Source organism: Cobetia sp. 5-11-6-3, assembly GCF_013374055.1.
In the GTDB taxonomy this organism is placed as follows: Bacteria; Pseudomonadota; Gammaproteobacteria; order Pseudomonadales; family Halomonadaceae; genus Cobetia; species Cobetia marina.
In genome coordinates this window covers 1-115,343 of the sequence record NZ_BLWJ01000011.1, presented here as the reverse complement: position 1 = coordinate 115,343, position 115,343 = coordinate 1, and the positions used below count along the sequence as shown (strand labels likewise).

The 115,343-nt window shown below is 63.5% G+C and carries 93 protein-coding genes (1 of these 93 running past the window's edge); 35 read left to right on the top strand and 58 right to left on the bottom strand.

Annotated elements, in window-relative coordinates; genetic code table 11:
• Positions 1–206: the 3' portion of a thiamine phosphate synthase gene (thiE, locus tag HXS66_RS15915; protein WP_176504029.1), read on the top strand. It extends 418 nt beyond the left edge of the window; only the last 206 of its 624 coding nucleotides appear in the window; its start codon lies off the left edge, out of view; its stop codon occupies positions 204–206.
• A gap of 93 nt (positions 207–299) precedes the next feature.
• On the opposite strand, the gene eat is transcribed toward thiE, so the two are convergent.
• The 4 genes from eat to HXS66_RS15895 all read right to left on the bottom strand — a co-directional run bounded on the left by eat (position 300) and on the right by HXS66_RS15895 (position 5,321).
• Positions 300–1,730: an ethanolamine permease gene (gene eat / locus HXS66_RS15910; protein ID WP_255303309.1), complete on the bottom strand. Its 1,431-nt coding sequence runs from the start codon at positions 1,728–1,730 to the stop codon at positions 300–302.
• A gap of 72 nt (positions 1,731–1,802) precedes the next feature.
• Positions 1,803–2,690: an ethanolamine ammonia-lyase subunit EutC gene (gene eutC / locus HXS66_RS15905; RefSeq protein WP_176504028.1), complete on the bottom strand. Its 888-nt coding sequence runs from the start codon at positions 2,688–2,690 to the stop codon at positions 1,803–1,805.
• Entirely contained in the window at positions 2,687–4,093 is a 1,407-nt protein-coding gene (locus HXS66_RS15900; RefSeq protein WP_176504027.1) for an ethanolamine ammonia-lyase subunit EutB, read from the bottom strand. Before HXS66_RS15900 ends, eutC begins: the two co-directional genes overlap by 4 nt.
• 295 nt (positions 4,094–4,388) lie before the next feature.
• Positions 4,389–5,321 (bottom strand): MurR/RpiR family transcriptional regulator, encoded by a 933-nt coding sequence (locus HXS66_RS15895; protein WP_176504026.1) that lies wholly within the window; start codon positions 5,319–5,321, stop codon positions 4,389–4,391.
• Positions 5,322–5,486: 165 nt separating this feature from the next.
• Here HXS66_RS15895 and HXS66_RS15890 point away from each other — a divergent pair, with 165 nt between their 5' ends.
• From HXS66_RS15890 to HXS66_RS15880, 3 genes are all read left to right on the top strand, one after another.
• Entirely contained in the window at positions 5,487–6,815 is a 1,329-nt protein-coding gene (locus tag HXS66_RS15890; protein WP_176504025.1) for an aspartate aminotransferase family protein, read from the top strand.
• A 64-nt stretch (positions 6,816–6,879) separates the two neighbouring features.
• Positions 6,880–7,452: a carboxymuconolactone decarboxylase family protein gene (locus tag HXS66_RS15885; RefSeq protein ID WP_176494387.1), complete on the top strand. Its 573-nt coding sequence runs from the start codon at positions 6,880–6,882 to the stop codon at positions 7,450–7,452.
• Positions 7,453–7,653: 201 nt separating this feature from the next.
• Positions 7,654–8,910 (top strand): FAD-binding oxidoreductase, encoded by a 1,257-nt coding sequence (locus tag HXS66_RS15880; RefSeq protein ID WP_176504024.1) that lies wholly within the window; start codon positions 7,654–7,656, stop codon positions 8,908–8,910.
• Positions 8,911–8,938: 28 nt separating this feature from the next.
• On the opposite strand, the gene HXS66_RS15875 is transcribed toward HXS66_RS15880, so the two are convergent.
• The 16 genes from HXS66_RS15875 to HXS66_RS15800 form a co-directional block, all read right to left on the bottom strand.
• A complete protein-coding gene (locus tag HXS66_RS15875) occupies positions 8,939–10,045 on the bottom strand; it encodes a glycosyltransferase family 4 protein (RefSeq protein WP_176504023.1) in 1,107 nt (368 codons plus the stop codon).
• An 851-nt stretch (positions 10,046–10,896) separates the two neighbouring features.
• On the bottom strand, positions 10,897–12,069 hold the full coding sequence (locus HXS66_RS15870; RefSeq protein ID WP_084208247.1) for a glycosyltransferase family 4 protein: 1,173 nt from the start codon (positions 12,067–12,069) through the stop codon (positions 10,897–10,899).
• A 118-nt stretch (positions 12,070–12,187) separates the two neighbouring features.
• Positions 12,188–13,306 (bottom strand): hypothetical protein, encoded by a 1,119-nt coding sequence (locus HXS66_RS15865; RefSeq protein ID WP_176504022.1) that lies wholly within the window; start codon positions 13,304–13,306, stop codon positions 12,188–12,190.
• An 8-nt stretch (positions 13,307–13,314) separates the two neighbouring features.
• A complete protein-coding gene (locus tag HXS66_RS15860) occupies positions 13,315–14,118 on the bottom strand; it encodes a glycosyltransferase family 4 protein (RefSeq protein WP_176504021.1) in 804 nt (267 codons plus the stop codon).
• 52 nt (positions 14,119–14,170) lie between these two features.
• Positions 14,171–15,187, bottom strand: a complete 1,017-nt coding sequence (locus tag HXS66_RS15855; protein ID WP_176504020.1) for a phosphoribosyltransferase — start codon at positions 15,185–15,187, stop codon at positions 14,171–14,173.
• A complete protein-coding gene (locus HXS66_RS15850; RefSeq protein ID WP_176504019.1) occupies positions 15,184–16,305 on the bottom strand; it encodes a glycosyltransferase in 1,122 nt (373 codons plus the stop codon). Before HXS66_RS15850 ends, HXS66_RS15855 begins: the two co-directional genes overlap by 4 nt.
• Entirely contained in the window at positions 16,295–17,773 is a 1,479-nt protein-coding gene (locus HXS66_RS15845) for a lipopolysaccharide biosynthesis protein (RefSeq protein WP_176504018.1), read from the bottom strand. Before HXS66_RS15845 ends, HXS66_RS15850 begins: the two co-directional genes overlap by 11 nt.
• Positions 17,764–18,570 (bottom strand): WbqC family protein, encoded by an 807-nt coding sequence (locus HXS66_RS15840; RefSeq protein WP_176504017.1) that lies wholly within the window; start codon positions 18,568–18,570, stop codon positions 17,764–17,766. Before HXS66_RS15840 ends, HXS66_RS15845 begins: the two co-directional genes overlap by 10 nt.
• A 3-nt stretch (positions 18,571–18,573) precedes the next feature.
• Positions 18,574–19,716 carry a DegT/DnrJ/EryC1/StrS aminotransferase family protein gene (locus HXS66_RS15835; protein ID WP_077374068.1) on the bottom strand — a complete coding sequence of 381 codons (1,143 nt, stop codon included), beginning with the start codon at positions 19,714–19,716 and terminating at the stop codon, positions 18,574–18,576.
• Positions 19,717–19,812: 96 nt separating this feature from the next.
• On the bottom strand, positions 19,813–21,123 hold the full coding sequence (locus tag HXS66_RS15830) for an exopolysaccharide biosynthesis polyprenyl glycosylphosphotransferase (RefSeq protein WP_240499685.1): 1,311 nt from the start codon (positions 21,121–21,123) through the stop codon (positions 19,813–19,815).
• A 54-nt stretch (positions 21,124–21,177) separates the two neighbouring features.
• A complete protein-coding gene (locus HXS66_RS15825; RefSeq protein ID WP_176504016.1) occupies positions 21,178–23,397 on the bottom strand; it encodes a polysaccharide biosynthesis tyrosine autokinase in 2,220 nt (739 codons plus the stop codon).
• 5 nt (positions 23,398–23,402) lie between these two features.
• On the bottom strand, positions 23,403–24,524 hold the full coding sequence (locus tag HXS66_RS15820; protein ID WP_103751396.1) for a polysaccharide export protein: 1,122 nt from the start codon (positions 24,522–24,524) through the stop codon (positions 23,403–23,405).
• Between the two features lie 39 nt (positions 24,525–24,563).
• The gene (locus HXS66_RS15815; RefSeq protein WP_176504015.1) at positions 24,564–24,800 is read right to left on the bottom strand and encodes a hypothetical protein; all 237 of its coding nucleotides are present in this window, start codon (positions 24,798–24,800) and stop codon (positions 24,564–24,566) included.
• A 1,121-nt stretch (positions 24,801–25,921) separates the two neighbouring features.
• The gene (locus HXS66_RS15810) at positions 25,922–27,031 is read right to left on the bottom strand and encodes a glycosyltransferase family 4 protein (protein ID WP_255303319.1); all 1,110 of its coding nucleotides are present in this window, start codon (positions 27,029–27,031) and stop codon (positions 25,922–25,924) included.
• A gap of 113 nt (positions 27,032–27,144) precedes the next feature.
• Positions 27,145–27,300, bottom strand: a complete 156-nt coding sequence (locus HXS66_RS15805) for a hypothetical protein (RefSeq protein ID WP_176504013.1) — start codon at positions 27,298–27,300, stop codon at positions 27,145–27,147.
• Positions 27,297–28,301 (bottom strand): glycosyltransferase family 2 protein, encoded by a 1,005-nt coding sequence (locus HXS66_RS15800; protein ID WP_176504012.1) that lies wholly within the window; start codon positions 28,299–28,301, stop codon positions 27,297–27,299. Before HXS66_RS15800 ends, HXS66_RS15805 begins: the two co-directional genes overlap by 4 nt.
• A gap of 501 nt (positions 28,302–28,802) precedes the next feature.
• Between HXS66_RS15800 and HXS66_RS15795 the strand changes: the two genes are divergently transcribed.
• On the top strand, positions 28,803–29,564 hold the full coding sequence (locus HXS66_RS15795; RefSeq protein WP_167592983.1) for a sulfite exporter TauE/SafE family protein: 762 nt from the start codon (positions 28,803–28,805) through the stop codon (positions 29,562–29,564).
• Positions 29,564–29,860 (top strand): hypothetical protein, encoded by a 297-nt coding sequence (locus HXS66_RS15790; RefSeq protein WP_176504011.1) that lies wholly within the window; start codon positions 29,564–29,566, stop codon positions 29,858–29,860. Before HXS66_RS15795 ends, HXS66_RS15790 begins: the two co-directional genes overlap by 1 nt.
• A 124-nt stretch (positions 29,861–29,984) precedes the next feature.
• Here HXS66_RS15790 and glmS read toward each other — a convergent pair whose 3' ends face one another.
• The 11 genes from glmS to HXS66_RS15735 form a co-directional block, all read right to left on the bottom strand.
• Complete coding sequence (gene glmS / locus HXS66_RS15785; RefSeq protein ID WP_084208238.1) at positions 29,985–31,937, bottom strand: glutamine--fructose-6-phosphate transaminase (isomerizing); 1,953 nt, start codon at positions 31,935–31,937, stop codon at positions 29,985–29,987.
• Positions 31,938–32,147: 210 nt separating this feature from the next.
• Positions 32,148–33,494, bottom strand: a complete 1,347-nt coding sequence (locus HXS66_RS15780; RefSeq protein WP_141392678.1) for a UDP-glucose/GDP-mannose dehydrogenase family protein — start codon at positions 33,492–33,494, stop codon at positions 32,148–32,150.
• Positions 33,495–33,760: 266 nt separating this feature from the next.
• Positions 33,761–34,627: a glycosyltransferase family A protein gene (locus HXS66_RS15775; RefSeq protein WP_167592982.1), complete on the bottom strand. Its 867-nt coding sequence runs from the start codon at positions 34,625–34,627 to the stop codon at positions 33,761–33,763.
• A 43-nt stretch (positions 34,628–34,670) separates the two neighbouring features.
• Entirely contained in the window at positions 34,671–35,426 is a 756-nt protein-coding gene (locus HXS66_RS15770; protein WP_077374105.1) for a glycosyltransferase family 2 protein, read from the bottom strand.
• On the bottom strand, positions 35,419–36,657 hold the full coding sequence (locus HXS66_RS15765) for a glycosyltransferase (RefSeq protein ID WP_167592981.1): 1,239 nt from the start codon (positions 36,655–36,657) through the stop codon (positions 35,419–35,421). The genes HXS66_RS15770 and HXS66_RS15765 overlap by 8 nt, the downstream gene beginning before the upstream one ends.
• A gap of 1 nt (position 36,658) precedes the next feature.
• A complete protein-coding gene (locus HXS66_RS15760; protein ID WP_176504010.1) occupies positions 36,659–38,155 on the bottom strand; it encodes a polysaccharide pyruvyl transferase family protein in 1,497 nt (498 codons plus the stop codon).
• A gap of 100 nt (positions 38,156–38,255) precedes the next feature.
• Positions 38,256–39,608, bottom strand: a complete 1,353-nt coding sequence (locus tag HXS66_RS15755) for a hypothetical protein (protein WP_176504009.1) — start codon at positions 39,606–39,608, stop codon at positions 38,256–38,258.
• Positions 39,605–40,672: an EpsG family protein gene (locus tag HXS66_RS15750; protein ID WP_077374117.1), complete on the bottom strand. Its 1,068-nt coding sequence runs from the start codon at positions 40,670–40,672 to the stop codon at positions 39,605–39,607. Before HXS66_RS15750 ends, HXS66_RS15755 begins: the two co-directional genes overlap by 4 nt.
• Positions 40,673–40,674: 2 nt before the next feature.
• The gene (locus HXS66_RS17515) at positions 40,675–41,970 is read right to left on the bottom strand and encodes a sugar transferase (protein WP_176504008.1); all 1,296 of its coding nucleotides are present in this window, start codon (positions 41,968–41,970) and stop codon (positions 40,675–40,677) included.
• A 274-nt stretch (positions 41,971–42,244) separates the two neighbouring features.
• A complete protein-coding gene (locus HXS66_RS15740; protein WP_077374120.1) occupies positions 42,245–44,593 on the bottom strand; it encodes a polysaccharide biosynthesis tyrosine autokinase in 2,349 nt (782 codons plus the stop codon).
• A gap of 70 nt (positions 44,594–44,663) precedes the next feature.
• Positions 44,664–45,860: a polysaccharide export protein gene (locus HXS66_RS15735; protein ID WP_084208231.1), complete on the bottom strand. Its 1,197-nt coding sequence runs from the start codon at positions 45,858–45,860 to the stop codon at positions 44,664–44,666.
• 1,284 nt (positions 45,861–47,144) lie between these two features.
• Between HXS66_RS15735 and HXS66_RS15730 the strand changes: the two genes are divergently transcribed.
• The 5 genes from HXS66_RS15730 (at position 47,145) to HXS66_RS15710 (ending at position 52,387) form a co-directional block, all read left to right on the top strand.
• The gene (locus HXS66_RS15730) at positions 47,145–47,615 is read left to right on the top strand and encodes a hypothetical protein (protein ID WP_176504007.1); all 471 of its coding nucleotides are present in this window, start codon (positions 47,145–47,147) and stop codon (positions 47,613–47,615) included.
• A complete protein-coding gene (locus HXS66_RS15725) occupies positions 47,615–48,388 on the top strand; it encodes a YjbF family lipoprotein (RefSeq protein ID WP_077374126.1) in 774 nt (257 codons plus the stop codon). The genes HXS66_RS15730 and HXS66_RS15725 overlap by 1 nt, the downstream gene beginning before the upstream one ends.
• Positions 48,388–49,356 carry a hypothetical protein gene (locus HXS66_RS15720; protein ID WP_176504006.1) on the top strand — a complete coding sequence of 323 codons (969 nt, stop codon included), beginning with the start codon at positions 48,388–48,390 and terminating at the stop codon, positions 49,354–49,356. The genes HXS66_RS15725 and HXS66_RS15720 overlap by 1 nt, the downstream gene beginning before the upstream one ends.
• A gap of 99 nt (positions 49,357–49,455) precedes the next feature.
• Entirely contained in the window at positions 49,456–51,978 is a 2,523-nt protein-coding gene (locus HXS66_RS15715; RefSeq protein ID WP_176504005.1) for a YjbH domain-containing protein, read from the top strand.
• 79 nt (positions 51,979–52,057) lie between these two features.
• Positions 52,058–52,387 (top strand): YkgJ family cysteine cluster protein, encoded by a 330-nt coding sequence (locus HXS66_RS15710; protein WP_077374131.1) that lies wholly within the window; start codon positions 52,058–52,060, stop codon positions 52,385–52,387.
• Between the two features lie 132 nt (positions 52,388–52,519).
• Here the strand turns inward: HXS66_RS15710 and HXS66_RS15705 are convergent, their stop codons facing one another.
• Complete coding sequence (locus HXS66_RS15705; RefSeq protein ID WP_255303308.1) at positions 52,520–54,211, bottom strand: acetyl-CoA hydrolase/transferase family protein; 1,692 nt, start codon at positions 54,209–54,211, stop codon at positions 52,520–52,522.
• A gap of 282 nt (positions 54,212–54,493) precedes the next feature.
• On the bottom strand, positions 54,494–55,435 hold the full coding sequence (locus tag HXS66_RS15700) for a LysR family transcriptional regulator (protein ID WP_077374134.1): 942 nt from the start codon (positions 55,433–55,435) through the stop codon (positions 54,494–54,496).
• A gap of 293 nt (positions 55,436–55,728) precedes the next feature.
• Here HXS66_RS15700 and HXS66_RS15695 point away from each other — a divergent pair, with 293 nt between their 5' ends.
• The gene (locus HXS66_RS15695) at positions 55,729–56,028 is read left to right on the top strand and encodes a hypothetical protein (protein WP_077374137.1); all 300 of its coding nucleotides are present in this window, start codon (positions 55,729–55,731) and stop codon (positions 56,026–56,028) included.
• Between the two features lie 16 nt (positions 56,029–56,044).
• Positions 56,045–57,457 (top strand): nucleotide 5'-monophosphate nucleosidase PpnN, encoded by a 1,413-nt coding sequence (gene ppnN, locus HXS66_RS15690; protein WP_077374140.1) that lies wholly within the window; start codon positions 56,045–56,047, stop codon positions 57,455–57,457.
• Positions 57,458–57,558: 101 nt separating this feature from the next.
• Here ppnN and HXS66_RS15685 read toward each other — a convergent pair whose 3' ends face one another.
• From HXS66_RS15685 to HXS66_RS15675, 3 genes are all read right to left on the bottom strand, one after another.
• A complete protein-coding gene (locus HXS66_RS15685; protein WP_077374143.1) occupies positions 57,559–57,972 on the bottom strand; it encodes a hypothetical protein in 414 nt (137 codons plus the stop codon).
• Positions 57,973–58,059: 87 nt separating this feature from the next.
• On the bottom strand, positions 58,060–58,521 hold the full coding sequence (locus HXS66_RS15680; protein ID WP_077374146.1) for a flavodoxin domain-containing protein: 462 nt from the start codon (positions 58,519–58,521) through the stop codon (positions 58,060–58,062).
• A gap of 414 nt (positions 58,522–58,935) precedes the next feature.
• On the bottom strand, positions 58,936–60,957 hold the full coding sequence (locus HXS66_RS15675) for a TonB-dependent receptor domain-containing protein (RefSeq protein ID WP_176504004.1): 2,022 nt from the start codon (positions 60,955–60,957) through the stop codon (positions 58,936–58,938).
• A gap of 863 nt (positions 60,958–61,820) precedes the next feature.
• On the opposite strand from HXS66_RS15675, the gene HXS66_RS15670 reads away from it, so the two are divergent.
• Positions 61,821–62,729, top strand: coding sequence for a LysR family transcriptional regulator (locus tag HXS66_RS15670; RefSeq protein ID WP_176504003.1), 909 nt, complete (start codon positions 61,821–61,823; stop codon positions 62,727–62,729).
• A gap of 243 nt (positions 62,730–62,972) precedes the next feature.
• Here HXS66_RS15670 and HXS66_RS15665 read toward each other — a convergent pair whose 3' ends face one another.
• Positions 62,973–64,679 carry an ATP-dependent endonuclease gene (locus tag HXS66_RS15665; RefSeq protein ID WP_176504002.1) on the bottom strand — a complete coding sequence of 569 codons (1,707 nt, stop codon included), beginning with the start codon at positions 64,677–64,679 and terminating at the stop codon, positions 62,973–62,975.
• A 554-nt stretch (positions 64,680–65,233) separates the two neighbouring features.
• Between HXS66_RS15665 and HXS66_RS15660 the strand changes: the two genes are divergently transcribed.
• The gene (locus HXS66_RS15660; RefSeq protein ID WP_176504001.1) at positions 65,234–65,665 is read left to right on the top strand and encodes a secondary thiamine-phosphate synthase enzyme YjbQ; all 432 of its coding nucleotides are present in this window, start codon (positions 65,234–65,236) and stop codon (positions 65,663–65,665) included.
• A 58-nt stretch (positions 65,666–65,723) separates the two neighbouring features.
• Here the strand turns inward: HXS66_RS15660 and HXS66_RS15655 are convergent, their stop codons facing one another.
• From HXS66_RS15655 to HXS66_RS15645, 3 genes are all read right to left on the bottom strand, one after another.
• Entirely contained in the window at positions 65,724–66,197 is a 474-nt protein-coding gene (locus HXS66_RS15655; protein WP_141392605.1) for a phosphate-starvation-inducible protein PsiE, read from the bottom strand.
• Positions 66,198–66,303: 106 nt separating this feature from the next.
• A complete protein-coding gene (hda, locus tag HXS66_RS15650; RefSeq protein ID WP_176504000.1) occupies positions 66,304–67,002 on the bottom strand; it encodes a DnaA regulatory inactivator Hda in 699 nt (232 codons plus the stop codon).
• Between the two features lie 37 nt (positions 67,003–67,039).
• Positions 67,040–68,149, bottom strand: a complete 1,110-nt coding sequence (locus HXS66_RS15645) for an AI-2E family transporter (RefSeq protein ID WP_127734819.1) — start codon at positions 68,147–68,149, stop codon at positions 67,040–67,042.
• 308 nt (positions 68,150–68,457) lie between these two features.
• On the opposite strand from HXS66_RS15645, the gene purM reads away from it, so the two are divergent.
• Positions 68,458–69,540 carry a phosphoribosylformylglycinamidine cyclo-ligase gene (purM, locus tag HXS66_RS15640; RefSeq protein WP_176503999.1) on the top strand — a complete coding sequence of 361 codons (1,083 nt, stop codon included), beginning with the start codon at positions 68,458–68,460 and terminating at the stop codon, positions 69,538–69,540.
• Positions 69,537–70,313 carry a phosphoribosylglycinamide formyltransferase gene (purN, locus tag HXS66_RS15635; RefSeq protein ID WP_176494409.1) on the top strand — a complete coding sequence of 259 codons (777 nt, stop codon included), beginning with the start codon at positions 69,537–69,539 and terminating at the stop codon, positions 70,311–70,313. Before purM ends, purN begins: the two co-directional genes overlap by 4 nt.
• Before the next feature lie 132 nt (positions 70,314–70,445).
• Here purN and HXS66_RS15630 read toward each other — a convergent pair whose 3' ends face one another.
• The 4 genes from HXS66_RS15630 to HXS66_RS15615 form a co-directional block, all read right to left on the bottom strand.
• Positions 70,446–72,437: an autotransporter outer membrane beta-barrel domain-containing protein gene (locus HXS66_RS15630; protein WP_176503998.1), complete on the bottom strand. Its 1,992-nt coding sequence runs from the start codon at positions 72,435–72,437 to the stop codon at positions 70,446–70,448.
• 263 nt (positions 72,438–72,700) lie between these two features.
• The gene (gene dcd, locus HXS66_RS15625) at positions 72,701–73,267 is read right to left on the bottom strand and encodes a dCTP deaminase (protein WP_043334107.1); all 567 of its coding nucleotides are present in this window, start codon (positions 73,265–73,267) and stop codon (positions 72,701–72,703) included.
• A 127-nt stretch (positions 73,268–73,394) separates the two neighbouring features.
• The gene (gene apbC / locus HXS66_RS15620) at positions 73,395–74,195 is read right to left on the bottom strand and encodes an iron-sulfur cluster carrier protein ApbC (protein ID WP_084208220.1); all 801 of its coding nucleotides are present in this window, start codon (positions 74,193–74,195) and stop codon (positions 73,395–73,397) included.
• Between the two features lie 172 nt (positions 74,196–74,367).
• The gene (locus tag HXS66_RS15615; RefSeq protein WP_176503997.1) at positions 74,368–75,081 is read right to left on the bottom strand and encodes an RNA pseudouridine synthase; all 714 of its coding nucleotides are present in this window, start codon (positions 75,079–75,081) and stop codon (positions 74,368–74,370) included.
• A gap of 404 nt (positions 75,082–75,485) precedes the next feature.
• Here HXS66_RS15615 and HXS66_RS15610 point away from each other — a divergent pair, with 404 nt between their 5' ends.
• On the top strand, positions 75,486–76,190 hold the full coding sequence (locus tag HXS66_RS15610) for a cell wall hydrolase (protein WP_176494411.1): 705 nt from the start codon (positions 75,486–75,488) through the stop codon (positions 76,188–76,190).
• 122 nt (positions 76,191–76,312) lie between these two features.
• Here the strand turns inward: HXS66_RS15610 and HXS66_RS15605 are convergent, their stop codons facing one another.
• Positions 76,313–76,786 (bottom strand): TerB family tellurite resistance protein, encoded by a 474-nt coding sequence (locus HXS66_RS15605; RefSeq protein WP_077374187.1) that lies wholly within the window; start codon positions 76,784–76,786, stop codon positions 76,313–76,315.
• A 247-nt stretch (positions 76,787–77,033) separates the two neighbouring features.
• Here HXS66_RS15605 and metG point away from each other — a divergent pair, with 247 nt between their 5' ends.
• Complete coding sequence (gene metG / locus HXS66_RS15600) at positions 77,034–79,085, top strand: methionine--tRNA ligase (RefSeq protein WP_136938640.1); 2,052 nt, start codon at positions 77,034–77,036, stop codon at positions 79,083–79,085.
• 109 nt (positions 79,086–79,194) lie between these two features.
• On the opposite strand, the gene HXS66_RS15595 is transcribed toward metG, so the two are convergent.
• Positions 79,195–79,695 carry a DUF3465 domain-containing protein gene (locus HXS66_RS15595; protein WP_077374193.1) on the bottom strand — a complete coding sequence of 167 codons (501 nt, stop codon included), beginning with the start codon at positions 79,693–79,695 and terminating at the stop codon, positions 79,195–79,197.
• 341 nt (positions 79,696–80,036) lie between these two features.
• Between HXS66_RS15595 and rsxA the strand changes: the two genes are divergently transcribed.
• The 9 genes from rsxA to HXS66_RS15550 all read left to right on the top strand — a co-directional run bounded on the left by rsxA (position 80,037) and on the right by HXS66_RS15550 (position 90,472).
• The gene (gene rsxA / locus HXS66_RS15590) at positions 80,037–80,618 is read left to right on the top strand and encodes an electron transport complex subunit RsxA (protein ID WP_077374196.1); all 582 of its coding nucleotides are present in this window, start codon (positions 80,037–80,039) and stop codon (positions 80,616–80,618) included.
• Between the two features lies 1 nt (position 80,619).
• Positions 80,620–81,267 (top strand): electron transport complex subunit RsxB, encoded by a 648-nt coding sequence (gene rsxB / locus HXS66_RS15585; protein WP_077374199.1) that lies wholly within the window; start codon positions 80,620–80,622, stop codon positions 81,265–81,267.
• The gene (rsxC, locus tag HXS66_RS15580; protein ID WP_176503996.1) at positions 81,267–84,251 is read left to right on the top strand and encodes an electron transport complex subunit RsxC; all 2,985 of its coding nucleotides are present in this window, start codon (positions 81,267–81,269) and stop codon (positions 84,249–84,251) included. Before rsxB ends, rsxC begins: the two co-directional genes overlap by 1 nt.
• Before the next feature lie 91 nt (positions 84,252–84,342).
• Complete coding sequence (rsxD, locus tag HXS66_RS15575; RefSeq protein ID WP_176503995.1) at positions 84,343–85,383, top strand: electron transport complex subunit RsxD; 1,041 nt, start codon at positions 84,343–84,345, stop codon at positions 85,381–85,383.
• Positions 85,380–86,159 (top strand): electron transport complex subunit RsxG, encoded by a 780-nt coding sequence (gene rsxG, locus HXS66_RS15570; protein ID WP_176494415.1) that lies wholly within the window; start codon positions 85,380–85,382, stop codon positions 86,157–86,159. Before rsxD ends, rsxG begins: the two co-directional genes overlap by 4 nt.
• Positions 86,152–86,862: an electron transport complex subunit E gene (locus HXS66_RS15565; protein ID WP_084208213.1), complete on the top strand. Its 711-nt coding sequence runs from the start codon at positions 86,152–86,154 to the stop codon at positions 86,860–86,862. Before rsxG ends, HXS66_RS15565 begins: the two co-directional genes overlap by 8 nt.
• Before the next feature lie 134 nt (positions 86,863–86,996).
• Entirely contained in the window at positions 86,997–87,632 is a 636-nt protein-coding gene (gene nth / locus HXS66_RS15560) for an endonuclease III (protein WP_077374212.1), read from the top strand.
• A 149-nt stretch (positions 87,633–87,781) separates the two neighbouring features.
• Complete coding sequence (locus HXS66_RS15555) at positions 87,782–89,989, top strand: EAL domain-containing protein (protein WP_176503994.1); 2,208 nt, start codon at positions 87,782–87,784, stop codon at positions 89,987–89,989.
• Positions 89,990–90,184: 195 nt separating this feature from the next.
• Entirely contained in the window at positions 90,185–90,472 is a 288-nt protein-coding gene (locus HXS66_RS15550; RefSeq protein ID WP_077374218.1) for a hypothetical protein, read from the top strand.
• Between the two features lie 100 nt (positions 90,473–90,572).
• On the opposite strand, the gene HXS66_RS15545 is transcribed toward HXS66_RS15550, so the two are convergent.
• On the bottom strand, positions 90,573–91,907 hold the full coding sequence (locus HXS66_RS15545; protein ID WP_084208211.1) for an NCS2 family permease: 1,335 nt from the start codon (positions 91,905–91,907) through the stop codon (positions 90,573–90,575).
• Positions 91,908–92,384: 477 nt separating this feature from the next.
• On the opposite strand from HXS66_RS15545, the gene HXS66_RS15540 reads away from it, so the two are divergent.
• Both HXS66_RS15540 and asd read left to right on the top strand, forming a co-directional pair.
• Complete coding sequence (locus HXS66_RS15540) at positions 92,385–93,278, top strand: sulfurtransferase (RefSeq protein ID WP_077374227.1); 894 nt, start codon at positions 92,385–92,387, stop codon at positions 93,276–93,278.
• Positions 93,279–93,432: 154 nt separating this feature from the next.
• The gene (gene asd, locus HXS66_RS15535) at positions 93,433–94,341 is read left to right on the top strand and encodes an archaetidylserine decarboxylase (protein WP_176503993.1); all 909 of its coding nucleotides are present in this window, start codon (positions 93,433–93,435) and stop codon (positions 94,339–94,341) included.
• Between the two features lie 484 nt (positions 94,342–94,825).
• Here the strand turns inward: asd and epmA are convergent, their stop codons facing one another.
• Together epmA and efp are read right to left on the bottom strand one after the other, a co-directional pair.
• A complete protein-coding gene (gene epmA, locus HXS66_RS15530; RefSeq protein WP_373996133.1) occupies positions 94,826–95,902 on the bottom strand; it encodes an EF-P lysine aminoacylase EpmA in 1,077 nt (358 codons plus the stop codon).
• Positions 95,903–96,022: 120 nt separating this feature from the next.
• On the bottom strand, positions 96,023–96,589 hold the full coding sequence (efp, locus tag HXS66_RS15525) for an elongation factor P (protein ID WP_077374233.1): 567 nt from the start codon (positions 96,587–96,589) through the stop codon (positions 96,023–96,025).
• Positions 96,590–96,682: 93 nt separating this feature from the next.
• On the opposite strand from efp, the gene epmB reads away from it, so the two are divergent.
• Both epmB and HXS66_RS15515 read left to right on the top strand, forming a co-directional pair.
• Positions 96,683–97,849, top strand: a complete 1,167-nt coding sequence (epmB, locus tag HXS66_RS15520) for an EF-P beta-lysylation protein EpmB (protein WP_176503992.1) — start codon at positions 96,683–96,685, stop codon at positions 97,847–97,849.
• 161 nt (positions 97,850–98,010) lie between these two features.
• Positions 98,011–98,370 (top strand): 5-carboxymethyl-2-hydroxymuconate Delta-isomerase, encoded by a 360-nt coding sequence (locus tag HXS66_RS15515; protein WP_077374236.1) that lies wholly within the window; start codon positions 98,011–98,013, stop codon positions 98,368–98,370.
• Between the two features lie 107 nt (positions 98,371–98,477).
• Here the strand turns inward: HXS66_RS15515 and HXS66_RS15510 are convergent, their stop codons facing one another.
• From HXS66_RS15510 to pgi, 6 genes are all read right to left on the bottom strand, one after another.
• Positions 98,478–98,726: a TIGR02647 family protein gene (locus HXS66_RS15510; protein ID WP_077374239.1), complete on the bottom strand. Its 249-nt coding sequence runs from the start codon at positions 98,724–98,726 to the stop codon at positions 98,478–98,480.
• A 221-nt stretch (positions 98,727–98,947) separates the two neighbouring features.
• The gene (gene serB / locus HXS66_RS15505; protein ID WP_077374242.1) at positions 98,948–100,159 is read right to left on the bottom strand and encodes a phosphoserine phosphatase SerB; all 1,212 of its coding nucleotides are present in this window, start codon (positions 100,157–100,159) and stop codon (positions 98,948–98,950) included.
• Positions 100,160–100,226: 67 nt separating this feature from the next.
• Positions 100,227–102,503 carry a DNA topoisomerase IV subunit A gene (parC, locus tag HXS66_RS15500; RefSeq protein ID WP_077374245.1) on the bottom strand — a complete coding sequence of 759 codons (2,277 nt, stop codon included), beginning with the start codon at positions 102,501–102,503 and terminating at the stop codon, positions 100,227–100,229.
• Positions 102,504–102,664: 161 nt separating this feature from the next.
• Complete coding sequence (gene parE / locus HXS66_RS15495; RefSeq protein ID WP_077374248.1) at positions 102,665–104,545, bottom strand: DNA topoisomerase IV subunit B; 1,881 nt, start codon at positions 104,543–104,545, stop codon at positions 102,665–102,667.
• A 154-nt stretch (positions 104,546–104,699) separates the two neighbouring features.
• Entirely contained in the window at positions 104,700–105,446 is a 747-nt protein-coding gene (locus HXS66_RS15490) for a YqiA/YcfP family alpha/beta fold hydrolase (RefSeq protein ID WP_077374251.1), read from the bottom strand.
• A 139-nt stretch (positions 105,447–105,585) separates the two neighbouring features.
• On the bottom strand, positions 105,586–107,289 hold the full coding sequence (gene pgi, locus HXS66_RS15485) for a glucose-6-phosphate isomerase (protein ID WP_084208205.1): 1,704 nt from the start codon (positions 107,287–107,289) through the stop codon (positions 105,586–105,588).
• A 204-nt stretch (positions 107,290–107,493) separates the two neighbouring features.
• On the opposite strand from pgi, the gene cmoA reads away from it, so the two are divergent.
• Positions 107,494–108,240 carry a carboxy-S-adenosyl-L-methionine synthase CmoA gene (gene cmoA, locus HXS66_RS15480; protein WP_176503991.1) on the top strand — a complete coding sequence of 249 codons (747 nt, stop codon included), beginning with the start codon at positions 107,494–107,496 and terminating at the stop codon, positions 108,238–108,240.
• Positions 108,241–108,271: 31 nt separating this feature from the next.
• Entirely contained in the window at positions 108,272–109,300 is a 1,029-nt protein-coding gene (gene cmoB / locus HXS66_RS15475) for a tRNA 5-methoxyuridine(34)/uridine 5-oxyacetic acid(34) synthase CmoB (protein WP_176503990.1), read from the top strand.
• 95 nt (positions 109,301–109,395) lie between these two features.
• Here cmoB and norR read toward each other — a convergent pair whose 3' ends face one another.
• Positions 109,396–111,141, bottom strand: coding sequence for a nitric oxide reductase transcriptional regulator NorR (gene norR / locus HXS66_RS15470; protein WP_176503989.1), 1,746 nt, complete (start codon positions 111,139–111,141; stop codon positions 109,396–109,398).
• 257 nt (positions 111,142–111,398) lie between these two features.
• Here norR and HXS66_RS15465 point away from each other — a divergent pair, with 257 nt between their 5' ends.
• Positions 111,399–112,616: a globin domain-containing protein gene (locus HXS66_RS15465; RefSeq protein WP_176503988.1), complete on the top strand. Its 1,218-nt coding sequence runs from the start codon at positions 111,399–111,401 to the stop codon at positions 112,614–112,616.
• Between the two features lie 203 nt (positions 112,617–112,819).
• On the opposite strand, the gene cysN is transcribed toward HXS66_RS15465, so the two are convergent.
• A complete protein-coding gene (gene cysN, locus HXS66_RS15460; RefSeq protein ID WP_084208200.1) occupies positions 112,820–114,271 on the bottom strand; it encodes a sulfate adenylyltransferase subunit CysN in 1,452 nt (483 codons plus the stop codon).
• A 178-nt stretch (positions 114,272–114,449) separates the two neighbouring features.
• On the bottom strand, positions 114,450–115,343 hold an 894-nt coding region (cysD, locus tag HXS66_RS15455; RefSeq protein ID WP_255303303.1), incomplete at its 5' end, for a sulfate adenylyltransferase subunit CysD.

The following is a 115,343-nucleotide window of genomic DNA, read 5'->3' as shown; positions in this document are numbered from 1 at the left end:
ACGCCGCACCGCTGGGCATCGAAGGACTCACCCAGCTGGTGCGCTCAAGCCCGCTGCCGACGGTCGCCATCGGCGGTATCTCGCTGGCCAATGCGGGAGACGTCATGAGCAGCGGCACTGACGGCCTCGCCGTGGTCTCGGCGCTGTGTTGTGCCGAGGACCCCGCCGCCGCCGCCCAGCAATTTCTGGCGCAGTATCCTTTCTGATCTGATCCTGCCCATCAGCTAGAGACGACAACGCCCGCCATGGTCAGCCATGGCGGGCGTTGTCGTCTTTGCTAAAGGGTCTGCCTGAGCGGATCAGCTGGCCGCGAGATCACTCTCGGCATTGGCCACCAGCGCGAACTCTTCCTCGGCGGTCTTCGCCACCAGCTGATGGCGGCTGAAGATGGCGTAGTAGGCGATGCCCACCACGAACAGCACCAGAGTGTAGTTGAAGGCGCGCGGGTCAAAGGCATAGACCCCGGTCAGCGCGATCAGCGACAGCACCAGCGCGATGGCGGAGGTCACGATGCCACCCGGCGTACGATAGGGGCGCGCCATCTGCGGCTGGCGCAGGCGCAGCAGGATGTGGCTGGCGGCCATCAGTGCGTAGGAGACGGTCGCCCCCACCACCGCCATGCCCAGGATCAGATCGCCTTCACCGGTCAGCGAGACCAGGAAACCGAAGACGCCCGGCACCACCAGCGCCCAGGTCGGCGCCTTGCGCTTGCTGGTCAGCGACAGCGTCTTGGGCAGATAGCCGGCCCGTGACAGCGCGAACACCAGACGGCTGTAGCCGTAGATGATCGAGAAGAACGAGGCCACCAGCCCGGCCAGTGCCAGCACGTTGACCAGCGTCGCCAGCCCTTCGCTGCCGGTCGCGTTCAGCGCATCCACCAGCGGCACGGCACTGCTGCCGATCGCCTCGGCACCGGCGGCACCGGCCAGCAGGAAGACGACGAGCACGGCGGTGAACATCAGAAACAGCATGGCGCCGATGATGCCACGCGGGACATCACGAGCCGGGTTGCGCGATTCCTCTGCCGCCAGCGGCACCCCTTCCACGGCCAGGAACAGCCACATGCCGAAGGGCAGCGCGGCCCAGATGCCATACCAGCCATTGGGCATGAAATCGCTGGCACCCCAGGCATCCGTCGGCGCGATGTCGAACAGGCGGCTGCTGTCGAAGTCACCGATCAGCGCCACCGCGGTGGCGATGATCGCGAACACCGCCAGGCCGCTGATCACCATCATCACCTTGAGCGCCTCGCCAACCCCCGCCAGGTGGATACCGATGAATACCAGGTAGAAGATGGCGTAGATGATCGGGCCATTGATGCCCAGCAGCGACTCCACCGCGCTGCCGATGAAGATGACGATGGCTGCGGGGGCCAGCGCATATTCGATCAATACCGCAAGGCCCGTGAGATAGCCGCCAGCCGGGCCCGTGGCCTGACGCGCGAAGCTGTAACCGCCGCCGGCGGCCGGTATCGCCGCTGACATTTCCGCCAGCGACAGCACCAGCGGCAGATACATGATGCCCATCAGTAGCGCCGCGATCGCGAAGCCTCCCCAGCCCGCCTCCGCGATACCGAAATTCCAGCCGGCGAAATCGCCGGAGATCACATAGGAGACCCCGAGTCCCGCCAGCAGAATCCAGCCCGCCGTGCCCTTCTTCAACTGCCGTCTGGCCAGATAGTCCTGCTCGTTGGTGTCGTGATTCATGTCGTGATTCGTGTCGCGAGTCATGGTGCCGCCTTGATTCCGTCAAGCATTGTCATTGTTGGATCGGGAGATTCCCGCTGATGCGCTGCCATACCCTCAGGACAGCAGGAAGTTCTGGATACCGCCCCCGCTCTCCAGCGAGTTGTCACCACTTCTGTCCTTGAGCCCCACCCCGGTGAGGCCGAGCTTGCGGGCCTCGCACAGCAGGTAATGCAGCCGCTGGGCGGCCATGGCGAAGTCGAGCCCTGCCGGGCGCACGTTGGAGATGCAGTTGCGGCTGGCATCGCTCAGGCCGACGCGCGGCTGCCAGGTCAGATAGAGCCCGAGGCTGTCCGGAGAGCTGAGGCCGGGACGCTCGCCGACCATCACCAGCACTGCACGGGCCTTGAGCAATTCACCGACTTCATCGCCGATCGCGACCCGCCCCTGCTCCACCACGCTGATCGGTGCCAATGACCAGGCATCGGGCCCGTCTTCTGCCAGCGCCTCCAGCAATGCGGCGATGAACGGCGCGGCATTGTTCTGCACCGCCAGAGACGAGAGCCCATCGACGACCACGATGGCCAGATCGGCAGGCTGGGCGTCGAGGGCGGAGAGCTGCTGACGCGACGCCTCATCGAGCCGTCGCCCGTAGTCGGGGCGTTGCAGATAGGTGGTGCGATCCACGGCGCGACTGTGCAGTCGCTGGATCTGCGGGGCGTTCTCGAGCGCAGACAGCTGCTGGAGATCTTCGGTCAGCCGGGGAATCTCCAGCGGCAGATGGACGGCGTCCTGCGCGCGGGCATGCGCCAGCTGGAATTCCAGCGACCGGTTGGTCGGCAGGCTGATGCCGGCGCGGCCCAGGCCGATGCGCGCATCCGTGAACTGCCCCAGCAACTGCCAGGCATTGGGCGTGACGATGGCGGGCGACTCGCTGACAGCCGTTCCCTGCTGGCCCTCGCGAGCCGCGCATGACGTATCACTGGGGGAGGAGTCGTGGCTCATGCCTCACCTCCGGACACCTGACGCAGGGAATCGGCAAAGCAGGATGGCATGTCAGCGGGCAGCTTCTGCTGGGCGACATCGGTGAAGATCTGCATCTCCTCGAGCCAGGCGGCGAATTCCGGCGCCGGGCCCAGGCCCAGCACCCGCCGGGCATAGAGAGCATCGTGGAAGGAGGTGGTCTGATAGTTGAGCATGATGTCATCGGAGCCGGGGATGCCCATGATGAAGTTGCAGCCGGCCACCCCGAGTAGCGTCAGCAGGGTATCCATGTCGTTCTGGTCGGCATCGGCATGATTGGTGTAGCAGATGTCGCAGCCCATCGGCAGGCCCAGCAGCTTGCCGCAGAAGTGGTCCTCGAGGCCGGCGCGGATGATCTCCTTGCCATTGAACAGATACTCGGGGCCGATGAAGCCGACCACGGTGTTCACCAGCAACGGCGAGTACTTGCGGGCCACCGCATAGGCACGCGCCTCGCAGGTCTGCTGGTCCAGGCCGTGATGGGCATCGGCGGACAGCGCACTGCCCTGGCCGGTCTCGAAATACATCACGTTGTCGCCCACCGTGCCGCGCTTGAGCGACAGTGCGGCCTGCTGGGCCTCCGCCAGCACGGAAAGCTCGACGCCGAAGCTCTCGTTGGTGGCCTGGGTGCCGCCGATGGACTGGAAGACAAGATCCACCGGAGCGCCCTGCTCGATGCATTCAATGGTGTTGGTGACGTGGGTGAGCACGCAGGACTGGGTGGGGATTTCGTATTTCTGGATCACTTCATCCATCAGACGCATCAGCTTGATGCTCTGGGCCACGTTGTCGGTGGCCGGATTGATGCCGATCACGGCGTCGCCGTTGCCGTAGAGCAGGCCATCGAGAATGCTGGCAGCGATGCCGGTGACATCATCGGTGGGATGGTTGGGCTGCAGGCGGGTCGAGAGATGGCCACTCTTACCGATGGTATTGCGAAAGGCCGTGACCACCTCGCACTTCCTGGCGACCAGAATCAGGTCCTGATTGCGCATCAGCTTGCTGACCGCCGCAGCCATTTCCGGGGTGATGCCGGCACGCACCTGCGCCAGCACCGCAGGCGTCGCGAGGTCACTCAGCAGCCAGTTGCGGAAGTCGCCGACGGTGAGATGCGCGATCGGCAGGAAGGCTACCGGATCATGCTCATCGATGATCAGGCGGGTGATGTCGTCCTGTTCGTAGGGGATCAGCACGTCGTTCAGGAAGGTCTTGAGGGGCAATTCGGCCAGACACAGCTGAGCGATCACTCGCTCTTCGGCGGTTTCCGCGATCACGCCAGCAAGGCGATCTCCGGAGCGGGCGGGGGTCGCCTTGGCCATCAGCTCGGCCAGACTGGCGAAGCGATGGACCTGACTGCCCAGGGTGTAACGGTATTCGCGACTCATGGGTGATTCCTTGCACTGACAGATGTCATTTCATCTCAGTCGTTTTGCAGGAATCACGCCAATTTCTTCAGGTCCCTCTTTGGTCCTGCACATGCCTGCAGACCCCACGCTGCAAGGCGTGCCTTCATGACTGACACGCCTGCACGGCGAGAGTGAACATCGCCGCGGCGACACCCTCGCACCAGATTGGCGCGCCTTCAGTCATTCGCGAACGGAGGCGAGCAGACAGATGCTGCCAATTGGTGCGCCCGCCCAGCCATGCCGCGTGAGATGGGACAAGTGCATCGGCGCCAGATCAGCGACGTGCGCCTCCCAGCTCCGTGATGATCGCCTCGCGCTGCTTGAGCGAGGCCACGCCTGCCTCTCCCAGCTTGCTGGCCACCTCGCTGAGCAGACCTTCGGCGAGAAACATGAAGGCGCTCATGCTGTTGCTGTAGAAGAGGCTGTGATTGGGCACATGGAAACTGTGGCGCGCCAGCGACTCCAGCGGGGAGCTGGCCGAATCGGTCAACGCGATCACCACGACTCCGCGTTTCACTGCGACCTCGGCACAGGCCACCACGCTTGGGGTATAGGGGAAGCAACTGGCCACCACCAGCACGTCGCCGGCCGTCAGCTGGGCCAGCGCATCCGCCACGCCCTGACGACTGGCATCCAGCGGCGCCACGTCCGGGCGCAGCATGCCAAGTCCATAGGCCATGAACAGTGCCAGAGAATTGAACTGGCGCATGCCATGCAGGCGCACGCGCGGTGCCTCGGCCAGCAAGGTGGTGGCGGCCTCGAAGGCCGCGGCGTCCACCCTCTCCAACATGCCGAGAATATTGGCGCTTTCCTGGCGCCCCAGTCGTGCCAGCTGTGCCATGGCACCACTGTCGGCATCACGTGACGAGAGTCGCGCCGCCTGGGCGCTGTAGAAATGCTCGCCGTCCGTCACTGCCTGACGGAAGACAGCCTGAAACCGGCTGAAGCCCTCATAGCCCAGGCGCTGCGCCAGACGCGAGAAGGTCGAGGCATTCACGCCGGTCATCTCCGCCAGCTGGCTGATGGAAGATACCGCCGTGCGCTGCGGCGATTCGATCAGCACGGCCAGCACGCGTCGGGAACTCGCGCCGAGGCGGATCTCCACCTCACGGCGATCGATCGCCACCAGCAGCTGCTTCAACCCTTCCAGGGTCTCCGGCGGCGAGTCAGGGGATGCGGGCCCGGGGGCTCGGGAGGATGGGGGCATGGGATGCCTCCTTGGCAAGGGACAGGACAGATGGCGGCAACGGTAGCATCTCTGGCGGGTCGAGTCCGAAGGCACAAGCGACAACATGCAATTATTGATTGCATAAACGACAAATGCACTACATATTTGCATTACACCTTCGCGCCCCCGCCCCACGGAGCCCCCATGAGCCACGTCTTCCATCGCAACCTCCATCAGGACTACCCCACCGCCGTGCAGGGCGATGGCCCCTACATCGTCGACCGAGAGGGTCGCCGTTATCTGGATGCCAGCGGTGGCGCTGCCGTCTCATGCCTGGGCCACAGCGATGAAGCGGTAGCTCAGGCCATCAAGGATCAGGTCAGCCGACTGGCCTACGCGCATACCTCGTTCTTCACCAGCGAGCCGATGGAGCAGCTGGCCGACTTCCTCATCGAGCGCGCCCCCGCAGGGCTCGACTCCGTCTACTTCGTCTCCGGTGGCTCGGAAGCGGTCGAGGCAGCGCTCAAGCTGGCCCGCCAATATTTCGTCGAGATCGGCCAGCCCCAACGCAAGCATCTGATCGCGCGGCGTCAGAGCTATCACGGCAATACGCTGGGCGCGCTGGCCACTGGCGGCAACGCCTGGCGCCGCCAGCAGTTCGAGCCGCTGTTGATCAACGTCAGTCACGTCAGCCCCTGCTACGCCTATCGGGACCAGCAACCCGACGAGACGCCCGAGGCGATGGGCGTGCGTCTCGCCGCCGAGCTTGAGGCGGAAATCCTGCGTCTGGGCGGTGAGAACGTGATGGCCTTCGTGGCAGAGCCCGTCGTGGGTGCCACCCTGGGGGCCGTCACGGCGGTGCCGGGCTACTTCACGCGCATCCGCGAGGTCTGTGACCGCTACGGCGTGCTGCTGATTCTCGACGAGGTGATGTGCGGCATGGGACGCACCGGCAGCCTGTTCGCCGCCGAGCAGGAAGGTGTCACGGCGGACCTGATCACCATCGCCAAGGGGCTGGGCGCCGGCTATCAACCGATCGGCGCGACCCTGGTCAGCCAGCGCATTCGTGACGCCATCGCCAATGGCTCCGGCTTCTTCCAGCACGGCCATACCTACATCGGCCATGCCACCGCCTGTGCCGCGGCACTGGCCGTCCAGCAGGCCATCGAGTCCCGCGAGCTGCTCACACGTGTCAACGTCCTCGGCGAGGGACTGCAAGCACGCCTGGGCGAGCGCTTCGCGAACCATCCCCACATCGGCGACATCCGTGGTCGCGGTCTCTTCCAGGGCGTGGAGCTGGTGGCCGACCGCGACACCAAACGCCCCTTCGACCCTGCGCTCAAGCTGCATGCTCGCCTCAAGAAGGCTGCCATGGCCGAAGGCCTGATGTGCTACCCGATGGGCGGCACCCTGGATGGCCGCCAGGGCGATCACATCCTGCTGGCGCCGCCGTTCATGCTGGAAGACTCACATCTGGACGAGATCACCGACAGGCTGGGGCGTGCCATCGACACCACCCTGGCCAGCCTGTGACGGCTCAGCTGCAGGCGCATTGACTACCCACGATCTTTGAATGGATTTGAATGGAGTGACTTTCATGGCGATCACATCGCGCCTGACCGAACTGGATGAGGCCAGCATGAGCGCAGCCCAACGTGAGGTGATCGCCGAGATTCTCAGCGGCCCGCGCGGCAACCTCGACGGCCCGTTTCTGGCCTGGGTCCACAGTCCGGAGCTTGCCAATCACGCCCAGCGCCTCGGCGCCTTCTGCCGCTACGCCACCGGCCTTGAGCTGCGCCTGAGCGAGCTGGCGATTCTCACCACGGCGGTGTGGTGGAAATCCCAGGCGGAATGGCAGATCCACGCGCCGATCGCCGAGCAGGCCGGTCTCTCGCCGGATGTCATCACGGCACTGCGCGAGGAGCGGGAGCCTGAGTTCGACCGCGATGATGAGCGGCTGATCCATCGCGTCACCCGCGCACTCTACGCCGAGCGACGTATCGATGATGCGCTGTATGCCGAGGCCGTCGCGATGTTCGGCGAGACGGTCGTGGTCGAACTGGTTGGCATACTGGGTTACTACGCTCTGGTGGCGATGACGCTGAATGTCTTCGCCGTGCGGCGTGGCGATGACATCCCGCTGCCCTTCGAGGAGCCGAACGGCTCCTGAACCGCTCGCCGCAAGTCGCTCATCGCCTGGCGCCCATCGCCCTGGCGGACACGCTGCCGAGACGCAGGACGCCCTTGCCGAGATTTCCCCTGCGAGGCATGCTCGGGTTGTCACACTCTGCGCCCCGGCTGACTCCGGGGCGCGATGCATTGCGGCGCAAGCACCCCGACAACAACGACAAGACAACATGGTGAGCATTCGATGAGTGATAGCGAACACACGGAAGTGGCCGTGATCGGCGCGGGCGCCGTCGGTGTCGCCTGCGCCCTGTGGCTGCGGCGCAGCGGCCACGAGGTGACGATGATCGAGCGCGAGGGCATCGCCAGCGGCACCTCCTTCGGCAATGCCAGTACCCTCGCGGATTATGGCTGCCTGCCCATCGCTCGCCCCGAGATCTGGCGCAGCATGCCCTCACTGCTGCTGTCACCTGACTCCCCCTTCGTCATCGACTGGAAGTGCCTGCCGAAGCTCTCGCCGTGGTTGATGCGCTTCATGGGTCAGTGCAACGCCACGCGCTTTCGAGCCAACAGCGAGATGCTGGCGCGTCTGCTCAGTCACACCTACGAGGACTATCAGCCGCTGCTGGACGCTGCCCCGGCGGCGGCCGGGATGATTCAGCGCAAGGGCTGTCTATATGCCTACGGCAAGGCCGAGAACCTGCAGGCCGCACAGGGCGATATCCGGCTGCGTGACCAGCTCGGCATCCAGCAGCAGGTACTGACAGCGGACGAGCTGATCGCGCTGGAACCCGCCATGGCAGGCCATACCGCCGGCGGCGTGCTGTTCCCCTCTTCCTGTCATCTGGATGACCCGCAGGTGTTCATCGATACCCTGGCCGCTCCGCTGCGCGAGGAGGGCCGACTCGTCACCGCCGAGGTCACCCGCCTGAGCTCTCAGGCCTCCGGCATGCTGCTGGAGTACGCCGACGGCAGACGGCTGATGGCGGACCGCGTGGTACTGGCGGCCGGGGCCTGGTCGGCACATCTCGCCCGCCAGATCGGCGACAGGATTCCGCTGGATACCGAGCGTGGCTACCACATCGAATTCGATCTCGAGCACTCGCCGCTCAACCGCCCGACCTGTCCGGTGGAGAGCGCCTTCTACATGACGCCTCTGCGAGGCGCCGAAGGGCCGCGTCTGCGAGTGGCAGGCACCGTGGAGTTGAGTTCGCTTGCGGGGCCCGCCAACCCGGCCCGCTTCGACTATCTGGAAACCCGAGTGCGCAGGGTGCTGGGACTGGATGCTCCAGTAGCCCGGCGCTGGCTGGGCTTTCGCCCCACCCTGCCGGACTCCGTGCCGGTGATCGGCCCGTCACCCAACGAGCCACGCGTGATCCATGCCTATGGCCACCAGCATATCGGCGTGACCCTGGCGGGCGTGACCGGGCGACTTGTCAGCGAGTGTTTAGCCGAAGGCTTACCTGACTGGCTGGCACCCTGCTCCCCGGCACGTTTCTGATATTGCGCGAGGCATTCTAGGCCGAGCCTCAGGATGCCTTGTCCAGCACCCGCTGCCCGGGCAGCATGCGCGCCAGCAGCTGCTGCCACTCGTCACACAGGACGTCGGCATCGAAGCGTGCCGCGTTCTCGCGCGCCAGCAGGGACATCTGCTGGCGCCGCGGCGCGTCCTCGATCAGCAGGCAAAGCTCACGCGCCAGTGCCGCAGCATCTTCCACATCCACCAGCACGCCACTGCCGCCCTGGAGGATCTCCGCCGGGCCGGTCTCGCAGTTGGTGGAGACCACGGGAAGACCGAAGGACTGCGCCTCCAGCAACGTCATCGGCAATCCCTCCCAGCGCGAACTCATCGCGAACAGCGCCGCCCGCTGATACTCCTCTTCCACCCGGGAGGTGCGACCGACGAAGACCACGCTCTCGCTCAGTCCCAGCGTCCAGGCCTGGGCCTTGAGGGCGTTCTCATCCTCTCCCCAGCCGACGATGCGCAGTCGCCAGTCCGGATGTTGACGGGCGACCCTGGCCCAGGCCTCCAGCAGGACATCAAATCCCTTCTGCTCGGTGAGGCGGCCGACGGCCAGCACGGTGCGCGATGCCTGAGTCGGCGCATTCTCCTGGGGGATGCGCGGCACCGGATTCCAGATCGCCTGCACCTTGTCGGTGATGCCATAGCGTGCACGCCACGCCGTGGCGTCCCGCTCGGTCAGCACCACGATGGCATCCGCCAGACGCACCGCGGTCGAGCGCCCCACCGTGCGCAGGTGCGAGCCATGATGCGTGCCGAGATTGAAGTGCTCCCAGCACACCAGTCGCGAACGCACGAAAGGTGCCCATGACGCACAGAAGGCGAACAGGATGGAGTCCACCAGAATCACCGCATCCGCCTGATGGCGGCGCACCTTGGCAAGCAGACCCGAGCTGATGCCCATGAAGCGGCGCACGCTACCACGCGCTTCCTTGAGCTTGAGCTCACTGGTCATGACAGCGTCATCGAGATGAAAGGAGGTGGTCGCGGGACCGAACAGGCTGGTGATGGCGACATCATGTCCCGCGCGTGCCAGTCCACTGGCGATCTCGCAGGTCACGCGTTCCGTACCGCCGTCACTGGAAAGATTGCCGACGATGAACAGGATCTTCATTTCTCATGCGCTCCGTGCAGGGAAATTCACGCAGGAGAGTCGTGTCCGACAGGTACAGCCAGGGGCGCGATGTACCTGACATGACACTCTCCGGCGCAGAAAAAACCCGCCACCGACGAATGTCGATGGCGGGGTCTATTTTGAAGGGCTATTTCGAGTGGACGATATCGAGTGAGCCATTTCGAAAGGCTAGCTCGGAAGCCAGTTCGAGGGGCTCTGGCGAGAAGCCATGTCCGGGGGCTCTGGCGAGGGTCGATCACGCATGGCCATCGCGCTGTCTCGCCTGACAATCGCGAGCTCGGCGCGGTGTCATCAGACATCATGCGTCGCTCAGGAGGAGGCTCTACCGCCCGGCTTCGCCTCATGCAGAGCTGGGTGATGCTCCCTGTCGGAGACCTGGTCAATCACGCCACAGTCCTCGCAATGATAGCGAGGCGGCAGCCCGATCAGCCGCTGCCACCAGTGGCGCTTGATACGGTGCACGCTGGCACCGCCACATTGGGTGCAGAAACGATATCCACGCATGATGACTCTCTACTCCATGTATTCTCAGATATCCCGAGCACGACCCCGAGATGCTTCCATTACGTGCATGGCAACTGGCAGGACAGTCAAATGGCGCAATCGCCATCATGCGCTGCCCTCTACTCGGCAGACTGACACCGCGGGCTCGCGCCGTGTGGGCGTGGTAACGACAAGGCGATGACGACGTGAAGGCAACGGCGGCGCAGGCACCAGAAGGATGACGGCCTGACAGGTAACGTGGTCTGTCCATTATGCGCCTCTCGCGCGCACGCCGTTTCCGATATTCGCCGCACTGCATAGCAGCAAATCCGTCATGCTTTCGCCGCTCAGGCCGGTGACATCGCACCGCGCCCCCGTCCGATTTCCGGCGCCAGGGTGTGCTGCATGCACCCGAGATAGGCCCGTACCACGATGGCCTGATCGAACTCGCGCTCGATACGCTCCCGTGAGGCCAGCCCCGCCGCCTCCAGGGCCTCGCGGGGCATTTCCAGGCAGGCCTGCATGTGCTGCTCGAGAGAGTCGATGCTGCCGGCCTCGCACAGCCAGCCAGTGGCCCCCGGCAGCACCGAGCTGCGACAGCCGGGCACGTCGCTGACGATGGCGGGACGCCCCATCGAGGCCGCTTCCAGTACCGTACGCGGCATGCCTTCTCGGTAGGACGGCAACACCAGGATGTTGGACTCGGCCAGGAACGGCCTGACATCACGCTGTTCCCCCAGATAATGCAGCACGCCCCGCGCACGCCACTGGGCGATTTCCTCGTCACTGATCGCGGTGCGGTTGCTGATGCCCGACGGTCCGATCAGCCAGAAGCGTGCCTGGGGATAGCGCTCATGCAGGCGTTCCGCCGCTGCCACGTACTCCCGCACGCCCTTGTCGGCGATGAGCCGCGCGACCATCACGAAGGTCAGCGGCGGGCTCTGGGGCTGTTCGGTGAAGGCGAAGCGTTCAGGGTCGATCCCCGCACCGGGCAGCACCACGGAAGGTGTCGACTTCTGCAGCCCCATGCGCAGGAACAGCGCCTGGTCATCCCGGTTCTCGAAGAACACGCAGCGTGCGCCGCGATTGGCGATGCCGTAGAGCGCCCGTACCCGGCGGAACAGCCAGCTGTCGTGGAGGAAGGCGGTGCCCAGTCCCGAGACGTTGTTGGTGTAGGGGATGTTGAGCAGGCGACAGGCAAGCCCCGAGTAGATATTGGCCTTGATGGTGAAGTTGAGGACATAGCGTGGCCTGAGCTTGAGCAGCGTCATCAACAGCGCCATCAGGCTCTTGCCCTCACCCACGAGTGACGTGCCCTTGCCTTCCATCCCCAGCGGCCGATGCTCGACCTTGAGCTCATCGACCAGGCGCGCGCTGTGTGCATCGGTGGGAGCGAGACACACCACGCGATAGCCCGTGTCGCGCAGGCCCTCGATGACACCGCGATGGAAGTTGTAGAGGAAGAAGGACGAGTTGGAGACCAGCACCACCGTGGCGGGCCGGGAATCTGATGTCGGCATGTGGCTATCCTTGGCATGTGATGCAGAGGAACAAGCGAGGGGCACGGATCGCCTGCCCGGTGATCTGCCAACCACATGAGCGGCGGGAAGTGTGCGGGCAGGCGATCAGCGCGAGGCGTCAGTCGAGCAAGGCCGGGCGGCGTTCCTGCTGCCAGCGGCGAATCAGCCCGGTGTCGTAGGCCATGCAGACCACGTAGATGACCAGGAACGGGAAGCGGTAGCGCACTGCCGTCCCGTAGTTGAAGACCACCAGTCCATAGATGGTGAAGGCGCCGATCAGGTACAGCAGCCAGAAGAGCGTCTTCTCGCGCTGGACCTGCCAGCATTGCAGGGTCAGCCAGACGAGGAAGACCACCACCAGCAGATTCTCGCCGGCCTGGATCAGCTGCAGCGGGTTGGTCGCCTCCCAGGGCAGCGGTTTGATCAGGAAGTACAGCGCTCCCTGGATGCCCGTGACCACGAAGTCGCCGAAGCCCTGGATGATCTCGATATCCTCCTTCTTGCCGCCATCCTCGATGTACATGGCCGCACGGAAGAAGTTGATCTGGTCCACCGCCAGCGGGTAGATGATCAGTACGCTGGCGACCAGGCCGACCAGCAACCAGCAGAAACGCTTGAGAGAGAGGCCACGACGGCTGACGTCGTAGACCACGTAGACGCCGAGGAACACCAGCATGATCAGCATGTTCTGGAACTTGATCAGCCACAGCGGCATCAGCATCAGCAGTGCCCAGCCCGGTCGCCGATCGATGGCCAGCAGGAAGCTGGCCAGCATGAAGCCCGTCACCAGGGTATCGCGCAGACTCAGCGAGCTGTAGAGCACCAGACTCGGGTAGCAGAGCAGGAACAGCAGCACCGCATGCGAGATGATCCCGCGGCGTAGCATGACCATCAGCCCGCCGATGTAGAGAAACTTGTTGAAGAATCCCAGACTGGAAATCGTCTCCACCAGCGGCAATGGCACCAGGGCCAGCAGGCTCGAGGAGGACGAGACGGTCAGCGCATGGTCCACCGAGTCCCAATCCATGCTGCGAAATGCCATGACTTGTCTCCAGTAGCGAAACTGGTCCGGCATGTATTCCGGCGAGAACAGCACATTGTTGAGCAGGTAAGGCACCAGGCTGCTCAGACTCAGGATGATCGCGACGTTGCGGGTCACCCACCCGCGCACGAAGCCCACCATCACCAGTACCAGGCAAAAAAGCAGATTGGGCAGGTCGAGCAGTATGGCTTCCATGAAACGGCTCAGTCCCTGACGTCGGTGTGTGTAGCAGACAGGCCGGCATTGGCCGAGACGCGATACGTCGCCGATGCCCTGTCACCCGCAAACGCGGTGACCGGCACGACCTGCGTGTCCCGTCCCTGCACGCGTGCGGGAGTCGCGGACACGACTGACGGGCTGTCTTCCAGCTCTTGCGTGTTCATGCCTGCCGCCTGCATCAAGAGCCACAGGCACCGCATCAAGGGCCCTTCTTCCAGCTCCCCGGCCGCAGACGATTCCCCAGCGTGCGCCGCGCCACCAATGCGCTGTGGCGCGAGATCCAGTTGCGCGGTATTCGCCTGCGGGATGCCTGCCTCGCTGGCCAGTGCCTGAGTGATCGCCTCGCTGGCCCCGATCACCAATGCCGCCTGCGGATACTTGAGCGCCATCGCACGTCTTGCCGCGTCGCGACGATTCCCCGCCGCTGCCAGCTCCTGCGCCAGCGCCGCGACGTGGTGGATGACCACCGGCACGCGTCGCCGATTGAGGCGCGCCGCCTTGAGCGCCGTCAGGTTGGCTTCCAGACCGCTGGACATCAGCACACAGGGCTTGTGGCGCGCCAGGTAGCGCGTCAGGGCCAATGACAGGGCCAACGCCCCCTGCCTGCCAAGCTCCACCAGACGCACGCCATGCGCCAGCGACGTGACGACTTCTTCCTCGGCATGCGGCAGTACCACATCCACCTCGTGTCCCAGGCGGGTCAGACCCGCGGCCAGCGCCAGCATCTGACGAGTCTCGCCATGATCGGAGCCGGCCGAGACGAATAGCGCCATCCTGTGCGTTTTCATAACGATTCCTTTGCAGTGGATGGACACCCCCGAGGGGGTGTCCGCGCGAGGTTCATGCCACTCGCTGGAAGACGCCCCGTGCCTGACGCTCCCAGGAAGCCGGCAGCAGCCTCATCACCCGGCGGATGCCACGCTTGCATTGGCGTGTCATCCACTTGCCACGCTGCAACTTCAGCATGGCCAGCCATTCGGGGTTGACCATCTGCTGGGCATCCACGCAGTAGACCGGCTTGCCGGTCATCTGCGCGATGCTGCTGGCCTGCCCCACTTCACTCTCGATGAACAGCCGACAGCCCGACTCGCGGTAATAGCCGGCCTTGTGGCTGGCATGACAGCCCAGTTTCAGTCGCGCTTCCTTGCTCGGCAGATCCAGCATGATCAGTCGCTCATAGGTCACGTCATGGCGCGCAAGCCAGGCCTCCGTCTCGGGGCGGTACTTCTCGAGACGGTTGGTGACCAGCGAGTGCACCCGGTAGGTGGGCAGATGCAGCGGGGTCGCCTCGAGCAGGAATCTGCGATAGCGCGGGCCGTCATCGTTGTCTTCGGGAGAAGGATCGAGACACAGCACGCCATCGATATCCACGCAGGCATCCTCCAGTGCCGGATGGTGGAAGAGGTTCCACTGGAAGGCGCGCGGGTGTTCGAGCTCGACGAGCGCCAGATCCACTTCATTGGTGACCCCGGGGTTGGCGTAGATCACGCAGGTCATGATCTCGCAGGGGCAATCCGCCGGGATGCGCGCCAGGGAGGCCTTGAGCGAGGCACCGCTGTTGAGGCTGTCATCCACCAGCAGCACGCGACGATAGGCCCAGGCGGAACGTGTGCCTTCCTCGGACACCTCGCCGGCGGTGGACTCGCGCAACTTGCGCGTGATGCCCTTGCCGGGCACGCCATCCGCCAGGAAGGTATCGAGATCGGTACAGGCGCGATTGAGCATCGCGCTGATCATGTAGGCCGGCACCATGCCACTGCGCGGAATGCCGACGATCAGGTCGAAGTCCCCTGCCTGCAGGCGTGACATCTGACTGGCGATGTCACGGCCCAGATCGCCGTAGCTGCGATAGTTCATGCCGCTGCCTCCGTGTCCTTCGCCTGCCCGGGCGTGGCAGCCTTGCGACGCGTCAGCTTGGCGAACATGTCGCGGCGGACCAGCGACAGCACCTTGTTGCGCTGCATGTGGTGCAGATAGCCCAGCCCGCGGCGGAAGTTGGCGAGGCGCTGCTGGGTGGTGCCGGGCGCCATCACGTACTGCTTGAAATAGTGATAGAGCGGGATATACAGGGTGTCGGCTTCCGGCAGCGTGCGCGTGGCGCAATAGAAGGTGTCGATGGCGGCCAGCATGTCGCGCTGGTAGCGCTGCTCGACCTCATGGTCCTGCTGCTGGGAGGTCCAGGAGCCCTTGGCGTTGCGACGATAGACGCAGGCGGCATCCTCGTAATAGAGCGTCTCACCCAGCAGCGCCATGTAGGCCTGCAGGAAGAAGTCCATGATCGGCGCACCACGGTAGGATTCCAGCATGGCGTCCACATGCGACTCCACGCGGCGGAAGGTCAGCGCCGGTGACGGAATGGAGCCGCCCCGCAGCCCGATGATGGCCTCGGGGGAGAGACGCGCGACGCTGTCGGCATAGCGGCAGATGATCGAATGCTCATCGCGATGCTCGTCATACTCGATGGCCGGGTGGAAGCACACGGTGGCACGCGGGTTGGCATCGAACAGCGCCACCTGACGCGCCAGCTTGTCGGCCTTGACCCAGTAATCATCCCCTTCGCAGTAGGCGATGATGTCGCCGCGCATCACCGGCATGCAGAAGGTGATGGGCCACACGTGCTGCGAGTACTGGTTCACGTCCTGCAGGATCGGCCGGATGATGGAGGGGTAACGCGCGGCATACTCCTCGATGATCTCGCGCGTGCCATCGGTGGAGGCATCATCATGCACCACGATCTCGAAGGGAAACCGCGTGTGCTGCATCAGAAAACCATCCAGCGCCATCGCGATGTAGTCGCCGTGGTTGAAGGCGAAGCACATCACCGAGACACGCGGCGTGGAGAGATTCCCCTCCCAGTTCGCCATGATGGTGGCTTCATCCGCCGGTGCCGGGGGAACCGGAATCGGCCCTTCCTCGAGGGCGCCCCCCGTGACCGGGGTACCCTGCGCCTGGGAATAGCTCACTTCAGCTAGCATGAAGATTCTCCACTTTCCGTTGTGAAAGACGATCTCGTATCAGACCAACACCCGACTGCCAGGCCGGAAAGCGCAGCAGGCAAGAGAGCAACAGGTAACTTGCGCCGGAGAGACATCCCAGTCCCAGCAGCGCCGCCCACGGAGACCAGTCTGGCGATGCCGCCAGATGCTCCACCGCCAGCCAGCAGCAAAGCGCGATGGCCGATGACAGCATCAGGCTCGGCAGGAAGTCGGCGCACTGCTCGCGGATGCTGTAATCGATCAGCGTTCGCGAGAACCACGCATTGGGGATGTAGGACAGCACCGCCACCACGATCTGACCGATCAGGATCGCGATCACGCCGTGTTGCCAAGTAAATACCAGCACCACACAGATCAGCAGCTTCTTGATCACCTCAAGCCCCAGGAACAGGTCCGAGCGTCCCTTGACCTGAAGCACATTGAGATTGAGGGCACTGAGCGGATGCATGACCGCGGCGATGCACATCAACTGCAGGTAGGGCACGGCGTCCAGCCAGCGGTCGGGGAACAGTGCCTCGAACAGCGGTCGGGCCAGCGCCGCCATCAGCAGCACCCCGGGAAACAGCAGGTAGACCATCAGCTGCAGGATGCGCCGATAGGCATCCTTCAGCCGCACCGGGTCGTGCTGGATGCTGGCCAGGGCCGGGAAGGTCACGTTCTGGATCGCGGTTACCAGCTGATTGATCACCAGCTCCTTGAGGCGATCGGCAAAGAAGAACAGCCCAGCCACCGAGGCCGAGAACAGCTTGGCGATCACCAGCACGTAGAGATTGACGAACACCACGTCCAGCATGCGCGACAGGAACATCTTGTAGCCGAAGCTGAACATGGCCTTGAAGGCGTCCATGTCGAAGGTCAGGCGCGGACGCCAGCTGCCCCACCACCATAGCAGCGCCGTGGTCACGAAGGCCGCCGTCAGCATCTGGCCCGCCAGCGCCCAGACCCCGAAACCCAGCCAGCCCAGCAACACCGCGACGCTGCCCGAGATCACGCTGCCGGGGATGCCGGCCTTCATGCGGGTGCGAAAATCCAGTGCCCGGTTGAGCATCGCGCCCTGGATCACCTCGAAGGCGTTGATCAGCACCACCAGCCCGCCGATACGCACCAACATCACAAGCCGTGGTTCAGCGTAGAAATCGGCAATCAACGGAGCGCTGAGATACAGCAGCGCATAGGCCACCACCCCGAAGCCGATGTTGCTGAAGAAGGCGGTGCTGGCATCACGCGGGCCGAGAGCCGGCAGACGCAGGATGGCCTGCTGCAGGCCCGAATCCATCATGGCCGAGGCGATGGTCAGGAAGACCAGCACCATGGCCATCAGCCCGAAATCCTCCGGCAGCAGCAGACGGGCCAGCAGCAAGGTGACGATGCTGGCCATGCCACGGCGCAACAGCTGATCCATGAAATTCCACAGGATGCCCACGGTCGTCTTTTTAGTCAGTGACACGTGGCAACGCCTCCGGCTGCTTCTCGTGAAGAGGGGAGCGGGCGCGAAGCAGGCTCTGCAAGCGACGGCTGCCAGAGCTGATCCATGCCCTCAGCGGCGGGCCCCCAGGGTGCATCTCCTGACAGCAGGGTGTACTCCGCCAGCCGCGAGACGACGTCGGCGGGCGAGCACCACATCAGCACATCGATGATCGAGAGACTGCCGACGAACTCGCCCTCGCGTGCGCCGGGCGCCGCCTGGCGGTAATCACGCGGATGGCTGGAGAGAAAGGACAGACGCAGCCCTGACTGCTCGAAGGCCTCCCCCCGATAGAGCTTGCGCCCGCCGCGCTGGCGGGAAAGTTCGATGAGACGGTCCTGCGCCGACTGGCTGCGCTCGTAGTCCATCTCGCTGGTCAGCGCAAAGCGACACTCGAGCCCCAGATAGCGGCAGATCGTCTCGAAGCTGAACTGGCACAGTGCCCCGATGCGGCGATCCTCATGCATGAGAATCGTCTGCAGCAGCGGCATGACCTCTGCGTAATGCGGCGCCTTGGCATAGGCATGGTGCAGAGTGGTCAACAGTGACTGGGGGGTCGGTGCGAACGACAGCTCGCTGATGCGCCGATTGGGTGAGGCATCCGGCACCGACAGCGTGAAGCGATGGGCCTTGCCGCCCAGCAGCACGCTGTTGCGGTTGATGTAGCCACGCGGGATGTAGGCGACGTCGTCATAGATGAGGAATTCGTCACAGGCGTGCATCAGCTGGAAGTAGCCCAGATGCGGCAACAGGTAGGGTTGCATGATCGCGATGTTCATCGTTCAGGCTGCCTTCTGATGCCGATCGACGATGACGCGCACCGCGGCGAGAATCTCGCTGACCTGAAGTCCCGAGAACAACGGCAGACACAGGATACGGCTGGCGATGTCTCTGGAATGCACGATCTCGGGCTGCTGGAAGTCCGCGTCCTGCAGGTCTGCCGCCGGTCGCCCCAGAAATGCCAGTGACTCCAGCGACGGACAGAAATAGCGCCGCGGCTGGTAGCCTTCCCGCTCCAGACGCTGCATCACCTCCAGCAGGACACTTTCGCTTTCCAGAATGATCGGGAAATAGGCGTAGTTGAGGCTGACGCCCGGCTGACGTGCCTGAAGCTGCACGTTGCCCTGAAACGCCTGGGCATAGGCATGCCAGACCAGCGCGCGGCTCTCGAGGTTGCCCTCGATCTCGTCGAGCACGCACAGCCCCATGGCGGCCTGGAACTCGTTCATCTTGGCATTGATGCCCAGCTCCTCGATGCACTCGGGGCCGGTGATGCCGAAGTTGATCATCTTGCGGGCACGCTCCAGGTCTTCCTTGCGCTTGAAGATGATCGCGCCGCCCTCGATGCTGTGGAACAGCTTGGTGGCATGGAAGCTCAGGGTGCTGGCATCCCCGTACGACAGCAGGCTGTTGCCACGGTAGGTCGCGCCGAAGGCATGGGCGCCGTCATAGATGACCTTGAGGTCGTGCTCTTCCCCCAGCGCATCGATGGCTTCCACGTCACAGGCGTTGCCGAACACGTGCACCGGCACGATGGCGCGGGTACGCGGCGTGATGGCCGCCTCGACCTGTGCGGGGTCCAGGCACAGGGTGGCAGGATCGATGTCCGCGAAGACCGGCTGCATCCCTTCCCACTTCAGGCTGCTGGCCGTGGCGATGAAGGTGAAGGGAGTCGTGATGACCTCAGCGGGTTCGCGCTGCCCGACCACGTTGTTGATCCCCAGCGCGCGATAGGCCACCTGCAGTGCCAGGGTGCCATTGCTGACCAGCAGCAGATGCTTGACGCCCAGATAGGTTTCCAGGCGCCGGGTCAGTTCCTGCTCCAGCGGGCCATGATTGGTCAACCAGCGGCTCTGGAAGATGGCATCCACATAACGATCGAAATTCTTCCGCTCGGGAAAATAGGGGCGCGTCACCGTGATCATGATCTCGACTCCTTTCGTGCATCAGACAATGGGTGGTAGCTCATGGGCCCCTGTCAGGTCGCGAGTGCCAGGGGTAACCGGAGGAAGGAGGGTCGGCTAGCGCGACCCGTTCCCGCTGATCACGATCCGGATGGTGCGAATCACCACCAGCAGATCCAGCCAGAAGGAAAAGTGCTTGATGTAGAAGAAGTCGTATTCAAGCTTGCGGATCATGCCCTCGACTTCCGCGGCATAGCCCTGCTCGACCTGCGCCCAGCCGGTGATGCCCGGGCGTACCACATGGCGGTAATGGAAGAACGGCACATCCTTGCGATACCAGTCCGCCAGATTCATCGATTCCGGACGCGGCCCGATCAGGCTCATGTCACCCTTGAGCACGTTGAACAGCTGCGGGAGTTCATCGAGACGGCACTTGCGGATGAAGCGCCCTACCCGGGTGATGCGCGGGTCACTGCCTTCCTGGGTGAAGCCGGCCCCCTTCATGCCGTCATACATGCTGCGAAACTTGTAGACGGTGAAGGGACGGCAATGAAAGCCCATGCGTGGCTGACGGAAGACCACGGGGCCCGGGCTGTCCAGTCGGATGGCCAGCGCGGTCAGCAGCATCACCGGTGCCAGCAGCGGCAGCAGCACCAGCGCCACGCTGAAGTCCATCCAGCGCTTGATGACCTCGTAATCCTCACGCGGCATCAGCGAGCCGAATTCATTGGCATAGAGGTGATCGAGCAGCACGCGGCCGGTGATCATCTCGTGGGCCTGGGTGGCGTGATAGACGGGAATGCGGTGGATCGTGCAGTCAGCGAGGAAGCTCTCCCACTCACGGGGCATCTCGGCACGCAGGTCTGCCACCACGCCATCGATGCGCCGCATGCCCACGAGGTCCGGCCCCTTGAGTGTCAGCCACTCGACCTCGCGACGCTGACACAGCGCCGGCGCCTTGCCGAACGGCACCACGGCAAAGCGCATGCGCCGGACATGGGTGTCGATGTAGTAGTAGGCCGTGCACAGGCTCACGGCGAGCAGGAAGGACAGGCCGACCTGATGCCGCGAGTAGTCGAGATCGAAGACCCCCAGCGCCAGCATCAGCATCAGATAGCAGATGACGATGGTGGGTACCACGTAGAGGTAGGAGCGGGTCCCCGGCAGGCGCGACAGGCGATTGACGGCGGTGATGGACAGCGTATAGGCCACCCCCGTGCCGATCATGGCGTGCCATTGGGCATCGCTGGTCAGCCACCAGCCATGGTCACCGGGTACCAGCTCGTTGAGCCCCGCCTGGTAGAGTGCCGGCGCGATCACCACCACCAGCATGCCGAAGACCAGCTGCAGGCGTTTGCTGGCGATCAAGCGCTCGTAATGATGCGAGTAACGACGCTGGTGCTCCATCGATAAGGGTAAACCGCTCATCGTGCCATCTCCTCCGTGATTCAAGCGTCATGAGAGCCGTGCCGCGACACGGCATCAGGTATAGCTGTAGTTGTAATACCCGTAGTGCTGCTTATCCCCGGCCTGCTGCTCAATGGCATTCAAGATCGCGCCCTTGACGTGGATGCCGTTGTTCTCGAGCTTCTTGCGAGCATGTTCCAGCTCACGCACCTGGTTCATGCCGAAACGCGCCACCATCAGGCTCGCGCCGACATGGCGCCCGATGATCAGCGCCTCGGTGACGGCGAGTACCGGCGGGGTATCGATGATGATCAGGTCATATCGCTCTCCCAGCTGCTCCAGCAACTGGGCAAAGTTTTCCTGCATCAGGAGCTCGGACGGATTCGGTGGTGCCACCCCACGGCCCAGGAAGTCCAGGTTGTCGATGCGCGTGTGATAGATGACCTCATCCAGAGGACTTGCGCCGCTGAGGACATCCGATAGGCCGCCCTGCTCGGAGGTGCGCTGGAAGGCGTGGTGAAGATGTCCGCGCCGCATGTCGGCATCGATCAGCAGCACGCGCTGGCCGGCCTCGGCGCTCACCGCGGCCAGGTTGAGGCTCACGAAGCTCTTGCCGATGCCCGGACTCGGGCCGGTGAACATCACCGACTTGCGCTGATTGTCCAGCAGCGCGAAGTGCAGGCTGGTGCGCAGGCTGCGCAGCGCCTCGATGCTGATGTCGGAAGGCTGCGAGGTCGCCAGCACGCCCTGATAGATCTCGCGCCCGGACTTCTCGCCCTTGAGGCGCACGCGACGCATCATGCCCTGCTGCAGCGGCGAGAGCGGGATGGTGGCGTAGACCGGCAGGTCCAGGGACTCGATCTGTTCGGCGCTGTCGATGCCCTTGCGCATGGAATGCCGCAGCAGGATGCCCAGCACGCCCAGCAGGAAACCGGCCATCGCGAAGACCACCATCATCAGCGAGGTTCTCGGCGAGATGGGGCCAGGCTGCAGGACGGCGGGATCCAGAATCCGCACGTTGCCGACCGTACCGGCCTTCTTGAGGCGCACTTCTTCGCGCTTGTTGAGCAGCGCGACGTAGATTTCCTGGCTGACATTGACGTTGCGGTTCAGATTGAGCGCTTCGCGCTGCGCCGCCGGCAGCTGTTCCGCCTGCTTCTGGACCCGCGCCTTTTCCTGATTGAGGGAGTCACGACGCGCCACCAGTGCCCGATAGGCCGGGTGCTCATGGGTGTAGGCACGCGACAGCTCCGCCAGTCGCAGCTTGATCTCGGTCAGCTGGTTGTCCAGCCCCACCAGGTTCTCCATCACCTGCTGGCTCTCGGCGGTCAGGTCCACGGAATCGCGGCGGCGGCGATAGTCGTTTAGGGCGGATTCCGCCTCATCGAGCTGGCCGCGCAGCGTCGGGATCTGGTCACCCAAAAAGCCCAGCTGGTTGTCGGCCTCGGCGGATTCGCGCTCGATGTTCTGCTGCAGGAAGACGTCGGTGATAGTGTCCAGGGTGCTGACGATGGCCTGCTGGTCGCTGCCGGACAGACTCAGGGTCACCACGCCGGTATCGCTGCCGTTGCGCTCGGCGGTGAAACGCGACTTGATGGAGTTGATGGCACTGAGGTCCGAGATGCTGGTCAGCGCGAAGCGCGCCCCGGGGCTGGCCTCCATGCGCTGGACGAAGACCTTGATGTCACCGGACAGCGCATTCTCGCCCACCGTGCCATGCATCAGCAGGTTGCCCTCGGCGTCCAGCAGGCGATAGTGCTGCTCATCGACCACTTCCAGGGTCAGCGTCTGTCCCTGCCACTGGCCGCCAAGCTCCAGCGTGGTGACCTTCAGGACGTCATCCCCCCAGGCATATTCATTGCCGCCGAGACTCTCCGGCAGACGCATTCCGCGATGGGACAGCCAGTCGCCGATGACGGGGTAGCGCACCGGTGTGACGACGATGTTGAGACGCTCACGCGCCACGGCCTGCCCGAGCACCAGCCGCGAGGCCAGGATCTCCAGCTCGTCACTGGTACTGCCCTCCTCGGGGCCTCCGGACTGACCCGTCAGCGTGCCCAGCAGGCTGGCGCTGCCGCCCTTGTCCTCGATCTGGATCAGCGAGTCAGCCAGATAGATGCGCTGCTGGCTGCCGACCACATAGATGCCGATCAGCGTCAGCAGCACGGTGCTGGCGATCAACCACCAGCGACGATGCCAGAGCAGTGCCAGCAGGGTGCTGAAGTCCAGGCGACGCGTCGCGTCCCGGCCAGCGTCACCGGAAGATGGCGGCATGGGAGAAGTGAACTGATTCATGGACCTCAATCTCCCTCGATGTCGTCGATGACCGAGACGAAGGCCCCGGTACTGGTGACCGACGGCAACAACTGACTCAGCACGCGGTTCCAACGGCTGACCGGTGCCGCGGTGACATAGACCACATCCCTGGGCTGCAGCGGGAAGCGTGCCCCCAGCATCAGCGAGGTGGCATCGGAGATATCGAGCACATAGACGGTGGCGAGCTTGTCAGCGTCCGGGCCGTTCTCACGGACCACGAAGACACCGGAGGGGTCGGCACGGTCTTCATCCACGCCACCGGCGCGTGACAGGGCATCGGTCAGACTCAGACGCTCGTTGCCCACCGGCATGTTGCCGGGCTTGAGGACCTGCCCCAGCACGAAGACGTTCTGGTCGGTCGCCACCGGGATGTTGATGACGTCGCCATCGTGCAGCAGGCGGTTCTCACGCATGTTGCCCTGCTGCAACAGCTGATAGAGGCTCAGGTGCTCCTGGTGGCCGTCGCGGGTCAGGGTGATGTCGTGGGTATTGGCGAGTTCGGTGACGCCACCACTGGCACTGATGGCATCGATCAGGGTCAGGGGCACATCGGTGACCGGCACGAAGCCCGGCTCACGGACCGCGCCGCTCAGATAGACGCGCTGCGAGCGGAACTGGGCGACGGAGACGTTGACCTGCGGGTCGGTGATGAAGCGTGACAGGCCACGCACCAGCGAGGCGCGCACCTCATCCACGGTCATGTCCTTGACGTTGATGCGCCCGACGTAGGGGTAATACAGCGTGCCATCCGGCTGCACGATGTAGGTCAGCGCTTCCACCGTCTGGCGCTGAACGCCCGTCTCCTGGGCCAGATCCAGCGGCGTGCTCAGATTGATGGCCAGGATGTCACCGCCACCCACGCGGTAGACGTAGCGCTTGATGTCATCCACCAGAGCGTCATCGGCCGGGGCTGTCTGAGCCGGGAGTGCGCGATAACTGCTGATCAAGGCCGGCGTGATCGGGCTGACCGTGACATGGTCCGACAGCGGCGCCGTCTCGACCTCATAGTCCATATGGCCGCCAGGGGCGAAGGCACAGCCTCCCAAGGCGGCCAGCATTATCGCCAGGGAAACTCCCCGCAGCGTCGATCTGGTCGATCTCTTCATAACCTCTGTCATCCCCTGTAAGCCCTGCGCTCTGCTCGATCACATCCTGATCGGCGCATTCATCGTGTATCCGGACACGCTACCGCCCCGAGGAATCGGCTTTCTCCCCTGCAGCACGTGGAAATTCTGTGACGTTCCCTTGCGAGACAGACGCGAATCATGCCCTGCCTCCGCCAGCGCGCCGTTGAACGAATGGTGACCTGTCAGGATCGACCCAATCCCGACATGTACCGGATCATGAAAATCATCCAACGGCATCAGACCATCCTGATCCATGACACGTCCTGAAGAATCAGCACAACTCATCATGGCGACATGAAAGATAATCACGACATCATCACCGATGACCCATGACTTTCATGCTCGACATCATCAGTATCGTCATTGAAGGATGACTGATAGCATGATCAGCCATTACAGGAGGGCATCAGAACGAAAATGAGGACTCATTTCCGCCGATATTTCAGAGATCTCTCGACACTTTCCCGAGTATCAACAACGCATCACGAGAAGGCCTGGGTGAATCGTGAAACGTCAATCTCCGCATTGCATCACCGGAAGAGCAAGGGCGAACCCTCTGCATCCGGCATCAGGAGAAGATGACATTCACGTATTCTGGAGTGGTGAGACACAATGAAATACAGCAACTTGCGACCAGTTCGTACCTGCCTGACTTCCTGTCGGCCTTTCCATTCTCTTCTCCCATGCCACGAACTGGCGCCATCGAGACTGACAGCAGCGATCAGAACGTCACAGGGATTTCGTGATGGATTCGGCACTTGACCATCATCAAATCACCCTCTCATCTGACGATGAATCGTGAATAACCACGTCTGAATCGGCGTGACATCATCCACATCTCATGAGGTGGCGATCTGCTTGATTATCAATGTCTGATTACGGACTTGATAATAAATTAATCGACCACAACAGCAAGGCGTAAACTCTCTTTCACGACGATTGTATTGCCACACTTCACTTTAGACTGCTTTCTCTCATCTCAAGTATTAGTAGAGCGATGACATGAATGAATCGCCAACCGCTGAGAGCCACTCATCCTGATGCCACACCTGACTGACATCCGCATGAACCTCATGACCCAGCACTCCCCATCATCTGGCATGAGACGTCTCATTCAGGTGGCCGCATAGCGCCATTCCCCATTTCCAGGACAAGAAAAAGGGCAACCGATCATCGCATCGATTGCCCACTCTTCTGACTGCCATGTCCAGCGCCAGGCCCCGCATCTCAAGCCCGCATCTCAAGCCCGCATCTCAAGCCCGCTTTTCAAGCGCACTTTTCAGGCGCACCTTTCAGGTCCGCACCGCAGGCCCATTCTTCAGACCCGCAGGGCCCATGCGCACTCTTCTCCCATTCGCCACCCTCGCCCTGCGCGTTCAGACCGAGACTTCGGGTGCCGCATCCAGCTCGCCTTGCAGCCGGCTGGTGTAGAGCTCCAGATGCCCGGCCAGCGCCGTATTGATGTGGTAGCTGCCGCCGTGGCGTCGCGCGTTGCGCGCACAGCTGCGTCGCAGCTCCTCGTCAGCCACCAGGCGGGTGAGAGCATCGGCATAGCGCGCCGGCGTCTGCTCATCCACCACCAGCCCGTTGCCGACCCGATGCACGACTTCTGCGCAGCCACCGACGTTGGTGACCAGCACCGGCAGCCCGCTCAGCGTGGCTTCCAGCAGCGAGATCGGCAGTCCTTCCCAGGCAGACGACATCAGGAAGATGTCCGATGAGGCCAGAAGCCCCGCTACATCAGTAATATTGCCCAGCAAGGTCACCTGATCCTCGAGCCCGGCGTCACGGATCTGCATGACCAACTCGGCCTTGAGCGGCCCCTCCCCGGCGATGCTGAGCGTGACATTCAACCCCTGTGCCTTGAGGCGGCGGCAGCTCTCGAGCATCAAGGGATACTGCTTGGCTTCGGTGAGACGTCCGATGGCCGCCAGCTTCACCGGGGTATCCAGCGCCGTCATCTGCCAGCCGCTGTGCTTGAGGCGTGCCCCCGAGACGGCATTGTCGATCTGGACCACCGGCCGCCTGACCAGCGGCGCAAGCTTGCGCGTGCAGGCGTGACAGATGCCGACATAGGCGCTGACGCGACGATCGAACAGTCGAAACAGCCAGTTGGGCGCCCCCAGCTCAATGTTGTGCACGGTCATGATCACCGGGAGCTTGCGTGGCAGCAGGAAGGCGAACATCAGCGCGTAGTAGAGATGGCAATGCACCACATCCGGGGCGAATCGATTCACTTCCGTGCGCAGTCGTGTACCGCCACGCCAGGGACGTCGACGCGTGTCGGCGCCCAGAAACGAATAACTGATGCCCGCCTGACTCAGCTGGGCCAGGAAGTGCCTTTCAAATTCCAGATCTCGCCCGCACTGCTCAGCGGTTTCCAGAAAGGTGACATGAACGCTGTGCCCCGCCGCGACCATGGCAAGGCTCAGGTCCTTGACGTAGACCTCGGCACCTCCTGATGCGGGGGTCGAGATGACATGCATGATTCTCACTGCGATAGCCTCCTGCTGTCGTACCTGAAGATTCGTATCCGATAGCGCGAACGCGAGCCCCGAAAGGAGGGCTCGCAAGTCACATGCTTGGTGCCTGATGGAAGTCAGATGACACGCAGCAGTGCCGGGGCTTCCAGTCCCTCCAGCACGGCCTGCCAACTGGCCTCGACGGTACGGCGCGAAAACCGCTCCAGGCCGTAATCGACATTGGCACGCTCGGTGCCGCCGGTGTAGAACAGGATATGCTTGCGAGTGCTCATGACGCGTATTGGCTCCGCCGAATCAATTGCCGGGACAGGGAAGGACTGAACGCATAGCTCATCAGCAACGCCTTTTCCTTCAACGACAGCTGACGCAATGCCGCCCAGGATGACTGGCGCAGCTGAGACATCACCACCTGCCTCACCTGGTCATCGTCGTGGGTCTTGTTGATGGCCTGGCGCATGATGAAGCTCACACCGACGAAGCGCAGGGCGCGAATCTCCAGCAGTGCCAGGCCGTGGGCGGCCGCGAACTGCTCGCGGTAGCGGGAATCGAACACCTGCCAGCTGCGGTGAAATCGGGCCAGCTCGCGATTGCCGAAGGGCTTGCGGGTCAGAGAACCGTCGCTGCGCTTGTCGAAGCGATACAGCACCTGGGGCAGATAGAGAACGCGTGCCGCCCGACCGAACAGCTCAAGGTTGTAGAGACCATCCTGGGAAACAGGAAGGTCAGGAAAGCTCAGGGCGCAGGCGAGATCGGCGCGGATCGCCTTGCCCCAGGGAGCGGAGACGATGCGGTCGTGCATGAAATCGGTGAAGGCCTGCATCTGGGTGCGCTCAAGGGGCTGGCTGCACAGTGGCGTGCTCTCCCGCTCTCTCTTTGGCCCCAGCAGGCAATAACGGAACACCACCACCTGCGGGCAATCGAAGGCCACGATCTGCGCCTTGAGCGTATCCAGGGCGCCGGCCACGAAGGTGTCATCCGCATCGCAGAACAGCACATAGCGGCCACGTGCCAGACTCAGGCCATGGTTGCGGGTCGGCCCGGGCCCGAGATTCTCGGCATTGCGGCGCAGTACCAATGAGGTCGGCGGCCGGGCGGCGTGACTGCGCTCCACCCGCAGAAAGGAATCATCCGAAGAGGCATCATCGATGATGATGTGTTCGTAAGCGGTGTCGTTGGCCGCGAGACTGGCGATGCAGCGCTCGAGCCCGTCACCCGAATTGTGATTCGGCGTCACGATGGTGAAGAAAGGAGATTGTGCTGCGTTGCGTTCCATGCCCGGATATCCATGTGGCGGTGCTTGTCCATCAGGGGCTCACGCTCAGGCCGTGTTCATCACTGCCAGGCATCAAGCAAGGAGGCCCATGAATCTGTCGGCTGGCTTGCCCTGCCAAAGCCCAGCCCAAGCCACCAGCGACATCATGTGGCCGCAAATGGCGACACTTCATGCCCCCCTTGTTCACCACAGACTAATAAGCTGCTGATATTCAAACAAGGCGACATGTCGCCAAAAACCGAATTCATGAGGGCTCATGTCGCTAACTCCTTGCATCTCATGCGTAAGCTAAGCAATTCAAGACCACTAAATTACCTATGCAAGTTTGAGCAGGATGGGCCGAGCTGCTGACACGCTTCATCCGCGAAAGCTCACATGACTCACCCTCGCCGGCTGGCAGCCACGAGACTGTCGCCCTTTTGCGGCTGGCCCGCGCTATCATGGCAGCGCAATGCCTCCACCCTCCCCTCGCGCCGAACGGGGCCACCCAACGGAGTCACCATGACCCTCTGGCAACTCGCTGCCATCCTGTTGAGCCTGGCACTGGCCAGCTACATCCAGACCCTCACCGGCTTTGCCTTCGGGCTCATCGTCATGGGCCTGCTGGCCACTCTCGATGTCCTGCCCATCGAGAGCGCCGCCCTGCTCTGCGCCCTCTTGAGCCTGTTCAACAACTGCATGGCACTGCGGGGTCACTGGCGGGAAATCGACCTGCGCCTCGCGCGGCGACTGCTGGTCACCAGCCTGCCGCTGCTGCCGGTCGGCTATTACCTGGCCACCTGGCTGGGAGAGGAGCGCGCGCCCCTGCTCGGCATGCTGCTGGGATGCGTGATCCTGATCGCCTGCCTGGCGCTGCTGATGCAACCCAAGCCGCGTGAGACGCTGTCTCCCCGTTGGCACTTCCATGCCGCCGGCGGGCTCTCGGGCCTGATGGGCGGGCTGTTCGCCGCCAACGGGCCGCCGCTGGTGGTAATGCTCTACCGCCAGCCGATGACGCTGGTGGCGATCCGCTGCACCCTGTTCGCTGTCTTTCTGGTCGGGGGCGCCATGCGCATGGGACTCTCGATCATCTCTCCCGGACGCGCCGGCGAGCACCTGAGTGAACTGCTGATGATCGGTGCCGCAGGCGTGTTCGTGGTCATCGCCTTCACGGAGCTCGCACGCCGCTTCCCACCCCCGCTCAGTGACCATCACCTGCGCCAGGTGGCCTACGCCATCCTGCTGGTCTCCAGTGGCAATCTGATCCTCAAGGGGTTGATCTGATGCGCGATATTCCACCGTCACAGGTCGAGGAAGCGCCGGGAGAGGAAGGCTTCATCGAACTGGCGCCAGGCACACTGGAGGCCATCAAGGCCGCGGGCAGGAAACTCGACGATGACGTCAAGGCAGGGCGTGTCAGCTCAGGCAGTTCACGCTGGATCACGGGGCCGGGGGGAGATCGTTTCTGCATTCGTCATCAGGGCCCCACCCCCGAGCCCCCGGACACCTGCGAGACGGACACCACAGCCAGGCGGCGCAGCTGGTGGCGCCGTCTGTCGTCATGGGTCCTGCCGGGCTGAGCTGCATCAAGCAGGCAGCGTCAGGCAACCGCCGGCGGCATGATGCGCGCACACGAAAAAAGGGACTGCCCATGGGCAGTCCCTTTCGTCTTCATGCGAGACACAATTCAGTGCCCGCGCGGGATCACTCTACCGTGACACTCTTGGCGAGATTGCGCGGCTGATCGACATCGGTGCCCTTGAGGACGGCGACGTGATAGGACAGCAGCTGCAGCGGGACTGCATAGACGATCGGCGCGAGGAAGCGACACACCCCCGGCACGGTGACGACGTGCACGCCCTCACCGGCCTTGAGGCTGACTTCCGGGTCGGCGAACACGAACAGCTGGCCGCCACGCGCGCGGACTTCCTGAAGGTTGGACTTCAGCTTCTCCATCAGGTCATCCATCGGCGCGACCGCCACCACCGGCATGTCCTCATCGATCAAGGCCAGCGGGCCGTGCTTGAGCTCACCCGCCGCATAGGCTTCGGCGTGGATATAGGAGATTTCCTTGAGCTTGAGCGCACCCTCCATCGCGATCGGGTACTGGCTGCCGCGCCCGAGGAACAGGGTGTGATGGCGATGCATGAACTTCTCGGCCAACTGGGCGATTTCCCCGTTCAGCCCCAGCGATTGCTCGATGACATGCGGCAGGTCCTTGAGACGCATCAGTAGCTGACGCGTGAGCAGGTCATCTTCCTCGTCCTGCGGTTGTCGACGGCTCTGGCGCAGGGCCAGCGTGGTCAGCATCAGCGCCACCAGCTGGGTGGTGAAGGCCTTGGTGGAAGCCACCCCGATCTCCGGCCCGGCATGGGTCAGCAGTGACAGATCCGACTCACGAACCAGCGAGCTTCCCGCCACGTTGCAGATGGCCAGACTCGCCAGGTAATGCCCTGCCTGCGGCCCCTCGCGGTTGAGCTTCTGAATATCCCGCAGGGCCGCCAGCGTGTCGGCGGTCTCGCCGGACTGCGACAGGGTGATGAACAGCGTACCCGGGGCCGCGACACGCTCGCGGTAACGGAACTCCGAGGCCACCTCGACCTGCGCCGGAATGCCGGCGACCTCTTCCAGCCAGTAACGCGCCACCATGCCGGCGTGATAGCTGGTCCCGCAGGCGATGATCTGCACCTGACGCACATCGGCCAGCAGCTGCGTCAGTCGCTCGACATCGACGACTTCCCTGCCCTTCTCGGCGCCGTCATCCGCGGCCAGGAAGGAATGGCGCGAGACCTCGAAGGCCTCCAGGCGTACGCCCTGCGGGTCGAGACGCTCGGCCAGGGTACGCGACAGCACGGTGGGCTGCTCCATGATCTCCTTCATCATGAAGTGGCGATACTCACCCTTGCCCGCCGCTTCGACGCTGTGCTCATAGCGCACCACTTCGCGGGTCACCGGCGTGAGCTCATCCTGCTCGGCGCCGCGTTCCAGCACCTGGATGCCGCTCGGGCTGATGGCCACCATGTCGCCCTCATCCAGATAGATGAAGCGGTCGGTGACCGGCAGCAGTGCCAGCGGGTCAGAAGCGATGAAGTGCTCCTCGATTCCCACACCCACGACCAGCGGGCTGCCCTGGCGGGCGCCGACCAGCAGCTCGGGATTCTGCTGTTCCATCACCGCCAGCGCGAAGGCACCATCCAGACGCGCGGTGACCACATTGACCGCCTCCGGCAGCGCACGGCCAGCGCGCAGTTCGCGGTCGACCAGATGCGCGACCACCTCGGTGTCCGTCTCGGAAGTGAAGTCATAGCCCTCCTGCTCCAGCTCACGGCGCAGCGCCTCGTGGTTCTCGATGATGCCGTTGTGCACCACGGCCACGCGCTCGCTCGAGAGGTGCGGGTGCGCGTTGTGCTGGGCCGGACGCCCGTGGGTGGCCCAGCGGGTATGGGCGACGCCGATGGCACCGGACAGCGGCGCTTCACGCAGCTCGTCCTCCAGCGCGCGGACCTTGCCGACGGCACGCGCACGGCGCAGTTCACCGGCGGGGTCGATCACGGCCACGCCAGCGGAGTCGTAACCCCGGTATTCGAGGCGATGCAGCCCCTCGATGAGAATCTTGCTGATGTCACGCTGAGCCAGGCCGGCAACGATGCCACACATGGAAAGCTCCTTGTCTGCTGCCGCCCCGTGCCAGGCACGGAGCGGTTCGAACGAATGGGGGGCAAGGCGGTGCCCTTGCAGAGGTCACGGACGCGACCGCCTTGCCGAGAGGCTGAGTCAGAGAACTGAGCCACAGAACTGAGTCAAAGACTGAGTCGGGATGCCGCGACGACGGCTTGCCACATCACGTGTCGCAGGCCGCCGCCTGGGTCAGTCGCGCGTCAGCGCCAGGGTGTCGCCACGGCCGACCGCGTAATACATCAGGCCGGCAGACTTCATGGCGGACGGCTCGAAGAGGTTGCGGCCATCCACCACCACCGGGAAGGCCAGCTGGGTCTTGAGCCAGCCGGCATCCAGCGTGCGGAATTCCTTCCACTCGGTGCAGATCACCAGCGCATCCGCGCCCTTGACCGCCTGGATGCGATCCGCCACCAGCACCAGATCATCGCGCTCGCCGTAGATGCGGCGTGTCTCACGCATGGATTCCGGGTCATAGGCCTGCACCTTGGCGCCCGCCGCCCACAGCGCTTCCATCAGCGTGCGGCTCGGCGCATCGCGCATGTCATCGGTGTTCGGCTTGAAGGCCAGCCCCCAGACGGCGATGGTCTTGCCGGCGAGATCGCCATCGAAGGCGCGTGACAGCTTCTCGAACAGCGTGACCTTCTGACGCTTGTTGACGGATTCCACCGCGGTGAGCAGCTCGGCCTCATAGCCGATCTGGCTGGCGGTACGCGCCAGCGCCTGGACATCCTTCGGGAAGCAGGAGCCACCGTAGCCACAACCCGGGTAGATGAAGTGGTAGCCGATGCGCGGATCACTGCCGATCCCGCGGCGCACTTCCTCGATATCCGCGCCCAGTCGCTCGGCCAGGTTGGAGATCTCGTTCATGAAGCTGATCTTGGTGGCCAGCATCGCGTTGGCGGCGTACTTGGTCAGCTCGGCGGCGCGCACATCCATGAACATCAGCTTTTCATGGTTGCGGTTGTAGGGGGCGTAGCATTCGCGCATGCGCTCGCGCACCTTCTCGGAATCGGTGCCGACCACGATGCGGGCACCGCGCGTGAAGTCCTCCAGCGCCGCGCCCTCCTTGAGGAATTCCGGGTTGGAGCAGACATCGAAATCCACGCTCACGCCGCGGTGCTTGAGCACCTCAGCCACGCGGGCGTGCACGCGGTCTGCCGTGCCCACCGGCACGGTGGACTTGTCGATGATGACCTTGTAGTCATCCATGTACTCACCGATGCTCTCGGCCACCGCCAGCACGTACTTGAGGTCAGCACTGCCATCTTCATCCGGCGGCGTGCCCACGGCGATGAACTGCAGCACGCCGTGCGCGACGGCCTCGCGGGCGTCGGTGGTGAAGCTCAGACGGCCGGCTTCCACGTTGCGCAGCAGCATGCTCTCGAGTCCCGGCTCGTAGATGGGAATCTCGCCCTGCTTGAGGCGCTCGATCTTGGCGGCGTCCACGTCCATGCACACCACATCATGTCCCACATCGGCCAGGCAGGTACCGGTGACCAGGCCTACATAACCGCTTCCGAAAATCGTGATCTTCATTGAATGTCATCCTTGTTGGCCTGACGGCCATCTCGAGTGTGAACGCAATGCGCCAAAGCGATGCATGAGCGATACCGGTCGGGGCGGATCTCCCACAGCAGGGGGACCGTGAACCACTGACAGATCGCCCCTCGGCCCGAATCCGGCGTGACGTTACCCAACCCACTGACGGGCAACGTCAGTGGGGAGAGAGAAAAGCGCAGAGACTGCCATCCATCGGCGTCTGCCCATGCCGATTCGGGCGTACGTATGCGTCGCGCGGGCGACTAGCGGAAGAAATTGCCGACGAAGGTCGCCAGATAGCCGCGCTTGAAGGCGATCGGGGCCTTGCGAACCAGGAAGGCCAGTGCCAGCGGCGAGAAGCGACTGCCAGTGACCCGAGCGAACATCCGCCCCTTGGTGCGCGCCTTGGCGGGCGAGCTGTAGAAGTCGCTGCCGGAGGTGACCCCCGCATGGGCGACGATGCCCAGATTGGCGCGCATCAGGCGCGCGCCCTGACGGCGGGCATCGCTCATCACAATGAATTCCTCGCCGGAGGGTTGGTCGGTGCCCAGCCCGAACTGCTCATCGAAGCGGGCATGGAACTGGCAGAGATCCAGCGCCATGTCCACCGAGCGCACGCGAGCCAGTGACATCAGGGTGTGGGCCTTGAAGGCGACCGGCGGTGCCGGACGATCCGGGTCCCGTTCGTGCAAGGGGAAGGCCTTGACGTGCGGGAAGCTGATCGCCGCCGCCTCGGTACAGGTGAAGGCTTCCATCACCAGCGACACGGCCTGGGGATGCAGCTGGACATCGTCGTCCAGGATGTAGGCGTAGCGTGTCGGGCAGGCCGCCAGCGCGATGTTGCGGCTCTTGGAGAGACCACGCCCCGCGACCGCCAGATACTCGAAACGGCTGTCGAAATGGGCCAGCACGTACTCGCGGAAGATATCGCGCTGCGCCTCGTCCTGATGGGCTTCCGACAGCTGATGCACGATCAGGAAGCGGGCACCGGGCAGCTCGTCATAACGCGGCACGCTGTAGATCCCGGCATCCAGGGTCGAGATCAGGAAGGTCAGTTCCGGCACCTGACGACGGGCGCTGTCTTCCACCTGACGCTGATGCTTCAGCACACGAGCACGGGATTCCTGCATGGGGCGGCCTGCATGACGAGCGGGATCGACGGAGATAGTTTCATCAACGATGTTTTGCATAACCGTTCACCGCGTAATGGACAAAGTTGCGACTGGCGCTGATCACATCCATCCCCAGCACCTCACGATACAGACGCCACTGGTAGGCGGCGGCCTTGAACTTGTTGGAAGACACGCTGCTCTCGCGACGCGTGTAACGCGCCAGCGGCTCGGGCATGCCCTGCGCCGGGCCCAGCTGACCGATGATGATCAGCCACAGCGCCAGGTCCTGACGCTTGCGGATGGTCGGCATGTAGAAACGCCCGAAGCGCCCCGCGTCATAGATGGCGGTCAGGCAGCCGATGGAGTTGGAGCGCAGCATGTCGTCACGCGTCAGACGCGCCGGCGGTGCGAAGTGGGAGACATGGTTGCCCTGCTCATCCACCATCTCGTAGCCGGTGTAGGACAGTCCGGCGCCGGTCTCCTGCATGAAGGCGATCTGGCGTTCGATCTTCTCCGGCAGCCAGGCATCATCGGCGTCCAGGAAGGCGATGTAGCGGCCCTGGGCCTCGGCGATGGCACGGTTGCGGGCACGCCCCGGCCCGCCGTTGGTGTCGGTCTCGAGGATGCGGATCTCGACGTCGCCGGTCTCCAGTGCCGCGAAATCCTCGCGCAGTCGCGCGGCGGCACCATCGGGTGAGGCATCGTCGCTGATCAGGATCTCGCGCACCGGCTCGCTCTGGGCCAGCACGGAATCGACGGCGGCATGCAGGCGGCGGTCATAGCCGTAGTTGGGCATGATGACGGACACATCAGCCATGGGCCTTCTCCTTGGAATGAGGCGAGTGGGATCCACTGACGCTGACGCCGTTCACGAATGCGCGCTGGCGCGAATCGGCCGGCACCAGGCGCGTGATCAGGCGTTGATAGTCCGGCAGCACCGCATCACGGCTGTAGTGGGCAAAGCTCTCGCGTGCGGCCTTCGAGAGATGCAGCAGGCGATGGTCGTCAAATTCGAGACGCGCCAGTTCATGCGCCAGCTCCTGCACGATCTCCACCTCACCGGCACTGTCCGCTTCGGCACTCAGCACGCCATCGACATCGTGGCGAATCAATGCCAGCGGGCCTGAACGCACCGGGCGTGACAGGCACGGCAGGCCCTCACGCTTGGCTTCCAGCACGTTCATCGGCAGGCATTCGCGCTCGGACGTCAGCAACAGCAGACGGGCTCGGCGCAACTCACGCGAGACGTCCTGCAGCGCGCCGGTGAACAGCACCCGGGTATCATCCGGCACGCTGTCGTCGTTGGCGCCCTGGAAGACCTTCAGCCCCAGCTCGTGGCATAGCGCCAGCAAGGACTCACGTTCCGGACCATCCCCGACCAGCACCAGACGCCCGCGGCGGTAACCCGAATGGGCAAAGGCACGGATCGCCAGATCGACACGCTTGATCGGCGCCAGACGCCCCACCATCACCACGTCGGCCTGACGCTCGCACTCGGCGCGCGTCTCGCGCTCCGCGAGATCATCCAGATAGTTGGGAATCACCGTCGGTTGCAGACCACGCCGCCGCCAGCATTCCGCATCCACCTCGTTGAGCACCTGCAGGACATCGAGATGACGATAGAGCAGGTGCTTGATGACGCGCTTGGCGCGACGATCGTGATGATAGGCGCTGTGCTCCTGGGCGATGACGCGGGTCAGCGGGCGCGAATTGCCCGCCTCGTCACGGCCTCCGGTGCCACGCGCCGCCAGCTGGGCGGCCAGATGGAAGGCGAAGTAGCCGCTGACCATCACCTCGATGCGCGCCTCCAGCATCAGACGACGCAGATGCGTCACCCAGTGGCGGAAGTTCTTGCGCGTACCGGTGGCGGGCAGTCCCAGAGTGCGGTATTCGACACCCTCGAGACGGCCCCAGTAGGGCTCGCCTTCACGCACCGACACCAGCGTGACCTGATGGCTGTCGCGCAGATCACGCGCCAGGCCGTGCATCACCTTCTCGACGCCACCGCAGGCGCTGATGTCCTGGATCAACAGAGCGACATGGGCCATGTCAGACTCCTCGCACGACAGGCTCGCTGTCGTGGGTGGCGTGCTCAGCGGCCGGGGCATCCGCGGCCACGGGGTCCGTCGCGGCAGGTGCCTTGGCAGCCGTCGGCGCCGGATAGGCGTCGTCATTGAGCTTGAGCTCACGCTGACCCCAGACACCGGCGCGTCCCGGTGCGCGGCGCAGGAAGTCCCGCGTGATGTCGGCGGTGATCGCCAGCTTGTCGGCGATGACGCGCTCGGCAAGCGCCGGGAAGGCCTTGTCGGCCACCAGCGCCTCGATGTCGGCCACGATGCGTGCCGGGTCGAAGTTCTCGATGTCCTGAACGCTGTCGCCGAGCCCGAAGTCACGCATGATGCCCGGCGCCTTGGGGCCACAGTAGGACAGCGCGTAGACCGGCGTGCCGGACATCAGCGCGAAGATGACCGAGTGGAAACGTGTGCCCACCAGGAATTCAGCGTCGCGGTAGAGATCCACCAGCGCATCCGGGCTCGGGTCGCCCTGCACCAGCTCGATGCGCGTGGCGAGCTCCTCGCCCCCGTCAGCGGCGGCCAGTGCCTTCTGCAGGTGATCGAACACCAGCTGGGAGATGCGCTGGTCATTCTCGATATCGGTCGGGCCCAGCACGTGCGGCACGATCATCAGGCGCTCGATGCCCAGACGCTCACGGGATTCCAGCAGTGAACGCGACAGCACCTCGACACGCTCGGCGAAGGCCTGCTGATCCAGCCCCCACCAGTCACGCAGGGTGATCACGGCATAGGGAGAGGCCACGCCGCCCGGTGCCTTGACCTCGTCATGTTCATCGCTCGCCCGCGGGGCCATGGCGAAGGCCATGTCGGTGCCCAGCAGCGCATGCGGCAGCTTCGGGTCGGCCTTCTGGGTCATGGCGTGGGTGATCTCCTCACGCGAGACCACCAGGCAGTCGCTCAGGGTGCGCAGGAAGAAGCGCTCCTGGGCCGGAGTCTTGAACGGGCCGAAGGAGTGGCCCAGCAACAGCACGCGCTTGCCGGCCTTGCGCGCCAGCATCACCGGCGCCAGATAGCCGATCAGCGCCAGCCAGGAAGACAGGGTCTTCTTGAAGCTGCCGTTGTGGAAGATATGACCGCCCTTCACCACCACCAGGTCGGCACCGTCGATGACATCGTTGCCGCTCTTGCCCTGCTTGCCGAATGCCATCTTGGCCCCCAGCCCCAGCAGCGAGGTGACGAAGCGCAGCTTGTCACGCATCGGGGGCATCAAGGGCTGACCGACGGTGACGCGCTCGCGGTAGCGGCGACGAATGTGACGGAAGGGCCCGCGCTCGGTGGCGAACACCTGATCATCGATGGGCAGGATATCGATGCGATGGCCTTCGGCCTTCGCCACGCCTTCACCGGAGACATCGCTGCGGCCGTGTTCGGCATCGATCAGCTGGTCGAGGAAGTCGATGGTGCCCATCAGGATGGCGGAGTCGCCCTTGTTGTCGTCATGCCATCCGTGCGTCATGCATATCTTGGCCATGCTGTTCGTCCTTCTGTCCGTAATGTCGCTGTTCGGTGTGCACGATGCCCGGGCATCGCCACGTGAAATGTCGTGTTCTCGTCGGCCCCAAGGCCGAACGTCAAGGGCTGGCCGTCGCGGCCGCCTCTTGCTGGCGAGCCGGCTGGAAGAGGATCGCCATCGCCAGCATCACCAGCTCCGCGGTGACCGGCACGCACAGGAAGAGGTGGTAGAGGTCGATGCCCAGAAGGCTGCCGCTCTCGCCGGACGCGTTGCCGAGCGAGTGATTGAGCGCCGCAATCGAAAGGCCCCCACCGACCACCAGAATGGCCCCGGTGCTCTGGCACAGCAGGCGCTTGCCATTCAGGCGCAGTGCCGCCAGACGCGTGAAGGCGCAGGTGACGAAGGCGTGCACCAGGTAGACCAGCGCGAAGGCGCGCAGTGTCATGGTCAGGCGCGGGTAGGCGCCGCTCAGGAAGTGCTCGGCCAGCCACGGCGCCACCAGTGCCAGACCGCCCGCCACCGGCAGCGCGAAGCCGCTGGCGATGATCAGGTACTCCTTGAGGCGGCCATCACCCTGGGTCAGCTTGGGCAGGTAGTAGCGATACAGACTGGTGGGGAAGACATAGAGCGCGAACACGATGGAAGTCACCACCGAGACACTGGCCACCTGGGCGGGTGCGAAGGCGAGCCCGGCCAGAATCACCCAGGCCTGCAGGTAGGCGAATGACATCAGGTTGTTGTAGAGAAAGCCGCGTCCGCGTGCGAAGTCCGCCTTGCTCGGCAGGCGACTTGAGCTTGCGCCATCGCGGCTGGCAGCCGCCGCCCGCGCATCCGCCGCCGCGTCATGTGACAGCCACATGCCCAGCGCCATCACGATGACCAGCGCGAGGGCACTGACCATCACGAAGGTGGCCACCGGTGCCAGGCCGAACATGCCGGACGGCGTGGTCAGCTCGGCGCTGAATTCGGCGCCGGTCAGCAGCGCGACGCCCTGATGATAGAGCGCCGGACCTGCCGCGCAGGCGACCGCGATCGCCACCGCCAGCGAGATCAGCACCGTCATCAGATTGACGCGCCCCAGGCGCTCCTGACGCTGCAGGCGCGAATTGACCATCTGCAGGCCGACCTGCTCTGCCCCGGCGCGCAGGGCACAGAAGGCGAAGATGAAGGCAGACAGCCCCAGCAGCGGCGCGATGCCCACGGCGAAGGCGATGGCCAGCAAGGCGTAGAGGCCGATGCCGACGCCCATCCAGCGGCGCAGCGCCGCGCCACTGGCACCATCTTCGGTGACCAGCAGCACCTCGTTGCCGCCCATGCGCGCCAGCACGCCCAGCAACACCGCATAGTTGAGGGCCAGGGCATATTCCCCGAAGGCCTCGGGCGCCACGGCTCGCGCCAGCAGCAGGCCCGCCGCGGACGACAGGCCACGGGCCATCAGGTTGAACAGCGAGAAGATCAGCGCTTCGCTCATGACTGACCTCCATTGCCGACCACCAGTGCTTCATCGCTCAAGAAATAGAATTGGTAGTTGTTCAAGAAATCATGATCCTGATTGCCGGCCGCCACCTTCAGCGACATGAAGAACAACGCCATCATCAGCGCACCGCTGATCAGACTGGGCAGCAGCTTGTCGCGGAAGTGCTCGATGACGTCACAGATGACGAAGATGGCAAACGGCAGGAAGTAGTAGCTGGCGCGGGCCACGTGCTCACCATAGGTGATGAACAGGGTGTAGAGCGCCACGCCGATGAACATCAGATTGAAGGCCCAGGGGTCCAGTGACAGGCGGAAATGCTTCCAGAGCCCCAGCGTCCCCAGGCAGATCAGCAGATAGATGACATAGAGCTTCTGCCCGCCCCCGGAAAAATCCTCGAAATAGTGGGCATAGAGCCCCAGCGCACTGAGCGCGCTCTTGGCCAGCGGTCCTGCCACGAAACACAGCGGCAGCAGCCCCAGATAGACCCAGAAGGGATAGGCGCGTCGCAGCAGCGGGTAGAGCACCAGCAACGGCAGATACAGCGCCAGGGTGTAGTGGAAGCTGGTGCCGACGAGCATCAGCACCAGCGCCGGCAGCCGCATGCCACGCTCCAGACAGGCCATCGCCACCATGAACAGGGCGATCGCCACGTGCTGCTTGACGAAGCCGAAGGCCGAGAGATAGATCAGCGGCAGGCAGACGAAGAACAGCAGGCACCAGGCCAGGTTGCGGCGGCTCATCACCAGTGCGGTGACGAAGCACGACACGTAGAGGAAGGCAGTGATGAAGAAGAACAGCTGCGGTTCCCCCCAGGCCCGTGCCATGCGCGCCAGTGCCGCCGGCGCGGGTTCGAGGAAGCTCAGGTCGACCTGCCAGGTGGCCATCTGGCGATACGAGAAGTAGTCGTATCCTGCGTCGTAACGCAATGCCATGAACGCCAGACACAGCCCGCCACCCAGCCAGGCACCCACCATGCGGGTGCGCTCGCTGGCCGCCAGTGGCAGAACTGCCACCAGCAGGGCCATGAAGCCGACGTAATAGCCACTGACGGTCAGCATGCTCAGCGTGCCCCGAAACCGGTCAGCATGGTCTTGATGGTACGACCGACGATCAACAGATCCAGCCACACGGAGAAGCGCTTGATGTAGTAGAAGTCGTGCTCGAGCTTCTCGCGCGTCTCGTCAGCGTCGGAGGCGTACCCCTGGGTCACCTGCGCCCAGCCGGTGATGCCCGGACGTACCACGTGACGGTAGTTGTAGAACGGGATCTGTTCGGCGAATTCATTCACGAACTTGACCTGCTCCGGACGCGGACCGATGAGGCTCATCTCGCCCTTGAGCACGTTGATGAACTGCGGCAGCTCATCGATGCGGGTCTTGCGGATCACGCGGCCGATACGGGTCACGCGCATGTCGTTGGCCTGGGCGAACTGGGCACCGGACTTCTCGCTGTCATGGCACATGCTGCGGAACTTGAACATGCGATACGGACGACCGCCCTGACCGACACGCTCCTGCACGAAGAACACGCCACCCGGCGAATCCAGACGGATCAGCACGGCAGTCACCAGGCAGATCGGCAGCACGAACGGGGCCACCGCCAGCACGGCCAGCACGTCGAACAGACGCTTGAACAGCTCATATTCACTGTTGGGTGCCAGCTGACCGAAGCTGTTCTCGCGCACCTGGTTCAGCTCCACGCGACCGGTGAGCGACTCGCGCACTTCACTGGCGTCGTAGACCGGAATGCGGTTGAGCACGCAGTTGGCCAGGAAACGCTGCCACTCGGCCGGCATCTCGGCTTCCAGATCCGCGACCACGCCGTTGTAGCGCTCCTGGCCCAGGTCCGGTGCGCGCATCAGGTTCCAGCGCGCCCCACGGGTGGTGAACAGGTTGCGATAGTCACCGAACGGCACCACGGCCAGCTTGCGGATGCGGGTGCGCTGCTCGGCCCAGAAGCCGATGGAGCAGATCAGCATCGCCGCGAGCCAGGAGCTGCCCAGCACGATACGGCTGAAGCGCAGATCCAGCGCGATCAGCACGATCATCGCCAGCAGATAGCTGATGGTGATGGCCGGCAGCACGTAGGCGAACGCCTTGGCACCGGGGTAGCGCGACATGTGACGGATCGCCTGCAGCGCGAGCAGGAAGCCACCGCTGGCCGCGATGACGCTGTGCATGCGCATCTCGCTGACCCAGGGGCGCAGGCCATTGATCAGCAACAGCGGGACACCCACCGCCAGAATCAGACCCACCAGCGCCTGACACAGCGAGTTGAACATCAGACGTTCGTACATGCGCGAATGTCGCTGACGCCCCTCGAGTCCGGTCGTCGCTGGATTTGTCGTCGTGTTCATGTGCCTGTCTCCCCCTTGGTTTGCGTTCGAGTGGTGTTTCCGTTCATCACACCCGGTGCCGTCTCCCGCCGCCCTTGCGGCCTGCACCGGTCTATCGCAAATCGTGCTGTCTTCTCATCACGCCGCATGCGCCCTTCGGGCCGGCATGCCGCGCCGTGTCGGTGACGTGGTGTCGAGTGACACCGGGTCTTGCGATACGTCGTCTTCCGCCTGGGTGTCTGTTGACGAGCTGTCATCAGACATAGGGGCGTCGCCGTGGATGGCAAGTCAGCACTCACGTATTTGCGCCGCCCTGATACTGGTAGTCGTGATAGCTGTAGCCGTAGCTGTAGGCCGTGGTCGCCTTGCGCTCGACGGCGTTGAGGATGGCGCCATCCACGCTCACGCCACTGGAAGCGAAGCGCTCCAATGCGGCTTCGATTTCCTTGGGCGAGTTGTGCATGAAGCGCGTCACCATCACGCTGACGCCGCACAGCTTGCCGACGATGGCTGCATCGGTGACCGCCAGGATCGGCGGCGTATCCACGATGACCATGTCGAAGTTCTCGCTGGCCCACTCGAGCAGCTCGGAGAAGCGCGCCTGCAGCAGCAACTCGGAGGGATTGCTCGGTGAGGTGCCGCGTGCCACGTAGCAGAGGGTGTCCGGCGTCTCCCCGCCTTCACCGACCACCGCCAGGCTCTCGTCGGCGATGCTGCGGATGATGGCGCTGCGCTCCACCTTGCCGAGCAGGTAGTCGCTCAGCCCCGGTGCCACGGCGCCCACCTGTTGGCCCGCCATGCTCTGATGCACGTGACCACGGCGCATGTCGGCGTCGATCACCAGCACGCGGTTGCCTGCCTGGGCACAGACGGCGGCCAGGTTGGCGGACACGAAGCTCTTGCCGATGCCCGGGCTGGGGCCGCAGATCATCAGGCGGTTGTCGGGAGCTTCCATCATCGCGAAGTGCAGGCTGGTACGCAGACCCCGCAGACCCTCGATGGAGAGATCTGCCGGATTGCGTACGGCCAGCAGACCAGGCGCGGCATTGCCGGCCGCCGCCGTGGCGCCCTTGCCGAGCTTGAAGGAGGAGAAGCGCTTGATGCCTCGCGCCAGGCGACGATTGAGGCGCGCCTGCTCCTCGGAGAGCGGCAGGGTCGCATGCACGTTGAGGCCGAGATCGGAAAGCTCCGACGGTGTCTCGATGCCACGATGCAGCAGCGAGCGCAGCAGCACGAAGACCACACCCAGCATGGCGCCCAGCAGGGTCGCGATCACCACGATCATCGCCTTGCGCGGGCTGACCGGGTGCGGCTGCGCCACGGCCTCATCCAGGATGCGGATGTTGCCGATGGTGCTGGCCTGGGCGATGTTCATTTCCTGGGTCTTGTTGAGCAGCTGCACGTAGATCTGCTGATTGACCTCGACTTCACGCTCCAGACGCAGGATCTCCTGCTGGGTGTCCGGAAGATCCCCCACCTGCTTCTCGAGCTCACTGCGCGTGCGTTCAAGATCCGCGCGCTTCTTGCGCAGTGCCACGTAGCTTGGGTGACTCGGGTTGAACTTGCCGGAGAGCTCCGCTTCCTCGAGCTGGGTCTGGTTGAGCTGGTTGTCGATGTTCACCAGCTGCTCGAGCACCGACTTGGTCTCGAGATCCAGATTCACGCTGTCGCTCTTGCCGCGATAGGCATTGAGACGCTCTTCGGCCTCGGTCAGCTTCTTGCGGACGGTCGGCACCTGTTCCTTGAGGAATTCGAGCGACTTCTCCGCTTCCGCCGATTGACGGTCGATGTTCTGCTGCTGATAGGTCTCGGTGATGCGCTCAAGCACCTGCTGGGTGCGCAGCGGGTCTTCCCCCACCAGTGCCAGCCCCAGCACGCCGGTCTCCTTGCCCATCTCGGCCACCGCGAAGCGCGCGCGCAGTGCATTGGTGGCTTCCAGAGTGGACTGGTGCATCAGGGTGAACTCGGCCCCCTCGCCCGCGGTGAGCGAGGTCACCTCGAGACTCACCTCGCCCAGCGGCCCCTCGAAACGCTCACGCTTGCCCACCGAGCCTGTGCCGAGCACCTTGCCGTCGTAGCGCAGTTCATAGCGGCCCTGCTCACCCGAGCCGAGCGTCACCAGCGTCAGCGGGACGTTGTCCCAGGCCTTGGGCACGGCCAGGCTGGCCACTTCCAGTGACTCGCCGGCCCACACCATGCTGGAACCGGACAGCCAGCTCGGGCGCTCCACCTCGTGGCTGCGCAGGAAGGTCCCGATCACCGGGTACTGGTAAGGCTTGACCACCAGATCCAGCTGCTCCTTCTTGACGGTCTCGCCCAGCACCAGGCGCGAGGTGATGATCTGGATCTCGGATTCCGACGGCGGCGCCTCCCCCCGCAGCATGCTGGAGACATCCCGCAGCGGATTCATGTTGCTGCCACCATCCTCGACCTGCACCAGCGCATCGGCCTTGTAGATCGGCGTCGCCAGCAGCGCATAGAGCACCGCCAGCACGGTGAAGGTGCCGGTGATCAGCGCCAGCGTCAGGCGGCTGTCATACAACTGACCCAGCATGCGGCCCAGATCGAGACTGGTGCGCGCCGGTACCGCTGCGGGTTCGGTGGCCCCCGTCTGACGGGAGGAATGGGCATTGCGAATCGACATCGTTGAGTCACTCTCCTGGTGTCCTGCCCGTGCATCGCGACGGGCAGGGACGCCTTGACGACCCCTCGCCTTACTGGCCGAGGGTATCGAGGTTGTCCTGGATTTCGGTGCTGTAGTAGATGGAGCTCACGGTGGGCAGCAACTGACTGATCACGCGGTTCCAGCGCGACACCGGCGCGGCCGTGACATAGACGACATCCTGCGGCTTGAGCGCGAAGTCGGCGCCCAGAATCAGGGCCGTGGTGTTGCGAGCATCCAGCTGATAGACGGTGGCCAGCTTCTCGGGGTCTTCCCGGTCCCGCCGTACCACGAAGATGCCGGAGGCATCCGCGGAGTCTTCCTTGATGCCGCCCGCCTGGGCGATGGCATCGGTCAGCGAGATGGGGCTTCTGCCCAGCGGCAGGCTGACCGACTTGTCGACCTCACCCATCACGAACACCTTGCGGGTCCCGACATCCGGCACATACAGGACATCACCGTCCTTGAGCAGCCGATCACGTGCCTCGCCGGTCGCCGCATTGCGCTGTGCCAGCAGCTCATAGAGGGAGATGACGGTCTCCTCGCCATTGCGCTTGAGCACCACGTTGTGCCAGTCCGCGTCTCCGGTCATGCCGCCGGCGGCGGCGATGGCATCGAGCAGACTCAACGGCACATCATTGATGGGCTGCACGCCAGGCTGCTCCACCTCACCGCTGATCCGCACCTTCTGACTGCGGAAGGCCGCCACCTTGACGTCGATCTGCGGCTCGTTGAGATAGGGCTGGAGGCGCTCGCCCAGCACCCGACGGATCTCGTCCAGGGTCTTGCCGCTGACCTGGACACGGCCGATGTAGGGATAGAAGAGCGTGCCGTCGGCATGCACCACGTTGCCGGCTTCCTGGGCGCTGCGCTCGGAGCCCGTGGGCAACGACAGCTCCGGGTGGTCATAGACGACGATATTGAGAATGTCGCCCGGCCCCACGTGGTACTGATAATCCGGCGCCAGTTGCGCACGGGTACTGCTATTGAGCTCCTGGGTCAGCGCCTGCTCCAGCTCGCGCTGGGTGCCGTCACCCCGAGCCGCCTGGCGTGCCTGGGCATCCGCCCGCGCCTGGGCCTTGATCAAGCCGAAGGTGATGGGCTCCACATCGACGATGTCATCCACCGGCGCGGCCGAGGTGTCATAGTCGATGTCGCCACCGGGCGCGAAGACGCAGCCCGCCAGTCCGGTGAGGGCGCCGAGGCTCAAGCTGGCGCCCAGAAGTCGTGCGATCAGTGCATTTTTCATCTGAAGTCCGTTGAGTCGACAGACCCGAGCAGCGATTGATGCGAGGCTGCCCCGATCATTCCCGCCGCACGCTGACGCCGGGACCAATTCGATAACGTCTTCGGTTCGCCTTGCGTAACGCGATGGCCCCATGTGCAACGACGGTTGCAACGACGGTGACCTCGGGCCGAGGGTGATCCCTCGTGCTGGTGTCATGTCTTGGTTTGCTTGAGTACTTGCGTCTGCTGGCGTCCCGCCCCTTGCATGACGGCTTGCGCCTGTCTGGCAATGGCGCGAACACTCCCTTGGGCAATCACGCGAATGCTGGCCCATGAAGACGATGAATGTGATTGAGTCCCCTTCGATTTACACGAAGTCTTCCTCATAAAATCACGTCTCTGCTGCACATCGATGACACCTTTTACAGGCACATATTCACGCCATCGACAGTGCCCACCACACCCACCTGACGGCGCAGGTTCTACAACGTGATGGCAACGTTTATCGCACTGTCCGCTGCGTCGTCTTCATGGGCATCAAGAGTGGAGTGACCAGACTCCATCTGTTGCGCATTTTACCTGATCCACGCCGCTCGCCAATCGAGCGCTGTTACAAAAATCCAATAAAAACATTGCTTTGTATCATCATCAGCACGACGTGTGTCGCTAACCGCCACATGGCGACGTAGCTGATCACAGACAGTGCAACGCTGGGTTCGTCTGCAAATCGACACATCCTTCACAAGAATTTCAGCAGCCATGCGGATCAAGTCCAGCGCCCGCGGTGTCTGAAATATCGACAGGCATGTCTGCTTTTATCCACACCACGATTACTCTTTTTTACATAAATATTTCGCTTTCCATCAACGCCACATCGACGCGACTTCTCTCGCTAGACAGCCGACATTTTCTGGTTAACATGGGCCTCGCTTTCACGGGGGGATAGAGAGAGGCGTCCGTCTGAAATGTGCATGCACATTTCTCATGACGACGGCGATGTCATCACCTCGAAAGCGAGCAATACGGTGGCCAGGGAATGCGGCCATGGCAGGAACACCTCAGGACGAGGCTGCGCCAGGGAAGATGCTACGGACGGTATCAGGGACGGCGCCCTGCACATCATGGAACAGGCGTGAGCTTGCTCACGCACACCACGACGCAACTCTCAGCAGCAGTGTTGCCGATGGTCAGAGACAGCACGGCATCCGGCATGCACGACGCTGGCCTTGGCCACCCATCACCGAGCCCAGTCATCGCAGCGCCCTGACTGGCAGATGACCGGCAATGCTCATCAAGGAGACTTCATATGCGCAAGTCACATATCGGCGCCATTCTCGGCCTGTCCGGTGCCCTGCTGTTGGCAGGCAACGCCATGGCGGAAGAGGAGGCACCTGCCGCTGGGCAGGCTGCGACGGGGACGACCGGCACGACCGGTACCACTGGCACGACCGGTACCACTGGCACGACCGGTACCACTGGCACGACCGGTACCACTGGCACGACCGGTACCACTGGCACGACCGGTACCACCGGCACGACTGGTACTACCGGCACGACCGGCACGACTGGCACCACCGGCACGACCGGTAGCGTTCCCACCGGCAGCGCCGCTGGCAGCGGCACGGCCAGCCAGAGCGCGTCCGGCAGCGTGACCCCGAGCACCAACGGCGGCAGCATCGCGGCCGGCGCGGCCACGGGCACCGTCGGTGGCGGGACGACCGGCACCACCGGTACCACCGGCACGACGGGTACCACCGGCTCTACCGGGACACGTTGATGACGTCGCGCTCCGCATCGCGTCGTTCAGGCGCGAATCATCGCCAATCGCCAGCCAGGCACCTTCCAGGCATCCGGCGCTCGCTGACGCTGCTGGGCATCACTGCCTGTGCCGTGTCAGTGAGCGGCTGTGCCCAGATAGTGGCCAGTTCGGTGGGCGATGCCTTCGGCAAGGATGACTTCGAGGCGGCGCGCGCCAGTGAACTGCCCTACGCCTCCCTCAAGTTCCTGCATGGCAACAACACGGCACTGGTCGTGCTGGCCACGCTCGAGGATGAGGGACGCATCGCGCGTTTCGAGAGCCAGGACCGCGGCATCATCGAACTGCGCGACGGCGTACTGTCCGCGACATCCGGCTTCACGCGAGACATCGCGGACAGGCATGAGCAAAGCACTACCGGGCGCGCCTTGGCGCGTCCGGCCTGGCTGATGGCTGACGACAGCCGCTATCGCGTCAGTGTCAGCGCCCTGAGCCCCTATCCTCGCCGGCTGGAGCGGGCAGATGCCGCTTCCTCCGGCAGTCAGCATCAAGATGACGTGCCGGTGATGCAGGTGCATGAAGCCGATGCACATCTGCGCTGTGAGGCCGCCGCGCCACACGCGCTGCCACTGGCCGAGCTGTCGCTGCAACACTGCACCGAGACCCTGGCATGGGACGATGGCCACACCACCACCAACGAGATATGGCGCGATGCCACTCGGGTGTGGGCCGCCGACATGACGGCCTGGCCGGACGGGCCACGCTTCGGCTGGGAGATCGCCAAGGCATGGTAATGCGCTTTTCACGACGTGATTCTGCTCGCCCCGCACACGATTCGGCCCGCGTCGAGGGACCGCTGCGCGCCCTCGCCCGCGCACTGCCCACGGGAGTGTGCCTGGCCGCCCTGCTGACCCCGACCCTCGCCCGGGCGAACGAGACGCCGCTGCCCTTCAGCGCCGCCAGCACGCCACTGGCCAGTCAGGTACTGGAACAGCAATGGTCCTCCCACCAGACACGCATGGCGCTGGACTGGCGCTACAGCTTCGTCAGCACGCCGCTGATTCGCCGGCAGATGGCCGCGACCGCCAACCGCCTGAGCGCCGAGATTGAACTGATCGCGGCTCGCTACGCGGTGGGCGCGCCCGAGGGCAGCTCTCGGGCCGCCTATGTCGAGGGGTTGCACGCCTGGCAGCGCTATCTCGATCAGGGCCGTCAACAGGGTGAGCCACGCAGCGTGCTGGCACGCCTGCCCGGCCAGCTGAATCCGCTCACTGACATGCGCGATGGCCCGCGGGCGATACGCATCGCCCCCGGCATGGTGATCGGCGCCTGTCAGGCTCCCCGCGACGTGGTGATCCTGGACGCCAGCGGCGTGCACCAGCGCCAGTGGAGCCCCGGCCTGACACTGGACGCCTTGATCGATGAGCGCCGCGCCGCCGACTCGCTGGGCCAGGCGGCACGGGCCAGCCTCGTCACCCCCCAGGGGCAGGTGCTCACGCGGCCCATCGCCAGCTGGAATCGCCTCACGCGTGGCGCAGCCGACCTGCCGGTCGCGCCGGGAGCCAGCCTGGTGATCCATACCCCCGGTATCGATACCGCGCAGCAATGGGTCAACGAGGCGCTGCCGCAATGGCTGGCCAGCCGCCTGCCCGGTGAGAACTGTCACAGCTGGCAGCTGGACGCCGCCTCGCTGCCGTCAGCGGACGACGAGCCGACAGCTCCCGGGACGTCAGGCAGTGACCCGCAAGCGCCGGCCCGCTAGCGGTCGTTCCCGGCACTGCCGGCATCGCCTCGATGTTTCTATCCTCCATACCCTCATTCACGCTCACGCGCCTGTCGCGCGGGAGCATGCGAGACGCCCATGTCGAGTCCCTTTCGCCCAGCCCATCCCTCCACGCGCCCCCGAGACGAGCAGCGCCCTGCTCCGGCACGCACCGGCTGGCTGGCGCTCGGCATGGCGGGAGGCCTGCTCGGCGCCCAGATCGCCCACGCCGCTACCGGGGAATCCCAGAGTGATTTCGGCGGCGTGGGGCTGATGCAGACTCCCACGGCACGCTTCGCCCCACAGGGCGAGCTGAGCTTCACCTACAGCCGTACCCAGCCCTACAAGCGCTTCAGCGTCAACGCCGCCCCCTTCGAGTGGATGGAGCTGGGCTTTCGCTATGTCTCGGTGGAAACGGTCAGCTACGGTGAGGCCGCCCCGGACCGCGACTACCTGGATAAATCCTTCGACACCAAGTTCCGGCTCTGGGAAGAGGACCGTTATCGCCCGGCACTTGCGGTGGGCCTGCGAGATCTCGGCGGTACAGGGCTGTTCAGCTCTGAATATCTGGTGGCCAGCAAGCGCTATGGTGATCTTGATGTCAGTCTGGGGCTTGGCTGGGGCTATCTGGGCACGCGGGGCGACTTCAGCAACCCGCTGGCGCTGGTGAGAAGCAGCCTCGAGACGCGCAGCGACACCACCAGCGACAACGGGGGCGACTTCCAGCTGGGCAGCATGTTCAGTGGCAGCCCGGCCGTCTTCGGCGGTATCGAATATCAGACGCCCTGGGACCCGCTGACCCTGATGCTGGAATACGAGGGCAACGACTACTCCGACGAGCCCCTGACGGTGGAGATAGACCAGGATTCACCGTTCAATCTGGGCGCGACGTTCAAGGTCAATGACAACCTGTCGCTGCATGGCGGCTGGGAGCGCGGCAACACCGCCATGCTGGGCCTGTCACTGTCCACCAATCTGGCGGGGCTGGCTCAGGCCAAGGATGACGGCACCCCGGAAGATGTCGCCCCCAGTCACCATTCGCGCTACCGCCATGACCAGACCCCGGAAGCCTTCCGGGTGCGCTCGCTGGATGCCGTCAATCGTGGGGACAGCGAGACAGTCCCGTCGGATCGCCCGCCACGTCCCGCCGGTGCCACGCCGACCTCAACGCCCTCGCTGGACGGTGGCGAGGCTGCGCCGCTCTCAACGACCTCGCTGGACGGCGACGAGGCTGCGCCGCTCTCAACGCCCTCGCCGACCGGCGACGAGGCTGCGCCGCTCTCAACGCCCTCGCCGACCGGCGACGAGGCTGCGCCTCAAGGCCGCCTGCTGACGCTGCCGACCTCCCCGAGTGCCACCACGGGCGAGCCCGCCGCAAGCCCGCCAGCGCCGATACGGCTGGAGGACGTCGACTGGCAGGCACTGGCCGCGACCCTGCGTGCCCAGACGGGGCTTGAAGTCTCCCGCCTGCGGGTAGAGGGCGAGACCTTGGTCATAGAGGCGGAGGCCACGCGCTTTCGCAAGGACCTGCAGGCCGAAGGCCGCGCCAATCGCGTACTGCACAACCGCCTGCCCGCCGAGATCACCCACTTCCGCTACCGCCTGAGCAGCAACGGCCTGGCGCTGCGCGAGGATGAGCATCCGCGAGAGGCCTTCGTCGCGGCCGCCAACGACAGACGTTTCGGTGCCGAGTACGAGCATTCCATCACCGCTCGCGCCGCCTCTCCCGCGCCTGACGACGACGCCAGCGCGGATGCCGCCACGCTGCTGGACAGGGAACCCGCCGGCTTCAACTGGGGATTCTCGCCCAACCTGAAACAAAACTTCGGCGGACCGGACGGCTATCTCTACCAGCTCAACCTGCAGCTGGATGCCCTGTGGCGCACCGATCGCAATGGCTGGTTCTCCGGCGTGGCCACCTATCAGCTGGCCGACAACTACGAGAACTACGAGTACATCGCCGACTCCGACCTGCCACGCGTGCGCACCTACGTCGGGGATTACGTCAAGGAGACCGATCTGGGCATCACCAATCTGCAGTACACCCGCACTCATCAGTTCGGGCGTGACTGGTATGCCCAGGCCTACGGCGGCATTCTCGAGATGATGTATGCCGGTGTCGGTGCCGAGGTGCTCTATCGCCCGATGAACAGCTCGCTGGCACTGGGGTTGGATATCAACCGCGTCCGCCAGCGGGAATTCGATCAGCAGTTCGGCCTGCGCGACTATTCCGTCACCACCGGCCATGCCACCGCCTACTGGCAGTCCGGCTGGCACGATGTGCTGGTCAAGGGCTCGGTGGGGCGCTATCTGGCCGGCGATATCGGCGCGACGCTGGATCTGTCCCGCCGCTTCTCCAACGGGGTCAGCGTCGGGGCCTGGGCAACCATGACCGATGCCGGCGATGACTATGGCGAGGGCAGCTTCGACAAGGGGCTCTACGTCAGCATTCCGCTGGACGCCTTCTTCACCACCTCCAGCAAGGGCAGTACCGGCTTTGCCTGGGCACCGCTGACCCGTGATGGTGGTGCGCGCCTCAATCGTCGCTACCAGCTCTATTACATGACCGATGACCGGGACCCCGAGGGCTACTGGGAAGGGATCGACAAGGTCTACAAGTAATCCGTGCGTGAGTATGTTTCACTGCCGGCTGAAGCGTGCCGATGATGGCACCTGACTCACTGTGGCTGACCCTGACCCGATGAATATTCCGATTACCGACGTATCGCCGTTCGCTACCGGCGATACGACACCTGTGAATCCCGAGATCACCTGCAGCAACTGCCAGGCCTGCTGCTGCAGGCTTGAGGTCATCCTGCTCACCGATACCGGCGTGCCGGACTATCTGATCGACGAGGATGAGTGGGGGGGCGAAGTCATGCGCCGCCTCGATGATGGCTGGTGTGCCGCCGTCGATCGCGAGACGCTGATGTGCACCATCTATGATCGCCGCCCCCAGCTATGCCGTGACTATGAGATGGGCAGCCCGGAATGCGAAGACGAGCGCAAGGAAAACGGTCTGGATCAGTGATCCGCCCTCCTGTCGCTCGTCGCCTGTCGCTTGAGTCAATCACTTGAGTCAGTCGCCTGAGCCGCCCTGGTTTCTGGCGTCTGGTGACTGGCCTCTGGCCGCTCCGGTGGCGAGAGCGGCCTGAACGCCGCGCTAGCCGGCGCTGACCTTCTCACCTGCCTGCTCCGCCGGCACATCGCCGCGTTGCTCAGGCGTGCACAGGGCGCGCATGTTGCCGTGCACTTCCACCTCGCGATGCCAGCTGAGCGCCTGCTCCAGGCAATGCGGGGTATGGCCGCCCCGCCGGCAGGCCTCCTCGAAGTAGGCCCGCAGCGCGGGACGATAGCGCGGGTCGGCGCAGTTCTCGATCACCAGCACCGCGCGTTCTCGCGGTGCCAGGCCCCGCAGATCCGCCAGGCCGTGTTCGGTCACCAGAATGTCCACGTCATGCTCGGTGTGATCCACGTGACTGACGAAGGGCACCACGCTCGAGATATCCCCGCCCTTGGCCAGTGACTTGGTGATGAACACCGAGAGCTGGGCATTGCGCGCGAAGTCCCCGGAGCCGCCGATACCGTTCATCATCCGCGTGCCGCACACGTGGGTGGAGTTGACGTTGCCGTAGATGTCGAATTCCAGCGCGGTATTCACGGCGATCACGCCGAGACGCCGCACGATGCCCGGATGATTGGACAGCTCCTGCGGACGCAGGATCAGACGGTCACGGTAACGCTCGAGGTCCTTCCACAGGGTGCGCCCGCGCTCCTCGGTGACGGTGATGGAGGAGCCGGAGGCGAAGTCGAGCTTGCCGGCATCCAGCAGATCGAAGGTGGAGTCCTGCAATACCTCCGAGTACATGGTGAGGTGCTCGAAGGGCCCCTCCTTCAGTCCGCTCATCACCGCGTTGGCCATGCTGCCGATCCCGGCCTGCAGCGGCAGCAACGCAGGCGTCAGACGCCCCAGCGTGACCTCCTGCTTGAGCAGTTCGACCAGATGGTCCGCCATCCGCCGGGTATCCTCATCCGGCGGGGTACAGGTCGAGGGGCTGTCCTTGCCACGCGTCAACACGATGGCGGCGATCCTGGCAGGGTCGATGGGGATGTACGGCGTGCCGATACGCGAATCCGGCGCCACCACCGGGATCGGCTGACGGCTGGGGCGCATCTGCGGAATGTAGATATCGTGCAGTCCCTCGAGTGCCGCCGGGGACTCGAGATTGAGCTCGATGATCACCTTGTCGGCCAGAATCGCGTAGCTGGCCGAATTGCCCACCGAGGTGGTCGGCACGATCCCGCCGTCGGTGGTGATGGCACTGGCCTCGACCACCGCGACGTCCATGTCACTCAGCTGATGGTTGCGCAGCAGCTCCACCGTCTCCGAGAGATGCTGATCCATGAACATCACTTCGCCGGCATTGATGGCACGGCGCAGCACCGGATCGACCTGGAACGGCATGCGCCGCGCCAGCATGTGGGCGTCCGCCATCTGACCGTCCAGGTCATTGCCCAGCGAGGCGCCGGTCATCAGCGTGATGGCGAACGGCTCGCGGCGCGCCTTCTCCACCAGCGCCAGCGGCAGGGCCTTGGCCTCCCCCGCCCGCGTGAAGCCGCTCATGCCCACCGTCATGCCATCGCGAATCAGCTCGGCGGCCTGGCTCGCGCTCATGTGGCGTGACTCCCATCCCTGCCAGCGACAGCGCCGGGCGAGCTCGCCATGCAGCGCCTCGTCAAGCTCCGTCACCTCCATGCGCGACAGCAGCGAGAACGACTGGCGAAAGGACTGGGCATCGGCCACGTCGCTCGCGGCAGGCGGTGCATCAACGAATCGGGACTTGGAAGAAGACACGGTACGGGTTCCTCGATGACAACGAACAAGGGGTAGGCAGCAAGTCGCGCAAACACCTCACGACACTGGTCAGGCTGTCATCCAGCATCCCACGCGCCGTGGCGGCGTCGCATCAGGCCTTGGTCGCAAGCCGGGGTCGCGCACTGAAACAGGACGGTGCGCTCCAAGCGACGCCCTGACGCGGGCCTGTCCCTGCCCTAGAAACACGAAGACCCGCTTCGAGGAGCGGGTCTTGCGATGCCAGGCAGGCCTGAGGAGAGCCCTGTCACGTCATGGCAGGCGTTACACCATGCCGTCGAGGTCCATGTTGTCGAAGCTTTCCGGGGCATCGGCGTAGCCGTAGAGCGTGTTGCGGCGCTGCAGGCGGAATTCGCCCAGCAGCTGCTCATAGCGGCGCGGCACCTCGGCATTGTCACGCGTGACGATGTACAGGTTCTCGTAGACGGCCTCGGTGAGCGGCATCTCGCGCACCTGGCGCTGCCACGGGGACGTCTCCAGCACCGTGCGCGAGACGACGGTGAAGCCCAGGCCACGTGCCACGGCATCCAGCACCATGCCGATGTCGTTGGTGAAACCCTGCTGCGGGAAGTGGCTCATCGAGCGGAATTCACCGGCGAAGTTCTCGCGCAGCAAGGCGCTGGCGTTGTTGACGCCGTCGGCGTAATTCATGAAGCCCAGCGCCATCAGCTCATTGAGACTGTTGCCGGCGAAGTCGGCGGGCACCACCAGGCACAGCGGCTCCTGATGCCACAGCTCGAAGTTGAGATCCGGATGCTTGACCGGCTCAGTGACGATGCCAAGATCGAAGCGCCCCGCCAGCACGTCCTGCACGATCTCGGAATTGAAGGCGAAGCTGTAGCTGACCGTCAGCCCCGGATGCTGCTGCTGATAGCCGAGCGTGAACGGATAGAACATCAGCCCGACGCTTGAGGGGCTGGCCACACGGCATTCCCCGCTGTCGGGCGAGTCATCATCCAGCGAGTGCATGAACTGGGTGTGCTCGGCAAACAGCTTGACGGAGTAGTCGTAACAGCGACGCCCCGCTGCGGTGAGCGAGAACTTGCGTCCCTGACGGTTGAGCAGCGAGCGCCCCAGGTACTGCTCCAGCTTGCGGATATGCTGGCTGACGCCGGGCTGGGTCATTTCCAGCTTGCGCGCGGTATGGGTAAAGCTGCCGGTCTCCACCAGGGTGATGAAGGTACGAAAATACTGGGCGTTGAACATGGAGGCACTGACCACTCACGAACGGGGGACGCGACTCGGCGCGTCGTGTTGCCGATAGCTGCCTGAATGTCTGCACAGGGCCACCGACCCGCAAAGGCCATGATTCTACCAGAGCCAGCCGCCATGCGCAGCGCTGCGCCGTGGCGCCCTCGCGTGTTAGCATCATCCTCATTGCCAGGTGCCGCTCTGGCTGCGTCTTTCGTGGGCGATGCCCGAATGACGCGGCAGGGCTCGGCGCCTTTCCTCTGCCCCGACCAGTCCTCGCGACTGGCCCGAATCACGAGATGCTCCAGATGCTTGATCCACTGGCCGCGCGCGGCGAAGCCATCCACAAGGCACTGCTCGCCATGGAAAGCGAATGCGCCGAAGTCGACCTCTTCCCGCTGGGATACATGATTCCCCAGGTGGAACTGGTTCTCGAGAACGCCGATTACGATGCCGCCGATGTGGTCGCGGAAGATTTTGACGCCACCTTCGAAGAGTGGATGCAGCACGCCTTTGCCCAGGACGGCATGAGCGTGGACGACCGCGAGCGCATCGCCGAACTCTGGGCAGAAGCCCGGAACCGCGCCCAGTCAGCCGTGGGCGCCTGACACAAGGAAGACGGTCATGAACTCTGTCACCAGTGAAGCTACCACCTACTCCCGCGATGCCAGCTCGACGCTGGTCTCCACCATCATCTCACCGGAAGGCAGCCTGGAAGTTCTCTCCCAGGATGAGGTCAATCGCCTGCGCGACACCTCCTCCAATGGCCTGCATGACATCCTGCGCCGCTGCGCGCTGGCGGTGCTCAACTGCGGCAGCCAGACCGATGACAGCGTCTCGGTGCTCAATGCCTACAAGGACTTCGAGATCGAGGTGCTGCAGCAGGATCGTGGCATCCGTCTGAAGCTCGACAATGCGCCGGGTGATGCCTTCGTGGATGGCAAGATGATCCGCGGCATTCGTGAGCACCTCTCGAGCGTGCTGCGCGATATCGTCTACGTGGCCAACGAGATCCAGAACACGCCCCGCTTCGATCTCTCCACCACCGAAGGCACCACCAACGCGGTGTTCCATATCCTGCGCAACGCCGGTGCCCTGAAGTCCTCGCGTGAACCGAGCCTCGTCACCTGCTGGGGTGGCCACTCGATCAATCGCGAGGAATACGAGTACACCAAGGACGTGGGCTATCACCTCGGCCTGCGCGAACTCGACATCTGCACCGGCTGTGGTCCCGGCGCGATGAAGGGCCCGATGAAGGGGGCCAACGTCGCGCATGCCAAGCAGCGTCGCAAGCAGGGCCGTTATCTGGGCATCTCGGAGCCGGGCATCATCGCCGCCGAGTCACCCAACCCGATCGTCAATGAACTGATCATCATGCCGGACATCGAGAAGCGCCTTGAGGCCTTCGTGCGGACCGCGCATGGCATCATCGTCTTCCCGGGCGGCGTGGGCACCGCGGAAGAGATTCTCTACCTGCTGGGTATCCTGCTGCATCCGGAAAACGAAGGCCTGCCGTTCCCGGTCATCTTCACCGGCCCGGCCTCCAGCGCCGACTACTTCCAGCAGATCGACGAGTTCATCACCTATACGCTGGGTGAGGAAGCGCGCTCGCGCTATACCATCATCATCGACAATCCGGTCGAGGTGGCGCGCACCATGCGAGGCGGCATCGATGACGTCGCGGAGTTCCGTCGTCAGCATCACGACGCCTTCTACTACAACTGGCGTCTGCATATCGCCCCGCACTTCCAGCAGCCCTTCGCGCCGACCCACGCCAACATGTCGAGCCTGGCGCTGCATCGCAACCAGCCGGTGCATGAGCTGGCCGCCAACCTGCGTCGTGCCTTCTCGGGCATCGTCGCCGGCAACGTCAAGAAGGAAGGCATCGAGGAGATCGAGCGCGATGGGCCCTTCCGCCTGACCGCCGAAGCCGAGCTGATGGAACGTCTCGACGCCCTGCTCACCTCCTTCGTGGCCCAGGGCCGCATGAAGCTGCCGGGCAGCGACTACGAGCCCTGCTACACGCTGTGCAAGTGAGGCCGTGACGCCCGGGCCATCAGCCCCGGGCCTGATACGACGACGCCCCCGACCATCACTGGCCGGGGGCGTCGTCGTTTGCGGCAGGCGGCAGACAGGGCTCAGTCGCTCTTGCGGCCCCGATGCATCCACAGACTGATGACATGCGCCACCAGCCCCAGTGTCAGGCCATCGACCAGCACTTCCAGCGCCCCTTCCCTGGGGCGGTCAAGCATCGGCGCGGCGAAGTTGAAGGCTGCCATCGCCGCCAGGCCCACCACCAGCCACACGAACACGCGACGCATCAGTCTCGGCACTTCGCCCTGGGCGACATCGGAGAGCTGGCGATAGATGTAGACCCCCAGCGCCGCGACGGCCACGGCAAAGCCACTGATCAGCATCAGGCGCGTGGTGTCACCGCTGAGCAGAAAACGCGGAATGTTGGCGACCATCACGATGGCGAGGCCCGCCAGCACGGAGACACGTTGCGGTGTCAGGTTGCGGGCGCGCGGATGATCAGGATTGAGTTTCGGCATGTGCAGCAGTCTCGAGGAAAGGTCGGGCAACGTGGAAATCGAACACGATGAAGAAGTCGGACGCCGGGCACGCCCGGCGTGACGGGGTCAGGCGGTCGCCGGCAGCGTCGGAATCCAGCTCTCGACCCACGGCAGGGCCGCGTCATCCGCCATGAAGGTCTCCATGGCATCGATCTCGAGGCGCTCGCCGTGGCGCGTGGCGCCCAGATCCGCCAGACGCTCGTCCAGCTGACGCCCGGCACCGCAGTAGGTCTCGCCGTAGGAGCTGTCGCCGAGAGCGATCAGACCATAACGCAGCCAGTCCAGCGCCGGTGACTGGGCCGAGAGCGCATTGAGGAAGCCGCTCAGGTTGCCCGGCACATCGCCACTGCCGGTGGTGGAGGTGACGAACAGCGCCAGATCCGGGCGTGTTTCCGTCAAGTCTTCCAGTGTCGGCTGGTCAAGCACTTCCACCGTATAGCCTGCCTGCTCGAACAGCGGTTGCACCTGCTCGGCCACATCCAGCGAGCCGCCATACATCGTGCCGACAAAAATCTTCAGAAGCGCCATGCATCCTTCCTTATTCGTACGATCACCCGCCACGGGCGGGAACGTGAGTGCGGTGCGAAGAGTCGTGCAGCGGCTCTCCGACATTTGGTCGCGATGGTAGCACAGCCTGCCCGCGGGACGCAGGCCGGCCGGGGCCCGCGCCATGGAGCACGCGCACTCCAAAGACAGGACAGCGCCACCGTGAAAACACGATGGCGCCGCTTTTTTCTTGCGCTGACGTTCTTGCGCTTACGTTCCTGCACAGACGTTCCTGCGCTGATGCCCTTGCATCGGTGCTGCCGTTGCCGCCGTGTCGCTACCTCGTTCTCTGGAGCGGGGCTACGCGTCAGTGAAGCCTCCCGGGGTGCGAGCCTGGATCACGACCGCTGGCGATGCCCTTCCGTCAGAGACACGCTGGCTGACAGCACCTTTTGATCAGAAGCGATACGCCGCCGACAGACGCACGTCACGCCCCGGGCTGGTGATGGCGCCCGGCGTGATGCCACGTGGGCTGTTGGTTTCCAGATAGAAGGTGTTCTGGTCGGAGTATTCCTTGTCGAACAGGTTGTAGATACCGGCCGTCAGAGTCAGGTCCGGCATGTCACCCGGCACCCAGCTGGCGTAGAGGTCATGCGTGGCGTAACCGGCACGCTCGCTCTGGTCATCCGGCAGGTCGGTGAGGCGCTCGTAGGCGGTCACGGTCCAGCCGAGAGTCAGCTGCGGGTCGGCGAAGGTGTAACGGTTGTCCAGGCTCCAGCGGTCTCCGGTCTGGTTGCCCAGCCCCATGTCATCCACCACGGTCTCGCCCTGGTTGTCTTCCAGGTCCATGGTCAGGTAGCCCAGCGTCATGTCCCAGCCGCCCAGTCCGTAGGTGGCTCGCGCCTCGACACCCTTGCTGGTGACGATACCTTCCATGTTGGTGATGGTGGTCACATCACCCGCCGACCCTTCGGTGATGTAGTTGTCGAAGTGGGTATCGAAGTAGGTGACTTCCAGTCCGGCGCGGTCACGCTGGGTGAGGATGCCCTCGCCTTTCCAGCGGGCACCGACCTCGGTGCTGCGCGAGGTCTCGGCCTCGAGACCCGGCTCGACCACCAGCGTCTCGCCCGGGCCGACGCCCCCGTCGATCAACAGGGCTTCGCGGCCCTTGTTGCCACGCACGGCCGTGGCATAGCCGGTGAACAGCTCGACACCCCCGCCGACACGCCAGTTGAGGCTCGCGTTGGGGCTGACATCGGTGTCATCCAGCGTCTCGCCATTGGCGTATTCGGTCCGGTAGTCATCGACCCGGGCACCGAAGGACAGATCCACCGCGCCGAGCGTCATGCGGTGCTGGGCGTAGAGCGCGATGTTGCGCGCCGTCTCGTCGAAGCCAGCGGTGCTGGATTCATCCTCGACGTAATCACTGCCCAGGGTCAGACGGTTGTTCATCGCCTCGGGGCCGAAGCGGAAGGTGTTGTTGAGATCCCCCCCGACACTCTCGACCTTGGCATTCGAGCTGGCCCCGGTAGCGAGGGACGTGCGGTCCACTTCCGTACTGGAGTGGAAGACATTGGCGTGCACATCCACCAGCCGCGAGCCCGGTTCGAAATCGTAGTTGGCGTTATAGGTGTCACGGCTCAGCTCGGTATCGACCTTGGCGTTGTTGAACGGCTGACACTCCATGTTGGGACGCACGCAGTAGATGCCGGTGTCCTCATTGTGCTCCGCGCTGAGTCGCAGGCTGTGCGCGCCCTGATCCAGCAGGCTGAACTTGCCGAAATAGCTGCGCTGATGACCGCCGGTACCCTCTTCCTCATCACCGCCGCCGGTGCGGTAGTCATCGCTGTTGCGTGCGCTGGTGGTGAACAGCAGCCCCGCGTTGGGCGCCACCTCCCCATACACCGACAGCGTGCCCTTGACGGCATCTGCCGCGGATTCCGTGCTGCCCTTCACCATGCCACCGACGCTCTGACCCGGCTTGAGCAGGTCCTGGGCATCCTTGGTCACGAACTTGATGCTGCCACCCAGCGCGTTCGGCCCGTTGTCCGCCGCCCCCGGCCCGGCCTGGACCTCGGCGCGCTTGAGCAGCTCCGGCTCGATGTTGAAGTTGGAGCTGTGGTGGAACAGGTAGCCGTTCTGGCTGGCGCCATCGATGCTGATGTTGAGGTTGGTATCTTCCAGCCCGCGCACGTAGAGCTTCTCGGAGGAGGCCGTGGTGCCGCCAACGGTGACGGAAGGCGTATCGCGGAAGATGTCCTTGAGATCACGCGCCTGATGCAGGGCAAGCTCTTCGCTGTCCACCACCGCCGTGGCCTCGAGGCGATCCTCCTCGACCTGCAGTGTCTGCATCTGCAGCGGCTCGGCATTGACCGTCCCGGCACACAGCAAGGCGATGGCCGCGACCAGCGGACGAGGAGTGAAGACCGTCGCGCGTGAAGCGCTGACGGTGTGGCGCGAAGAGAGGCAGACTGTCATGTGCGGAGCGTTCCCAAGATTAATAATAATAATGATTCTTCTTTGCAGTCGAGATAATGCACTTTCTTGCACATTTCCGTCATCTACCGTTTCTGCAACGCCTCTTCTCGAAACCTGCAACCGGGTGCCCTCCTCACGGGCACGCCCACTCGCCTCGCGCCCATCTGCCCCCTCGCCGATTCCCGATTTCTCGTGGCAGAAGGCCCCCCCCAGCCGCGCAAGGACCTGCCCTGCGCCTTGCCTCACGAAAAAGACACTTTTTCTCACCTGTCTGTCATCAGATACGGAACCATCTCCGGTCACTGACGTCTGAGCCGTCATGCCGCCAATGACGCCAGTCCCCCCGCCGTTGCGCATTCTGCCGAGGTGTCACGTTTCACGGAGATCGGAATTGCGCAATGCGTGCGACTTTGGATGCAACAATGACGGGATGGTGATATTGTTAGCCTGCTCAGAGTCACCATCATCCAGCGCCTGAAATCCGTTCTCGCGTTTCTGGCGCGGCACTGTGCGCGAAGCCGGGTTTCGAGACCGGTTTCAAGACCGGGCTTCAAGACCAGGCTTCAAGACTAGGCTTCAAGACTGAGCCCCAAGACCGGGCTTCACGAGCCGGCCGCAAGAGTTGAAGGCAAGAATCAAGTGCAAGACCTGTCGACGTGCGCTGCGGTGCACGACTGACAGGAGCGGTTGTTGATCGATGAGCGCGTCTTTGCCCGGGGCATCCCCCGCGGTACGAGGGGCACGGTCATCGACAGGCAATCCGTTGTGCAGCCCCTGCGCTGCGACGGGCCCGACATGGCCCGTACAAGGTGGGTGTTTCCCTGACGACACACCCCGACCCCCTGAACAACCGGACCTATTCGATGAGCGATATCGACGCCTATAACACCTTTCTGATGGTCGCGGATCTCGGCAGCCTGTCCCGTGCTGCCGAACGCCTGCGCCTGCCCAAATCCACCGTCAGCCGTCGCCTCGACGCCCTCGAGGGCCGCTTCGGCACTCGCCTGGTGGAACGCGGCCATCGCGGTATCCGCCTGTCGGAAGCGGGAGAGACTCTCTACCGCTACGCACGATCGATGGCCAACCTCGATGATGAAGCGCACCGCGCCATCGAGGATCGTCAGTCGGACCTCACCGGCACCATTCGGATCCACGCCACCCCAGCGCTGGGTCGTCACTTCCTGGGCCACGCTCTCACCAGCTTCCTGTCAGAGCATGACGGAGTCGATATCAAGCTGAAGCTGTGGCACAACGGTCGCGAGATTCTCGAGAACCAGCCGCATCTGGTCATCGGCTTCCCGCACCTGGCCGGCAGCACTCACGTCTTCCGCCCGCTGACCCAGTGGCAGCAAGCCGCCTACGCGGCCTCGCATGTCGAGCATCCCGAAGAACTGCCGTGGGGCGAGCTGGAACCGCTCGTCTCCGGCACCTCGCTCTCGCGTCACCCGGAAGACCCGCGCCCGAATCACATCCAGTCCGATGACCTCGAAGTCCTTACCGACTACGTCGCCGATGGTCTGATTCGCGCCGTGCTGCCCATCGACTGGGTCAACTCGCTCAGCGAGCGCAACGGCCAGTCCTTCAAGCGTCTGGAATGCGACGAGATCCCGCCGGTCGAGATCGGCATGCTGTTGCCGCGCGGCCCGATCCCGACCCGCGTGCGCATGCTCGCCGACTGGCTCGCCCGCGAGATCGGCAAGACAGAACCGGAGCGCGTCACCGCCAAGGCCGCCCGCCGCACCGTCAGCGAAGCCGCCACCACCACCGGTTGATGGCAGCGATGCCATGCTGTCGCCCTCCTCTCGCTTGAGATGAACCAGCGCAGCCCACAGCAAAAAGGCCAGCCCTCCGGGGCTGGCCTTTTGCGTTCTGGCTTGTCATGTTTAGCATATGATTACGCCATACCTGCACATGTAATCGCAAGCCTACTCGGATCCTAGCTCACACTGCCGTCGAAGCACTTGTCGACATCAATCACCTCGCTCCCAGTATCTATCAGCATTCGATTTACAATTTTATCTATGTGTCGAGAGAATAATTTGATCTAGTTTTTCGAATAGCATCCTAAAGCTATCAAATTCTTCGACAGGAAGGTTCGCACATCTATCAGCGAAGGTTTTCTTACTCCCTTTAATCTGGAACACACTTGCTCCCTCAATAATTGGATCATCTTTCATATCATTGACTTCTAGCACCTCATCAGAAAAATAATGCTCAATAACGAAATATCGTTGAGTAATCTTGTTCTGATTAACGAAATGTGCTCGATTATCTGGCACCGGTAGAAGCAGACCAAATATATCTTTCTCTCTATGGCGCCTTACCTCATTAGTGATCATATAGGGCTGAAACACATTTGAATTCAGCCCCTTATAGCTTTCATTACCCGCCTTATCATTATCAAACAACCCAATAATTCTGTGATCAAGTAAATTAGCTACGTATTCCAATGACCTCCTGACAGTATCAGCACTTCCAGTTCTTTCATTTTCATTAATTTGTATACCTGAAGCTATAAATATAAACGGAATTTCTATATTTCCAAAAATTTTCTCCCAAGCGGTCGTGAGGATTTTTTGGTCAGTTTTACCCTCCACTAGAACGATCGGCTTATCCTCAGCGCGTTCTATTGTAGTTAGAATGCTAGCCAAGCCTTCTTTCACAGTTGGAAAATCATCTATGGTTAGAGCTTTTAAGCTACCACTATCCTTTACAGTTTCATTAAGGAAGAATAACTCCCCTTCAGATACCTTACTAATCAATCGATCATTGTGAGAAATAACTAGCAACTGACTATCATTATGAGACTTCAATTCATCTATTAACTGCGATTGAAGATCAGAATGAATGTGTGAATCAGGCTCATCAATCAAGATCAAACAAATTCCGTCAATATTCCGCTCAATATATCCTAGCGTAGCAAAAATCTCTGCAACTTGTAGAAAACCGCTTCCCATCATCGAGAGTTCAAGCTCACGATGTGATGGACACTCTGCTGTAATTCTTACATATTCTTCATCTATTCTATTTTTATTTTTAAATTTTATTGAATACTCTTTTCCAAGTACCGTATTGAGCCGTCCCTCGAGATCTTGAAATTTTTCCGAAACCCTAGTGGCTTGAGTGTTTTCTGTTTTAAGAATTTTATTCCTTAAAACATCGTGCGACTTACCAATACTAATCTTTTTTTCAATTTGTGCGTTATTATAAAATGGTTCATTTTTATAAACAGTCGATACAGGACGAGTTTGATACAAAAATATAGCATTTTTTAACGAGCATGATTTTCCTCTAACATGGTTTGCGAACCTCTCAAACTCACTGAAATAATCATTATTATAGATTCGAAAATAGGAATTCTTGATTCCAGGCTTGTCAAACCTAATCATTAGAGAAAAAACATCTTGATCATCAGTAACAACTAATGTTATAGCAGCACTATTAACCCCAGGGTTAAAAAATATATCGTCATCATTAAACAGCCTAATATGATGAAAATCAGAAAAAGGCATATAGTAATTTGAGCTTGCCTTATAGAATTTCTTCCTATCTTTAGACTGGATAAGACTGTCATATGCTGATTTCCATAACAGCAATGCTTCAAATATAGTGCTTTTTCCTATGTTGTTTTCGCCTACAATGACATTGAAATTCTCATTGCAATCAATCTCAAGACTGTTGAAAGTCTTAAAATTCTCTAGCTTTATCTTGGAAATATACATTACCACTCCTTACACAGAGATAACATCAGCAATATACTGAAAGTATTCTAATCAAACTTACAATACAAGCTTTTTGCGATTTCCTTTAGCAACAGAATGCTCAAAAACTCACTCAAAACTTGTTATATTTAAGATATTTAAACTTATTGGCTTAAATATAACCACAAAAACATCGACAATCCTATATGAAAAAAACTTATAGAGCAAGATAGTCCTCGTGACTATATACATAGGCGCACTTCACTCAATCATTACATATGAGTCACTCATGGAACAAAAGCATCACTATCAATACCACATATACTCTTCACTATCACAATTGATTCAACTTATTGCTTAACATAGTATATCCGAGTAGTTGGAATAAGAACAGTATAGAAGAAGCCGCTAACACGATAGCCGTATATTGTTGCATTGCAACCACACCTATTACTACTAATAAATAATAATCCATCGATATACAAAACATGAAAGCTTTCCCTTTAGGGCTGGCCTTTTGCGTTCTGGCTTGTCATGTTTAGCATGTACTGAATCAACGACAGGCAGGGCTTCTCATGTGGCAACGCGACACTCTCACCCTCTCCGCCCGCAAGCGCGGTTTTCACCTCGTCAGTGACGAGGTGGAGCAGGCATTGGCCGAAATGCCACCGGCCAGTGTCGGCCTGCTGCATGTGCAGCTGCTGCACACCTCCGCCTCGCTGACCCTCAACGAGAACGCCGACCCCGACGTGCGTCACGACATGGACGCCTTCCTGCGCCGTCTGGTGCCCGGCAACCTGCCCTACTTCCGCCACACCCTCGAAGGCGATGACGACATGCCCGCCCATGTACTCGCCAGCCTGCTCGGCACCCAACTCACCCTGCCCGTCGAAGCCCGCCGCGGCGTCAACCGCCTCGCCCTCGGCACCTGGCAAGGCATCTGGCTCGGTGAACACCGCGACCACGGCGGCAGCCGCAGGTTGTGTCTGACGCTGAGTGGAGAATGAAAAAAGGCCGCAAGTGATCGCGGCCTTTTGGGTCTTCAGAAGCTACTGAAACACGGGTTTATCGCGTCGAATCCTCGTCCCCTACCGTACCGCCCATCGGGTCGATGGATTTGCTGGAGGGGTATTTGAAGGAGGCGTAGCGTACGGCGAGTACCGAGAGGGCGAGGAAGAAGATGCCGCCGCAGAGGTAGAGCAGGCCGATATCGGGGGCCTTGTGGTGGGAGACATCGCCGATGAGGTAGCGCGTCAGCGCGGTGATGGCGATGTAGAGCAGGAAACGGATCGGCAGGTGGTTGGTCTTGAAGTAGATACCGACCATCGCGCCGAGTTCGAGATAGATGAACAGCAGCAGGATGTCATCGACGCTGGCCGAGCCCTTGGCGAACATCTCGAAGAAGGCCGACACCGAGGCAATGGCGATGGCCCCGCCGATGGCGAACAGGCCCAGATAATGAAAGCCTTCGACCAGGAAGTTGCCGATCGAGTTGGCTTGTTCGTGCATGCGTTCCCGGTGCTTGTCTAGCCGCTTCATGCCTTGTGTCCTCGAAGAGGGATGATGAGAAAGAGGCAGCAAGAACGGTGCCACCCGGTCGCAGCATCACGGATTCTGACGCTGAGGCAATGCGCAGGCGCGGCGTCTACCAGCCGAGGGTCTGCTTGACGAAGGGAATGGTGAGCTTGCGCTGGGCGGAGAGCGAGGCGTTGTCGAGCTCGATCATCGCGGCGAACAGACCCGGCAGGCTGCGCGGCCCACGATGCAGGATGTAGCGGGCGACTTCATCGGGCAGCGCGAGGCCGTGGTCCTTGGCGCGCAGCTTGAGCGCCTCGAGACGCTGGCCATCATCCAGCCCGGAGAGGTGGAAGGTGACGCCCCAGGAGAGGCGTGAGGCCAGGTCCGGCAGGGTGACGGGAAGCAGGCGCGGCGCACAGTTGGCGCTGACCAGCAGGTGGCGGCCACTGTCACGCAGGCGGTTGTAGAGGTGGAACAGCGCCTCTTCCCAGCGCTTGCGGCCGATCACGCTCTCGAGGTCGTCGATGGCGACCAGATCCATCTCGTCCAACCCCTCCAGCATGTGCGGCGGGAAGTGGCCAATCTCCTTGAGCGGCAGGTAGAAGGCACGCTTGCCCTGCTCTCCCGCCAGATGGCATGCCGCCTGCAACAGATGGCTACGCCCACTCTGCTCACCGCCCCATAGATAGACGAAGGGCTCCCCGCCGTCAGCAAGCTGCCCCTTGAGGGCCTCTGCCAGCGAGGTGGAGGTGAAGTGGTAGTTGTCGAAGGTCGCGGCGTCGCGTACCCCGACGCCGAGTGCCATCTGTCCCTGTGTCATTGCCATCCGTCATGCTGGTTGTTGTTGCCGTGATCTCTCTCGATCACTGGGTATCCTCTGCCGCCGAAGACGCGGGTGGCTCACTGGCGGCCACGGGGCGAGAATCACGCTGTTGATCATATAAAGTACTGTTTTTATAGCGATCATGCAGATAACGCAAGAGCACCATGATCACGGCGGCTACCGGCAGCGCCAGCAGAATGCCCGTGAACCCGAACAGCTGCCCGCCGGCCATGACGGCAAAGATGACCGCCACGGGGTGCAGGCCAATCTTGTCGCCCAGCAGCAGGGGTTGCAACACCACGCCTTCCAGCAGCTGCCCCAGCGCGAAGACACCGCCCACCGCCAGCAGCGCCCACCACTCGCCGAACTGGAAGAAGGCCACCGTCGCCGCGATCAACACTCCGACGATGACGCCCAGATACGGCACGATACTCGCAAGCCCCGCCACCAGCCCGATGAGCAGCGCGAACTTGAGGCCGATGATGGCAAGGCCGATGGCATAGACGATGCCCAGACTCAGCATCACCAGCAGCTGCCCGCGCAGGAAGGCACCCAGCACCTCGTCGCAGTCATGGGCCAGCCGCGTGGCGGTCGGCTCCATGTGGCGCGGCAGGAGCCCCTGCAGCTTCTCCTTCATACGGTCCCAGTCGAGCAGCAGATAGAAGGTGACGACGGGAATCAGCGCCAGGTTGCCCAGCCAGATGGCCATGGCGAGCCCGGATTTGGAGACGGTGCCCAAAAAGGCGGCGGCGAAGGTACCGGTTTCCTTCCAGTTGCCCAGCAGCAGCGAGCGCACCTGATCGAAATCGGCGCTGAAATCCATGCCGGTGAAGGCCTGCACTTCCGGCAGGATCGTCTCGCGTATCCAGTTGAAGACCATCGGCATGAAGCTGATCAACTGCGCCAGCTGACGCCCGAGCAGCGGCACCAGAATGAGCAGCGCGATCAGTAGCACCACCGAGAGCACGCTGAACACCAGGCTGACGGCCAGTCGGCGCGACAGGCCCTTCTCTTCCAGCCAGTCGGCCAGCGGGTCGCCCAGATAGGCGAGAATCATGCCGATGAAGAACGGCATCAGAATCGGCTCCAGCAGAACCAGCAACCCGAGCAGGGCCACGCCTGCGGCCAGCAACCACCATTTACGCTGCATCATCACTCCTTGAGACAAGCTGTGTGGCTCACAGGCGGCATGTCGCCGACGGTCCACGCATGCCCCCATTGTTGCCTGTCACTGACTCACCCACAAGCGCCCGGCGAACGGGACGACCCACCTGACGAAAGATGGCCAAAGGGACTGGCGCGCCCTCAGGAAAGCGCTCGGGGCGTGTCTTTCACATCATGGCCATTTTTTGTGAAACGCCACGGTGTCAGCCGTGAAGCGCAATGCTACAATAGCCGCCTTTCTTTCCCCCGATCGATCGTGTCTCACCGCTCAGGCCGCACCGACAGGAACCTCACATGACGCAACGCCCCCAGGACTCCTCGCCCAGCAAGACTTCCTTGAGCTACAAGGATGCAGGTGTCGATATCGATGCAGGCAACGCCCTCGTGGAACGCATCAAGGGTGTCGCCAAGCGCACTCACCGCCCGGAAGTGATGGGTGGTCTGGGTGGCTTCGGCGCCCTGTGCGAACTGCCGCAAGGCTATCGCCAGCCCGTGCTGGTCACCGGTACCGATGGCGTGGGCACCAAGCTGCGCCTGGCCATGGACCTCAACCGTCACGACACCATCGGCATCGATCTGGTCGCCATGTGCGTCAATGATCTGGTGGTCGCCGGCGCCGAGCCGCTGCAGTTCCTCGACTACTATGCCACCGGCAAGCTGGACGTCGACATCGCCGCTGACGTCGTCACCGGGATCGGCGAAGGCTGCCTGCAGTCCGGCTGTGCACTGGTCGGCGGCGAGACGGCCGAGATGCCGGGCATGTACGAAGGCAGTGACTACGACCTGGCCGGCTTCTGCGTCGGTGTGGTCGAGAAGTCCGAGATCCTCGACGGCAAGAAGGTCGGCGAAGGCGACGTGATTCTGGGTCTGGCCTCCTCCGGCCCGCACTCCAACGGCTACTCGCTGATCCGCAAGATTCTCGAAGTCGCCGATGCCTCGCTGCTGGAGCAGCAGATCGACGGCCAGCCGCTGGCTGACGCCCTGATGGCGCCGACGCGCATCTACGTCAAGCCGCTGCTGTCCCTGCTCAAGGAAAGCGATGTCAGCGTGCACGCCATGTCCCACATCACCGGTGGTGGCCTGCTCGAGAACATCCCGCGCGTGCTGCCGCATGATTGCACCGCCGAGATCGACGTCGCCAGCTGGAAGCGTCCGGCCGTGTTCGACTGGCTGCAGCAGCAGGGCAATGTCGAGGAGCACGAGATGCACCGCGTGCTCAACTGTGGCGTCGGCATGGTCATCGTCGTGGCCGCGGCGGATGCCGATGCCGCGCGCGCTCACCTGGAAGCCCAGGGCGAGACGGTCTTCACCCTCGGTGCCATCCGTGCACGCAAGGGCGAAGAAGAACAGGTCCAGCTGGAGAATCTGTCCGCATGATCGAACCGACCACCAACGCCTCCAACGGTGACACTCTCGGCGGCTTCGGCAACGGTTTCGAGGCGGATGACACGCCGGTACGCCCACGCGTCGTGGTACTGATCTCCGGCAGCGGCAGCAACCTGCAGGCGCTGCTGGAGGCTCAGGAGCACGATGAGCTGGGCGGCGACGTGGTCGCGGTGATTTCCAACAAGGCCGATGCCTACGGCCTGGTGCGTGCGCGCGAAGCGGGCGTGGATGCCGTGGTGCTGCCGCATGACGAGTACGAGAATCGCGAGCACTACGATGGCGCCCTGATCAAGGTGATCGAACGCCACGAGCCGGATCTCATCGTGCTGGCCGGCTTCATGCGCATCCTGTCGCCGATCTTCGTGCAGCGCTTCTTCGGTCGACTGATCAACATCCATCCGTCACTGCTGCCGGCCTGGCCGGGCCTTGATACCCATCGCAAGGTTCTGGAAGCCGGCGAGAAGGAACACGGCGCCAGCGTGCACTTCGTCACCGAAGAGCTCGACGGTGGCCCGGTGGCGATCCAGGCCGTCGCCAACGTGCTGGAAGGTGATGACGAAGCCAGCCTCAAGGAACGCGTGCACACGCGTGAGCATCTGATCTACCCGATCGCGGTGCGCTGGTTCCTCGAAGGCCGCCTGAAGCTCGACGGCGAAGTGGCCAAGCTGGATGGCCATGACCTGCCGGTGGGCGGTCTGCGCCTCTCCCACGCCGATGTGGAAGAAGAGCTCAGCGATGAGCTGCCGGAAGGCGAAGAAGACTGATCCGCACTGTCTGCCTTGCTGACAAGGCAGGCTGAGCTGACAGCGAGCTGAAAACAGAAGACCCCGCGACATGCCAATGTCACGGGGTCTTCTTGTCTCTCACGCTTCCCCTCTCTCTCGGCGCTTGCGCTTCTAGAAGGTATAACTCACGCCCACCTCGCCGCGCGCCGTCACCTCATCCCAGGTCTCGATGCCGGCGCCCAGATGCAGCATGGCATTGCGACCCAGTTGCATGCGCCAGCCGCCATCGACACGCAGGTAGTTGTCACTGCCGCGATCGAGATCCTCGGCGCTGTAGGCGTTGGTCGGCAGGCTCGCCAGACGCACCTCGGCGCTCTCGGCGTCGTCATCGAGACGCTTGCCGTAGGCCAGCTCCCCGTAGAGGCCGAAGCCATCCGCGACGGCGCGATCGACCATGAAGCCCAGCTCGACACGCCGATCGCGCAGCGTCTGATCCGAGACGCTCAGGGCATTGGCGGCGGAGCCGGATTCGGTGTAGCCATCGAGGTCGGACTCGGTGTGGCGATAGGCCACGAAGGGCGCGTTGTACCACAGCGAATCGGCGGCGGTGAGGCGATAATCGAGACGCGCCTCGGCGCTGAAGCCATCGCCATCCGTCTCACCGGACAGGGTGCGCGATGACTGGCCCAGCGCGACATGGCGGTCGAGGTCGTACTCGAAGTCACCGTAGCTGGCCACTGCCTGCATGCCAACTCTGCCCAGCTGCTGACGGGCGAACAGACTGAATACCTGACCTTCCAATTCAAGCTCACTGCCGTCGTCCACATCGAAGTCCGCATGGCGCTGACTGACCGCCACCCCGCCCCAGGCGCGGCCGAGCGCGTTGTCCAGCGGCAGCATCACGCCGACACCCGCGCCGCGCTGTTCGCTGTCAACGCCTTGCTGGCCGGTGGAGGTCTCGCCATCGCCGGTGCCGCCAGTGGCCGAGCCGATGGCGAACACACGCACGCCCGTCTCCCCTCCCGCCTGCGGATGCTGCGCCCCGGGGCGCAATTCATCGGCGAGGCTGCGCTGACTGGCATTGAGTGCCCCCGTGCCCAGCTGCGGCGCCAACCCCAGTACCGAGGGCGCGGCGAGCATCGCATAGGCGTAGTCGGCGAGAATCTCCTGGCCGGCGGTGGTCGGGTGCACCCCGTCATTGAACAGCAGGGAGTCCGGGTCTTCTGCAGCTCCGCCCAGCCCGTAAGGCGTGACGTTGCAGCTGTCCGAGAAGCACACCTGGGTCAGCGGCACGTCGCTGGCAAAGCCGAACTCGGCCGGCGATGCCAGAACCTCCCCGAGAATGCCGACGGTGTCGAGCCGGATGATGTTGACCTGACCATCCAGCGCCGCCAAGCGCTCGCCCAGCGCGTCATTGAAGACGCCCACCAGCGCGGAGGTCCCCGCCGCCTGCGCGGCACCCGCCGACTGACCGGCCGGCGTGCTGCCGACATCCGGCAGGTTGGAGACCATGATGGTGGTCGCCCCCGCCGCGGCCAGTGCCTCCACCGCCGCGGCCAGATTGCCGGCGGAGGCGACCGCCGTGGCCGGTGAGGTGATCACGCCCTGCAGGAAGTCATTGCCACCGCCATTGACGTAATAGAGCGCGTCCGGGTCGGCACTGCCGCCGGTGCTGACCAGATAGCCATCCTCGACCCTGAGCACCGTACCACCGCCCGGGCTGCCCGCGGGGATGACCACCTCGGAGCCATCCTCGTCGGTCACCGAGGCCAGAATCTGCGCCGTGGTATAGCCGCCCACGGCGTAGTTGGTGCCGTCACTGAAGCCGGCCAATTGATAGATCACCGAGGTGGAAGGCTCAGCGGCAAGCCCAAGCTCCGTGGCCAGCAACTGGGTCGAGACACTGCCATAGGGCGAGTTCTCGTAATCCGGCCCGCTGCGGTTGGTGAATCGCAGGCTGTTGAGGCCGCCCAGGGTGGTATCGGGGAACTGCCCGGAATCGCTCAGGCTGTCGCCGAAGAGATAGATGTCGGAATAGGCCTGCGCGGGAGCCGCCAGCAGCGTGGTGCTGATGGCGAGCGCGAGACTGCTCAGAGTGAAACGTCGGACCAGACCGCTGGCGCTGGTCGGAGGGAATACAGCGCGATGTGAACGCGATGGCATGGCGTGCCCCTTGCTTGTGGGAGGTATCCGTCCTGCAGCCACTCTGGGGTGGCCTGCAGACAAGCATAGGCAATAAAACAAGTGATTGAATCGATTGTTTTGTTCAACTTCCGACTAATGCTTCGGCTCGCAAGCAGCAAGCAGCGAGCACATCCACGACGGATCTCGCCTGCGTTCGCGCAAAGAAAAAGCGCCTCCCGGGGGAGGCGCTTTCGGCAATCACAGGCGCGGCTGGCAGCGGAAGCAGTACCGCTACCGGTGCCTCAGGTACGCGGCAGTGTCACGCCACGCTGGCCCTGATACTTGCCACCGCGATCCTTGTAGCTGGTCTCGCAGACTTCGTCGGACTCGAGGAACAGCATCTGCGCCACGCCTTCGTTGGCGTAGATGCGCGCCGGCAGGTTGGTGGTGTTGGAGAACTCGAGGGTGACGTGCCCTTCCCACTCCGGCTCCAGCGGCGTCACGTTGACGATGATGCCACAGCGCGCATAGGTGGACTTGCCCAGGCAGATGGTCAGCACGTTACGCGGAATGCGGAAGTACTCGATGGTACGGGCCAGTGCGAAGGAGTTGGGCGGAATCACGCAGGAATCGCCTTTCACGTCCACGAAGCTCTTCTCGTCGAAGTGCTTGGGGTCCACCGTCGCCGAATGGATGTTGGTGAAGACCTTGAATTCATCCGAGCAGCGCACGTCGTAGCCGTAGCTGGAGGTGCCGTAGGAAATCACACGGCGCTCATCGTGAAAGCGCACCTGATCGGGCTCAAAGGGTTCGATCATGTCGTGGCTTTCGGCCATGCGACGGATCCACTTGTCGGATTTGATGCTCATCGAGCGTACCTGACTGACTGATGGGGGAGAGACGCGTGAGCGCCATGAAACGCGGGCCAGCATGATACCGGCCCGCTGCGCCGCTGGAAACCTCGCGACGAGGCGACGGCGGCGTGTCGGCTCAGGCTCAGCTGAAGCTGATGCTCGGGCCTTCGTCCGCCTCGGCAGTGTCCAGGGTCTCGATGACCTGACGCGCGATGGAGAGGAAGCACTTGGCCACCTCGCCTTGCGGCTCCGCGATCACGCTGGGACGACCACCATCGGCATTCTCGCGGATGCTCAGGGTCAGCGGCAGCTGGCCCAGCAGGCGAGTCTGGTATTCCTCGGCGATGCGCTCACCGCCACCGGCACCGAAGACCGCTTCACTGTGGCCACACTGGCTGCAGGTATGCGTGCTCATGTTCTCGACCACGCCCAGCACCGGCACCTTGACCTTGCGGAACATCTCGATGCCCTTCTGGGCATCCAGCAGCGCGATGTCCTGCGGCGTGGTGACGATGACAGCCCCGGAGACCGGCACCTTCTGTGACAGGGTCAGCTGGATGTCACCGGTGCCCGGCGGCATGTCGATCAACAGCACGTCCAGCTCTCCCCAGGCAGTCTGGTTGAGCAGCTGCTGGAAGGCACCCGCGACCATCGGGCCACGCCAGACCATCGGGTCCTTCACGTCGACCAGGTAAGCCATCGACATGGTCTTGATGCCGTGGGCCTCGATGGGGCTGAAGACCTGCTCACCGGCCATCTCCGGACGCTGACCGGTCGGCACGCCGAACATCTGCGCCTGACTCGGCCCGTAGATGTCGGCGTCCAGCAGGCCGACCTTGAGACCTTCCTGAGCCAGCGCCAGTGCCAGATTGGCCGTCACGGTGGACTTGCCGACGCCACCCTTGCCGGAGGCGACGGCCACGATGTGCTTGATACCTTCCATATCTTGAAACTCCTGTGACGGCCTGCGCCGCGCGGTCAACGCAGCAGGCGCAGACGTCTGAACTGTCAGCGAAAAAAGCCGTGGAACACGATGGGCACAGTATGCCTGCCACCGCGATACGGGCCAAGCCGATGGGACATGCCTCGAGGAGTCATGACCCGATGAACCATGATCAGAAACGCACGTCGACCGGCAGGAAACGCCATTCGCCCGGTGCCATGCGGCCCAGCAGGATCGCGCCCAGGCGCAGGCGGCGCACCTCGATGACCTTGAGGCCCTGCTCCTCGACCGCGCCACGGATACCGCCCACCGGCACGCGCTTCATGGCGATGCGCAGACGGGTATCACTCTGCCAGCTGATGCTGACCTTGGGCTTGCGGCCACGGATGTCGGCGCACAGCGCGAAGCCGATACGCTTGAGGCCTTCATCATCCAGCGTGCCTTCCACTTCGACGACGTATTCCTGCTCCAGCTGGTCCAGGTCATCACCGAGCTTGCGGATCACGCCGCGATTCTGTGACCACACCGCGAGACCGGACTCGTCCTCGGCCAGCTCCGCCAGCGGCTGCTGGGACAGGAAATGCACCTTGAGCCAGTCGGCACCGCTGTGGTCCAGCGCACTGCGCGGCGCGCCGTCACGCAGGGTGAGCGGGTCCGGCAGCGGAGCGCCCGGCGGGCGATACCACACCAGAGTCATCGGCGCGATGGGCTCCATGCTGGCGCCCTCATCGACCGTGACTTCCTCATCCGTGACCTTGAAGAACGGCGCCTCGACGACTTCGCCCGCGACTCGCACCACGCCCTGGGCGATGAGATGCTCGGCTTCACGACGTGAAATGCCCTGCTGATGGGCCAGAAACTTGGATAGACGGACGGGTTCAGTCATGGAAACTCTCAAGGACAGCGACGCTAGCGACCGGAGGCAATGGCACGCACCAGCGCAGGATGACGAAGTGTGATGCACGATGGACAATCACGAAGACCGGCCATGATAACGACATGGCGGCGCGATGACACGGGAGAATGCCCGCCGCCGCCCGGCGTGATTCAATGGCGGCAGGGAACTCTTCCCGACTGTCGTCGTCTGAGCTGCGTCAGAGTTGCGTTGAAGCCGACAAGGGGCATCGAACGAATGACATCGGGCAAGATGGCGCGTCTGCGCGACTCGCCCTCATGCGACCATCACTGCTCGATCGCGCCCGAAGGGTCATCACGCCGGGGGATGCCTGTGTCACTGCCTAGATTGGCACACCACCCCAAGCCTACAGGACATGTCTACAGGTAAACTGCATGCGTCCATCGACATCCGCGCACCCCGTGCGTGCCCACGCTACACCCCCGGCACCGCGCCGCGGCATTGCCGGCATCGACCGCCACGCCACGCTGCGTGGACTGCGTCATCTGCTGCTTGTCGCGGGGCTGACGCTGGCGGCTGGCTGCTCGGCGCCACAGGCCTCGGACACCCCTGCCGCTGCCAATGCCGTCAGCGCCGCCGCCAAGGCCGAGCGCCTCGAGAGCCTGCTGGTGCGAGGCCAGGACGATATCCCCGATGAGCTGTTGCTGACCAAGGCCGGCGCCCGCGCCATCGACCCCAATGGCCAGCGACCGGTGGACGACCCGCTGACCTGTCTGGCGCGCGCCGCCTACTGGGAAGCCAAGGGCGAAGGCCGAAGCGGCATGCAGGGCATCGTCAACGTGGTGATCAATCGCGCCGCCGACCCGCGCTTCCCCGACAGCCTTTGTGGCGTGGTCAAGCAGGGCGGCGAGAGCGGCAGCTGCCAGTTCTCCTGGTGGTGTGACGGGCGTTCCGACAGGATTCGCGAGCCGAAGGCCTATGCCGAGGCACGCGACGTGGCCCGTCAGGCACTCAACCATCAGCTGGAAGACGTCACCGACGGCGCGCTCTACTTCCACGCCCGCTACGCCACACCCTACTGGGCCAAGCGCTTCGTGCGCACCGCGCGCATCGGTCAGCACCTGTTCTATCGCAACTGAGCGCGAGCCGCTGCTGCTGGATGACCGCTGTTGAGAGCCAACCGACACTGCGACCACAATTCGGAAACACGACGCCCCCGTTGCCATTGGCAGCGGGGGCGTCTGCATGAGAGCGGCTGAGCTTACTTGTCCGGCTGGGCCGCCAGCTTGGTACGGATGAATTCGCTGTGACTGACGTGCAGCAGTCCGGCAAGCCGGCGGATGCGATGCTCCTCATGGGCATCCAGCTCGCCATCGGCGTACGCCAGCTCCCAGAGCATGCCGATCAGCTCGGTGCGCTCCTCAAGGCTCATGTGCTCGTTGAGCTGCTTGACGAAGCGGTAGTGATCCGTGGCCTGTTCGGCATCCTGTTCGGCCTGGGACAACAGGCTGGCAAGCTCATCCTTCTCCAGCGAGAAACGCTCGGCCAGCTGGCGTGCAAGCGCTTCTCGCTCGCGCACGTCGAGGTGGTCATCGGCGCGCACCACCTCGAACATCAGCACGGCCATCGCAAGTTCGGGGCCGGGTTCATCGTTGGGGCGCGCGTTACTGCCGGGCATCATCACCTGACGGATGAGACGATTGATCTGACCTGCGACGGATAGTTGAGCTGCCATGCTGACCTCCAGAAACGGGAAAAGTGGCGTATAGCATCCTTCATGAGGGCGCCGGGAAGGGATGCAACCGTTCAGTTGCGCATGGCGGCGTTGCTGGTGACGCGACGCGCCCTTCGCGCCGCCCGCACCTTCGCGATATAGTAGCGCTCATCCCGACGGGGCGATGCGTTCGCCCCTATCACGTGTCATTCCGGCGAGCCGCTGCCCTTCACGCAGCAGGCGCCCTTTACCGTCAAGACGAGGCCTCATGTCAGCGCGCAAGATTCTGGTCACCAGTGCCCTGCCCTATGCCAATGGGTCGATCCACCTGGGTCACCTGCTTGAGTACATCCAGACCGACATCTGGGTACGCTTCCAGAAAAGTCGTGGCCACGAATGCCATTACGTGTGCGCCGATGACGCCCACGGTACCGCCATCATGCTGCGTGCCGAGCAGGAAGGCGTCACCGCCGAGCAGCTGATCCAGCGCGTGAGTGACGAGCACCAGGCCGATTTCGCCAAGTTCGGTGTCGACTTTGACAACTACCACTCCACCCACTCGCCGGAGAACCGCGCCCACAGCGAGCGCATCTATCTGGCGCTGCGTGATGCCGGCCATATCGCCACCCGCGATATCGAGCAGATGTTCGATCCGGTCAAGGGCCTGTTCCTCGCCGACCGCTTCATCAAGGGCACCTGCCCGAAGTGCAAGACCGAAGACCAGTACGGCGACAACTGTGAAGCCTGCGGCGCCGCCTACACGCCGGCCGAGCTGATCGATCCGGTCTCGGCCATTTCCGGTGCCACGCCGGAAATGCGCACCTCCACCCACTACTTCTTCAAGCTGCCGAACTTCGCTGAGTTCCTCAAGGAGTGGACCAGGAGCGGTCGCGTGCAGAGCCAGATCTCCAACAAGCTGCAGGAATGGTTCGAGGCGGGTCTGGCCGAGTGGGACATCTCCCGCGATGCACCCTACTTCGGCTTCGAGATTCCGGACGCGCCGGGCAAGTACTTCTACGTGTGGCTGGACGCGCCGATCGGCTATCTCGCCAGCTTCCAGAACCTGTGCGAGAAGCAGGGCATCGACTTCGACAGCTACTGGAAGGCCGATTCCGATGCCGAGGTCTATCACTTCATCGGCAAGGACATCGTCTACTTCCACGCCCTGTTCTGGCCGGCGATGCTGGAAGGTGCCGGCATGCGCACCCCGACCGGCGTCAACTGCCACGGTTTCGTGACCGTGAACGGCGCCAAGATGTCCAAGTCGCGCGGCACCTTCATCAAGGCCGATACCTACGCGCAGTTCCTCAACCCGGAATACCTGCGCTACTACTTCGCCGCCAAGCTGACCTCCGGCGTCGATGACCTCGACCTCAACCTCGAGGACTTCACCGCCCGCGTGAATTCCGACCTGGTGGGCAAGGTGGTCAACATCGCCAGCCGCTGTGCCGGCTTCGTCAAGAAGCTGGGCGACGGCAAGCTGTCCGCCACCTGCGCCGAGCCGGAGCTGGTCGAGCGCTTCATCGCCGCTGGCGAAGGCATCGCGGCGGACTTCGAAGCCCGTGAATTCGCCCGCGCCATGCGCAAGGTGATGGAGCTGGCCGATGAAGCCAACACCTACATCGCCGACAAGGCGCCGTGGGCGATGGCCAAGGAAGACGGTCGCGAGCAGGAAGTGCTCGAGGTCTGCTCCGTGGGCATCAACCTGTTCCGCCAGCTGATGGTCTATCTGGCGCCGGTGATTCCGGAGCTGGCCGACAAGGCGCGCGACTTCCTGAACCTCGAGAGCCTGGACTGGGCCAGCCGCGAAAGCGTGCTGACCGATCATGCCATCAACAAGTTCAAGCCGCTGCTGACCCGTGTCGAGCCGGAGCGCATCGACAAGATGCTCGAAGCCTCGCGCGAAGTGCTGGTCGAGGAGCAGAAGATCAAGGACGGTACCGCCAAGGCGGAAGCTGCCGCCGCGCCGAGCCCGCTCGACGCCGACCCGATCGCCGAGGAGATCGACTTCGACACCTTCATGAAGACCGACCTGCGCGTGGCGAAGATCGTCAAGGCGGAGCACGTCGAGAAGGCGGCCAAGCTGCTCAAGCTGACACTGGATATCGGCGGCGAGACGCGCACCGTATTCTCCGGCATCAAGTCCGCCTACGCGCCGGAAGCCCTGGAGGGCCGCCTGACCGTGATGGTCGCCAACCTGGCACCGCGCAAGATGCGCTTCGGTGTCTCCGAAGGCATGGTGCTGGCCGCCGGTGATGACGAAGGCATCTACCTGCTGGAGCCGCACACCGGTGCCAAGCCGGGTCAGCGCGTCACTTGATCCGCTGATTCAGCCTCGCTGAAGCCTCTTCAGCGCAACGCCCCGCCAGAGAGTCTCTGGCGGGGCGTCGTCGTTCAGGCATCTGGCTCAGGACTCGGCAGTATCACGATCACTCGTAACGGCGACCGGCATGCTCCAGCCAGCCGCCCACATGGCGCCCACCGGGATCATGATGCGTCCAGTGGATCACGCCGCCCTTGTCGGTCCACTCGTATTCCCCGTAGAAGCCGATGCGATCCCCGACCTGAAGACTGTCGATACGCGGCGCGAGATCGATGTTGTGCGCCACCAGAATGGTGGTCCCGCCTGCCACTCGAATCAGGAACTTCTGATGACGACTGCCCTTGAGATCATCCCGGAGCAGGCGTATCACCTCCCCCGTGCCGCGCACCTGCACATCACTCTGCTGCGCGCGGATGGCATCGCGCAGGCGCTGCTCATCCGCGGAGCCGGTGCCCTGCTCCTGCGCGGCCTGCGGAGAGCGGAAGTCGCTCCACAACTGTGTGAGCGAAAGGTTGCCATTGCCCGTCAGCTGGGAAATTCCCGCCAGGATGACCACGATGACAATGACCCACAACGGCCGCCTGCCGCGCGAACCCGATCGACGCATATCCCACTCCTTGTGCAATCCCTTGAGGATGAAGAGACACTGGCAACGCCAGAATCATAAAAAGTAATAAAGGAATTCTTCTTTATTACTTCAAGAACCAAGCAAAACACGAAACAATGGCCGTCTCACACTGGCAACACTGCGCCTTGATTGCCACGCTACAGGCTGTCGGCAGGCAGTATCTTGCGTATAATGCTGCCGCGCTCGACGCTCCTTCCTGACGTGCCGCATCCTGACTGCGCACGACAGCGACGCGCCATGATCTTCTGCTAGCGCAGCGTCATGCCTGTCGACCGTACACCAGAGCGCCTTCGAAACACCCTGACCGAGCGACGCCCCTGATGAGTGAATACCTTCTTATCCTGATCAGCACCATCCTGGTCAACAATTTCGTGCTGGTTCAGTTCCTCGGCCTGTGCCCGTTCATGGGGGTCTCCAACAAGCTGGAGTCGGCGATGGGCATGTCGCTGGCCACCACCTTCGTGCTCACTCTGTCCTCGATGTGCGCCTACCTGACCTACCACTTCATCCTCGCGCCGCTGGGGCTTGAGTACCTGCGCACCATCGCGTTCATCATGGTGATTGCCGTGGTGGTGCAGTTCACCGAGATGGTGGTCAAGAAGACCAGTCCGCTGCTCTATCAGGTGCTGGGCATCTTCCTGCCGCTGATCACCACCAACTGTGCGGTGCTCGGCGTGGCGCTGCTGACCCTGAACCGCAATTCAAGCTTCATGGAAGCCACGCTCTACGGTTTCGGTGCGGCCGTGGGCTTCTCGCTGGTGCTGGTGCTGTTCGCCGCCATGCGTGAGCGCCTGGCCTTCGCCGATGTGCCACGCCCCTTCCAGGGCCCGGCCATCGCGATGATCACCGCCAGCCTGATGTCGCTGGCCTTCCTCGGCTTCTCCGGACTGGTGCAGATCTGACATGCTCGATTTCCTCAACGACCATACGCTGATCTCCGCCATCATCGCGCTGGTGGCCATGGCGATCGTCTTCGGTGGCCTGCTCGGCTTCGCCTCGGTGGCCTTCAAGGTCGAGGGCGACCCCATCGTCGAGCAGATCGATCAGCTACTGCCGCAGACCCAGTGCGGCCAGTGCGGCTATCCGGGCTGCAAGCCCTATGCCCAGGCCATCGCCGAGGGGGACGAGATCAACAAGTGCCCACCGGGTGGCGAGAGCACCATCGCCTCGCTGGCCGACCTGTTGGGGCGCGAGGCCACGCCGCTGGATGGCGATGCCGACAACACCCCCAAGGTGGCGGTGATTCGCGAAGACGAATGCATCGGCTGCACCAAGTGCATCCAGGCCTGCCCGGTGGACGCCATCCTGGGCGCCGCCAAGCACATGCATACCGTGATCGCCGACGAATGCACCGGCTGCGACCTGTGCGTCGAGCCCTGCCCGGTGGACTGCATCGACATGGTGCCGGTCGCCACCGACGTGCGCAGCTGGCACTGGCCACAGCCGGCCGGCCCGACCCGAGACAATACCCGCTTCAGCGGCAGCCTGATCGTCACTGACGCTGCCCCGCAAGAGCGCGCTACCGCCACCTCTGCAAGGAATGTCGCCTGATGGTTCTGTCGTTGCTCAAGTCCATGGTGACGTCCCGTTCTGCCACGAGCACCGCTGCCCCGCGCGCGACAGGCAGTGACAGCGCTCCCCGCGTATTCGACTTCCACGGCGGCATTCACCCGCCGGAACACAAGGCACTCTCCAATCGCGCCCCGCTGGTGGCTGCCCCGTTGCCCCATGAGGTGGTACTGCCGCTCAGTCAGCATATCGGCGCGCCCGCCCAGCCGCTGGTGGAGATCGGCCAGCGCGTGAAGACCGGTGAGCTGATCGCTCGCGCCCAGGGCATGATCTCCGCGCCAGTGCATGCCAGCATCACCGGCGTGGTCACCGCCATCGAGCCGCGCCAGATCCCTCACGTCTCGGGCCTGGAAGATCTGTGCATCGTGATCGAGCGTGACGGCGAGATCGATAAATGGGCGCGCCTTGAGGCCTGGCGCGACTGGCGCCAGCAGGAAGCCCAGGACCTGATCCAGCGCCTGCAGGACGCCGGCGTGGTCGGTCAGGGCGGTGCCGGCTTCCCCTCGGCGGTGAAGGCGCGGGTGCGGGAGCGCCACGCCATCGACACCCTGATCCTGAACGCGGCGGAGTGCGAGCCCTACATCACCGCCGATGACTTGACCATGCGCACCCACCCGGAAGCGCTGATCGAAGGGCTCGAGATTCTCGCCAGCCTGATCGGCCCCGAGTGCATCCTGATCGGTATCGAGGACAACAAGCCCGAGGCCGTCATCGCGCTGGAGCAGGCGATTCGCGCCCGGCGTGCCGACAAGCGCCTGCCGCCACTGGATTCACGTCTGGAAGTCGTGGTGGTGCCGACCAAGTACCCCTCCGGCGGCGAGAAGCAGCTGATCAAGCTGCTGACGGATCGCGAAGTGCCCAGTCGCGGCCTGCCTGCGGATGTCGGCGTGGTGGTGCACAATCCGGGCACCGTGCGCGCGGTGCAGCGTGCGGTGTGCTTCGGCGAGCCGATGATCTCGCGGGTCGTCACCCTGACTGGCGAGGCCCTGCAGCACCCGCACAACGTCGAGGCCCGCCTGGGCACCGCCATCGGTGACCTGCTGCGCCTGGCCGCTCCTTCTGCGAGCGGCATCGCCCGTCTGGTGATGGGTGGGCCGATGATGGGCTTCACCCTCGAGAGTGACGCCCTGCCGATCATCAAGACCACCAATTGTCTGCTGGCCTCCTCACCTGAGGCGGTGCCGGCCCCCGCTGTCGAGCAACCCTGCATCCGCTGTGGCATGTGCGAGCAGGCATGTCCGGCGGAGCTGCTCCCGCAGCAGCTCTACTGGTTCTCCAAGTCTCGCGAGTTCGACAAGGCCGAGCTCTACAACCTCGCGGACTGCATCGAGTGCGGTGCCTGCTCCTATGTCTGCCCCAGCCAGATTCCGCTGGTGCAGTATTACCGCTTCGCCAAGGGCGAGATTCGCACCGCCCAGCACGAGGCGCGCAAGTCAGAGCGCGCCCGTCACCGCTTCGAGTTCAAGCAGGCGCGCATGGCACGCGAGGAAGCCGAGAAGGAAGCCAAGCGCCAGCAGCGTGCCCAGGCCGCCCAGAAGGCCGCCGCAGCGCGCGCCGATGCCAGTGCCACCGCAGACACGACGTCGACCTCGGCCTCCACAGCGACCACGGCTGCCCAACCGGCACCGGCCACCGATATCAAAGCCTTCAAGACGGCGCGCGCCGCAGCCAACATCGCCCTCAAGAAGGCCGAGAAGGCGCTCAAGGCGGCTCAGGACAGTGGCGAGAGCAGCGCCAGTGATCTTGCGGCGCTTGAGGCCAACGTGACCGCGGCCAAGGCCAAGCTTGCCAGCGCCGAGAGCGCCCTCAAGGCCGCCAGCGAGGCGAGCGAGTCCGCCGCTGCGGCCCCCGCCTCTGCTGCCACCGGCGCGTCCGCCCCCGCCGCCGCAGCCCCGGCTGCCGCAGCTTCGGCTGGCGACCTCAAGGCGCTCAAGACGGCGCGTGCCGCCGCCAACATCGCCGTCAAGAAGGCCGAGAAGGCCCTCAAGACGGCACAGGACAGCGGTGAGGGTGATATCGCGGCGCTGGAGGCCAGCGTCACGGATGCCAGGGCCCGACTGGCCAAGGCCGAAGCCGACCTCAAGGCCGCCAGCGAGACCAGCGAGTCAGCTGCCCCTGCGGCGGCAAGCACCTCCACGACAGGCGCCGCTGCCCCGGCAGCCGCAGCGCCGGCTGCCGATCTCAAGGCGCTCAAGACGGCGCGTGCCGCCGCCAACATCGCCGTCAAGAAGGCCGAGAAGGCCCTCAAGACGGCACAGGATAGCGGTGAGGGTGACATCGCGGCGCTGGAGGCCAGCGTGACAGATGCCAGGGCGCGACTTGCCAAGGCCGAAGCCGACCTCAAGGCCGCCAGCGACGCCAGCGAGCCAGCTGCCCCTGCGCCAGCCAGCACTTCCTCAACAGGCGCGGCTGTCCCTGCAGCCACAGCGCCGGCTGCCGATCTCAAGGCGCTCAAGACGGCGCGTGCCGCGGCCAATATCGCGGTCAAGAAGGCCGAGAAGGCGCTGGCCCGCGCCAGCGAAAGCGGTGAAGGCGATATCGAGGACCTGCAGACCCTGCTGGCCACCGCACAGGAAAACCTGCGCGCCGCCGAGGTTCGCCTGACCAGCGCGCAAGCTGAGGGCACTGGCGCGCCGCCTGCCGCCAAGGGCGCGGGTGAATTGATTCCCGAGGCCCCCAAGGCTGCCGCGGGGTCGGTGGGTCGTGGCAGCATGGCCAGCAACGTGACGCTCTCCCAGGCCGAGATCGAGGCATCGCGCGCCGAGAACCTCGCCAAGCGTCACAAGCAGGTCACCATTGCGGTCAAGGCGGCCGAGGCGGCCCATCGCAAGGCAGAGGCGGCACTGAGCGAGGCGGATGATGAAAGCCGCCAGCGACTGGCCACCAAGGTCGACCGTACGCGCCGCAATCTGGAACACGCCCGCGAGTCGCTGGCCGAGGTACAGGCACTGGTGGACGCGCAATGAGTGACGCGCGTTCCTTCACCGCCCCCTTGGCAGGCCGCTGCACCGCACGCCACACGTCATTGTCCATTTACCGCAAGGATCTGAACGCCTCATGAGCCTGATGCACGCAAGCTCTCCCCATGCCCACGGCCCCACCGCCACCTCGCGCGTGATGGCCTGGGTGCTGGCTGCCACGCTGCCGGGCATCGCCTTACTCTGCTGGCACTATGGCTGGGGCGTGCTGTTCAATCTCGTCTTCGCCTGCCTGACCGGCATCGCGCTCGAGGCGCTGTTGCTCAAGCTGCGCGGACGGCCGGTCAGCTTCTTCCTCAAGGACAACTCGGCGCTCGTCACCTGCGTGCTGCTGGCCGTCTCGCTGCCGCCGCTGGCCCCCTGGTGGCTGGTACTGACCGGCGTGGTCGCGGCCATCGTGGTCGCCAAGCAGCTCTACGGCGGCCTGGGCCAGAATCCGTTCAATCCGGCGATGGTCGCCTATGCGCTGCTGCTGATCTCCTTCCCGGTCGAGATGTCGCGCTGGTCGGCCCCCGATGGCTTCACGCTCGGCTTCGCCGACAGCCTCAGGCAGTTCTTCGGCATGATCGCCACGCCGGATGCCCTGACCGGCGCCACACCGCTGGACGCCTTCCGCAACAAGGGCGAGCTTTCCAGCAGCGAGTTCTGGGCCGACCCGAGCCTGCTGCCCGCCGCCAACCTGCTGGCCTGGCAGCAGACCGCCATCGCCTGGGGCTTCGGCGGCCTGGTGCTGCTGGCACGTCGCCTGATCACCTGGCATATCCCGGTGGCGATGCTGGGCAGCCTGAGCGTGATCTCGGGCATCTTCTTCTTGTTGGAGGGCGATCAGCATGCCAGCCCGCTGTTCCACCTGCTATGCGGCGCGGCGATCTTCGGTGCCTTCTTCATCGCCACCGACCCCGTCACGGCGGCGACCTCCAACAAGGGCAAGCTCTACTACGGCGCGGGTATCGGCGTGCTGATCTATCTGATTCGCACCTTCGGTGCCTATCCGGATGCCATCGCCTTTGCGGTGCTGCTGATGAACTTCAGCGTACCGTTCATCGATTACTACACGCAGCCCCGCAGCTATGGCCACAAGAAGGCCCGTCGCGGCATCAAGCTGGAGGACAAGGCATGAGCCTGACGCCGGATCAGCCGGAACAGCAAGCCCAGGCCGCGCGAGGCCTGAAGCACAACATCGCGCGGGCCGCCTCGGGCCTGGCGGTGTTCGCCATCGTCACCGCCGGCGTGGTGGCCGTCACCCAGATGACCACCGCCGACACCATCGCGGACAACGAGCGTGCCGCCCAGAGCGCCGCGCTTGCCGAGATCATCCCGCCGTCACTGCACGACAATGACCTGCTCGACGATGCCTTCGTCCTGCCGCCCTCCCAGGTGCTGGGACTAGTGAGCGCCGACACCGGCTGGCGCGCCACTCGGGATGGCAAGACCGTCGCGGTGCTGCTGCCGGTGGTCACCGGCAAGGGCTACAGCGGCGATATCCGCCTGCTGGTCGGTATCCGGGCAGATGGCAGCGTAGCCGGCGTGCGCGCCGTCAAGCACGCCGAGACCCCGGGGCTGGGCGACAAGATCGAAGCCCGCAAGTCCGGATGGATCCATGAGTTCGACGACCAGACGCTCAGCTCGGTGGAGTGGAAGGTGCAGAAGGATGGCGGAGACTTCGACCAGTTCACCGGCGCGACCATCACCCCGCGTGCAGTCGTGGGGGCCGTGCGTCAGGCGCTGATCTACTTCATGGCGCATCGCACGGCGCTGCTGGCCGGCGACAGCGAGACGCTGACCGCGACACGCCGCGCCGCCAAGGCACAGGACACCGCACACGCTCCCTCCGCTGACGGCACGCTTGCGCCATCAGCGACTTCTGAACACGGCGGAGATGAACCTCATGAGTGATATCTCACTTGGCAAGATCAGCCGCGACGGCCTGTGGGACAACAACCCAGCGCTGGTACAGCTGCTGGGCCTGTGTCCGCTGCTGGCCGTCACCGCCAGCGTCGTCAATGCCATCGGCCTGGGACTTGCCACCCTGCTGGTGTTGGTCGGCTCCAACGTGGCGGTGTCACTGATCCGCAATCTGGTGCCGTCGGCGGTACGCCTGCCGGCCTTCGTGATGATCATCGCCTCCTTCGTGACCTGCGCTGAGCTGTTGATGAAGGCGTATACCTATGAGCTCTACCAGATTCTGGGCATCTTCATTCCGCTGATCGTCACCAACTGCGCGATTCTCGGGCGTGCCGATGCCTTCGCCGCCAAGCACCCGGTGCTGCCGGCGGCCACCGATGGGCTGATGATGGGGCTGGGCTTCATGGCCGTGCTGGTACTGCTGGGCGGCATGCGCGAGCTGTTCGGTCAGGGCACGCTGTTTGCGGGCATGGAGCTGCTGCTCGGGCCGGTGGCCGCCGACTGGAAGCTGACGCTGTTCCCGGACTACTCCTTCCTGTTCCTGGTGCTGCCGCCCGGCGCCTTCTTCTGCATGGGGCTGATCATCGCGGGCAAGAAGACCATCGATGAGCGCCTCGAGCAGCGCCGCAAGGCAGCAGCCGTGGATGCGCCCAAGGCCTCGCGTCGCGTGCGCGTCACCGGCACGATTTCCTGATACGCGGGCCTGAGCCCCGGGCCTGCCTGCTTTATTCTGTCTGTTTCCCCTGTCTGCTTTTCCCTGTCTGGAGGCCAGCTGTGTTCCTCCAGACAGACACTGACCGAACCTCGCCGACCTGACACCGAGCTGCCATGAACGCCCAGAAACGTCTCGAGATCTTCACCCGCCTGCGCAACGAGAATCCAGAGCCACGCACGGAGCTTGAGTGGTCGACGCCCTTCGAGCTGTTGATCGCGGTCCTGCTCTCGGCGCAGGCCACGGATGTGGGTGTCAACAAGGCCACCGCCAGGCTGTATCCGGTCGCCAATACCCCGGAGAGCATTCTGGCGCTGGGCGTCGAGGGACTGAAGGAGTACATCAAGACGATCGGGCTTTTCAATACCAAGGCCGAGAACGTCATCAAGACCTGCCGCATGCTGATCGAGCAGCATGGAAGTGAGGTGCCGCAGACCCGCGAGGCACTGGAAGCGTTGCCCGGCGTGGGCCGCAAGACCGCCAACGTGGTGCTCAACACCGCCTTCGGTCAGCCGACCATGGCGGTGGACACGCACATCTTCCGCGTCTCCAATCGCACGCGAATCGCGCCGGGCAAGAACGTGCTGGAGGTCGAGCACAAGCTGATGCGCCATGTACCGAAGGAGTTTCTGGTCGACGCCCATCACTGGCTGATCCTGCATGGCCGCTACACCTGCGTGGCACGCAAACCACGCTGCGGCAGCTGCGTGATCGAGGACCTCTGCGAGTACAAGGACAAGGTAGACCTCTAACACATCAGAACATCAGGCGTTATCGGGGGGCTCGACCATGCGTGGCCGGCAGGCGTGAACGTTGACTGAGCGAGGACCCCGCCTCCCTGCCTATTCAACCGAGCGGCAACGTAGACTGGAGGCTATCTCCATCGCCCCGGGAACCCGCCATGGCCGCACCTTCCGATGCCGAGGGACGCCACCCTTCGCATTCAGAAGTCTCCACCGAGCCCCTAGCGTCTGACGACGACAGCCTGCATGCACGACTGCAGGCCATGTCGTCACGTCTCGAGGCGCTGCAAGCCGAGAACCATCTGCTGCGCACGCTGGTCGACACCCATCCCGACATCCTGTTCATCAAGGATGCCAAGGGGCTGTTTCGCTTCGCCAATCGCACCCTGACCGACTTCTACGGCACCACGCTCGAAGACATCATCGGACGCGACGACAGTCATTACACCGGCAATACCGAGCAGAGCCGCTTCTTCCGCCGCAGCGTGGAGCAGGTGCTCAGCAAGTTCGAGCGTGAGCAGGTCTTCGAGGATGCCACCGACGGCACCACCGGCGAGATCAATCATTTCCGCTCCATCAAGCAGCCCTTCCATGACATTCATGGCAAGCCGCTGGTCGCCGTGCTGGCGCACAACATCACCGCGGAAGTCCGTGAGCATGAGCGCAAGAGCCGTCATATCGATCATATCTATGACACCTCGCTGGAAGGCTTCTGGGACTGGAACATCACCAACAGCTCCGTGACGCATAATCGGCGCTGGTCCGAGATCCTGAACGTCCCCCACGACGAGCTGCACAACAGCCTCGAGGAATTCGCCAGTCTGCTGCATCCCGAGGACACGCCGGAAGTCATGGTCGCCATCCAGGACTGCCTGGAAGGCGGGACACCCTACTACCATCGCCATCGCATGCTGACACGGGACGGGAATGTCGTCTGGGTCATCGACAAGGGGGACGTGATCGAACGTGATCACGACGGCACTCCCCTGCGCATGATCGGTTCCATCACCGACATCACGCGCATCGTCGAATCAGAAGCCCTGCTGCATCAGCACAGTCGCTTCGACCCTCTCACCAAGCTGGCCAATCGCGCCACGCTGATTGATGCGCTGCAGCAGGCGATCATCATCACGGACGCCAGAGACACTCACGGGGCGCTCATCTTCATCGACCTGGATCACTTCAAGAAGATCAATGACCTGCTGGGGCATACCACCGGCGACCATCTGTTGATCGAAGTGGCCCACCGTCTGACCGGCCAGGTGCGAGAGACGGATCTTGTCGCGCGCTTTGGCGGGGACGAGTTCGTCATCCTGGTACAGCCCTTGAGCCATGACCCGCAGGCAGCCTGTCGTGAACTGGATGAGCTGATGGAACGTCTGCAGCAGGCGCTCAACCAGCCCTATACGCTCTCCGACCCGCAGTCGCAGCCACTGGATCATCACAGCTCGGCCAGTCTGGGCAGCATCATGTTCCATGATCGCGCCCTGAGTGCGGAGGAGCTCATCCGCCGCGCCGATATCGCGATGTATCGCGCCAAGGAAGCCGGACGCAACCAGACCGTGCGCTTTGACCCCAGCATGCGCGTGGAGCTTGAGCGGGCCGTGCAGCTGGAAAATGACCTGCGTCGCGCCATCGAGCACGAAGAGCTTTACATGGAGCTTCAGCCGCAATTCGACAGAGGGCTCAAGCTGGTCGGCGCTGAATGCCTGTTGCGCTGGCGACATCCTCGGTTCGGCAACATCTCCCCCTATGAATTCATCCCGCTGGCCGAGAAGAGCCAGCTGATCGACAGCCTCGGCGACTGGGTACTGGAACAGGCCTGCAGGCTGCTGGCGGGCTGGCAGAACGGCACCGGTTTCGCCGAGCTCTATCTATCTGTCAATGTCAGCGTCAAACAGCTGGAATCACCGCACTACGTCAGCAATGTCGCCAGAACGCTCGGCCAGCACCCCCTCTCCCCTGAATACCTGCAACTGGAACTGACCGAGAATGTCTTCGCGACCGACATGCCAGCCACGGTGGCACGCATGCATGAATTGCGCTCGCTGGGACTGCGGCTGTCACTGGATGATTTCGGCACCGGCTTCTCCTCGCTGACCTACATCAAGCACCTGCCCTTCGATGAGCTCAAGGTGGATCGCAGCTTCGTCAATGATCTCGAGAACGACGAGATGAACCGCCGGATGGTGAACTTCATGGTGCAGCTGGGGCATGAACTGGGCATGTGCGTGGTGGCGGAAGGCGTTGAGACCTCCAGACAGCGAGAGCTGCTGCTGGAGATGGGCTGCGACGCCCTGCAGGGCTACCTGATGGACAAGCCCATGGGGATCGACGATTTCACCGCCAGGTACCTGGACACCTGATGGTGCAGGAGTGGGAGTGGGACTTGGAGTGAGAGTGGGAGTGGGACTTGGAGTGAGAGTGCGAGTGAGAGTAAAAGTGAGCAGGTGAGTGAGGAGTGACGCTCGGGCCCACATGCCGCAGTGCAACAGCACGACAGCGTCCACGCCGCATTCATGGCACACTGTGGCCTCTTTTCTGTCCGGATACCGTGCGCAATGGAAGACTTCTTCAACTGGATCGGCACTCAGCTTGGCGCCGCCATCCGCTTCATCGTGGAGGGCCTGAGCGGCTTCTTCGCCAATTTCGACGACGCCCTCAAGGGCTTCTTCAGTGGTCTGGCCGGTGAGCTGGGCATGAGCACCTCCCTCTTCAGTCTGCTGGGCCTGGTGTTCGGGCTGTATCTGCTGTTCAAGGGCGTCACGTCACTGCTCAGAGGCTCGATCATCGGCGGCATCCTGCTGGTGTTCCTCGGACTGACCTTCCTAGGCTGGATGATCGCCTGATCGCGCTACCTCATCGGCCACAAAAAATCCCGCCAGTCCGAGACTGGCGGGATTTTTTCGTTCTCGCCCGAGAGAAGGCGTCTGACGCAATCGCGTCCCCTCAGCCTTCCAGCAACAGCAGGATCGACAGCGCGAACAGCACCCACATGGTCGGGCGAATCTCCCGCGCCTTGCCGACCCCCAGCTTGATGATCACGAAGCTCAGGAAGCCGAACACGATCCCGTGGGTGATGGAGTAGGTCAGCGGGATCATCACCATGGCGATGAAGGCCGGAATCGCATCATCGAACTGGTGCCAGTGAATCTTGCGAATCGGCTCCATCATGAACACGCCGACCAGAATCAGCGCCGGCGCGGTGGCGATGGCAGGCACCAGCGACAGCAACGGCGCCAGGAACAGGAACGGCAGGAAGCACAGTGCCACGACCACGGCGACGAGACCGGTGCGCCCACCCTGGCTGATGCCGGCCGCCGATTCGATATAGGCGTTGGCAGGGCTGGTGCCCAGCGGTGCGGAGACCAGCGCCGAGAAGGCATCGACCATCATCGAGCGACGGATGTTGCGCGGGTCACCATTCTCATCCTTCAGATTGCCCGCCTCAGCGACCGCCATGAAGGTGGACAGGGCATCGAAGAACACCGTGAACAGGATGACGAAGATGAAGGGCACGTAGGCGATCTTCAGCGAGCCCATGAAATCCAGTGCCAGCAGGCCGCTGAAATCAGGTGCCGCGAAGATGCCGGTGAAGTTGACCAGCGTCGGCTGCGCGATCTCGGGCGGGAAGTAGGCAGTCCCGTCCCCCCACAGACGGCCGATGGTGGCCGCCATCAGGGTGGTCGCCACGATGCCGATGATCAAGGCGCCATGGATACGTCTGGCGACCAGAACCGCCGTCAGCGCCAGCCCGATCATGAAGATCACCAGCGAGGGCGTCATGGGGGCGACACTGACCACGGTGACGGGGTTGGACACGATCAGCTTGGCATTCACCAGCCCGATCAGGGTGATGAACAGGCCGATACCGCAGGCAATCGCATAGCGCAGCTGAGCGGGAATCGCATCGATGACCAGACGTCGCACGTTGAACAGCGCCAGGATGGCGAAGATGACACCCGCCCAGAAGACGCACCCCAGCGCGACCTCCCAGCGCATGCCGGTCCCCAGCACCATAGTGTAGGCGAACAGGGCATTGATGCCCATGCCCGGTGCCACCAGGATCGGATTGCGGGCGTACAGTCCCATCATCAGGCTGCCGAAGAAGCTGACCAGCACGGTGGCGGTCAGTGCGGCACTGAACGGCATGCCCGTAGCGGACAGAATGCCGGGATTGACCACGATGATGTACATCGAAGCCAGGAAGGTGGCAATGCCTGCCAGCACTTCCGTGCGCGTCGTGGTGCCTTCGGCGCGAAGTGAAAAGAGGCGCTCGAACAAGGTGAGACTCCCGTGGACTAGGTCGCGATTGGTTGGAGACAAGACGGATTTCACTGCAGGCGTTTCAGAGGCTGTGTGCTTTGCAGGACACTGCCGGATGTGGCGATTCGTCCCTGACAGGCAGGGACGGACAGCCGCCGCAGCGCAAGGCACTGATGCGCCAGAGCATGGCACCAGCGCAAGGCACTGCGAATGACGCACCGTCTCCGTGCATGACGCTGTGAATGACGACCAGCGCTCGCCACCACTTGCGCGTCACATTCTTCGCCCGACATGTGACGGGCAGCATTATAGACGCAAAGTCAGCACGAATTGAGCGTTTCTCGCCAGGACCGCTGCAGCGGCGCATGGCAGTGCCTGCCATCTACCGCCTGGCGTCCGCCATCTGCCCCGCAAGCCGCGACTTGACGCCACTGGCCGCCAGCATGCCATGATGCTCACAAGGATCATCCCCATCGATGAAGCAAGGACCACGCCATGTCACCCTCCTCTTCCCAGTCAACGTCTTGCGACCCGACGGCCTCCGCCTCGTTCAGCTCCGAGCAGAACCTGCTGCCCTTGATCGTCGAGCCTGCGCAGCTGCTGCCGCTGCTTGACCACCCGGACATCGTGATCGTCGATGTTCCGCTCAAGGCCGAGAGTCATGCCAGTCATGTGCCCGGTGCACGCCTGCTCGACTTCAAGCGCCTGGTCGGCAGCAACGAGGACGAGATCCCCGGCGTGCCGAGCCCACAGGCGCTGTCCGACATCATGTCCGAGCTGGGCATCACGCGGGACAGCCATGTCGTCGCCTATGACGACGAAGGCGGTGGCTGGGCAGGTCGTCTGCTGTGGACCCTCGCGCTGCTGGGCCATACGCGCTTCAGTTATCTCAACGGCGGTCTGCATGCCTGGCAGGGTGAAGGACTTGCCCTGAGTGAGGCTGCCAGCGAATGGCAGGCCAGCGAATATCACGCCGCCTATGTCGATACCAGCGTGATGGCGACCCGCGAGGACATTCTCGAGCGCCTGTCCGCCGAGGCCCCCGAGGAGAAGGTCGTGGTGTGGGATGCCCGTTCACTGGAGGAGTATCGCGGAGAAAAAGGCCAGAACGCGCGTCTTGGCCATATCCCCGGCGCCGTGCACTTCGAGTGGACCGAGGCCATGGACCGCGAGCGCGACCTGCGCATTCGTGACTATGCCGAGTTGATCACCGAGCTGGGCGCGCGGGGCATCAGTCCCGAGCAGCATGTGGTGACGCACTGCCAGAGCCACCACCGCTCAGGCCTGACCTGGCTGGTGGGGCGTGCACTGGGGTTCGAGGACATTCGCGCCTATCCCGGTTCCTGGAAGGAATGGGGCAATCGCGAGGACACGCCGATAGAACGCTGAGCGGCCGGAGGGGGCTCGCTGCTGCCCCTGCCTGCCCCCGCGCTTGAGCGGCCAATGACGATGGGCTAAGGTGCTGCCAGCCTGCTGGCCGCCATCTCGTTGGTCAGCGCCCGCCCTTCGGGGCGGGCTTCTCTTTTCTGCAAGGATCAACATCGTGGATCGTGCCAAGCTGTTCTCTCTGAGCCAATACCCGTTACCCCAGCACCTGATCTCACGCCTCATCGGGCGCATCGCCGCCTGCGAGAATCCGTGGGTCAAGAACACCTTCATCGAACGTTTCATCAAGGCCTACGACGTCAACATGAGCGAGGCGCTCGAGGAGAATCCGCGCGCCTACGCCTGCTTCAACGACTTCTTCACCCGTGCCCTCAAGCAAGAGGCCCGCCCCATCGAGGAAGGACTCGTCTCGCCTGCCGATGGTGTGCTGTCGCAGTTCGGAGCCATCAGCCACGGCACCCTGGTGCAGGCCAAGGGTCAGGCCTTCTCGCTGACCCAGCTGCTGGGTGGCAGCGAGGAGCGTGCCGCCCCCTTCCGCAACGGCCGCTTCGCTACCGTCTATCTGTCACCGAAGGACTATCACCGCGTCCACATGCCCCTGGCGGGCCGCCTGGTGGAGATGGCCTACGTGCCGGGACGCCTGTTCTCGGTCAATGAAGCCACCGCCACGCATGTGCCGGGCCTCTTCGCCCGCAATGAGCGCCTGGTCTGCATCTTCGAGACCGAACACGGCCCGATGGCCATGGTGCTGGTCGGCGCGATGATCGTCGCGGCGATCAAGACCGTGTGGAGCGGCCAGGTCACGCCACTGTCCGGCGATGTCGAGACGACCCGCTTCGATCAACTCATCGAGCTGGCACGGGGCGCCGAGATGGGTCGCTTCCAGCTCGGCTCCACCGTGGTGATGTGCTTCCCGGACAGCGTCGAGTTCGATGACACCCTGATGCCGGGCCAGAAGGTCAGCATGGGGCAGTCACTCGGCATGCGGCCAGCCTCCTGCGAGTCGCAGGTCGTTGACGAGTCGGCCCTCGGCAATGAGGAAACCTTCGCGCCAGACAGCGAATGACAGGCAGGAGCGCTGCCGAAGGCAATGGATGACACATAAAAAAGGGAAGCCGCCAGGCTTCCCTTTTCAACTGAGGCACCAGTATCAACCGGCCCCCTCTGGCATCCTTGCACGTCAGCATCTCGCCAACGTGCCTGGACATGCCTGTTCGTCCAACTGCGAGTCTTCCTCCCTGAATGGCGTAGTTCTCTTGAGGCTCTACTGCCGGAATCTCTCATGAGCGGCTCCGAGAAGCTCATGCGAGACCCCTGTCGACACCTTGTCACCATGCCCGATGAAAGGCGCCCGACAGCCACTCCTTCGGTCATGTGAATCGCCTCACCCCGTGCCGATCGATGGAGCAGGTACCCAGAGGGAATGTCTGCCCCGCTACGACGCCGGTATGACGACATCAGACTCCCTGTCTGATACCTGCAGTCTAGACGACTCAGATGTCCCTAGCGTGTCAAAGATAAACGCAATTGCTTGCGAGCAACGTGACACCTCAAGCACGTGCTGCCGGAAAGGCAACCACTGCGGCAATATCACGCTCACCCAGTGCCAGCATGATCAGACGATCCAGCCCCAGCGCCACACCACTGCCTGCCGGCATCCCGGCGTGCAAGGCGGCCACCAGGCGATGGTCTGCCGCGACCTGCGGCAGGCCTGCCGCATGACGCTCGGCATTGTCAGCCGCGAAGCGCGATGCCTGCTCGGCGGCATCGGTCAGCTCATCGTAACCGTTGGCCAACTCGATCCCTGCGACATACGCCTCGAAACGCGAGGCCACCCAATCCCCTTCAGCATCCCGATGCTTGCGTGCCAGCGCCGCCTGGGCCGCGGGATAGTCCGTTACCAGCTCCACGGCGCCCTGTCCCAATGTCGGCTCGATCACCAGACTCATCAGCGCATCCAGGCAGGTCTCATGAGACCAGTCACTGGCATCGACAGCGCACTCACGCCCGCATGCCGCGCGCACCTCGTCCAGAGAGGCACTGAACGGGTCCAGTGACAGCACTCGCCGGAAGAGATCACGGTAGGCCGTGACGGCAGGACCAGCCCCTGAGGCGTCTAATGCATCAGAGGTGTCCAGCAGCGACGACTTGCCGGTCAGCTGCGCCCCGAGCGCCATCACGCGCTGGATCAGCTCACAGGTTTCCTCTCTCAGGCCCTCGAGACTCATGCCGGGGCGATACCACTCCAGCATGCAGAACTCCGGATTGTGGCGACGACTGACCTCACCATCGCGGAAGGCGCGCGCGATCTGGAAGATCGGCCCGCTGCCGGCCGCCAGCAGACGCTTCATGTGGAATTCCGGCGAGGTCTGCAGCCACATCGGCACCCGTTCACGCTCACCGGGCAGTTGCAACGACGATGACAACGAGGCCAGCCCCACGTCGGTCGAGCCGGCCTGCCCCAGCACCGGCGTCTCCACCTCCAGCACCTCACGCTCCGCGAAGAAGGCCCGCACCTCATTGATCAGTCGTGCGCGCTGCACGAGACGCTCTCGCGTCGCGGTGGGCGCCCAGTCTTGCGGCAAGGGGGTCTGGGGAGAATCAGAGGGAATATCGACGTCTGACATGGCGAGCTCGACGAGTGGATCAGCAAGGAACAGTGGCCAGCCTGCAGGATTGACCGGCACAAACGATGATGCCCCGCACGAGGCGAGGCATCAGAGGGGTCACGACGTGAGCGAAAAGGCTCAGGCGCGCGAGACGTACTCGGCACTGCGCGTATCGACCTTGAGCACTTCGCCCTGGTTGATGAACAGCGGGACACGCACCACGGCACCGGAAGACAGCGTCGCCGGCTTGGAGCCACCGTTGGCGGTGTCGCCCTTGAGGCCCGGATCCGTCTCGACGACTTCCAGCTCGATGAAGTTCGGCGGAGTCACCGCGATCGCGTTGTCATTCCACAGCGTGATGGTGTAGACGACCTGCTCTTTCAGCCACTTGATGTTGTCGCCCAGCGCCTTGCCATCGACGGCATACTGCTCGAAGGAGCCATCGGTACGCATGAAGTGCCACATTTCCCCGTCGGTGTAGAGGTATTCCATGTCGACTTCCATGACGTCGGCAGCTTCGATGCTCTCACCGGACTTGAACGTCCGCTCCCACACACGACCGGTCTTCAGGTTGCGCAGCTTGACGCGATTGAAGGCCTGCCCCTTGCCCGGCTTGACCAACTCATTGTCAACGATGGCACAGGGGTCATTGTCCAGCATCACTTTCAGACCGGACTTGAATTCGTTGGTAGAATAATTGGCCATCTTGCTCGCTCTCGACTCGTTAACGGGTCTTGCCCGCCATGAATTCCAGATTGCCGCCTCACGGGCAGCAACCATGACTAAGAAGTGATGCGCATGATAACCCGAACCTCGCCATCCTTGCATACCATCACGCATGAGACGTGCGAAAGTCACGATGTGACACCCCTCGCACTCCACTCGAGTCCGCGCGGTGACTGGCGTGCACAGCTGCGCGACGTCATTCGCTCTCCCGAGGCGCTGCTGGACCGCCTGGGACTGGATCACGAATGGCTTCCCGGCGCCAGCGACGGCCATGCCCTGTTCTCGATCCGCGTTCCCGAGGCCTATGCCAGTCGCATCCGCCCCCAAGACCCGAATGACCCGCTGCTGCGTCAGGTGTTGCCACTGGACAGCGAGACGGACGTGCTCGACGGCTATGTCACCGACCCGCTGGAAGAAGCGGAGCACACCCCGCTCCCGGGACTGATCCACAAGTACACCAACCGGGTGCTGCTGATGGCCAGCGGTGGCTGCGCGATCAATTGCCGCTATTGTTTCCGGCGCCATTTTCCCTATGAAGACCACCAGCCCAGCCGCGCGCAATGGCAGGACATTCTCGACTACCTGCGCGCCGATGAGCGCATCCACGAGGTCATCCTCTCGGGTGGCGACCCGCTCGTGTCTCCCGACAGGCGACTGGCCTGGCTGGTGGAATCATTGGGCGAGATACCGCATCTCAAGCGTCTGCGTATCCACACCCGCCTGCCGGTGGTGATACCGGATCGCGTCAATGCCGAGCTGCTGGACTGGCTGAAGGCGACGCGACTGCAGAAGGTGCTGGTCATCCACAGCAACCACGCCAACGAGCTGGACACGGAGGTCGCCGCGGCCATGACACGCCTCAAGGCAGCCGGGGTCACCCTGCTCAACCAGAGCGTCATCCTGCGCGGCGTCAATGACTCGGTGGAAACGCAGACGGCCCTCGCCGAGCGACTGTTCGAGTGCGGGGTGCTGCCCTACTACCTGCATGCCTTCGACCCCGTCCAGGGGGCCGCCCACTTCGCGATCAGCGATGAAGACGCCTGTGCCCTGATGGAGGCACTGCTGGAGCATCTGCCCGGCTTCCTGATGCCACGTCTGGTACGCGAGATCCCCGGGCGCCGCTCCAAGACGCCCCTGAGTGGCGCTCACTCCCCGGGCCACCTCGCAGACCACGCCCAGACTGTCGGCCATGATGACCATCCGGACCCGACGAGAGCCACGCTGATTGCCCGCAGTTGAAATCCACCGATGAGATCAGACCTTGAGGTCAGCACTGCGCCATGCGCGGTGCGCTTGCGAAAATCTGCTACCATCGCGGCCCCATTTCGCTAGAATCGCTGGCCATCATCACCATCGGCACACGCCCCAAGAGGCGTGGCCACGCTCAAGGAGCCCATCACATGCCTCATCTCGTCATTGATTATGCCGACAGTCTGGCCCCCAGCCTCGACATGGACGCGATCATGGATGACCTGCATGCCGCCGCCATGCAAAGCGGCCTGTTCAAGGAAAGCGACATCAAGGTGCGCGCGGAAAGCTGGCGTCACTGGCGCCTGGCGGGCAATCAGGCACCGCTGGCGCACAAGCATGGCTTCGTCAACCTTCACTGCCATCAGCTGGAAGGCCGAAGCGATGACGACAAGTCGCGTCTGGCGGACATCCTGATGGAAGCCCTCAAGCCGCACTGCGAGGCCGCTCGCGAGGTCAGCGTGGAGATCGTCGAGATCACGCGCGCGACCTATCGCAAGCACAAGGCCTGACCCCTCAGGCGATAACGCAAGACGCCCCGCCGGCAGGCTGCCGCGGGGCGTCTTGCGTTATTGCACCTGCCCCGTATATCGCCGTATCCGGGGCTCATGCGCGGTGTTCAGGTCCCTGTCATGGCCTGGGGAACGTGCAGCAGATCGTTCAGACGATGGGCATGCTCGGCAGCCTCACGACCCACGGAGGTCAGATAGCCACCATCGGGCAGCGTGGTCAGGCCCTTGGCGTGCAGACGTTCTGCCGCAGCGACCATGTCAGGACTGGCATCGTGGCGAATCTTCAAGCCCTTGAGGGCGGCGTCATGCGGGAACAGACACAGCAGGTGCAGTTCATCGTCATAGGGTGACGGCATGGGCAAACTCCTGACGGCGTGGCGAATGGCGTTTTGGGAGGGCGACAACAGACAGACTCCGAGTCGTCGGCGTCTGTCACCAGTCTAGTCACCGTGCGCAAAACCACCCTGCTGCTTTGGGACTAGACCCCGTCCCATCCGCCCCGAACATCGAAAACGCCCCCACCGCAACCGCGGTGAGGGCGTTTTCGATGAGGCACCGTCAGGCACTCACTGCAGACTCAGTGCTTGAGGTCCTGCTGGCGGTAGCCCATCAGATAGAGCACGGCATCAAGCCCCAGCGTCGAGATCGACTGACGCGCCTGTTCACGTACCAGCGGCTTGGCGCGGAAGGCGATGCCCAGCCCCGCTTCAGCAAGCATCTTGAGGTCGTTGGCACCATCCCCGACGGCGATGGTCTGCTCCATGCGCAGGCCGTGACGCTCGGCGATCTCGCGCAGCAGCAGCGCCTTGCGCTCGGCATCGACGATAGGCTCACGCACCTCACCGGTCACCTTGCCATCGACGATCACCAGCTCGTTGGCGTGGATCTCATCGAAGCCCAGCAGCTGCTGGAGGTGACGCGCGAAGTAGGTGAAGCCACCGGAGAGAATCGCGGTGCGATAGCCCAACGCCTTGAGATTGGCCATCAGACGCTCGACCCCATCCATCAGCGGCAGGTTGGCGGCGATCTCCGCCAGCACCGACTCGTCCAGCCCCTTGAGCTTGCTCATGCGCTCACGGAAGCTTTCCTGGAAATCCAGCTCACCGCGCATGGCACGCTCGGTGACTTGCGAGACTTCCTCGCCGACCCCATGACGACGCGCCAGCTCATCGATCACCTCGGTCTTGATCAGGGTCGAATCCATGTCGAAGCAGATCAGGCGGCGATGACGACGCCAGATATCGTCTTCCTGGATCGCGATATCGACACCATGCAGCGCGCCCAGCGCCAGCGCCTTCTCGCGCAGCGCATTGATGTCGGTCTCGTGCTCCGGCAGGCGCAGCCAGCACTCGACACAGGCGCCTTCGGCCGGTGACTCGCCATCCAGCGGTTCACGCCCCGACAGGCGATGCATGAGCTCGACGGTGATACCGAATTCCGCCGTCAGGCCGCCGACCTCGGCGAGAATGCCCGCCGGCAGCCGCGGCGCCAGCAGCGTCAGAATCCAGCGCGGGCGCTCCAGCTGATGGCTCCAGCGTGCATATTCCTCGGCGCCGACCTGCACGGCCTGCACATCCAGTCCCAGCTGTTCCCCGGCAGCACTCAGCGCCGCTTCCAGTTCGGACTGCGCCTCCAGTGCCACCAGCGCTTCCAGCGACACAAGCCCGAAGGTCACGCTCTGATTGATATCCAGCAGACGTGCGCCACTGCGGGCCAGCGCCTGACCGAGCCCTGCCAGCTGTCCCGGACGAGCCGCACCGGTGGCGCGGATCAAGATACGTTGTGTCATCGGAAAATCGTTCCTGAGCAATGAATCATCAAGAGGTTACCTCCAGGGCAGCTCGCCACTGGCATCATCAACTGTCTACGGCCAGACGATCGACCTTCTGGAAGCCCTTGGGCAACTTGCTGCCGCGTCGGCCACGCTCGCCACGATAGTAGTCAAGATCCGCCCCCTTGAGCAGCGTCTTGCGCTTGCCGGCGTGCACCACCAGCGTGGCCCCGGCAGGCACGACCACCAGCGAGCGCACGAATTCCTCACGATTGGCGGCGCGTTCGCCCGGAATCGACAGCATCTTGTTGCCCTTGCCCTTGGACATTTCCGGCAACTCGGCGAGCGGGAAGACCAGCAGACGCCCTTCGTTGGACACCACCGCCACTTCCAGCGGCGCGGCATCCCCCTGCGCCGTCTCAGGCACCTCGGGGATCGCCACCGGCGGCAGCACCGCACAGCCGCGCGGCAAGGTCAGCGCCGCCTTGCCGGACTTGTTCTTACCGGTGAGCTGCTCGAGCGTGGTCACGAAGCCATAGCCGCCATCGGAGGCCAGCAGATAGCGCGCGGAAGGCGCATCGAGCAGCAGTCCGACCATCGAAGCCCCCGCCGCCGGATTCATGCGCCCGGTGATCGGCTCGCCCTGCCCGCGCGCACTGGGCAGATTGTGCGCGGCCAGCGTGTAGGCGCGCCCGGTGTCATCCAGCAGCACCAGCGGCTGATTGGTCTTGCCGCGCGCCGCCAGATGGAAGCGATCGCCGGCCTTGTAGGACAGGCCTTCGGGGTCGATATCATGCCCCTTGGCGGCACGGATCCAGCCCTTCTCGGACAGCGCGACGGTGATCGGGTCGGCGCCCATCAGCTCGACTTCCGACAGCGCCTTGGCCTCGCCGCGTTCAACCAGCGGCGAGCGACGTGCATCGCCGAAGTCAGTGGCAGCCTGCTCGAGCTCACTGTCGATCAGGTCCGTCAGGGCCTCGTCATTGCCCAGCAGATGCTTGAGGTGCTTGCGCTCGCGCTTGAGCTCGTCCTGCTCGCCCCGCAGCTTCATCTCTTCGAGGCGTGCCAGGTGACGCAGACGCAGCTCGAGGATCGCCTCGGCCTGACGCTCGGAAAGCTGGAAGGTCTCGATCAGGCTGGCCTTGGGGTCTTCCTCCTCGCGGATGATGCGAATCACCTCGTCGAGATTCAGGTAAGCCGTCAGCAGCCCCTCGAGGATATGCAGACGATCCTCGACCTTGGCCAGACGATGCTCGAGGCGGCGACGCACGGTGGCACGACGATAACGCAGCCACTCGGCCAGCATCTCGTGCAGCGCCATCACGCGCGGGCGACCCTTGAGGTCGATGACGTTCATGTTGACGCGCGCGTTCTTCTCGAGATCCGTGGTGGCGAACAGGTGCGCCATCAGGCCTTCAATATCGACCCGATTGGAGCGCGGCTGAATCAGCAGGCGCGTCGGGTTCTCGTGGTCGGACTCATCGCGCAGGTCCGCGACCATCGGCAGCTTCTTGGCCTGCATCTGGGCGGCGATCTGCTCGATCACCTTGGCGCCGGAGACCTGATACGGCAGCGCCGTGATCACGATATCGCCTTCTTCCAGCACATAGCGGGCACGCATCTTCACGCTGCCACGACCGGTGCGATAGAGCTTGGCGAGGTCGGTGCGCGGCGTGATGATCTCCGCCTCGGTGGGGAAATCCGGTGCCGGCAGGAAGTCCATCAGCTGATCGCTGTCGGAGTCCGGGTTGCGCAGCAGGTGGCGTGTGGCGGCCACGACTTCATGCACGTTGTGTGGCGGAATGTCGGTCGCCATGCCCACCGCGATGCCGGTGGTGCCGTTGAGCAGCACATTGGGCAGACGCGCCGGCAGCACCTTGGGCTCGTTCATGGTGCCATCGAAGTTGGGCACCCAGTCGACGGTGCCCTGGGAGAGCTCGGACAGCAGCACCTCGGAATATTTCGACAGACGCGATTCGGTGTAACGCATGGCCGCGAAGGACTTGGGGTCATCCTGGCTACCCCAGTTGCCCTGCCCATCCACCAGCGGATAGCGATAGCTGAACGGCTGCGCCATCAGCACCATGGCCTCGTAACAGGCGCTGTCACCATGCGGGTGGAACTTGCCCAGCACATCGCCGACGGTACGCGCCGACTTCTTGTACTTGGCGTTGGCCGTCAGGGACAGCTCGCGCATGGCGTAGACGATGCGGCGCTGTACCGGCTTCATGCCATCACCGACATGCGGCAGGGCGCGGTCGAGAATCACGTACATCGAGTAGTCGAGGTACGCCTTTTCGGTGTAGTCACGCAGGGCCAGACGTTCGACGTCACCCTCCGCGACCTGGATATCCATGCTCATGGGCACTTGACCTTGATTACGAGCGTAAAACCGGGGAGCGCCTGACTGTGGCGCTCCCGAAAGAATGCTGTCGCGCAGCTTGTCTGGCTTTCGAAGTTCAACTGCTATCGAAGCCCAGTTGGCTTTCGAAGTTCAAATGGCTGTGAAAGCTCAACCGATGATCAGACCTCGATGTCAGCCATGTTGCCGTAGTCCTCGAGCCAGCTCTTGCGATCACTGGCGCGCTTCTTGGCCAGCAGCATGTCGAGCATCTCGTGGGTGCCGTCATCCGCACTGCGCGTCAGCTGCACCAGGCGGCGAGTGTCCGGTGCCATGGTGGTCTCGCGCAGCTGCAGCGGGTTCATCTCACCCAGCCCCTTGAAGCGCTGCACGTTGGGTGTGCCACGCTTGCTCTCGAGCTGCTTGAGGATGTGCGCCTTCTCGCTCTCGTCCAGGGCGTAATGGACTTCCTTGCCCAGGTCGATGCGGTACAGCGGCGGCATGGCGACGAAGACACGCCCGGCATCCACCAGCGCCGGGAAGTGCCGCACGAACAGCGCGCACAGCAGCGTGGCGATGTGCAGGCCATCGGAGTCGGCATCCGCCAGGATGCAGACCTTGTGGTAGCGCAGCTTGGTGAGATCATCCGAGCCCGGGTCCAGCCCGATGGCGACCGCGATGTCGTGGACTTCCTGGGAGGAGTAGATGTCATGCGACTCGACTTCCCAGGTATTGAGGATCTTGCCGCGCAGCGGCAGGATCGCCTGGGTCTCGCGGTTGCGACCCTGCTTGGCGCTGCCGCCAGCCGAGTCACCCTCGACCAGAAACAGCTCACTGTCGGCAGGGTCGGAGCTTGAACAATCCGAGAGCTTGCCCGGTAGCGCAGGCCCGGAAGTCACCTTCTTGCGCGCGACCTTCTTGGCGCTCTTCAGACGGCGCTGGGCCGCCGAGATCACCAGTTCCGCCAGCGCTTCGGCCTGGTCGACATGATGATTGAGCCACAGCGAGAAGGCGTCCTTGACCACGCCGGAGACGAAGGCCGCGACACTGCGCGAGGACAGGCGCTCCTTGGTCTGGCCGGCGAACTGTGGATCGAGCATCTTCACCGACAGCACGAAGGCGGCGCGCTCCCACAGGTCATCCGCACTCAGCTTGACGCCACGCGGCAGCAGACTGCGGTAGTCACAGAATTCCTTGAGCGCCTCGAGCAGGCCGGAACGCAGGCCATTGACGTGGGTGCCGCCCAGCGGCGTGGGGATCAGGTTGACGTAGGGCTCCTGCACCAGTTCGCCGCCTTCCGGCAGCCACTGGATGGCCCAGTCGACGCCATGCTCCTCATCCTCGAAATGACCGACGAACGGCGATTCCGGCAGTCGCTCGAAACCATCGGTGGCGCCGAGCAGATAGTCGCGCAGGCCATCCTCGTAATGCCAGGCCGTCTCGCTGCCATCCGTCTCGGTCAGCACGACCTTGAGCCCCGGGCACAATACCGCCTTGGCGCGCAGCAGGTGACGCAGGCGCGCCATCGCCAGACGCGGACTGTCGAAGTAGCTCTCGTCCGGCCAGAAACGCACCAGAGTGCCGGTATTGCGCTTGCCGACGGTACCGATCTGACTCAGCTCCTCGACCTTCTCGCCATTCTCGAAGGCAATGCGCTGACGCAGACCCTCACGGCAGACTTCCACCTCAAGGCGTGTCGACAGGGCGTTGACCACCGAGACCCCCACGCCGTGCAGGCCGCCCGAGAAGCGATAGCTGTCCTGGGAGAACTTGCCCCCCGCGTGCAGCTTGGTGAGGATCAGCTCGATCCCGGTCACACCATGCTCGGGGTGGATATCAGTGGGCATGCCACGACCATCATCCGCCACCTCGATACCGCCGTCTTCCAGCAGCTTCACGCGCACTTCCTTCGCGTGACCCGCCAGCGCCTCATCGACGGAGTTGTCGATGACTTCCTGGACCAGGTGGTTGGGCCGAGTGGTATCGGTATACATGCCGGGCCGCTTGCGGACCGGTTCGAGGCCGGAGAGAACCTCGATGGAACTGGCGCTGTACTGACTCATCGCAGCCTTGTGTCCTTGGTGTTGACGTCCGGCAGACGCATCACGGATGGCGATGCTTCTGCCTGATTTTCTGAAGAGAGTCGCCGCTGGCCGAACGATCCGATGACGGATTCATCTTCCTGTCCGGCCCGCACGCCCAACCGTCCTCGACACGTTAGCAGGGTGCGACGTGGAAGGATGTCGCAAGCGACGGGGCCAGACGATGGCCGGCATGCGCCATGATGGCAGGCAGGTACTCCGCCAGTCTGGCAAATCCATGATCCCCTCCCGGCGTGAGGATCAGCCGGCAATCCTGATAGAGGCTTGCGGCATCGTTGACGTCCAATGTCTCGTCCGCCGTGGCAAGCAGCACGAGGGTGCGCTGCGGCGTGACGGGGATCGCTTCCAGTGCGGCCAGCGCCGGCCCGAATGCTTCGGTGACGGTGAAGGACTCGCCGGTATAGGGGTTGGCGTGGGTAGACCCCAGCCATGCCGTGACAAGCCTGACCGGGCGCACGGCTGGATTGATCAATACCGTGCGCGGCCCCTGACGCCATACGCTCTGCTCGCGGCCCTGGGGTCCATCGAGTCGCGCAGCCTCACGCGCGGCAAGCCAGGTGCTCAGAAAGCCACCCATGGAGCTGCCGATCACCACGATGGCGTCGTCACAGGCAGGGTCAGCCGGGTCGAGATCCAACTGCGCGCAGAGCGCCTGGTAGGCCTCCTCCACCACCGCCTGCCCGGCAGCGGGTTGAGGTGGGATGTCAGGCGCGACGCAGGGCAGACCGAATTCGGCGGCCGCACGCTTCATCAACTGCGCCTTGGGCGAGCAACTGGCCGAGTTGAAACCATGCAGGTACAACACGCCCCTGACCGGAGGAACGACAACGCCTGCCTGCGCAGGGTAATGGGGACGGCTCATCAGCGCTCCCGACACGCGCGAACCGAACGGCTCACGCTCGGTTCGCGGCAAGGTGTCTAGTGTAAACGATTGATTCCCATATAGGATAGCGAGAATACTGTATAAATCAACAGAGGATGATCACCTGCGTGATCCCCCGTCAGCGCGGGTCCTGCCCCTGGGCGGCCCACACGGACTCGATCAAGGCACGACTGGAAGCGTCCAGCTGCTCGAAGCCTTCTCCCGTGGTCATGGTCGCTTCCGTCGCGGTGGCGATCTGCTTGCCCAGCTCCACGCCCCACTGATCGAACGGATTGATGTCCCAGATGGTGGCCTGGACGAAGACCTTCTGCTCGTAAAGCGCGATCAGGGCCCCCAGGGTTTCCGGCGTCAGCGCTTCCAGCAGCAGGGTGGTCGAGGGCTGATTGCCACGATAACGCTTGTGATTCGGCTGGGCCTCGTCACCCGGTATCGCGTCATCGCCCAGCATCAGCACGCGCGACTGGGCAAAGCAGTTGGCCAGTGTCAGACGGTGCTGCGCCTTGAGGTGGGCACGGGTCTCGGCGTCCTCGACATGGTCATAGCGACGCATCGGCGCGATGAAGTCACATTCCACTGCCTGGGTACCCTGATGCAGCAGCTGATAGAAGGCATGCTGGGCGTTCGGGCCCAGCTGGCCCCACAGCACCGGGCAGGTGGAGTAATCGACCATCTCGCCATCGTTGGTGACCGACTTGCCGTTGGATTCCATTTCCAGCTGCTCGAGGTAGCTGGCGAAGTATTCCAGGCGGCCGTCGTAGGGCAGGATGGAGTGGGCGCGAATATCGAGGAAGTTGTTGTTCCAGATACCCGCCAGCGCCAGCAATACCGGCAGATTGTCTTCCAGTGGTGCGGTGCGGAAATGTTCATCCAGCTCATGCGCCCCCGCCAGCAGGCGACGGAAGTTGTCCATGCCGACATTGAGCGCGATGGGCAGTCCGATGGTGCCCCACAGCGAGTAGCGCCCGCCGACCCAGTCCCAGAACAGCAGCTGATGTTCCGGCGCGATACCCCACTCGCTCATCTTCTCCGGCTTGGCGGATGCGCCGATGAAGTGCTGGCGATTGATCAGTCCTTCCAGACGGCCTTGCGGGTCAAGGCGCGACTTCAGCCAGTCACGCGCGGTGCGCGCATTGGAGAGCGTGTCGATGGTGGAGAATGACTTGGACGACAGGATGAACAAGGTGGTTTCCGGACTGAAGGACTGCAGGTAGTCCGCCAGCTGTGAGCCATCCATGGTCGAGGCGAAGTGCACGCCGACCTCATGGACGCCCTTGGGACGGCAATCGCTCAGCGCGCTCGAGACCATCAGCGGCCCCAGGTCCGAGCCACCGACCCCCAGATTGACCACATCGGTGATCGGCTTGCCGGTGGCGCCACGCCACTGCCCGCTATGGAAGGTCTCGACCATCTCGGCGAGCCGCTCGAGGCTCTCGTGGATGGCAGGTACCACATCCTCGCCATCCACCTCGAGACTTGCTGAGCGTGGCAGACGCAGGGCCGCGTGCAGGGCCGGGCGATCTTCCGAGCGATTGACGTGCTCACCGGCCAGCAGACGCTTGATGCCCTGCTCGACACCGGTTTCCCGCGCCAGCTCCAGCAGCAGCTCCAGGGTCTCCTGCTTGAGCCGCTGCTTGGAGAGATCCAGGCGCAGGCCCGCGGCAGAACGGGTGAAGGTCGTCACTCGATCGCGCCCTTGCGCCGCATCCTCGGCGAACAGGTCCTTCAGGTGCACATCGGCCATCTGCTCCTGATGATGACGCGCGAGGGCCTGCCAGGCCTGACTGTTACGGCGGGCAGAACGTGCAGACGATGGAGTGGACATGGCCACCTCTCTCCTTGAAGTGTCGCGACCGGCCCTGCGTGGCCCGGTCAGAAATCGGTTGATGGAGGCATCATCGGCAAGCCGCGGCGGGTGCGTCAGGCACCTCGAATGCGTAGAATGGCGGGCCCAGCAGGGCACTCAGCCCAGCCGCTCCCCGGCCAATGGCATGTCGCCCAGGCCCTCTGCCCGATGAAGCCTTGATCCATGAGTGATGCATCTTACCGTGACGCGATATTTACGACACCCCTTGACCGTGTTGCCAGCTTCTCCTTCGACGAACAGGTCGTCAGCTGCTTCCCGGACATGCTGCGCCGTTCGGTGCCGGGGTACGGTCAGATCATCGCCATGCTGGGGCTGATGGCCCGCGCCCACCTGCGCCCTGGCGCACGCGTCTATGATCTGGGCTGCTCGCTGGGGGCTGCCAGCATGGCACTGGCACGTGAGATGGCGGCCCAGGACATCGAGATCGAAGCCGTCGATCTGTCCCGGCCGATGGTCGAGCGCGCCAGCCGCGAGCTCGCCGACGCCTTCCCGGACCATCGCATCAACGTCAGTGAAGCCGATATCCGCACCCTGGAGTACCAGCCTGCCGGAATGATCGTGGTCAACTTCACCCTGCAGTTTCTGCCGCCGCAGGACCGCGACGCCGTGATCGACAAGCTGTTTGCGGCGCTGGAGCCCGGCGGCGTGCTGATCCTGTCCGAGAAGATCATCAGCGACGACCCGGTCGAGAACGCCTGGTTGATCGAGCGCTATCACGACTTCAAGCGCGCCAACGGCTACTCCGACCTCGAGATCTCGCAGAAACGCGAAGCGCTGGAGGACGTGATGAAGCCCGACAGTCTCGCCACTCACCATGCGCGCCTGGCACGCGCCGGCTTCGCGCGCAGCCACACCTGGCTGCAATACCTGAACTTTGCCTCGATGGTCGCTTTCAAAGCCGCCGAATGACCGCTACGCCTGCACGGACCCGACCCAGCGCATGAGCATTTCCCCCTACGATCGTGATCTTTACCGCGCCTTCACCGAGCTTGCCTGTGAGCCAGGCGCCGTCGGTGACGGCTTCGCCCGCTGGCTGGGCGCCCTGCCCGAGCAACTGGCCAAGGGTCTGGACCGCAAGCGCCATGCTGACCTCAAGGCCTGGCACGGGGCACTGGAGAAGCTGCCGACGCTACCTGACGAGCGCGAGGTGCAGCTGGATGCCGACCGTGTCGGTGCATGCTTTCCGACAGGCCTGAGCACGGGGCAGCAACGCCAGAGCGAGAATCTGCTGCGCGCCATGATGCCGTGGCGCAAGGGCCCCTATCAGCTCGACGAGATCCATATCGATACCGAATGGCGCTCCGACTGGAAGTGGCAGCGCCTCGCGCCGCATCTGTCGGATCTCACTCACCGTCGCGTGCTGGATGTCGGGGGCGGCAATGGTTACCACGGCTGGCGCATGGTCGGCGCTGGTGCCGCCTTCACGCTGGTGATCGACCCTTCCCCGCGCTTCTACTGCCAGTTCCATGCCGTGCGTCACTTCATCGGCGCGGATCACCCCCAGGGGCGCAACCTGCACTTCCTGCCGGTGGGCATCGAGGACGTCCCTGCGAAGATGGCCGCCTTCGACACCGTGTTCTCGATGGGGGTGCTCTATCATCGCCCCTCGCCGATGGACCACCTCTTCCAGCTGCGCGATGCCCTGCGCCCCGGCGGCGAACTGGTGCTGGAAACCCTGGTGGTGGAAGGTGACGTGACGACGGTACTGATGCCCGGCGAGCGCTACGCCGCCATGCCCAATGTCTACTTCCTGCCGTCCTCCCGGGCGCTGGCCCACTGGTGTGAGCGCGCCGGTTTCAAGGACGTGCGCATCGTCGATGAAGCGGTGACCACGCTGGATGAGCAACGCTCGACCGACTGGATGACCTATCACTCGCTGAGCGACTTCCTCGACCCTGACGACCCACGCCTGACCCGTGAAGGCCATCCGGCACCACGGCGTGCGGTGCTGATGGCCACGCGCGCCTGATCTGCGCAGCACCTTCTCTCCCAGCGATGTCTGCGTCAGGGCAGACGACACACGTCGGCGGCGCTCATCGAGCACCGCCGTCTTCGTCTCTCGCCTCACACGATGCCCAACCGCCGGGCCTGTCGATACAGATTGCCGCGATCGACCTTGAGCCTGCGCGCGGCCTCTGCCCAGTTGCGATCACTCGCCAGCCAGACCCGCGAGATGTGCTCGCGCTGAAACGCCTCGGTGGCATCACGCAGCCCCAGCGCTTCATCGATGTCCTGCAGGACATGACGCTGCGCCGGGTTCGCTCTCCCCGCCTGAATCGTGCCATGCCCCTCCTGTGCGGCGTGGAGGGCAATGCCACCGGCCTGCTCGTGCGCCACCTCGGCACTCGCCTCCAGCCCCAGCAGCTCCGGCGTGATCACCACCAGCTGACGCCCATCGGCGCGCAGGCGCGTCGGATGAGCCCCCTGCGCCAGCCGCGCATGCAGGGCGGCGCGACTCAGACAGTGCTCCAGCTCACGCACATTGCCGGGCCACGGGTAGTCACACAGCAGACGCTCCGCCGCCGGCGTCAGGCGCAGGTTGCCCAGCCCGAGGCGCGTGCGGTTGTGCTCGAGAAAGGTTCCCGCCAGCGCCAGCAGATCCGCTCGTCCGCGCTCACGCAGCGGCGGTACCCTGAGCGGATAGACACTCAGGCGGTGGTAGAGATCTTCGCGGAAATGCCCGGCGGCGACTTCGGCCTCGAGATCACGATTGGTCGCCGCGATGACGCGCACGTCCACCCTGACCACGCGATCGCTGCCCAGCGGCTGCAATTCACCTTCCTGCAGCACCCGCAGCAGCTTGGGCTGCAGCGCCAGTGGCAGCTCACCGATCTCGTCCAGCAGCAGGGTGCCGCCATCGGCCATCACGAAATGGCCACGGTGATCATGGGACGCGCCGGAGAAGGCCCCTCGCCGATGCCCGAACAGCGCACTCTCGACCAGTTCCGGTGCCAGCGCGGCACAGTTGATGCGCACCAGAGGCCGACTGGCGCGACGCGACGCATCGTGCAACCGCTGGACCACGCCCTCCTTGCCCACCCCGGTCTCGCCCGTCACCAGCACCGTCATGTCGGTATCGGCTACCGCTTCCAGCTGTGCCTCCAGTCTCGCCATCGCTGGCCCGCGCTGCGGACAGGTCCTTTGGGCCTGCGGTGTCATGCCCGGCGCAAGCGCTGCCATGCCGGTCAGCGGAGCGGCCCCACGCTCAAGCCGTGATGCCAGCGCCAGACAGCAGGTGGGCAGCGTCAGCAGGTCATGAAGCTCCTGATGCTCCTGATGCTCCTGCGCCAGGACGTCTGCCAGCTCGGCATCGCCGACCTGCCGTACCTCCAGCGCTTCCAGCGGGGCCAGCACACCAGGTGTCAGCGCATCGAAGGTCATCACGCCCAGCAACCTGTCCCCTTCGCGCAGCGCGATACCCGCACAGTCGTGCACCAGCAAATCCGGCCCATGCACTTCCCCCAACAGGCCATCGAAGGGGTCCGGCAGGTCACTGTCCACCGCGAAGCGATAGACACCGGTGTGCTCGGCAATCGCCTTGAGCCGCGGATGCTCTGACAACGCAAAGCGCCGACCGCGCACCTCGGCAGGTAGCCCATGCGTGGCCAGCGGCAGCAACTCGTCACGCTCCGGCAGATAGCGCATCAGCGTCGCGGCCTCACCGGGCAGACGCTGCATGATCGCGGCCAGCAGACGGGTCCATGGCAAGGCACGCCGCTTGCCGCCCTCCTCTTCCGTCAACCAGGCAGCAAGCCAGGCGTTCAGGGCGGCAAGGGGCGTATCATTGCGTGGCAAGGGAGTCTCGGGCATGCGGGATTCCTGACGTCAGTCAACCGGAAATGGCGGGCGAGGTACTGGGTGATGAGCACGCGGCTCACGCGACGGCGTGTCGCAAGACATCGTCATGGCGACAGATGATGTCATCATGACACGCAAGATGTCATCTTGACACATTCTCACGTCGTGTATTTTTCACATCACCACTCTCGGGGACGCATGGATACTGGCCTGACGAGTTGGCATGGCCCTTGCTCTCTTCATGGCGACATTCATCACGAGGTACCGTCATGCTGACCAACGCCCAGGAAGACCTGATCGCCGCCACCGCTCCCGTCGTCGCCGAGCACCTCAACGCCATTACCGCGCGCTTCTATCCGCTGATGTTCGAGCGCTATCCCGAAGTGAAGCCGCTGTTCAATCAGACGCACCAGGCCAGTGGTGGTCAGGCCCGTGCGCTGGCCGGCGCCGTGCTCGCCTATGTCGGCGCACGCCACTCGCGTGAGGCGGTGGACCGCCTGCTCGCGCCCGTGGTCAGCAAGCACGTCTCGCTCAATATCCTGCCCGAGCACTACCCCATCGTCGGCGAGTGCCTGATGGCCGCCATCGGTGAGGTGCTGGGAGACGCCGTCACGCCGGAGATCGCCGACGCCTGGGGCGCCCTCTACGGAGAGCTGGCCGCCGTGCTGATCGCCGCCGAGCAGGGCCGCTACGACAGCTTCGCTGCCACTCGCGGCGGCTGGCAGGGGCTGCGCCGCTTTCGCATCGTGCGCACGGAGGACGAGAGCCGCGAGATTCGCTCGCTGTACCTGGCGCCAGTGGAAGGGCCGATGTTCTCCTTCCTGCCGGGCCAGTACATCGGCATGCGCCTGACGACGCCGCAGGGCGTGATCCATCGCCACTACAGCCTGTCACACGCACCGGACGAGCGCTTCTGCCGTATCTCGGTCAAGCGTGAAGACCACGGCCAGTCCAGCCAGTATCTGCATGCGCTGAACGTGGGTGACGAGATCGATCTGCTGCCGCCGGCCGGCGAGCTGACCTTCGAGCATGCCGCGCCCCAGAGCCCCGAGGCCCCGGTACTGCTGCTGTCTGCCGGGGTCGGCCAGACACCGATGCTCTCGCTGCTGGAGGCAGCGCTCGCGGCGGGCCGTCAGGTGATCTATCTGCATGCGGCCCGCAATCCCGAGGTACATGCCTTCGACACCACGCTGCAATCACTGGTCGCGCAGTATCCTGAGCAGCTGCATTATCAGGTCTGCTACGAGAAGGCTGACACTCTGCCGACGCATGCGCACCTGGGCATCATCGAGCGCGACTGGCTGGCACGTCAGATTGCCGCGACAGGTGCCAGTGCCGAGTCCCTGCAGGCCTTCGTGATCGGTCCGCATGGCTTCATGCAGAGCATGATCCAGCATCTCAATCGCATCGGCGTACCGCTCACCCAGTGCCATCACGAGCACTTCGGCCCCTCCGCACCGCTTGCCATCGACGCCGCTGCCGGCTGATGCGCTGACGTGGCCCGCACCATGCAAAAAGCCCCCATCGCCTTGCGGCCATGGGGGCTTCTGCGTTCTCCGGCTTCATATCCAGCAGGCCGTGTTGTTATCGCGTGTCCAGCGTTGTTGTTATCGGGTCATGCGACGGAGTCGACCGTGCCGGCCCGACTCCGTTACCGCGACTCATGTTGCCAAGACTCTGTTGCAAAGACTTAGTTGCCACGGCCCAGCAGCTCACGCACGTCGCGGGCTTCCCAGTGCGGGAAGTGCTTGCGTACCAGCGCGTTGAGATCGGCTTCAAACGCGGCCCAATCGGTCTGCTGCGTGGTTGCCTGCGTGCCGGAGCGGCCCACGCCACGAATCATGCCCGCGCCGACGGTCACGTTGCTCAGACGATCGATGACGATGAAGCTGCCGGTGCCCGGGCTTGAACGGTAGTCGTCCACCGGCACCGACTGGGTCAGCTCGAGCTGGACGCGGCCGATGGCGTTCAGTGCCAGGCTGTCGCCCTCGTGATGCTCCAGCGTGTTGACGTCGTAGAGGTAATCGATGGCACTGACCTGCCCGGTCAGATCACGGGTCGCCAGCTTGATATCGTACTGACGGCCCGGTTGCAGCGGCTTCTCATGCATCCAGACGACATCCGCTTCCAGCGCATTGGAGAGCGGCAGTTCGGCGTCTGCCGCCACCAGCCAGTCACCGCGCGAGATGTCGATCTCGTCATCAAGCGTCAGTGTGATGGCCTGGCCCGGATAGGCGATCTCTAGGTCGCCATCGAAGGTGACGATGCGCTCGATGGTCGAGATCTTGCCGGACGGCAGCACCTTGACGCTGTCACCCGGACGCACGACACCGGCCGCCAGCGTGCCGCAATAGCCACGGAAATCGAGGTTGGGACGATTGACGTACTGCACCGGGAAGCGCAGATCGCTGAGGTTCTGATCGCGAGTCAGTTCGACGGTTTCCAGCACCTCCAGCAGCGACGGTCCGGCCTGACCATCGACGGTGTACCAGTCGAGTGACGGGCTGCGATTGACGACGTTGTCGCCCTTGAGCGCAGACATCGGCACGAAGCGGATATCCGGTGCATTCAACTTGTCGGCGAATTCCTGATACTCGGCGACGATCTCGTTGAAGCGCGCCTCGGAGTAGTCGACCAGATCCATCTTGTTGACCGCGATCACCAGATGCTGGATACCCAGCAGGTCGGCGATGAAGCTGTGACGACGGGTCTGGGTCTGCACGCCGTAGCGCGCATCGATCAGGATGATCGCCAGGCTCGCGGACGAGGCACCGGTGGCCATGTTGCGGGTGTACTGCTCATGCCCCGGGGTATCGGCGATGATGAACTTGCGCTTGTCGGTCGAGAAGAAGCGATAGGCGACATCGATGGTGATGCCCTGCTCACGCTCGGACTGCAGGCCATCGACCAGCAGGGCCAGATCGACTTCATCACCGGTGGTGCCGCTGGTCTTGGAGGCCTGGGTGATGGAGGCCAGCTGATCTTCATAGATCAGCTTGGAGTCGAACAGCAGACGACCGATCAGGGTCGACTTGCCGTCATCGACGCTACCGCAGGTGATGAAGCGCAGCAGGTCCTTGCGCTCGTGCTCTTGCAGATAGGCTTCGATATCCGCGGAAATCTTGTCTGACGCGTGGGACACACTCTTCTCCTTGCCGCTGTCATGGGCCTGATGAGCTGGCGAGCCAGTATCACGAGCCAGTGTCTCGTGAGGCTGCGAGCCGATTCATCGGGCGAATTGTTCGTTCAGGTCATCAAGCACGAGGCGGAATCAGCAGGATGGGGCCTCGTGAGGCAATGGGCCTAGCGAGAATTGGCGACTAGAAATACCCTTCGCGCTTCTTCTTCTCCATGGAGCCTGCCTGATCGTGATCGATGGCACGACCGGAGCGCTCACTGGTACGGGTCAGCAGCATTTCCTGGATGATTTCCGGCAGGGTCGCGGCGGTGGATTCCACGGCGCCGGTCAGCGGGTAGCACCCCAGGGTGCGGAAGCGCACGGACTTCATCTCCGGCACTTCGCCGTCCTTGAGCGGCAGACGGTCGTCATCGACCATGATGTCGAGGCCATCACGCTTCACCACCGGACGCACGGCGGAGTAGTAGAGCGGCACGATCTTGATGGACTCGAGGTAGATGTACTGCCAGATGTCCAGCTCGGTCCAGTTGGAGAGCGGGAAGACGCGGATGGACTCGCCCTTGTTGATCTTGGAGTTGTAGATGTTCCACAGCTCCGGGCGCTGATTCTTGGGGTCCCAGCGGTGGTACTGGTCACGGAAGGAGTAGACACGCTCTTTCGCGCGTGAGGCTTCCTCGTCACGACGCGCACCGCCGAAGGCCGCATCGAATCCATGCTTGTCCAGCGCCTGCTTCAGCGACTGGGTCTTCATGATATCGGTGTACTTGGCGCTGCCGTGCTCGAACGGGTTGATGTTCGCCTCGACACCTTCCTGATTGATGTGCTCGATCAATTCCATGCCGACTTCCGCGGCCATCTCATCGCGGAACTTGATCATCTCCTGGAATTTCCAGGTGGTGTTGACGTGCATCAGGGGGAACGGCGGCACGCCCGGCGCGAAGGCCTTGCGCGCCAGGTGCAGCATCACGGCGGAGTCCTTGCCGATGGAGTAGAGCATGACCGGATTGGAGAACTCGGCCGCCACTTCACGAATGATGTGGATGGACTCGGCCTCGAGCTGCTTGAGGTGGGTCTG

Excerpts from the sequence above, each read along its gene's own strand:
- eat (WP_255303309.1), bottom strand. The coding sequence starts at position 1,730 with ATGACTCGCGACACGAATCACGACATGAATCACGACACCAACGAGCAG.
- eutC (WP_176504028.1), bottom strand. The coding sequence starts at position 2,690 with ATGAGCCACGACTCCTCCCCCAGTGATACGTCATGCGCGGCTCGCGAG.
- HXS66_RS15900 (WP_176504027.1), bottom strand. The coding sequence starts at position 4,093 with ATGAGTCGCGAATACCGTTACACCCTGGGCAGTCAGGTCCATCGCTTC.
- HXS66_RS15895 (WP_176504026.1), bottom strand. The coding sequence starts at position 5,321 with ATGCCCCCATCCTCCCGAGCCCCCGGGCCCGCATCCCCTGACTCGCCG.
- HXS66_RS15890 (WP_176504025.1), top strand. The coding sequence starts at position 5,487 with ATGAGCCACGTCTTCCATCGCAACCTCCATCAGGACTACCCCACCGCC.
- HXS66_RS15885 (WP_176494387.1), top strand. The coding sequence starts at position 6,880 with ATGGCGATCACATCGCGCCTGACCGAACTGGATGAGGCCAGCATGAGC.
- HXS66_RS15880 (WP_176504024.1), top strand. The coding sequence starts at position 7,654 with ATGAGTGATAGCGAACACACGGAAGTGGCCGTGATCGGCGCGGGCGCC.
- HXS66_RS15875 (WP_176504023.1), bottom strand. The coding sequence starts at position 10,045 with ATGAAGATCCTGTTCATCGTCGGCAATCTTTCCAGTGACGGCGGTACG.
- HXS66_RS15870 (WP_084208247.1), bottom strand. The coding sequence starts at position 12,069 with ATGCCGACATCAGATTCCCGGCCCGCCACGGTGGTGCTGGTCTCCAAC.
- HXS66_RS15865 (WP_176504022.1), bottom strand. The coding sequence starts at position 13,306 with ATGGAAGCCATACTGCTCGACCTGCCCAATCTGCTTTTTTGCCTGGTA.
- HXS66_RS15860 (WP_176504021.1), bottom strand. The coding sequence starts at position 14,118 with ATGAAAACGCACAGGATGGCGCTATTCGTCTCGGCCGGCTCCGATCAT.
- HXS66_RS15855 (WP_176504020.1), bottom strand. The coding sequence starts at position 15,187 with ATGAACTATCGCAGCTACGGCGATCTGGGCCGTGACATCGCCAGTCAG.
- HXS66_RS15850 (WP_176504019.1), bottom strand. The coding sequence starts at position 16,305 with ATGCTAGCTGAAGTGAGCTATTCCCAGGCGCAGGGTACCCCGGTCACG.
- HXS66_RS15840 (WP_176504017.1), bottom strand. The coding sequence starts at position 18,570 with ATGAACATCGCGATCATGCAACCCTACCTGTTGCCGCATCTGGGCTAC.
- HXS66_RS15835 (WP_077374068.1), bottom strand. The coding sequence starts at position 19,716 with ATGATCACGGTGACGCGCCCCTATTTTCCCGAGCGGAAGAATTTCGAT.
- HXS66_RS15830 (WP_240499685.1), bottom strand. The coding sequence starts at position 21,123 with ATGAGCGGTTTACCCTTATCGATGGAGCACCAGCGTCGTTACTCGCAT.
- HXS66_RS15825 (WP_176504016.1), bottom strand. The coding sequence starts at position 23,397 with ATGAATCAGTTCACTTCTCCCATGCCGCCATCTTCCGGTGACGCTGGC.
- HXS66_RS15820 (WP_103751396.1), bottom strand. The coding sequence starts at position 24,524 with ATGAAGAGATCGACCAGATCGACGCTGCGGGGAGTTTCCCTGGCGATA.
- HXS66_RS15815 (WP_176504015.1), bottom strand. The coding sequence starts at position 24,800 with ATGGATCAGGATGGTCTGATGCCGTTGGATGATTTTCATGATCCGGTA.
- HXS66_RS15810 (WP_255303319.1), bottom strand. The coding sequence starts at position 27,031 with ATGCATGTCATCTCGACCCCCGCATCAGGAGGTGCCGAGGTCTACGTC.
- HXS66_RS15805 (WP_176504013.1), bottom strand. The coding sequence starts at position 27,300 with ATGAGCACTCGCAAGCATATCCTGTTCTACACCGGCGGCACCGAGCGT.
- HXS66_RS15800 (WP_176504012.1), bottom strand. The coding sequence starts at position 28,301 with ATGGAACGCAACGCAGCACAATCTCCTTTCTTCACCATCGTGACGCCG.
- HXS66_RS15795 (WP_167592983.1), top strand. The coding sequence starts at position 28,803 with ATGACCCTCTGGCAACTCGCTGCCATCCTGTTGAGCCTGGCACTGGCC.
- HXS66_RS15790 (WP_176504011.1), top strand. The coding sequence starts at position 29,564 with ATGCGCGATATTCCACCGTCACAGGTCGAGGAAGCGCCGGGAGAGGAA.
- glmS (WP_084208238.1), bottom strand. The coding sequence starts at position 31,937 with ATGTGTGGCATCGTTGCCGGCCTGGCTCAGCGTGACATCAGCAAGATT.
- HXS66_RS15780 (WP_141392678.1), bottom strand. The coding sequence starts at position 33,494 with ATGAAGATCACGATTTTCGGAAGCGGTTATGTAGGCCTGGTCACCGGT.
- HXS66_RS15775 (WP_167592982.1), bottom strand. The coding sequence starts at position 34,627 with ATGCAGGAATCCCGTGCTCGTGTGCTGAAGCATCAGCGTCAGGTGGAA.
- HXS66_RS15770 (WP_077374105.1), bottom strand. The coding sequence starts at position 35,426 with ATGGCTGATGTGTCCGTCATCATGCCCAACTACGGCTATGACCGCCGC.
- HXS66_RS15765 (WP_167592981.1), bottom strand. The coding sequence starts at position 36,657 with ATGGCCCATGTCGCTCTGTTGATCCAGGACATCAGCGCCTGCGGTGGC.
- HXS66_RS15760 (WP_176504010.1), bottom strand. The coding sequence starts at position 38,155 with ATGGCCAAGATATGCATGACGCACGGATGGCATGACGACAACAAGGGC.
- HXS66_RS15755 (WP_176504009.1), bottom strand. The coding sequence starts at position 39,608 with ATGAGCGAAGCGCTGATCTTCTCGCTGTTCAACCTGATGGCCCGTGGC.
- HXS66_RS15750 (WP_077374117.1), bottom strand. The coding sequence starts at position 40,672 with ATGCTGACCGTCAGTGGCTATTACGTCGGCTTCATGGCCCTGCTGGTG.
- HXS66_RS17515 (WP_176504008.1), bottom strand. The coding sequence starts at position 41,970 with ATGAACACGACGACAAATCCAGCGACGACCGGACTCGAGGGGCGTCAG.
- HXS66_RS15740 (WP_077374120.1), bottom strand. The coding sequence starts at position 44,593 with ATGTCGATTCGCAATGCCCATTCCTCCCGTCAGACGGGGGCCACCGAA.
- HXS66_RS15735 (WP_084208231.1), bottom strand. The coding sequence starts at position 45,860 with ATGAAAAATGCACTGATCGCACGACTTCTGGGCGCCAGCTTGAGCCTC.
- HXS66_RS15730 (WP_176504007.1), top strand. The coding sequence starts at position 47,145 with ATGCGCAAGTCACATATCGGCGCCATTCTCGGCCTGTCCGGTGCCCTG.
- HXS66_RS15725 (WP_077374126.1), top strand. The coding sequence starts at position 47,615 with ATGACGTCGCGCTCCGCATCGCGTCGTTCAGGCGCGAATCATCGCCAA.
- HXS66_RS15720 (WP_176504006.1), top strand. The coding sequence starts at position 48,388 with ATGCGCTTTTCACGACGTGATTCTGCTCGCCCCGCACACGATTCGGCC.
- HXS66_RS15715 (WP_176504005.1), top strand. The coding sequence starts at position 49,456 with ATGTCGAGTCCCTTTCGCCCAGCCCATCCCTCCACGCGCCCCCGAGAC.
- HXS66_RS15710 (WP_077374131.1), top strand. The coding sequence starts at position 52,058 with ATGAATATTCCGATTACCGACGTATCGCCGTTCGCTACCGGCGATACG.
- HXS66_RS15700 (WP_077374134.1), bottom strand. The coding sequence starts at position 55,435 with ATGTTCAACGCCCAGTATTTTCGTACCTTCATCACCCTGGTGGAGACC.
- HXS66_RS15695 (WP_077374137.1), top strand. The coding sequence starts at position 55,729 with ATGCTTGATCCACTGGCCGCGCGCGGCGAAGCCATCCACAAGGCACTG.
- ppnN (WP_077374140.1), top strand. The coding sequence starts at position 56,045 with ATGAACTCTGTCACCAGTGAAGCTACCACCTACTCCCGCGATGCCAGC.
- HXS66_RS15685 (WP_077374143.1), bottom strand. The coding sequence starts at position 57,972 with ATGCCGAAACTCAATCCTGATCATCCGCGCGCCCGCAACCTGACACCG.
- HXS66_RS15680 (WP_077374146.1), bottom strand. The coding sequence starts at position 58,521 with ATGGCGCTTCTGAAGATTTTTGTCGGCACGATGTATGGCGGCTCGCTG.
- HXS66_RS15675 (WP_176504004.1), bottom strand. The coding sequence starts at position 60,957 with ATGACAGTCTGCCTCTCTTCGCGCCACACCGTCAGCGCTTCACGCGCG.
- HXS66_RS15670 (WP_176504003.1), top strand. The coding sequence starts at position 61,821 with ATGAGCGATATCGACGCCTATAACACCTTTCTGATGGTCGCGGATCTC.
- HXS66_RS15665 (WP_176504002.1), bottom strand. The coding sequence starts at position 64,679 with ATGTATATTTCCAAGATAAAGCTAGAGAATTTTAAGACTTTCAACAGT.
- HXS66_RS15660 (WP_176504001.1), top strand. The coding sequence starts at position 65,234 with ATGTGGCAACGCGACACTCTCACCCTCTCCGCCCGCAAGCGCGGTTTT.
- HXS66_RS15655 (WP_141392605.1), bottom strand. The coding sequence starts at position 66,197 with ATGAAGCGGCTAGACAAGCACCGGGAACGCATGCACGAACAAGCCAAC.
- hda (WP_176504000.1), bottom strand. The coding sequence starts at position 67,002 with ATGGCAATGACACAGGGACAGATGGCACTCGGCGTCGGGGTACGCGAC.
- HXS66_RS15645 (WP_127734819.1), bottom strand. The coding sequence starts at position 68,149 with ATGCAGCGTAAATGGTGGTTGCTGGCCGCAGGCGTGGCCCTGCTCGGG.
- purM (WP_176503999.1), top strand. The coding sequence starts at position 68,458 with ATGACGCAACGCCCCCAGGACTCCTCGCCCAGCAAGACTTCCTTGAGC.
- purN (WP_176494409.1), top strand. The coding sequence starts at position 69,537 with ATGATCGAACCGACCACCAACGCCTCCAACGGTGACACTCTCGGCGGC.
- HXS66_RS15630 (WP_176503998.1), bottom strand. The coding sequence starts at position 72,437 with ATGCCATCGCGTTCACATCGCGCTGTATTCCCTCCGACCAGCGCCAGC.
- dcd (WP_043334107.1), bottom strand. The coding sequence starts at position 73,267 with ATGAGCATCAAATCCGACAAGTGGATCCGTCGCATGGCCGAAAGCCAC.
- apbC (WP_084208220.1), bottom strand. The coding sequence starts at position 74,195 with ATGGAAGGTATCAAGCACATCGTGGCCGTCGCCTCCGGCAAGGGTGGC.
- HXS66_RS15615 (WP_176503997.1), bottom strand. The coding sequence starts at position 75,081 with ATGACTGAACCCGTCCGTCTATCCAAGTTTCTGGCCCATCAGCAGGGC.
- HXS66_RS15610 (WP_176494411.1), top strand. The coding sequence starts at position 75,486 with ATGCGTCCATCGACATCCGCGCACCCCGTGCGTGCCCACGCTACACCC.
- HXS66_RS15605 (WP_077374187.1), bottom strand. The coding sequence starts at position 76,786 with ATGGCAGCTCAACTATCCGTCGCAGGTCAGATCAATCGTCTCATCCGT.
- metG (WP_136938640.1), top strand. The coding sequence starts at position 77,034 with ATGTCAGCGCGCAAGATTCTGGTCACCAGTGCCCTGCCCTATGCCAAT.
- HXS66_RS15595 (WP_077374193.1), bottom strand. The coding sequence starts at position 79,695 with ATGCGTCGATCGGGTTCGCGCGGCAGGCGGCCGTTGTGGGTCATTGTC.
- rsxA (WP_077374196.1), top strand. The coding sequence starts at position 80,037 with ATGAGTGAATACCTTCTTATCCTGATCAGCACCATCCTGGTCAACAAT.
- rsxB (WP_077374199.1), top strand. The coding sequence starts at position 80,620 with ATGCTCGATTTCCTCAACGACCATACGCTGATCTCCGCCATCATCGCG.
- rsxC (WP_176503996.1), top strand. The coding sequence starts at position 81,267 with ATGGTTCTGTCGTTGCTCAAGTCCATGGTGACGTCCCGTTCTGCCACG.
- rsxD (WP_176503995.1), top strand. The coding sequence starts at position 84,343 with ATGAGCCTGATGCACGCAAGCTCTCCCCATGCCCACGGCCCCACCGCC.
- rsxG (WP_176494415.1), top strand. The coding sequence starts at position 85,380 with ATGAGCCTGACGCCGGATCAGCCGGAACAGCAAGCCCAGGCCGCGCGA.
- HXS66_RS15565 (WP_084208213.1), top strand. The coding sequence starts at position 86,152 with ATGAGTGATATCTCACTTGGCAAGATCAGCCGCGACGGCCTGTGGGAC.
- nth (WP_077374212.1), top strand. The coding sequence starts at position 86,997 with ATGAACGCCCAGAAACGTCTCGAGATCTTCACCCGCCTGCGCAACGAG.
- HXS66_RS15555 (WP_176503994.1), top strand. The coding sequence starts at position 87,782 with ATGGCCGCACCTTCCGATGCCGAGGGACGCCACCCTTCGCATTCAGAA.
- HXS66_RS15550 (WP_077374218.1), top strand. The coding sequence starts at position 90,185 with ATGGAAGACTTCTTCAACTGGATCGGCACTCAGCTTGGCGCCGCCATC.
- HXS66_RS15540 (WP_077374227.1), top strand. The coding sequence starts at position 92,385 with ATGTCACCCTCCTCTTCCCAGTCAACGTCTTGCGACCCGACGGCCTCC.
- epmA (WP_373996133.1), bottom strand. The coding sequence starts at position 95,902 with ATGTCAGACGTCGATATTCCCTCTGATTCTCCCCAGACCCCCTTGCCG.
- efp (WP_077374233.1), bottom strand. The coding sequence starts at position 96,589 with ATGGCCAATTATTCTACCAACGAATTCAAGTCCGGTCTGAAAGTGATG.
- epmB (WP_176503992.1), top strand. The coding sequence starts at position 96,683 with ATGATAACCCGAACCTCGCCATCCTTGCATACCATCACGCATGAGACG.
- HXS66_RS15515 (WP_077374236.1), top strand. The coding sequence starts at position 98,011 with ATGCCTCATCTCGTCATTGATTATGCCGACAGTCTGGCCCCCAGCCTC.
- HXS66_RS15510 (WP_077374239.1), bottom strand. The coding sequence starts at position 98,726 with ATGCCGTCACCCTATGACGATGAACTGCACCTGCTGTGTCTGTTCCCG.
- serB (WP_077374242.1), bottom strand. The coding sequence starts at position 100,159 with ATGACACAACGTATCTTGATCCGCGCCACCGGTGCGGCTCGTCCGGGA.
- parC (WP_077374245.1), bottom strand. The coding sequence starts at position 102,503 with ATGAGCATGGATATCCAGGTCGCGGAGGGTGACGTCGAACGTCTGGCC.
- parE (WP_077374248.1), bottom strand. The coding sequence starts at position 104,545 with ATGAGTCAGTACAGCGCCAGTTCCATCGAGGTTCTCTCCGGCCTCGAA.
- HXS66_RS15490 (WP_077374251.1), bottom strand. The coding sequence starts at position 105,446 with ATGAGCCGTCCCCATTACCCTGCGCAGGCAGGCGTTGTCGTTCCTCCG.
- pgi (WP_084208205.1), bottom strand. The coding sequence starts at position 107,289 with ATGTCCACTCCATCGTCTGCACGTTCTGCCCGCCGTAACAGTCAGGCC.
- cmoA (WP_176503991.1), top strand. The coding sequence starts at position 107,494 with ATGAGTGATGCATCTTACCGTGACGCGATATTTACGACACCCCTTGAC.
- cmoB (WP_176503990.1), top strand. The coding sequence starts at position 108,272 with ATGAGCATTTCCCCCTACGATCGTGATCTTTACCGCGCCTTCACCGAG.
- norR (WP_176503989.1), bottom strand. The coding sequence starts at position 111,141 with ATGCCCGAGACTCCCTTGCCACGCAATGATACGCCCCTTGCCGCCCTG.
- HXS66_RS15465 (WP_176503988.1), top strand. The coding sequence starts at position 111,399 with ATGCTGACCAACGCCCAGGAAGACCTGATCGCCGCCACCGCTCCCGTC.